Raw genomic sequence first — 115,343 nt, 5'->3', positions numbered from 1 at the left:
TTAGGTTATAAAAATTCTACTCAGGCTGCACAGAATGTAGTAGACTTTGAAAAGCAGCTTGCCAACTACTTATTGACGCTTGAGCAGAACAGAGATGCCAACTTAAGATACAACCCTAAAAATGTATCTGAGTTATCTGGCCTTGTGAAAAATGTTGACCTTGCAAAATATCTGAAAGATGCTGGTGTAAATACAGACAGAGTGATTATTGGTGAACTGAAGTATTATCAGAATATGGATCAGTTTGTAACACAGAAAAACCTTCCTTTACTGAAAGACTACCTGAAATATCATATCATCAACGGAAACGCAAGCAATCTGAATGACAGCTTAGAACAGATCAGATTTGATTTCTATGCGAAATATTTACAGGGACAGAAAGAACAGCGTCCAATGAACAAAAGAGGGCTTACCCTTGTAAATGGTGTTCTTGGAGAAGCTTTCGGGAAATTGTATGTAGACAAATACTTTACTCCTGAAGCTAAAAAGCAGATGGAAACCTATATTGATTACCTTTTAAAATCATTCAAATCCCATATCGCAAACATAGACTGGATGTCACCTGAAACCAAAGTAAAAGCTCAGGAAAAACTATCCAAGTTTACCGTAAAAATTGCTTACCCTGATAAATGGAAAGATTATACACAGTTAAAAGTAGAATCACCAAAAGAGGGCGCAACGCTTTATTCTAATCTTCAGAATGTAGCAGCATGGCAGTATCAGAGAAGCTTAGATAAAGTAGGAAAGCCCGTTGACAAAACAGAATGGGGAATGTCTCCACAAACTGTAAATGCGTACTACAGTGGATCAAACAACGAAATTGTATTCCCTGCAGCAATCCTTCAGCCGCCTTTCTACAACCCTAAAGCTGATGCAGCAGTGAATTTCGGAGGAATCGGAGCCGTTATCGGTCACGAAATTTCTCACGGATTTGATGACAGCGGTTCACGTTTCGATGGTGATGGTAACCTTAACAACTGGTGGACAGATGCAGATCGTAAAAACTTTGATGCAAAAGTAGGTCAGCTGGCAGCTCAGTACAGTGCTTATGAACCTGTAAAAGGAAGTTTTGTAAATGGTAAATTTACAAGTGGAGAAAATATTGGTGACTTAGGTGGAGTAGCTGTTGCTTACGATGCCCTTCAGATGTATTTAAAAGATAAAGGAAACCCGGGAAAGATCAGCGGATTTACTCAGGATCAGAGATTCTTTATGAGCTGGGCAACCGTTTGGAGAACCAAAGCAACTGATCAGTATATGATCAATCAGGTGAAAACAGATCCGCACTCTCCGGGAATGTTCAGAGCTTTCGGGCCACTGGTAAACCAGGATTCATTTATCAAAGCATTTGATATCAAACAAGGGGACAAACTATATAAAGCTCCTCAGGACAGAATAAAAATCTGGTAATTTTACCTTAGAAATTGTTAGAAAAGAAAGAATCCGTCTCAATGCAGACGGATTCTCTTTTTTTTAATATTCTTTCTTATAATTCCGGATAACAAACTTTATTCCGGTTTCTATAATGTCTCCCATGCTTTTACAGTACTTGAAATTGACATCGTAGGTGAGTTTTTGTAAAGCAGTTTTTAGTTCTGTAACATTGGCTTCCGGTGCAATATTGTCTTTTTTCATAATAGAAATAAGTTCATCAAATCTGTTTTTGCTGCTGGTCACTCTTTTTACGATCTGCGAACGTACTTCTTTACGGTATTGCTCTATAGAACTTGGCTTCAGTTTTTCCAGTACCATATTGACCATTTGACTGTTTTCCTTGAAGTACTGCGGAAGGTAAACTTTCAGATTCCCCTCATAAGTTTGCTGATCAAAATCGATGGGACGAATTCTGTAAATGACCTGGTCAAAATCATGTATTGGAATTACAACATAATTATAAGATCTCATATCGCCAAGAAGCCCGATGAGACAACGTTCATTGAATTTTACAAATTCCTTGGAAATCTGTGCCTTTTCCAGTTCCGTACAGTTGTGCAGGTGTTTCTTAATAAAAACATCACCGGGAATTCCTAAAATATGCTCTTCAATCAAAGTGTTTTTGTAAACCAGAAAGTTGATCCGGTTGGGAGAAAGCAAATCCTCAAGTTCCAGTCCGAATATTCGTGAAGCATCCGCCTGTTTAATATAAAAATTAGTATAATTATCGTTAAGTATATTTCTTACCCGAACCCGAAACGGTTTAGAATTTCCGAAGGTACAAAAGTCAATCGTATCCACTTTCAGATAAGGCAGAGTAGCAGTATCCCCATCAGAATGGAGAAGAGTGTAAATCTTATTTAAATTAGCCTCTATTTCTTTAAACTCATATTCAGGATACAATACCCCAAGCCACAAAGTATCTTTACCGTCTTTATCCAGAATGCTCACACTGTCGCTAAACCTTAGGAGGTCTTCATACAGAAACCTGATCTGCGTTGTTCTGTTATATTTTTCCAGATATTTCTGTAATGCTTCTGAAACTGGAAATATGGGTTTTCTGAACGCTATTTTTACATCTTTCATGACACTGTTCACTTTGATTAAATATAAAGATTTTTTTGTAATCATTGAGGAATCCTTATTTTAACATTCATTGGATACTTTTGTATAAGAACAGAGCGGACAAAATTTTATTTATTTTTTCTTGAATTTTTTTATTTATTTTTTCATAGCTTAGTGATATCGTAATATGGTGATTTTATGTTGAATAAATGTAGATAAATTTAGATGATCCAAGAAAAATCTTAGTAAAATTTTTTATGTTACAGTTTTTTTTTAAATTTAAACACTGGATTGGTAATTTATTTGATTCATCTGTAAATTACTCAAAGACAGATCCAAACCAGAATAAGAAATCTCAAAATAACAATAATATGGCAATGTTTAATTATGGTGTTGGCGGAAACGAAGTAAAAGTAGACGCTAATGAAGCTATTCAGGAAATACAGGAAAATAAATCACTGATAGTAAGCCAGCTTACAACAGAAGAGTCTTATACTCCTGAAATCGTAACAGGATTAAAAACAGTGGAAGACGTTTTCAAACATTTTCAGCCTTCAATATCGGTACAACACGAAACAGAAGACGGAGGAATGGTAGAAGAAGAATTCCGTTTTCAAAACCTTGGAGACTTTACCCCTAAAAGCCTTACTCAGAAGTCAGATTATCTGCAGCAGCTGAGCATGGAGCAGGAGCAGTACAATAAAATAGTACGTCAGCTGAAAACAAACAAAATTCTACGCAATATGCTGGAGAACGATCAGACAAGAGCAGCGTTCGTAGAGGTATTGAAAGAAGTGGCACAAGAACTTGAAAAATAATTAAAGACTTACATTAAATCATGGATAGCAAATTACAGGCACAAGAAAGCCAGCAGCAGGGTCAGCAGCAGCACTCGGGACAACCGAAAGGCAACCCGCTTGCAGAGCTCAATAAAATGGGAGGATTTGGCTTTGTTGAATCCGTTGTAGACGGTATTGCCAATATGAACCCAACAAGAAAGGCAAGAAAAGAAATCTTCCTGAATGACAGCAATAAAGCAGACGAAAGAAAAGAACTTCTTCAGAAGATCAATCTTTGGGTAAACCTTTTAGAAGGAAGCGAATCTGCAGATAAAATGGCCGATACATGCAAAAGTAAAGCACAACAGGCCGACCAAAACCTAAAAACAAACTTAAAAAATACACTGGATGCCGTTCGTCTGTTGGAAACCAACTATAGAACAGTAGCTCAATTCTACAAAAACACAGAATTGGATAAAGTGGATAACGTAAGTATCGTAAATGCAAGCCTTGAACAGGTTTCCGATCTGGATAATCCTTTGTTCATTGATGCAATCTCAGAAGAATTCAAAAATTATTACGACCGTCTTGACCTTAGAGATAACTATTCAATCCTTGCAATACCAGGATATTTAGGATCCAATAAGGTCATCGAGAAATGGGCAAAAATCTGTAACGAAAACAAAGTAATGATGGTTACAGACTTCGCCAACCTTGATAAGCCGGATGACGTAGTAGACTTATTCCACTCTGCCAATCTTACAGGAGGAGAACTTCACAGAAGTAACGTTATTATGACGTGTAACTGGCTGGTAGGACGTGGTAAAGCTGAAGAAGTAGGTGAAGAAGAAAACGTAGAACTTCCACCTTCCACTTCACTAGCAGGAAAAATCCATAAAACCCTGATGTCTCAGGTAGCAGCAGGTAAAAAACACGGGAATATCAACGAAGTAGACGCTGTGAAATTCGAACTGAAGAAAAGTGAAATTTCTCAGTTGGAAAAAATGGGTCTTGTACCAATGGTAAATGAGTACGGAAAAATTATGGCTTTCTCAGCGAAGACCTTATTTACAGGAGACAATATCGGTCTTCAGACGTATTCCGTAGTTCGTGTATTCGATTACGTAACCAAAGTACTTCTTGACTTCCTGAACAGAAGAGCTTTTGAAAACTGGAATGCTAAAAACGAAGACGATTTGAGAAGACAGATTGTAACTTTCCTTGATAATATCAAAGGACCGGACAAATTGATCGAGAAATTCAAAATTGTTCGTTTCGAGCAGGATAGAGTAAACAAAGACAGAGTATGGCTGGATATCCGTATGACGCCTTATTTCCCTACAAAAAGTTTCGTTATTAAACTTGACGGACACAAGGGAGATGACGGTAACGAATGGGATGCAGAATATACTCAGGAGTAACATCAACGTACTTTATATAACAAAAACCGATGCAATTTTACATCGGTTTTTTTTCAACCAACACCTATGAAATTTAATATGAATAAGAAACTTATCATTGGCTTACCCGCTATATTGATGGTACTTTTGATAAGCTGTGAGAAAAAATACCAAAGTCCCGGCCAATACGAAAATGATCTTTTTGCAGATGAACGCCAGGAAGGAAAGGCATACATCATGAATAAAGATGAATGCTTTGATGGCAGTGAACTGGTCATTGCAAGTTCAGACGTAAAGCTGGCAGACAGTTCAAAAGGCCGTGGTAAATCATTCTACCTTTACAAAGTAAGATCTGGAAAAGTATTAAAAACAGTAAGAGATTCCACCGTAGAAATGCCTATGTTGTTTTTATCCCAATATAAATTAAAGATAAAAAACACTGATTCCATGTATGTTTACCTGAAGAATCTGGAAGGATACCGTTTTTTAAAGAAAGACAGAAACCTTAATTATCAGTGGCTAAAAGCTGCCCCAGTATACTCTGTGAAAGCTGATAAATAAATTTTATCTTTGCCAATTGAAAATACTTCGTAATCTAAGTTCATGAGGTATCACATAAAAAGCAAAACAAAAATTTTTGAAGAAGGATAGCAGAAATTCAGATTTTCTACACATTGGCAGCAAAATTCTGGGATGGTACAGCAATAATGCAAGAGATTTGCCTTTCAGACAGACAAAAGATCCCTACAAAATCTGGATCTGTGAAATTGTATTTCAACAGACGAGAATCAATCAGGGATTGAATCATTATAATAATTTCATTAAAAGGTTTCCAGACGTAAAAACGTTGGCAGAAGCTGAAGAAAATGAAGTGCTGTTATATTGGAAAGGATTAGGCTATTATTCCAGAGCGATCAATATCCATAAAGCTGCCCGGCAGATCATGAATGATTATCAGGGCGTCTTTCCTGAACAATACGAAGAAATTTTAAAACTTAAAGGAGTCGGGAAATATACAGCAGCAGCCGTTTCAAGCATATGTTTTGGTGGGAAAATGCCTGCTGTTGACGGGAATTTTTATCGTGTTCTGAGCCGTCTTTTTGCCGATAATTTTGATATTTCTAATTCAAGAGCTTTTACCTATTTTTCTGAGCTGGCTGCTTTGGTGATGCCGGAAAATGTGGGTGATTTTAACCAGGCGATGATGGATATAGGCTCAGAAATCTGTAAACCTAAAAATCCACTTTGCACAGAATGTCCCATCAATGAAGACTGTCTGGCATTTGCTATGCAGAAAATTTCAGATTATCCGGTAAAAACAAAAAAAGTAAAAGCAGAAGATCTTGCTTTGACCTATTATTTTGTTCACAGAAACGGAAAGTTTCTGATCCGTCAGAGAGCAGATGATTTTATATGGAAGAAGTTATTTGAGTTTCCTGCAGCCATTTCTTCGGATATGGAACCATTCATTACGGGTTCAAAGACGGTTGCTCATAAACTTACCCATAAGAATTTAAGCATTGAAATATTGAATGTTGAGGTTACTTCACAAAAGATATGGAATGATTTTATCGCTGAAAATCAATACCTGATTACAGATGTTGAAGGCTCTCACGAAAAATCGTTTCCGAAGCCTTTGGAAAATTACATTCAAAACTCTCTGAAAGACTGAAATTTGTCTTCTTAAATCTGAAATCTAATTTGTACTTTTGCAAAATGATTAAAAAAGTCATTTTTATTTTTGTATCACTGCTTTTAATTTCATGTGGAAAAGACCCTTCACCAAAACCTTATGGAGAACTGCGTCTTGAATATCCTGCACCGAAATACCAAAAGTTTGAAAACGATTGTGCCTATACCTTTGAGTACTCGGACTTTGCTTCTATTGCACCGGCTAAGAAACCTTGCTGGTTCTATGTGAATTACCCTAAAATGAAAGCAAAGCTTTTCGTTACCTATTACCCTATACAGAATGACTTTGCAGACCATATCAAAGAAGCTGAAAAAATGGTATATGAACATACCATCAAAGCCAGTTCTATAGATACAAAATCCTTTGAATACCCTGAAAAGAAAGTATACGGGAATTTCTATGAACTGAAAGGGCAGAGTGCTTCTAATCTTCAGTTTTACATTACGGACAGTACGAAACACTTCGTTACTGCTTACTTATACTTTAATACGAGACCGAAACCGGATTCTCTTGCGCCTGCTGTGAACTATATCAAAAATGATATGAAACACATGCTGGACTCTTTTGAATGGAAAAAATAATTACTTTTAATATACATTGAAAAATATATGAAACTTTTAGTTGTAGGAAGTGTTGCATTTGATGCAATTGAAACACCATTTGGTAAAACGGACAAAATTTTAGGAGGTGCAGCCACTTATATCGGAATCACTTCATCAATTTTAGGCGTTAAATCCGGAATTGTTTCTGTAGTAGGAGGAGACTTTCCACAAGAACATCTTGATATGTTCACAGACAGAGATGTAAATATCGAAGGAATTGAAATCGTAAAAGAAGGAAAAACTTTCTTCTGGTCTGGAAAATACCACAATGACCTGAACACAAGAGATACTCTGGCTACAGAAGTAAATGTACTTGAGAATTTTGATCCGAAAATCCCGGATTCTATGCAGGATGCCGAAATTTTGTTACTTGGAAACCTACACCCTGGAGTTCAGTTATCCGTACTTGAAAAAATGAACAACCGTCCAAAACTGGTTATCCTTGATACCATGAACTTCTGGATGGATTCTGCATGGGATATCTTAATGGATATGATTGCGAAAACAGATGTAATCACGATCAATGACGAAGAAGCAAGACAGCTTTCAGGAGAATATTCTTTAGTAAAAGCAGCAAAAAAGATCCACACAATGGGTCCTGAGTATGTCATCATCAAAAAAGGAGAGCACGGAGCTTTGCTTTTCCATGACAATAAAGTATTTGCTATCCCGGCACTTCCACTGGAAGATGTTTTCGATCCAACAGGAGCTGGAGATACTTTTGCAGGAGGTTTTGCAGCTTATCTTGCTAAAAAAGAGAAAATAGATTTCGATACAATGAAATCTGCTCTTATCGTAGGATCTGCTATGGCTTCATTCACTGTAGAGAAGTTCGGAACAGAAAGAATAGAGGAGGTAAGCGAAGCAGATATGTTCAGCAGATTGAGACAATTCAAAGAATTAACGACTTTTGATGTTGAACTGCAGTAAATAAGTCTTTTTAAGAAATATTTATAATAAAAAATTGAGTGAAATTCGTTAAGAATTCTAAATTTGCAACTTGTTAAAATAGTAAAATGACAAATAAACTAAAAATCACTTTTCTTCTTGGGATTTTCATCATGATATTCTCTTCAAATATGATGAATGCCCAGCTAAAACAAGGAGATTTGGTGGATGGTATTGCAGCTGTTATCGGGGATGAGATTGTTTTGGAATCTGATGTACTTGAGCAAATGAATTATGGGAAACAGCAGGGAGCTGCCAACACAGATAAATGTGAGTTCCTGGAAAACCTTATCAGCAACAAGCTTCTTGTATATGAAGCAAAAAAAGATACCTTAATTGAAAACCGTTCTGCAGCAATCAAAGAACAGGCTAATGCAAAATACCGTCAGTTGCTTTCTCAATTTCCGGATGAAAAAACATTGCTTGCCGCGTATAAGTTCAGAAATGCTTATGAAATGAAAAATGCTATCGAAAAGATAGATACTGACCAGTATTACGGACAGGCAAAATATCAGAGAGTTACTGAGAAAGCAGACGTAACTCCAAATGAGGTTACTGACTTCTATAACATGTATAAATCACAGTTGCCACAGGTAAAAGACGAAGTTACTTTAGCTCAGATTATGATCTATCCTACCTTAACGGAAGCACACAAACAAGACCTTATCAACAGATTGAAAAAGATCAAGCAGGATATTCTTGGAGGGGAAACTTTTGAGAGCCAGGCAAGAATCTATTCTGAAGATGAAGGGTCAGCTGCTAACGGAGGATTATATAAAAATATCAACAAAGGGCAGATGGTGAAACCATTCGAGGCTGCTGCACTGAACCTTCAGGAAAATGAAATTTCAGATCCTATTGAATCAGAATTCGGATTCCATATTATTCAGTTGCTGAAAAGATCAGGTAAAGTGTATGATGCAAGACACATCTTGCTAAAAGGAGTACCTACTGATGATGAGCTTAAAACTGCAAAAGCAAAACTAGACAGTATCAGAGGTCTTATCGTGGATGGTAAAATGACATTTAAAGATGCTGCTTTTAAATTCTCAGATGATAAAAGAACAAAATTCAACGCAGGGGTAATTCCTGGAGCAGATGGTTCTGATAAAATTGAAAGAGAAAGTATCCCGGGAACAATCAGCTACGAATTGGCAGGATTGAACAAAGGAGACATCACTACAGCTTTTGAAGATGAAGAAAACAAGAGAAAGGAGATCAAGATCATTAAAATTGAAGATGTGATTCCTTCTCACCAGATTACATTGGAAACTGACTTCAGCAGAATCAAGCAGATGGCATTGAATAAAAAGAAAAGTGAAATGGTTGAAAAGTTTGTCAACTCTAAGTTACCGACAACTTTTATCTCTATTGACGGACGTTACGACAGTTGTAGCTTTAAGTCTAACTGGAAGAAACAATCCATGGCAAAATAAAAAAAAACCTTCAGAAATTCTGAAGGTTTTTTTATGCCTTTTATCTAAGATGATTGCTTTAAGCTGCATTCAAATTCTTAATGAAAATATTACCGCATATTCTCTTGAAAACCTTTGTTTTTAGTATTTTTACACATGAGCAATTTTATAGATTTTAACGCTGCAAAAAAACTTCATGATATGGAGGCAACTCAAAATAGAATTTCAACCCTTTTTAATATTAAATATCCCATTATTCAGGCAGGTATGATCTGGCATTCCGGATGGAGACTGGCTTCTGCGGTTTCCAATTGCGGTGGATTGGGCTTAATTGGAGCAGGAAGTATGTATCCTGATATCCTGAAAGAAAATATCCAGAAATGCAAACAGGCTACAGATAAACCTTTCGGTGTAAATGTACCGATGTTATACCCTAATATTGAAGAAATCATTCAGATCATTCTTGAAGAAGGAGTAAAGATTGTATTTACATCAGCAGGTAACCCGAAAACTTATACAGAAACCCTTCAGAAAGAAGGAATAAAAGTAGCTCACGTAGTTTCCTCTACCAAATTTGCTGTAAAATGTGAAGATGCCGGAGTAGATGCTATTGTTGCAGAAGGTTTTGAAGCAGGTGGACATAACGGAAGAGATGAAACAACAACATTCTGTCTGATTCCAAATGTAAAAAAACATATTTCTAAGCCGTTAATTGCTGCAGGAGGAATTGCTTTAGGTTCACAAATTAAGGCTGCTATGATTCTTGGGGCAGACGGTGTACAAATCGGTTCCCGCTTTGCTGCCACTACAGAAGCCAGTGCCCATGAAAACTGGAAAAAGAAAATCACAGAACTGCAGGAAGGTGACACTCATCTTACTTTGAAGGAGCTGGCACCTGTAAGAATGGTTAAAAATAAATTTTTCAGTGAACTGGAAGACATCTATCAGATCGGAAGAAATAAAGAGGCTTTGGTTGCCTCATTGGGAAGAGCCAGAGCTAAACGCGGAATGTTTGAAGGAGATATGGAAGATGGCGAGCTGGAAATTGGCCAGGTTTCTGCCCTGATTGATGAAGTTCTCCCGGTAGAAACTGTTTTCAATCATTTGTTGAAAGAATTTGAAGAAGTAAAAATGCCAACTTTTTAAATATAATTTTATTCAATGGAGGGAAGAATAATTGATGTAAAGGGTAAAAAATTATATATAGAACACAGTAATCCGTTTGAAGGCAGACCTACCATTGTTTTTCTGCATGATTCATTAGGTTCAGTGCAGCTTTGGAGAGACTTTCCAGCCAAATTATCCGAAACGACACAATGCAACACTCTGACATATGACCGTCTGGGCTATGGAAAATCATATTCGATGCTTACTCATGAAAGACCGGTAAATTATATGGAATTGGAAGCTGATCTGTTGAATCACTTATTGATTGAATTAAATATTGATAACGCTATTCTTTTCGGACACAGCGATGGAGGAACAATAGCCTTAATTACCGCTGCCAAATATCCCGAAAGAGTAAAAGCTGTTATCTGTGAAGCAGGACACATATTTGTTGAAGACGTTACTTTAAAAGGAGTGTATGATGCCTGGGACGCTTACAAAACAACCAATCTTCCGGAACGCTTACAGAAATACCATGGGGATAAAGTAGAAACACTTTTCAGAGCATGGACGGAAACCTGGACACGTGAAGACTACAGAACCTGGAATATTGAATATCTATTGAAAAATATCGTAGTTCCATTATTATTTATACAAGGAGAAGCCGACGAATACGGAACATTGGATCAGGTTGAAAAAACTGTATCTCAGGTAAATGGTTATGCTGAAAAATATATTATTCCCGGTATCGGGCATACACCGCATAAAGAAGTTCCTGAACTTGCATTGAAGAAAGCAACAGAATTTATCAGTAAATTTTTTTAATAGAGAATTAGCTGTAGCAATATTGATAAGACATCTTGTAATCAGGATGTCTTTTTCAAATGGGAAAGCTTAAAGATATACTATTGAATTAAAGTAACTGAAGTTCTTCAGCAATATTTTCCTTTGCCTGGGCTTCATATTTCTCCTTAAAATGATCTGTTTTAAAGATGCTTTCAAGTTCCAGAAAATGTTTGAGTACCTTTTTTCGTCCCGGTTTATAAAGAAAATCAGGATAAATAGAATACTCCTTCCTTATATTCTTAGTGTACTCCAAATAGGTTTTAAAATCTTTTCCCAACACAGAAAGATCAGCATCTAAAAGATAATTGGTGTCCTCATGATCAGACTTCAGGTGTGATTTTGTGGCAAGAATCTGTTCCGAAATAATTGAAATGTTATTCTTATCTAAATGAAGTTCGGCAAGCCTTTTTTCTGCTTTGGCCGCACTTTTCTCTTCGTTAATTTTGGAAGTTGCATCGTAGATAACGTCATGGTAAAAAACTGAAAAAGAAATAGCCGTAAAATCTGAGATATTACTTTTCACCGCTTCAAGTTCACTGAACATGTTTTCAAGATGAAGAAGATTGTGATAATGTCTTCCCTTTTCAGAATATTTAGTTTCAATCTCCTTCCAAAGATTGTTAATCAATTGCTCATCTTCTGTAAACAAAGAACAAAGCTTGTCAAATTGATTTTTCAGATTCATAGAAATAAGGGATAAAAAAAGGAACTTTTAAAAAGTTCCCTGATTTGCTTCCAGAACAGCCTTCAGCTCAGCCCAGCCTCCGCCGTTATAACCGTCCTTTAATCCTTGAGCATTAAGATAATCCAATGCCTTTCCGCTTCTGTTTCCACTTCTGCAGAATAAGATCACAGGCTTTTCAACAGATAGAATCTCATCCTGTCTATCTTCTACTTCACCAAGAGGAATATTCTTAGCACCATCTATATTACCGTCCATTTCAAGCTCCATTGGCTCACGAACGTCTATTAATTCATAGTTTCCGGATTGTATTACTTCTATTAAAGACATAGTTGTTGGGTTTAAACATTAAATTAGAAACGAAATTACGCAATTTTTTTTTGAAAAAAATCCTAATTAAAACATAATTTTTCAGAAAAGAAACAGGATAGAAACAGGAGTTCGGACGAAGCTCCACAGAAATCTGAAGATTGATAAAATAATCTTAATTTTGCAGTGTGAAATTATGAATGCAGGCGCTGAAAAATATTCCCAACTGATCAAGTCCAAAGCAAAAAGTTTTGGATTCCAGAGTTGTGGCATTTCTAAAGCTGATTTCTTGGAAGAAGATGCTCCTCATCTTGAAAAGTGGCTGAAGAACAATTATAACGGCGAAATGAAGTACATGGAAAATCATTTCGATAAAAGACTTGATCCCCGACTTTTGGTTGAGGGCTCCAAATCTGTCATTTCACTTTCATACAACTACTTTCCCGAGGAAAAAATTTCAATTTTAGAAAATTACAAAATCTCAAAATATGCCTATGCAGAAGATTATCATGAAGTAATCAAAGAGATTCTCCGGGAGATGGTTGCAGAGCTGCAGGAAGAAATAGGGGAGTTCGGGTTCCGTGTTTTTGTAGATTCTGCACCCATTATGGAAAGAAGTTGGGCGAGAAAATCCGGAATTGGCTGGGTAGGAAAAAATGCAAACCTCATTACCAAGCAAAGCGGTTCTTTTTATTTTCTGGCTGAAATTATCTGTGATTTAGAACTGATTGCCGATCATGCCACTACAGACCATTGCGGAAGCTGCAGAAAATGTATTGATGCATGCCCTACAGATGCTATTGTATCTGAAAAAATTATCGATGGAAGCCGTTGTATTTCTTATGCAACCATCGAGCTCAAAAATGAAATTCCTGATTACTTTAAAGATAAAATGGAAGACTGGATGTTCGGCTGTGATATCTGCCAGGACGTCTGCCCATGGAACCGTTTTTCAGCACCTAACAAACAAAGCCGTTTCCAGCCCAATGAAGCTTTGAAAAACTTCAAAAAAGGAGAATGGAAAGAAATTACCCAGGAAATTTTCTCGGAAATCTTCAGAAAGTCCCCCGTAAAAAGGACCAAATTTGCAGGTTTGAAGAGAAATATTGAGTTTTTACAGAGATCTTCTGATTGATTTTTACCGGAACTTTTGGTGACAATCCCTCCTTTGGAATTTTTTGTAGTTCCAAACCAGAGCTGATAATCGACCATTCCTTAAATTTTTGGCTCTAAGGAGGTAAAGATTTATACCAATAAGTTACTTGAAAAACCTTTCCTATAAAGAAAAATTGATTTTCAGGAGATCAGAATCTCACCGAAAATCAACGTTTTTTTTGTATTCTTTTAGGAGCAGTTTTTACTCTTACTTTAAACCTTTTTTGGGATTTGATAGTTTTACGCATATTTGTGAATATTTCGTAACTAAATATAGCTAATTTTTCGATTAAAACAAATACTTTTACTAAAAAATAAAGATTAAATTTTATTAAAACATGACTGTGAAAACTATATTAATGTATCTCCTGAAAGTGGTAGGAATTATTTTAGGAATTGTAGTGATTTATGTAATTCTCGGATTGCTGATTCCCTATATTCCGGTTTCGGCTAAAGATGATGGACAGAAGAAAGAAATTCCGATTTATATCTATACCAATGGAGTGCATACAGATATAGTAATGCCTGTAAAAAATGATCTGCAGGACTGGAGCCTGAAAATTCCTTTTGCCAATACAAAATCAAAAAAAACAGATTATCAGTACATCGGAATAGGCTGGGGCGACAAAGGATTCTATCTTGATACACCTACCTGGGCAGATCTGAAATTTTCAACCGCTGTGAAAGCTGCATTCTGGCTAAGTGATTCTGCAATGCACTGTACTTATTATAATACGATGAAAGAAGGAGATGACTGTAAAATGATTATGATCAGCAGAAGCCAGTATGAGAACCTGGTAAAATTTGTAGAAGATAAATTTGACAGAGATCAGAATGGTAACTTCATGTTGATTCCTACAAACGCAGTATACAGTGATAATGATGCCTTTTATGATGCAAAAGGTACTTATAGTTTTCTTTATACTTGCAATACGTGGTCAAATAATGCTTTAAAAGCTGCAGGACAGAAAGCTGCGCTTTGGACTCCATCAGATTTCGGAATTTTTCAGCACTATAAGTAATTCATGAAAGGGATTTGTCTGTTTTTCATTGCGCTTTGGCTGTGTTCATGTTCTCAGGAGAAAAAAAACAGTATCATGCATACTGCTGAAATACCTGCTGTGGCCGAAAAGAAACCTTATGCTGACCTTTCCAGAACTAAAATGAAAGCTGAAGAAGCATTGAGGTTCTGCAATTCAAAGGATCTTAATAATGATTTCTGTATCCTTATCGATATGAGTCTCCATTCCGGAGTGAATCGTTTTTTTGTCTGGGATTTTAAAAATAATAAAATCTCAAAAAAATACCTGGTTGGTCATGGCTGTGGTTCCAATTCATGGAGTAAAGATGACTCTAAAGCAAATCCTGGATTCAGTAATGAGGATGGAAGCCACCTTTCATCCTTAGGAAAATATAAGCTTGAAGGAAGAGGGTACAGCGACTGGGGAATCAACATAAAATACCTGATGCACGGCTTTGAAGAAACAAACAGTAATGCTTTAAAAAGGTTTATTGTCTTTCATTCCTGGGATATGATGAGTGATGACGAAGTCTTTCCAAAAGGATCTCCCGAAGGATGGGGCTGTCCTACCGTTTCCAACAATGCTATGAAAGAAATTGATCCGATGATTCAGTACTCAAAGAAACCTGTACTGATGTGGATATATAATTAAACCTTTGTTATACCTTTGTTTTCATAACAATCATGTTAACTGATTCCTCCTTATGAAACATACCCTTTTCCGCGAACAACAGCTCAATTGTGATATAGAAACCGCCTGGAAATTCTTTTCTTCAGCCAATAATCTTTCAGAAATTACCCCGAAAGACATGGGCTTTATTGTATTGACGGAAATGGAAGATGATGAAATCTATGAAGGAATGCTCATCGACTATTATGTTTCCCCTTTGTTCGGTATTAAAATGAAATGGCAGACGGAGATCACCCACGTTGATTTTCAAAAAAGCTTTATTGATTTTCAGAAGAAAGGTCCGTACAAACTATGGAATCACCATCATGAATTTATTTCTAATGAAGAAGGCGTTCTGATGAGAGATACCATAGATTATGAACTTCCGATGGGGTTTTTAGGAGAAATTGCACATCGTCTTTTCGTTAAAAAGAAACTGGAACATATCTTTGATTATCGTTTCAGGGTTCTTAGTAAATTATTCTAGTCATACAATTTTAATCATTCAATAGGAACGGGCTTTAGCCCGTTCAGATAAATAAACCCTTCAACGGCTTTAGCCAAAATCTTTAATGACTTATTTTAGACTCCTACGGAATGACAAACAGAGTGGATAAGCCTTGAGAATAAATAATCAGCTTAATGTGCAAAATCTGTAAGAAAAATTATTCAATAAAAGCATGCCCGTTTAATAACAGATGAAAGTTCAACTGGCTTTAGCCAAAACTTTTAACGACTTATTTTAGATTCCTGCGGAATAACAAACAGGCTGCTAAGTTTATACGTTGTATTTGTCATTCCGTAGGAATCCAAATTCCAAATAATGGAATTATTCATCCATTGTTTAAGTTTTTTTAACAGTTCAATGACCGTATTTCCCAATAGAAATCCCTATTTTTGCAGCGTTATCGTTTTTACTAAAAAACTAATGTGTTCTGGTTGACATGGCAGGTCTGAGGTCATTTTTCTTATTTTATATCATGCTGGTTTTTACCCTTTTCAATTCGAATTGGGCAGAAAAATCATTGCGGAATATTCCTCATGTTCCTCCTGTTACTAACATTCATGTTCTGGATGTTTACGAAGAGGCAGATATGAACACGCATGCATTGCCTGCTGCTGCTAAAATTGTAAAACATTCCGTCAAAAAAAGCGATTCTGCAATTGCAGATTTTTCAGGAATTTTAAAAGTTATTCCGAAAATCACCCTTCCGGAGATTGCTGTATCTACTATTTGTGGAGTCAAATCCTTTCTCCATCTCCTCCAGTTGTACTAGATTTAAGTTATTGAAAATCAAATTGCTTTAACGAAATTTTATAACTTAAACATTTAAAAATGTATTTTAAAACTGTAATAATTTGCCTTTTGGCAACATTATTCGCTGTGTCATGCAGTAAAGACAAGGAGAAAAATAATAAAAAAGACAAAGAAGTTCCAGTACTGGAAATCAAAGAAAAAGATACATTGGTGAGCAACCAGTTTGTCACTGATATCCAGGCTAAAAAGAATGTTGAGATGCGTTCCAGAATCGGAGGTATTATACAGCATATCTATGTAAATGAGGGACAATTTGTACATCAGGGGCAGGCTTTATTTAAAATCAATGATGCCGAGCTGCAGATGGAACTTCTGAAAGCCAATGCGGCATTAAAGCAGACTGAAGCTGATGTTCGTATTGCAGAAGTAGAACTGAAACAGATTCAGAGTCTTCATGCTAAAAAATTTGTGGCCAACAACGAGCTGGAAATGGTGAAGGCAAAGCTGTCTTCTGCTAAAGCAAAACATGCTTTCGCCGATGCGGAAAAGAGAACAGTTCTTCAGAAAATAAGCTTTACAAGAATCACGGCACCTTTTGATGGGGTAATTGATGTGATTCCTCATAAAGACGGAAGTTTGGTAGAAAACGGTACGTTGCTGACTACGCTGTCTCAGCTGAATGAAGTATATGCGTATTTCTCAATCCCTGAAAATCTATATTTTGAGCTTTTGGCTAACGATAAGATCGGAAGTCACCAAAAGATAGAACTGACACTGCCGAACGGAGTCAATTACCAGTTCAACGGAGCTTTGAAAACCGCTGAAGGGGAAATCGACAGAGCTACAGGTTCCATCCGTTATAAAGTACTGTTCCCGAATCCGGACCGTCTGATCAAACACGGTACTTCCGGAAAGCTTATTATTTCTGAGCAACAGAATAACGCAATTCTTATCCCACAAAAATCAACCTTTTCCATTCAGGATAAGACCTATGTTTTTGTAGTGGATAAACAGAATAAAGTGAAAATGACCAGCATTAAGATCGGAACTACCTTAAGGGATTCTTATATGGTAGAAAACGGCCTTAAGAAAGGAGATTTAATCATTTATGAAGGAACTCAGTCTTTAAAAGACGGTGATATTATCAAAATCAAAAAGAAGTATTAACCTTTCATAATCTTTAAATCTATTTACTATGGTAGAAATGTTTATAAGACGAAAGGTTCTTTCGTTGGTTATTTCCATATTATTTGTACTGCTGGGAATAATGGCTTTATTAAAGATGCCTATTACCCAGTTTCCAGACATCGTACCACCTTCAGTAACCGTTACGGCAAAATATACAGGAGCGAATGCCGAAGTATCTGCCAATGCGGTAGCTCTTCCTCTCGAAAGGGCAATCAATGGAGTTCCGGGAATGACGTATATGTCTACGGTTACTTCCAATGACGGTCTTACTCTTATTCAGGTGTTCTTTGAAGTAGGAACAGACCCTGACGTAGCAGCAGTAAATGTTCAGAACAGGGTGACAACTATTCTTGATGAGCTTCCTGAAGAGGTGATCAGGGCCGGAGTTACCACTGAAAAAGAGGTGAACAGTATGCTGATGTATCTTAATATCACGAGTATAGACCCAAGCCAGGATGAGCAATTCATCTATAACTTTACAGATATTAATATCCTTCAGGAGTTGAAACGGATTGATGGAGTGGGGCGTGCCGAGATTATGGGGCAGAAAGAATATTCGATGAGAGTATGGCTGGACCCACAGAAAATGGCCGCTTACAATATCTCTGCGGATGAAGTGATTACTTCACTACAAAAACAGAATATTTCCGCAGCACCCGGAAAAGTAGGAGAAACATCAGGGAAAACTTCCAGCCAGCTTCAATATGTTATCAAATATAAAGGGAAGTTTTTTGAGCCTAAACAATATGAAGAAGTTCCCATCAGATCTGATGTTGACGGAACTATTTTAAAGCTTAAGGATATTGCTAAAGTTGAATTCGGAGCGATGAACTACGGAATGGTTTCCAAAACAGACGGAAGACCCTCTGCATCCATCATGATGAAACAGCGTCCTGGTTCCAACGCTTCCGAAGTTATTGAAAGCGTAAAGGCAAAAATGGAAGAATTAAAAGTCACATCCTTCCCACCCGGAATGGAGTACAACATGGCTTATGATGTTTCCAGATTCCTGGATGCTTCCATCAGTGCTGTACTGACAACTCTTATCGAAGCCTTTATTCTCGTAGGAATTGTGGTATTTATCTTCCTTCAGGACTGGCGTTCCACTTTAATTCCTGTATTAGCTGTACCTGTAGCATTGGTAGGGACTTTTGCCTTCATGAATATGCTGGATTTCTCTGTCAACCTTTTAACATTGTTTGCATTGGTTCTTGCCATCGGTATTGTGGTTGATAATGCCATTGTCGTCGTGGAAGCCGTTCACGTGAAAATGGAAGAAGGAATGAATGCGATGGATGCCACCATCAGTGCCACCAAAGAAATTGCAGGAGCCGTCGTAGCGATTACGATTGTAATGTCAGCCGTATTTATTCCTGTAGCGTTCCTGGATGGTCCGGTAGGTGTATTTTACCGTCAGTTTTCATTGACACTGGCAATCAGTATTGTGATTTCCGGAGTGAATGCATTGACGCTTACCCCGGCGCTTTGTGCTATTATTTTAAAACCTCATGACCACAATAAGAAGAAAACAATTATTGACAGGGCTTTCCAGAGTTTCAATACAGGTTTTGAAAGACTGACCAATGGCTATGTAGGTATTTTATCAAAATTTGCGACAAGAACTACGGTTACTTTCGGACTGTTGTTTTTATTTGTTGGATTGACTTTTGTGACCAGCAAATTCCTGCCAACTGGATTTATTCCCATGGAAGATCAGGGAATGGTATATGTAAGTGTGACCACTCCACAAGGAGCAACGGTAGAAAGAACTGAAAAAGTACTGGATGAAGTCACTGTTATTGCCAAGAAGATTAAAGGAGTTGAAAATGTGACCACACTTGCAGGCTACAGTATTGTAACGGAAATCGCAGGCTCATCATACGGAATGGCGATGATCAACCTTAAAGACTGGAAAGAAAGAAATATTTCTGTGAACGATCTGATCACAGAGCTTTCTGACAAAACAAAAAGCATAGCTGATGCCCAGATTGAGATCTTTGCACCGCCCACAGTTCCCGGATTCGGTAATACCAGCGGCTTTGAATTGCGTTTGCTCGATAGAACCGGAGGAACCATTGAGAATACAGATAAGATTACGAAGGATTTCGTTAAAAAACTGAATGAAGCTCCTGAATTACAGAACAGTTTTACCAGTTTTGATGCTACTTTCCCGCAATATATGATCAATGTGGATTACGATATGGCAGCGAAGAAAGGAGTTTCAGTAGACAATGCGATGTCTACATTACAGACAATGCTGGGATCCTATTATGCCACGAATTTTATTCGTTTCAGCCAGATGTATAAAGTGATGGTACAGGCGAGTCCGGAGCATAGAGATACCCCTGAAAGCATTCTGAATTTATATTTAAAAAATGATAAAGGCGAAATGGTTCCGTTCTCTACCTTCATCACTATTGAAAAAGTGTACGGCCCCGAAGTACTGACGAGGTACAATATGTATATGTCTGCGATGATTAATGGAGAGCCTGCAGACGGTTACAGCTCGGGAGATGCCATTGCTGCCGTAGAGCGTGTTGCCAAAGAAACACTGCCGAGAGGATTTGATGTTGAATGGTCAGGGATGACGAGAGAAGAAATCTTATCTGGAAACCAGACTATTTACATTTTCGCGATCTGCCTTTTATTCGTCTATCTTTTACTGGCTGCACAATACGAAAGTTTCCTTCTTCCTATGCCTGTATTATTAAGCCTTCCAACGGGGATCTTCGGTTCCTATATCGCATTGGTGCTGGCGGGATTGGATAATAATATTTATGCACAGGTAGCATTGGTCATGTTGATTGGGCTTTTGGCTAAAAATGCCATTCTGATTGTAGAATTTGCAGTAGCAAGAAATAAACAGGGATACGATATCATTCCGGCATCAATTGAAGGAGCAAGACAACGTCTGAGACCTATCCTGATGACCTCTTTTGCATTCGTGGCAGGACTTATTCCATTATGTATTGCATCAGGAGCGGGAGCAATAGGTAACCGTTCCATTGGTACAGCCGCGGCGGGAGGTATGTTGATAGGAACTATCTTCGGATTGGTAGTGATTCCGGGACTGTATATATTCTTTGCAAAACTTGAAAATAAGAAGAAAGATGAAAAGATTAAATCATAGAAATATAATATACGGAATTGCTTCACTGAGTTTGGTTTCATGTGCGGTTCCTAAAGTAACCGAGCTGAAAAAGGCGCAGGAGCTACCCAATGAAATCATCAAAACGGATAAAAATAAAACTTCGGATGAATTTCAGCAGATCAATCTGAAGGCTTACTTTACAGATCCACATCTGCTTGAGCTTTTTGATAAAGTAGTACAGGCAAATCCGGATTTCCAGATTGCGCAGCAAAGAGTGGAGATTGCCAATAGTTTCCTTCAAAGATCAAAAATGGATTTACTGCCTTCCCTTGAAGTGGGAGTACAGGCTTCCGGCGACCGATATGGAAAATATACAATGGAAGGAGTAGGAAACTATGATACCAACCTTTCTCCTAATATTACAGAAAACCAGAAAATTAACAGGGATTTTACCCCTAATTACTGGCTGGGTGCAAGAAGCAGCTGGGAAATTGATGCATGGGGCAAGTTGAAAAATAAAAAGATTGCCGCTCAGAAGAAATATCTGGCTTCCACAGAAGGATTGAGATTATTACAGGTAGAACTTTTCACGGATATTGCCAATCTATATTACCAGCTGGTGGCTTTAGATAACCGTCTTGCCATTTACCAGAAGAACTACAACCTTCAGCAAAGAGCATTTGAAATTGTTCTGGCACAACGTGAGGTTGGAAAAGCTACAGAATTGGCGGTACAGCAGTTCAAAGCACAGAATAACAACTGGCTGGCAGAGATTGAACATATCAGAGTAGAAATCGTTACAGTGGAACAGGCTATTACTACGTTGACAGGAAGCTATGGCGGAGAGGTAAAACGCGGAAAAATATTGATGCCTACCAATATGGAAGTTTTAAATAAAACAATTAATGTAGAAGGAGTTATCCATTCCAGACCTGATGTAGCGGCCAATTATTATGTTTTAGAAGCTTCCCAGGCTGATGCAAAGGCTGCGAGAGCTGCTTTTTATCCTAAGATTGATCTTGGTGCAGGTTTCGGACTCAATTCTTTTTCTGTAGAGACATTCTTTAAACCAAGTTCATTGGCTGGGCAATTGTTGGGTGGATTGATGGTACCTGTTTTTAATAAAGGACAATTGAAGTATGAATTCAAAGTAGCGAGTAAAGAGCAGGAAATTGCTTTTTTGAACTACCAGAAAAGTATTACGACTGCTTTTAACGAGCTTCAGTCGATCCTTAAACAGACTAAGATCTATGAACGGGTTTTGAAACTGAAATCAGAAGAAGTAGGCTTCCTGGACCGCGGCGTAGAGGTTTCCAACGATCTCTATCTGACAGGATATGCCAATTATTTTGAGCTGATCAACTCTCAGAAAAGCAAACTGACTGCTGAACTGGATTTATTACAATTCCAGCACCAGAATACCAGAAATAACGTCCTGCTGTTTAAAGCACTGGGTGGGAAACTGGATTAATTTTTACTTTTTTTTACGATGAAGGAAGCTGTCTTTTAGGCAGCTTCTTTTATATTTTAATGCTGTTCTACGGATTCCCGTAATGGTAATTGAGATAATTAAAGGATATTGCGTTAGATTCTAACTTTATATAAGTTGAGTTAACTTTTTTTTATATGTTCCAAAAAAAGAGACTGTCCCAATAGGGCAGTCTCTTTGTATATGGTTTAAAACGAATCTGCTAGTACCGCAGAAACATTTTATAAGTACATATTATTTAACAATCTGAATTTCAACAGCGGAGAATCCTTTAGGAGACTTCTCTTTTTCGAAAGATACTTTGTTTCCTTTTTTTACCGGCTCTACACAGTTGTTGTTGTGGAAGAAGATATTTTCTTTAGAATTGTCTTCAGTGATGAAACCGTATCCTTTTTCACTAAGGAAAGTAACAATTCCTGTTTTTCTTGGATCTTCCTCAATAATAGGAGCAGCACCCAGTTGAATATCATCAAGGTTTACTTCCTGTCTTTGTTCAGGTGGAGTAGAAGTTAATCTTCCGAATTCGTCTACATACATGAAGACATCCTCAGCTCCTTTGTTGTTGTTCGTTTTACGTTCTTCGCGTCTTAGCGCCTTTTCTTTTTGCTTTTGAATTTTTTTCTTGAAATTTTCCTTTTTAGAAAAAGAATCTGCCATAAATTATTTTTAGTATTTAGTTTCTATAAATTAATTGGTTCAATCTGGTCTGTTTTAGACCCCTATAAAGCCTGGCTATGTTTTCTGTTTTAGATTTTCCCAATCATACAGAGCTTTAAAATTCCGACAAGTATTGTTCTTAGTAGAAGAATAAAAGTTTAAAATATGGCTGCTCAAAAAGCAAAGACTGAATAAAAAATATTCGGGTCGTTACAGAAAACAAAGTATTGACTTGGTTATTTAATGTACAAATATACAACAATAAAATGAATTATCCGGTTTTAAATGATTGATTATCAGAAATGGTTTTACGGCTGATATGTCAGGATGCCTTTATAGTCTGAGTGTAAGACGATAATGAGAGTCAGAATAAGTGTATAAAAAAATCCTCAGAATACTGAGGATTATAAAAAAATATATTATAAAAATGAAGTGGTGTATAATACGGCTGTGAAAGTATCAAATGTTATGCCTAAAATTGATGCGTAATAGTGAATTATATAGCTTTGTTTAATATAATAGGGATGTTTCAGGTCATATCTGGCTGGTAAATAGCATTCTATTAAAAAACATTGTTTATATAAAAAAATATAAATGTTTTTGTCTTCATTTAAAATTAGAATCAGAATAATACTTTTTTTAAATAAAACTCCCGAAAACTTCACCATGTTGAGACCGTTTTTATTATCCATCTTTGCTTCATTAACATTTAAAAATAAAATCGATGTCAACACAAAATGTAAAAGGAAAAGTTGTTTTAATTGCCGGAGGAGGTAAAAACCTGGGAGGACTTTTAAGTAGAGATTTTGCAGCAAAAGGGGCAAAACTGGCAATACATTACAACAGTGAAAGCTCAAGAGCAGATAGCGAGAAAACCCTTGCTGAGGTACAGGCATTAGGAGCGGAAGCTTTTTTGTTCCAGGGAGACCTTACCCAAGTAGATAATATTACAAAATTCTTTGATGAAGCGATTTTCCGCTTCGGAGGGATTGATATTGCGATCAATACGGTGGGAATGGTACTGAAAAAACCATTTTCAGAGACTACAGAAGCAGAATACGATACCATGTTCAATGTCAATTCAAAATCGGCTTACTTCTTTTTACAGGAAGCTGGTAAAAAACTGAACGATAAGGGGAAAATCTGTACTATTGTCACGTCATTACTGGCTGCTTACACCGGATTGTATTCTACTTATGCAGGAGCAAAAGCACCCGTAGAGCATTTTACAAGAGCTGCTTCTAAAGAATTCGGAGCAAGAGGGATTTCTGTAACTGCTGTAGCACCTGGCCCAATGGATACTCCTTTCTTCTATGGACAGGAAGCAGATGATGCCGTTGCTTATCATAAATCAGCATCAGCATTGGGAGGACTTACAGATATTAAAGATATCGCCCCGCTGGTAGAATTTCTGGTAACAGAAGGCTGGTGGATTACCGGGCAGACCATCTTTGCTAACGGAGGATATACAACAAGATAATTTATTGGAGCATCCATTAAAAAAGAAACTCACTGAAAACAGCTTTCAGTGAGTTTTTATTTTAGAAGGAATCAGGAATTACGTGGTTTTTACCTTTCCTTTTTCCATTATACTTTTGATGATAAAGAATAAACCGAGAAGAACAAAAGGAATGCTTAACAGCTGGCCCATATTCAGACTCATTCCATGCTCGAATTCTACCTGATCTACCTTGATAAACTCAATCAGAATTCTCATAATGAAGATCAACAGAATACTGATTCCGAAATAAAACCCTCTTCCGATTTTAAATATGTTTTTCCTGTAAATAAAATAGACAGAAAGGAAGATAATAAAATAAGATATCGCTTCGTAAAGCTGGGCAGGATGTCTTGGAAGATCATCTACCTGACGGAATATAAAGGCCCATGGAACATCCGTAGGAACTCCTATGATTTCAGAATTCATCAGATTGGCAAGTCTTATAAAAGTACCACCCAAAGGAAGTACGATCGCTATTGCATCTAAAACCGTCATGAACGGGATAGAAAATTTTCTCGCATAGATAAGAAGCATAATCACCAATCCGATACCACCACCATGACTGGCAAGTCCTGCAAATCCTGTAAAATGATAACTTCCGTCCAATCCCTTTTGAATAGGTAATAAGATTTCAAGTGGATGCTGGGAATAATAATCAAAATCATAAAAAAGACAGTGTCCAAGTCTGGCACCTAATAAAATTCCTATAAGAGCATAAGAAAATAAAGCTTCGTGAGCCTGTGAACTAAGGCCTTCTTTTTTGTAAATACGTTTTAAAATATTTAAACATAAAACCAGCCCTGCAAGAAATAGCAGTCCGTAATATTTTAAAGGAAATCCAAGAATATTGACGATTTCGGGATTCACATCCCAATTGATATATAATAAATTCATTCCTGCAAAGATAAGAAAATAGGAATTTCCGGACCGAATGAAAGTATTTCGGTGTTTTTTAATTTGATTTTCAGAATGCTATGAGTTGATTTTATACATCAGATAGAATTTTGTTTCTGATCATAAGAGGTCTTTATCTGAGGTAAGAATGAACATAATTTAAAATGATTCTTGATGAAACATTTGGTAACTTTAGCATACAACCAAAACAACAAGCTATGCATCATCAGTTGGAGAAACATTATGTAAACAGAGTAGGCTGGCTTCGGGCAGCTGTATTGGGTGCGAATGACGGGTTATTGTCCACTACAAGTATTGTCATCGGGGTTGCAGCCGCAGAACCAGATCGGTATATCATTATTCTTGCGGCACTGGCAGGGATGATTGCAGGTGCCATGTCTATGGCTGCTGGAGAATATGTTTCCGTGAGCTCACAGGAAGATACAGAGAAAGCAGATTTACTTCGTGAAAAACGTGAACTTGAAGAAATGCCGGAAATAGAACTTAGAGAACTGGCCAAAGTATATGAAAAACGCGGCTGTACCAAAGAAACAGCGATGCAGGTAGCCATTGAGCTTACAGAGCATGATGCATTGGGAGCCCACGCCCGTGATGAATTAGGAATTAATGAAATAACACAGGCAAAACCTTTACAGGCAGCAATAGCTTCTTTCGGTTCATTTGCGGTGGGTGCTTTATTGCCGTTTAGCGTTTCTCTTTTGGCACCCCTTAAAGAAATGGTATATTTTCAGTACGGATTTTCAATTATATTTTTAATGCTTTTGGGTGCAATCTCTGCCAGAGCGGGAGGTTCCAGTATTAAAGTAGCGGTATTAAGGATCTGTTTCTGGGGAACCGTTGCAATGGGTATTACAGCGTTTGTAGGGCATATTTTCGGAGTTAATGTAACGTAAATATGATGATAAAAGCGCTTGTAAATATTAAATTTTACACGGTTTTTTACACGGAGGTAAAATTTAATAGATGTATAATAAAATAAAACCTCTGAAATCATTTGATTTTCAGAGGTTTTTGTACCCAGGACCGGGATCGAACCGGTACTCCTAAGAACTGGTGTTTGAGACCAGCGCGTCTACCAATTCCGCCACCTGGGCTTGATGTTTACTTCAAACGTGATGTTTGTTTCAAATTGGTGTGCAAATATAGGAACTTTTTTCAATGTTCAAAAGCTTTTTGAAGAAAAATTTTTAAAAGCTCAGTTCCAAACCATCGTAGGCAAGGTGTATTCCGGGTGGAAGCTGCTTATCTTCAATGTCATGCAATCCTAAATGATGACTGATATGTGTTAAAAATAATTTCTTCGGTTTTAATTCTTCAAACAGTTTGATGACGTCCGGAAGAATAAAATGGGCAGGATGGGGATCAAATTTCCTGATACAGTTTAAGATCAGAACATCCAGATTCTTCAGTTTCTCCTTTTCCGTTTCAGAAATGAATCCGGCATCTGTGATGTAGGCAAGGTTTTTAAATTTGTATCCGAAGACAGTAATTTTATAGTGAATCACTTCTACTGGGGTGATTTCCGTATCCAGTACATGAAAAGGTTTATTTTCAATTTCATGAAGTTCAAAAGCGGGTGCTCCGGGATATCTTACATCAGCAAAAGCATAAGGAAATCTGTTTTTTATTTCATGAGCAACCCTTGAATAGCAATACAGGGGAACATCTTTTCCGCTCTTAAAAATCAGTGGACGCATATCATCCAGCCCGATTACGTGGTCATTATGCTCATGAGTTATCAACGCAATATCTACGGTATGTTCGTGGTTGGTAAGCATTTGCTGCCTGAAATCCGGACCGCAGTCGATCAGTATTTTTTTATTTTCTTCCGTAGTCACCATCACGGAAGAACGCAAACGATTGTCTTTGGGATTTTCAGAAGTACACACTTCACATGTACAGCCAATAACGGGTACACCTTGAGAAGTACCAGTTCCTAAAAATTTCAACTTCATTTTGTTTTGAGGTTGGTTTAATTTTGGTAAATTTACAAAAAATTTCATGTCCTAATGTATCAGAAACTAACTCCTAAACAAAAAGCATTAACAATTAATCTAGATCCTACTATTTATGGTACTTTCGCAGAAATTGGAGCAGGGCAGGAGACTGTTCGCCACTTTTTTAGAGCAGGGGGAGCTTCCGGTACGATTGCTAAGGCGATGTCTGCTTATGACAAAGATTTTAGTGATGCCATCTACGGAAAGGAAGTAAAAAACAGGTACGTTACCCAAAACAGGCTTCGCAAAATGCTTCGGTATGAAGTAGCTTTGATTGAAGAGAGAATTTCAAGAGATAATAATCCTGATAGAAAATTCTTTTCTTATGCCAATACGGTAACAACCATCAATTTTGATAAGACTGTAAAAGGCCACGGCTGGGTAGGAATTCGTTTTCAGACCAAAGAAAATGAAGATTACAATGAAATCGTGATTCACGTAAAATTCAAAGAAAATGATGCTACCCTTCAGCAGGAAACTTTAGGAAACCTGGGAGTAAATCTTATTTTCGGAGCTTTTAATTATTTTGACAACCCAAGAACTTTAGTAGAATCTTTGTATGATGATGTTGCGAAAGACAACCTGGAAATTGATATGATTGATTTTAGCGGGCCTGCTTTTGCGTATGTTGACAACAGATTGATGTCACTTCAGCTGGTGAAAAATGGGATGACCGATGCGGTGATTTTCAATTCTCAGGGTAGTAATATGCTTCCGGCAGATGTATTGTACAAGAAAAATATTTTCGCGGTAAGGGGAAGTTTCAGACCGGTAACGAAAGTAAACATTGATATGCTTAAAAATGGGATGGATATGTTTTTCAAAGACGCTATCTGTACCCATGAAGAAACAGAAGTCCTTATTGAGATCACTATTTCCAATCTGAGAGCAGACGGAGATATTGACGAAAGAGATTTCCTTGACAGGGTTGATATTCTGGCTAAGCTGGGATACACCGTTATTATTTCCAATTTCTCTGAATATTACAGACTGATCGATTATTTTGCATCTTATACAACCGGGGATATCGGAGTAGCGATGGGAGTAAATAACCTGTTGATGGTATTTGATGAGAAATATTATAAAAATATGTCTGGTGGAATCCTTGAAGCATTCGGGAAGTTTTTCAGAAACGGGATGAGAGTATATCTGTATCCTTATAAAGATCCCGAAACACATCAGTTGCTGGATTCTTCAAACCTGAAAGTAGAAGAAAACCTGAAAGAATTATATAAATATTTCAAACATAACAATCGTATTGTAGATATTACGAACTATAATCCGGAGTTTTTAGAAATCTACTCGAGAGAAATTTTGAGAAAAATTGCATGTTGTGTTAAAGGCTGGGAAACTCAGGTTCCGGAAGGTGTAGCAGAAATGATTAAAGAGCGTGGAATGTTTGGATATAAAGAAGAGCTTTCCCTAAAACAATTCTCTTAAAAAAATATATACAATGTCAGAATTAAAGAAAAGACTTTCCTCAATTCTTGAAAGTCCTAAACATAATACAGAAGAAAAACTTGAAAAAGTTTGCCACTTGTTGGATCAGGAAATTTCTTATTTCAACTGGACAGGTTTCTATTTCAAAAACGGAGATAAGGAAGAATTGATTTTAGGCCCTTATGTAGGAGCACCAACAGATCATACCATTATTCCTTACGGTAAAGGAATTTGCGGACAGGTTGCGGTCTCCAATGAAACATTTGTAGTTCCTGATGTGAACGAAGAAAGCAATTATCTAAGCTGCTCCATTGATACAAAAGCCGAAATTGTAGTTCCTATCTTTAAAGATGGAAAAAACATCGGTCAGATTGATATTGATTCCCATACGGTAGATCCTTTTACCAATGAAGACCGTGAATTATTAGAATGGCTTTGTAACGAAGTTTCTAAGGTTTTATAATAGAACTCCAATGTAATTACAATATAGACTCCGGCTTTTATAGTCGGAGTTTTTTATAAATATTGAAATGAAATATAATCCGGAGATTCCCATCTTTACTTTTTATGGATTATAAGTGGTAATGACAAACATGATTAAAGGTTCATCTCCTGTATTTTCGATAGAATGATACCCTATAGAACTGATCGCTGTAATATCTCCTTTCTTGAGAATTTTCTTTCGTATAGGACCTTCAACGCCGGTTCTTTCACGATATTCTCCGGTTCCATGCACTACTACGTACAGTTCCTGCTCATTTCTTTGATTGTGGGTATGAAATCCGGACTCATCTCCTTTATTCAATAAAACCATATACGCCGCCAGACGATTATTGGCTAATTCTTTCTGATCAAACATCTGTAACATATATACAGTTCCGTTTCCACCATACATATTTTCACGTTTATCCATTTGCGTGATAGCCCTTTCATTCTTTTCAAAAGCCATTACATAAAGATTGATGTATTTTGAAACTTCCTGAATAACGTGATTGAATTCTGTTCCTTCAGATAATATAACTGTATCAGACATGTTAGTTTAGTTTAATGTTTAGAGTTTAAAGTTGGTCAAAAAATCAGCTTTGCTGCATCAGATGAATCTCAGCCAGCAATTCTTTAAAATAATTCTCACATTTTGCAATATGGGTTCCATACCAGGAAAATGCTTCGCCATCTACAATCATAATCTTTTTATCAGGGTAAAAAGCCTGCAGTTCCTCAATATGTTTTTCTTTAAACGGAAACGGTTCAGAGGACAGCATGATAACGTCCGCATCCGCAAGATCTTCAGCAGTAATCTGAGGATAGCGTGTTTTATCTTTGAAGATATTCTCAAAACCAATTTCTGATAAAATTCTATGGATAAATGTATCTGATCCAATCGTCATATAAGGATTGTTCCAAATGAGATAAGCTGCTTTCACAGGAGTTTCCAGCTTGGCCTGATTCAGGATTTCATATATTTTAAGATTGAAAAGCTGAGCTCTTTCTTCCTTTCCTAAAAGTTTCCCGAGATTTTTAAGCAGATAATAATTATCTTCAATCGTTTCAACATTGGTTACGGTTACTTTAAAATCACCCATCAGGGCTTCTACCTGATCTTTTACATTCTCTTCCTTATTGGCAAGAATAAGATCCGGCTGTAGCGCTTTTATTTTATCAATATTGATATTTTTGGTCCCACCGATTACTGCTACATTTTTTATTTTATCCTGAGGATGAATGCAGAATTTTGTTCTCCCGATAACTTCATTTTCGGTGAGTCCAAGGTCAAATAAAGCCTCGGTAATAGAGGGTACAAGTGAAACGATTTTCATATTGGCATGTTAGATGATGCCTAAAATTACAAAAGTTTTCCGGTTAAGAAAGCCCCGGCTACGCTAAAATAGATAATAAGCCCCGTCACATCCACCAATGTTGCTACAAACGGAGCAGAAGAAGTGGCAGGGTCAAGGTTTAATTTCTTTAAAACAAATGGAATCATAGATCCGGATAATGTTCCCCACAACACAATGGCAATCAGGGAAACGGAAACACTCAGCCCAACATAAACCCAATATTGGCCATAATCAAAAAGCCCAATCTGCTGCCAAAGCATGATTCTTATAAATCCAATAACTCCCAGAATAGCGCCAAGACATAATCCGGAGATAATTTCCTTTTTCATGACATACCACCAGTCTTTCAGGCTGATTTCCTGCAGTGCCATCGCACGGATAATCAACGTGGCAGCCTGCGATCCGGAATTTCCTCCACTGGAAATAATCAGCGGAACAAACAAGGCAAGAACAACCGCTTTTTCAATTTCTTTATCAAAATACCCCATTGCAGAAGCAGTCAGCATTTCCGAAACAAATAAAATAATCAGCCAGGTTGCCCTTTTTTTGATCATTTCAGTCCATGAAGTTTGGATGTAGGGAAGATCTAACGCTTCCAATCCCCCAAATTTCTGGATATCTTCCGTGTTTTGCTGTTCAATTTGATCCAGGATGTCATCTATTGTTACAATACCAACCAGAACACCAGCTTCCGTAATAATTGGAAGAGCGCCACGGTCATACTTTTCGAAATAAGTTACCGCATCCTCTTTAGAAGTAGTGGTGGTAATGGCTACAAAATGATTGTCTGTGATATCAGAAACCAGTGTATCTTCCTCTTCCAACAGTAAAGTTCCGATAGCAAGGTCATCAATCAGACGGTTTCTTTCATCCACCACATACAGGTAGTTCATGGTTTCCACTCTTTTTCCTACCTTTTTGATCTGCTGAAGACATCTTTTTACGGTCCATTCCTTACGGATCTGAATATAATAAGGAGTCATCAGACGGGCAATAGAGTCTGAGTTGTACCCAAGAAGCTTTAAAGCAATTCTTCTTTCCTGAGGATTAAGATGATTAATAGAATATTTAATAAGCTCATCCGGGAAATCCTCGAAAAGAGCAGTCCTGTCATCCGGAGTCATTGCATTCAGGATCTCAGAAACTTCATCACTTCCGATACTTCTGATTGTATCTTCCTGGAAATCAGGATCAAGATGTGAAAAAACCTCTGCTTTGTATTCTTTAGGAACCTTCAGAAACGCGAGCAGCCTCTCATCAGCAGGAAGTTCGCTGAGAGTTTCGGCAATATCGGCAGGGTTGAAGATAAGTTCGTCTCTAGAATTCAAAACGTGAAATTTTTTGGATATGCAAAAATAATTCAAATTTTTAAGACTGAGCAATAAAGTGGCAAAATTAAGGATTAATTAAAGTTATCACTTCAGTATAAGGGCAAAAAAACACCCGCCGAAGCAGATGTTCAAAAATTAAATTTAAATTCCAATATTCTTTAAATTGGTTCACATTCCGAGGTAGGGATGTACGTACAAACTGAATTTGTACAGCACTGGTATGGTCCACAATCTGAGTTGTCCCCACACTTTTTTATTCCGCTTCCTTTAATATTTTTCTGCTCCAGCCTGTTCAGCTTCTTAAGATTTGAATTTTTCATGGTGATCAATATTTAAGATTAAGGCTCTATCGGACAGTCATGATCAAGACATTCTCCATTGCAGCAATATCCCACAGAACATGGCCTTGTTATACTGCATCTGAACGGCCCTATACCGCCATTAATTTGTTTCGCAGCCTCTCTGCTGAGTTTTTTTAGATTTTTCATATAGTTATAGTTTAGATTTAATGTTAGACTAAAATAATAAATATTTTCATATTATTCATTTGGTGGTGAAAATATTTTATTATAAATCAATATTTTATTTAAGTTTTAAATAAAAAACACCTACAATTGCAGGTGTCCGTAATGATCATATATTATTCCAGGGGACATGGATCCACAACACAGATGTTATGACAACATGATCCGCCCGGACATTCATAATGTTCCGTACATCTTTTGAAAGGTCCGCCGCCTTTGATTTCCTTTTGAACTTGTCTGCTGATTTTTTTTAGATTTTTCATGAGATTTGATTTTATGTGAGTTAGTTTATTTTTTATTCGATACAAATGAAGGGTGAGCAGATTCCGAAGCAGCACCATCCAACACTACAAGGATTGGTTTCGCTGCATCGTTCCATGGATCCTCCATTAACTTGTTTTGCTTTTTCTCTGCTGAGTTTCTTTAGATTTTTCATGATATTTTGGTTTTAATGTCAGACTAAAATAGTAAAAAATATTTAATAAATCCTTGTTTGGTGAAAATATTTAATTGTTAATCAGTTGTTTATGATGTATTTAAACTGAAAGCACCTATCCCAGAAGTGCGAATAAGTGCTTTATTTAACAAGAAAATACTTTGTAAAAATTATGAATGATGAATGATGAATTTTTCTGGTATAGCTAATTGAACAGCGGAATAAAAATTCACGATTGACTTGCGAAGCAAAATTGACCATTGATTATCAAAGGCCTTATATTCTAACTTTAAACTTTAAACTTTAAACTCAAAGCTCTGCTTCTGTCGGTTTCAGCTTTCTCAGTTTTTTGATGATTCCCTTTATCGCTCCTTCGGTTCCAATTTTAATGGAATTGACTGTTGAACCCAGCAGACGCATATTTTTTCGGTAGGTGTCATAGTCCGTTTCCGTGACAAGATTTCCGTCAGAACCAAAAAGTTTCATGCTCACAACCACCTGATTGGAGAAAACATATTTTCCAAACCCAACTTTGAAATATCTCACTTTGGAAACAATCGCAAAATCTGCATCATTATTGAGACAGTAATCTACGATAGTCTGCTTATCTATGCTGTCAAACGGAACCTGAACTTCTGCGCGAAGCATTTTATTTTTTCTGTTGCTGAAATTATCGGAAACAGCGTCAAAGAACGCATTGTTGGTGGGATCTTTTATCTCATCAACATCAGGCTCTACTTCAGGATTGAAGTACAGAACTTTTTTTATTTTGTCATCAGCAGTTTTCTGGGCTTTTACCGAAGTAAAGCTGATGAATAAAAAAGTAGTAATTGCTGTAAAGAATATAATTTTTTTCATTTGTAATTCGAATGCAAAATTACTGCCTTTTCGTTGGATTGCATAAAATTTATTAAGAAATTTTTAACATTTTTTTCTATCAAATTTGATTTATGAAATCAATAATGTTTGCAGAATCAAAAAATAGTCGTAATTTTGCACCCGTTACATAATAATCATTAAACAATATTGGAATGTACTTAACAACAGACAAAAAGCAGGAAATTTTCGCACAACATGGAAAATCTGCACAAGACACAGGAAGCGCAGAAGGACAAATCGCTCTTTTCACTTTCAGAATCAACCACTTATCTCAACACCTAAAGGCTAACCGTCACGATTTCAACACAGAGAGATCTCTAGTGAAATTGGTAGGTAAGAGAAAAAGTTTATTAGATTACCTTAAAAAGAAAGATATCGCAAGATACAGAGCTATTATTGCTGCATTAGGTTTAAGAAAATAATCTATAAAGATTTTCAAAATAAAAAGCAACTTCGAAAGAGGTTGCTTTTTTGTTTTTACATAACAAGGGATTTTTAACCGCAAAAGCCACAAAAGTTTTTTAAGAAATTACTAAATGGTTGAGAAGAATACTTAAGTTCCTTAAAGTCTTTGATTTTCATGTTATAATAAAAGAATATTTAGATTCCTACGGAATGACAAACTGCATGGATAGACCATCATCACAATTGTGTCATTCCATAGGAATCCAGACACATTAATCCAACAAGAAAAGCATCAACAGAAATTCAATCCTGACAAAAATATCAACCGAAGGAGTGAAAATTCCCCTCCCTTGGAGGGGTGGCAAAAATTCTTTGAATTTTTGACGGGGTAGTTTACAACATACCTATTCAGCCTTCTTCCCAATTTTCCCCAAATGCGTATTCTGAAAACTATCCGGATATTTCAATCCATAGCCCAGAATTCTGTCAAAAGCTGAGTGAGAAAATAAAATTGCTCCTATCATCTGCAAATAGGGCAGAGATAAAGCTGTTCCGGCAAAATAAACAATCACAGCTACTCCAAAGTGATGGAATAGATTATAGAAAAATGCTCCAACCTTAGTATTCACCGTATACCCCAGCATTGAAATGTCCGGCGCAAGGAATAGTCCGGCAAACCACCACCATGAATATCCCGTTTGGGCAAAAGCATAGATCCCTAACAACAGAAATGCTGCGTATTCAAGCTTTAATTGTATTTTCATAATAATTTGGTGTTAATTATTAGATAAGTTCTTTTTTATGGTAGAAAGTTACATTTTAAGATCGAAAAAAAGCGGAACACCTTTGAGATATTCCGCTTATACATTTTGATATGATTGATTTTTAATGCCCTGATTTGGCTTCAGTGGTTTCTACATGACCAAGATATTTGGTACAGTAAGCGCCGAAGATCAGAATAACCAGATAACAGAATACAGGAATAATGAATGAATGCTGTACTCCAAACTGATCTGCAAGATATCCCTGGAAAATAGGAACAATAGCACCTCCTAAAATAGCCATTACCACTAAGGAAGACCCCTGACTGGTATATTTACCCAACCCTGAAATAGCCAGTGTATAAATATTGGAGAACATGATAGAGTTGAAAATTCCGATTCCTAAAATGCTGTACATAGCCAGTTCTCCATGATTGACCATGGCTGAAATTAATAATACGACATTGATCGCTGCAAAGATTGATAACGTTCTTGCCGGAGCCGCTTTGCCAATGAAAAAAGCAATGAAATTCAGAACGATAAATACAAGGAAAAAGCTGATCTGAGAGAACGTAAGATTTACAATGCTGAAGATGACAAGGAAAACAGCTCCTGCTGCCCCAAGCATATAAACAGCCTTTTTACCCTGGCTTAAAGATTGGTTCAAAGAGATAGCTCCAAGAAAACGGCCGATCATAGCACCGCCCCAATACAAGGAAAGGTAATTCTTACTGATGATTTCATTAAAGCCCATGATCTGCGGCTGCTCAAGGAAACTGATAATAAAGCTTCCTACCGCTACTTCTCCGCCCACATAGCAGAACATAGCAAATACCCCGAATTTAAGATGGCTGAACTCAAGCGCTCCCCAGCCTTTTACAGCCTCTTCTTCACCCATCTGGAATGATGGAAGTTTAACTCTGGAAATCAATAGGGCAACCAATAAAAGGATTCCTGCAAAAATAAGATACGGAATTCTCGTTGCTACCGCACTGAATGATCCGTCCGGAGATGAGAAAAATTCAAAAATAAGGTGGCCTCCAAGCACAGGAGCAATCGTAGTTCCGAATGCATTGAATGCCTGTGTCATATTCAGTCGGCTGGAAGCAGATTCTTCACTTCCCAGTAACGAAACGTATGCATTGGCAGTAATCTGCAATACCGTAAAGCCTAATCCTAAAATAAATAAGGCTCCTAAAAACAACGGATAATACGAAAACGTAGCTGCGGGATAAAACAGGACACAGCCAAAAGCTGCGAGAAAAATTCCGAACAGGATTCCTTTTTTATAGCCTAATTTATTGATAGGATCTCCTTTGGTGATAGAGATCAGGAAATAAATCAGAGATCCGATAAAGTAAGCTCCGAAAAAACAGAACTGTACCAGCATGGATTCAAAAAAGGTAAGATTGAAAAGTTGCTTCAGATAGGGAATCAGGATGTCATTCATACAGGTGATGAATCCCCACATAAAAAACAGCAGGGTGATGGTAATCAACGGAACCGTATAATTCCTGCTTTGCGATTGTACTTCTTTATTAATCATAAACATTTATTTATCTGTATAAGGATAAGTCCTTAACTTTTTTTGCCTACAGCATTGCATTTTGTGAAGTAAGGCAAATATAGGGATCAACCTATGCTTTTGCAATAATTTTAGTGATTTTTATAATGAAATGTATACTTCTTTTCGATTCAGAATGTTATTTTCATTTTTTGAGACAATAATACAAAAACACCAGCATTTTTCAATGCATTATCTTCAGAAAAACGCATTTTTGTTTTCACAAATAACGAATAAGTTGAGATTACAGCTATAAATTTTTGAATCTTTCATTAACTGATAGCCAATTTTTTGTATTTTGACGATCTATTTATGCAAGTGAAAAATTTAATATTTCATTATTATATAGTACCTTTGCACACGAAATTTAAAGAGTTTAAATATTAATTCATACTCAATACGGAGTATTAAGAAGACAAATTTATGAGTATACCTCAAGCGTTTACAGAAATGATTACTCTTGCTGATGGCAGAGAAATCACTATCGAAACAGGGAAATTGGCCAAGCAGGCTGACGGATCTGTGGTAGTAAAAATGGGTGGAACAATGCTTTTAGCAACTGTTGTAGCCAATAAAGAAGCAAATCCTGGTGTAGATTTTTTACCATTAACAGTTGATTACAGAGAAAAATTCTACGCAGGTGGAAGAATTCCCGGAAACTTCTTCCGTAGAGAAGCAAGACCTTCTGATCAGGAAATTTTAACAATGCGTTTGGTGGACAGAGTTTTACGTCCGCTTTTTCCTGAAGATTTCCATGCTGAAGTTCAGGTGATGATTTCATTAATTTCTTATGACGGAAAAACAATTCCTGATGATTTAGCAGGTTTGGCGGCTTCTGCAGCTATTGCTATTACTGATATCCCTTTCAACGGACCAATGTCTGAGGTAAGAGTTGTAAGATTTGACGGAGTACTTTCTATCAACCCAAGCTATGAAGAATTGAAAAATTCTGAGCTAGACATCATGGTTGGAGCTACTAAAGATTCCATCGTAATGGTAGAAGGTGAAATGAAAGAAATTTCTGAGCAGGAAATGTTAGAAGCTATTAATTTTGGTCATGCTGAAATTAAAAAGCAAATTGAAGCTCAGGAGAGATTAGCAGAAAAAGTAGGAAAAGCTTTCCCTAAGAGAGAATACTCTCACGAAAATCACGACGAAGAAATTCGTGAAAAAGTATGGAAAGAAACTTATGATAAAGTATATGAAGTAGCAAGAACTCCATCTGGAAAAGAGGAGAGAGGAGAGAAATTCAAAGCAGTTCGTGAAGAATTCCTTGCTCAATATGCTGATAATGAAGAAGAATTGGAAAGAGTAACACCTTTCGTAAAAGTATATTATCATGATGTAGAAAAAGAAGCAATGCGTCAGATGATTCTTGAAGACAATATCCGTCTTGATGGTCGTGATCCTCAAACGATCCGTCCAATCTGGTCAGAAATTGATTACCTTCCGGGAGCTCACGGTTCTGCAGTGTTTACAAGAGGTGAAACTCAATCTTTAACAGCAGTAACTTTAGGTTCTGTGAAAGACGCCAACATGGTAGACAGCGTAATTACGCAACACGACGAAAAATTCTTCTTACATTATAACTTCCCTCCTTTCTCTACAGGTGAAGCAAGACCTTTAAGAGGGACTTCAAGAAGAGAAGTAGGACACGGTAACCTTGCTCAGAGAGCATTGCAGGCTGTAATTCCTGAAGAAAATCCATATACGATCAGAATTGTTTCTGATATCCTGGAATCCAACGGTTCATCTTCAATGGCAACAGTTTGTGCAGGAACATTGGCATTAATGGATGCCGGGGTACAGATTACAAAACCTGTTTCCGGTATTGCAATGGGATTGATCACAGATGCAAAATCAGGTAAATTCACGGTACTTTCTGATATCTTAGGAGATGAAGATCACCTTGGAGATATGGACTTTAAAGTAACAGGTACTGCAGACGGTATCACTGCTTGTCAGATGGATATCAAAATCCAGGGACTTTCTATGGATATCATGGAAAAAGCTTTGATGCAGGCCAGAGACGGAAGATTACACATCTTAAATAAAATCACTGAAACAATTGCTGAACCAAGAGCAGACGTGAAACCTCACGCTCCGAAAATGGTTGTAATGGAGATTGCAAAAGACTTCATTGGAGCTGTAATCGGGCCTGGAGGAAAAATCATTCAGCAGATGCAGAAAGATACCGATACTGTTATTGCTATCGAAGAAATCGGAGAAATCGGACGTATCGAGATTGCAGGAACAGACAGAGAGAAAATCAATGCTGCGGTTGCTAAGATCAATGAAATTACTTTCGTACCGGTTGTAGGTGAAGTTTACAAAGGTAAAGTAGTGAAAGTAATGGACTTTGGTGCATTTGTAGCCATTGCTAAAGGTACAGAAGGACTTCTTCACATTTCTGAAATTGAATGGGCTCGTCTGGACAAAGTTCCTTATGCAGAAGGTGATGAAGTAGAAGTGAAGTTCATGGGTTATGATGACCGTAAGAAAATGAAGCTTTCAAGAAAAGTTCTTTTACCAAGACCTCCAAGACCGGAAGGACAAGGTAGACCAGAAGGACAGGGAAGACCGGAAGGGCAAAGAAGACCAGAGGGACAAAGAAGACCTGAAGGACAGAAGCCACAAGCTGAAAAGCCAGTGGAAAACCAGACTCCTTCTAACGAAGCTTAATAAGATTCATTCTTAAACATAAAAAATCCCTCAATTTTGAGGGATTTTTGCTTTGTAGGGTATAAAGTTGGAAAACGTAGAGGCGCAAAAAAAATAATATAGTGTTGATTAAGGCGCAAGAAAATCGAAGATTTTCAGCAAGCAAATTACTTTATTTTTTCATTTGCTTTATCTAATAGACCACTGAGAGATTAAAGTAAATGTATCGTTAGCGGTACTCAATTTTATCGAAGATAAAATCCTTGCGCCTTAAATACAATGTTTTATTTCTCCTTCTTTGCGCCTCTGCGTTTTTCTAACTAGCTTCCGATTCTCTGTTTCAGATCCTCAGCACCTCCTGTTTTTCTGGGCTGCCCATTTTTAGAAGATCCGAAATTGTAAGTGTAAGAAAGTGTCACCACACGGGTATCTCTTTTTACGGCAAAGTTTTCGAGATAATCATTATAAACGGTTTGTCCTTTTATATTGCTGGTAAAGAACATATCCGTGAAGGCCAGCTTCAGGGTACTGTTGTTTTTGAATTTCTTTTGTGCTCCGATATTCAGATACCAGTTGGGACTTACATCCAGATAAGCATACACTTCTCTTGCCTTATAATTCCCGGTAAGCTCAGCAGTGAAACCATTTCCTAGCTTGAATGAATTGATACTGTTGATACTAAAGGTGAAATTTCCTTTGTTATTGATCTGTGTTCCTGAAACATTTCCGGTGTATGATCCATAGTAGAAATTGGCACTGTTGTTCATATACCACCATTGGGCCACCTTTACAGGAGCAATAAGATTTAACCCGAAATAAGATACGGAATTTAAATTTTCAATAGTCTGCACCGTCACCACCTGGCCATTTTCTACCACTGGTTTCAGGATATCTGTGATATTATCAGAGGTTTTGCTATAGCTTAATGTTGCAAAATATTTGTTGTTCAGGCTGTAAGTCAGTTCATAATTCATCGTGGTCTGTGCATTCAGATCAGGATTTCCTGCCTTAAGAGTAGTGGGATCAAGATAAAACTTAAAAGGATTCAACTGGTTGTAGCTGGGCCTTGTAATTCTTCTGCTGAAATTAACTTCAAGATTACTTTTATCGGTCAGATCATAAGAAAAAACAGCACTTGGAAACAATTGGGTGTAATTTCTTTTGTTAACTTGATTGGTGGTAAGCTGCGTTCCTTTTACATTGGTGTTTTCCATTCTTAATCCCGCTGTGGCTTTGAACTTTTCCCATTTTTTAGAGACGTTTCCATACACTGCATTAATATTTTCTTCGTAAATAAAATGATTGGTTTTAGAAAGATCAGGAATCAGAATTCCGGAGCTTGCATTGAAAAACTTCAGATCATTGTCTGTTTTTACAAAACTGGTTTTAATTCCCGTTTCCAGCTTCCATTCATTTTTAAAATTCTTGGTAAGATCAGATTTCAGGGAATAGATATTCAGTTTTCCATCCATATCACCTTTTATGATATCCAGACTATCCTTTCCACTGGTTATTCTGCGCGTTTGGGTATCAAAACTTTGCAGTGAAGAATTTGTATAATTAATGTAGTCAAAATCGGTAGAGATTTCAGAGCCTAAAGAATCAATTGTATATTTATGATTAAGGTTGAATGATAGATTGGTCCAGCGGTCATTCGATCTGTTGACGGTGGTGAATGAGCTTTCAGGAAGATGGTTGCTGCCCAGTGTCACATTGGAATTATCTCCGTTCACATTGAATTTGTTTGAAACCAGCCCTACAGAAAAACCAAGAACATTTTTATCATTCAGGTAATAATCCATTCCCGCTTTGGCAACATGGCTGTTGAATTTGAATTTCAGATAATTATCCTGTACATAAGCTTTTTTGAAATTGTTGGCTTCATAGAAATTTCTGTCCAGCACCAGACCATTATAAGCTTCCCTGTAAGCAAAGCTGTAATTTCCGAAAATATTGATTTTCTTATTTCGGTGGTTAATGCTGAAACTGTTATTATTCTTCACATATTTACCCGTTCCTAAAGACGTGGAAATACTTCCGTTGGTTCCTTTTCTCTGTTCCTTTTTAAGCTTAATATTAATGATTGCGGATCCTGCAGCATCATACTTGGAAGAAGGGTTGGTGATGAATTCTATTTTTTCAATGGTGGAGGACGGAATTCCCTTAAGATAATTGGCAAGATCACTTCCGGTCATCGGCGTATTTTTGCCATCAATCTGAATCAGGAGATTTCCTTTTCCGCGGAGACTGATATTATCATTATTGTCAATACTTACTCCCGGCGCTTTTTCCAATACTTCAAAAGCCGAATTTCCGGTGCTGGCAATGCTGTTTTCGACATTCATGATCATTTTTCCGTCCTGTCTTTCAATGAGAGGTTTGGTTTTTGTAATCGTTACGCCTTCAATAGATTTTACATTAAGGTCTATGGAAGGGAGCGTTGTATTTTCAGACAATGAAATATTTTCCGAATGATAGACTTCAGTACCATTTCTATTGATCTTTACCTGATAAGTTCCTTGTTTTAAATCATTAAAATTAAATTTACCATTACTATCAGCAATTTCTGTTTTGATTAACTGATGATCTGCATTAAAGAGATTGATCTCCATCTGATCGGCCTTGCCGGATTGTATATTTCCTGACAAAGACAAACTCTGTGCTGCCTGCTGGGCAGAATATCTGCTGCTGAACGAGATCAGTACACAGATAAAAATAAATGAGAGTATTCTGGTCATAGTTTTTACTTTTTAGGGTTAAGACAGTTTTCTGAAATTTTCAGTAAAGCTGAATACATGACTTCCAGTTCCTCATTTTTGATACCCTTTAAAGCTGTTTTACGGTTCTTCTCTACGATATTCTGAACCTCTTTAATTACTTTTACTCCGGAATTTGTTACTTCCAGGTTGCTTTTTCGGCGGTCTTCAGGATGAACATGTCTTGTAATGTATTCGGATTTTACCATTAAATCAATAATTCTTGTGACAGAAGCGTTGTCTTTAAAAACAAGATCACCAATCTCATTCTGGGTAATTCCCGGGTTTTCCAGAATCGCTTTGATGATAAGCCACTGATCGATCGTGATCGTATAACCATGGGCTTTCAGCTGCCGCTGAGCATAGTTTCTGTAGGCTCTGATTGCTTTGTCTATGTTGTAGAATATAATTGAATTTAACTTTTCCATATTTCAAATTTAAAATGACTTATCAATTATTGATATATCAACTAATTGGTATTGCCCCTTTTTATTTTGTTACAATTCCTGAAAAATATTTTCAAAAAAAATTAAAAACGGTTTGTCAATTATTTCGGTTTTGTCTTTGTAGAGGCGTTTTTCAAGCCTGAAGTAAAAGTTATATTTTCTGTGGTTTTAAATAATCTGTCGATCTGTTTTCTGGCTGAAGGATCTGGTGTTACTTTATAAAACTCATTCATCAGATCTAGTGAAGAGGGTTTCTTAGGATATTGATTGTTGTTCAAAAAGCTTTTTAAAGCTGTATTGACATTATCCTCACCGATTAAATTACTCAATTCTACCATGGCTGCAGCCCCTTTGGAATAAGAAATATGAGGAGCATCACCCGTAGCTCTATAGATGGGAACATTTTCAGACAATCCTTTTTCATTGTCATAGATCTGCTCATGCATTTTGATTCTTTCCATCATTTTTTCTCTGCCATGCATTTTCTTATAAAGCATCATTTCCGTATACATAGCCAGTGTTTCGGTAAGCATTACAGAACCTTCTCTGTCATCGGGATTGATCTGGCTGTTTCCCCACCAGAGATGTGAAAGTTCATGTCCTGCAAGTTCATTGATGACATCCTGTTTCTTGTCTGCCTGTATATTAGCATGGAAAATCATACCTTCAGGCATAAAGACAGCGGAAGGATAGGCTGTAGCCGCAAAACCTCTGGTAAAAGAGGAAATCTCTGCAAAATTGATGGTTCTAAAAGGATATTTCCCAAAATTCTGCTGACAGTACTCTAAAGTAAGCTTCGCATTTTCCAGAAGATGATCTGCATTTTCAAAATGTTTTTGATGATAAAAGATATTGATGGTAATTCCTTTATAATGCTCACTTTTTATTTCATAGTTAGCTGAAGAAACAGCAAAACGAAAGGGGATTTGACCTGCTTTGTACTCAAAATAATTACGCCCTGCTTTTGTCCATTTCTTTACAAGATCTCCTGTGCCTATGGCTGTTTGGTTCCATTCAGTAGAAACAGTCATGTTGAGATTAATAAAATCCTTTTTTACCACTTCAGGAGCTTCCGGTTTTTTCAGTTCCGTATGTTTTCCCAATTTGAACTGGCGGCGCTGCTTTTCATCCTGAATTTCATAATCCTTTTGATATCCAATGGTGGGATAATATCTGCTGATCCTCATAAAAGATCCATCTTCAATAATAGCATTAAAAGACTGATGGCCATTCACAGCAAACCATCGATAAGACAGATTGAAATTCAGAAAAGCTGTTTTACCTGGAAGAATAGCCTGTTTTAATACAATTTCTGTAGTGTTTTTATCAATGTTCATTGTTTCGGGGCCTGATGTCAATGCAGCAGATTCAAGATTTAAATCCTCATTAAAATTGACGAGTATTTTGTTGATGGGCTGATCAGTTTGATTGGTAAGGGTGTATTTTCCTACAATCTGATAGGCATTTTCTGAAGGATACAGCTTAATTTCTGTGGTAACATCAGTAATATCAGGCTGTGGAAGATTTTCATATTTCCGGAAGTTTTTTTCATATTCTGCTGAGCTTAAAAGGTTTTGGTCTTCATTGTCAGGAATATATCCTTTCATAAAAAATATTCCGGCAAAGATTCCTGAAATCAGAAGAAGAATACTTAAAATGGAAGAGACAACAGATATTTTTTTACTCCTGATTAAATGATTAAACATCCATAAAGTACAGATGATAGCTGTTCCAAACAGAAGTCTTTGGGCAAATGCTTTTTCATAGATTCCATAGCCGTTAAAATCACTGTAAGTACCTTTAAAATCAGAAAATATTCTGAAAAGAGGGTAGGAGATGATTTTCCCGGAAACAGGACCGGACAATACAAAAACTGCGAGAATGGAAACTCCGAGTGCAATGAATTTATTAGGAATTCTGTCATTAATCAAAAGGATCAATCCGGAAAACAGCATCAGAGGGAAAGTGTTGAAAAGGAAAACGCCGAGATACGCCTTCCAGTCGATATGAAAATACTGATAAGCGGCCTGGAAAACAATTCCCTGGGCAATTAAAATTCCAGTAAAGAAAAACAACAGAAGGCTGATGGAGATAAAATGTCCTGCTAATCTGTTTTTTGAGAAATAAGTACTGTTTTCAATCAGGAAAAATCCGGAAGTCCGGCTTCTCCAGAAAATATTATTCAGAAAATATACTGAAATAAGGAGACCAAGCAGATGAAAATTCTCTGAAATAGTTGTTGCCATAAGTCCCGAGCCCGCATATTTCTGGGGAAGACGAATCCCTTTTTCAATCTCGGCATACATTTCCATGCCGACACAAAATAATAGAAGGATAGAAACTGCAGGAACAGCAATACTTTTGAACAGATAAGTAAGATCAGTTTTCACAAAAGAAAATACAGCCTGAAAAGAAGAGAGCCCACCAAAATTAGCTGAAACAGTTGAATATTCTGATCTGTTCGTTTCCGATAATGGCTGAATAATTCCTGATGCTTTTACTTTCTTTCCTGATAAATTGGAGAATGAAAATAATCTGAGTGAGAGAAAAAGAAATCCAACTGATATTAGGATAAATAAGATTCTGTTGAACAACAGATACCCCGTAAAAGGAACCATCTGAATATTTTTCTGATGAGAACTAAGATCACGGGCCTGCATGAAATAAGCAGACAGTCCAAAAGGATCAATCAAAGCTGAAAACCGCTGTGTTTCCAGAGACTGAGGCAAGCTTCCCGCCATAAAAGGTGAGTTGGAAAACAATAAAATAACCATGTATAAGACATACAAAAGCAGCCCGCCGACTACAACCAATAGTTTTTTCCTGACAATAAATGAAATGAGAAACAGAAAGCTGCAGACAAATAAACTATTGATAAGACCAAAGATCAAAAGCGGATAGATGTAATGGATGATCGTAAAACCTTCCTGCATTTCACTTCCGGTACGCATGATTTGCCCTACGAGAAATCCTGTCATCAGAAAAGAAAAACTTACAAATGTCTGTAAAAAATAAGCAGCGAATTTCCCGTTCAGATAAGTAGATTTTGAAATCGGAAATGAAAACAGGATATGGTCAAATTTTGAATCCTGATCTTTAAACAAGAGCTGTAAAGCATATACAGTAGCGAAAAAAATAACGGCAAGACTCAGCATTCCGGTCATAAAACCGATGGTATAGGGTGAGTTTAAATAAATTCCTTCTCCTACTGAAAGATTGAACTGGCTTCCGCAAAAAATACCGAGAGCTATCAGAAGTAAGGCCACAAGATAGGTGAGCCAGTGCTTGGAAGAGCGTCCGGCTTCAAATAAAAATATAGTGTTCATGATTAAGGTTTTTGAGTGAGCGTATGGAAATAAACGTGTTCCAGTAAAGGAGTTACGGAACTGAAATCTTTTGGAGATTCTTCAGAAAATACAGTAATGTGATGTGCTCTTTCAAGAAGCTGTCTGCTGATGATTTCATAGCTGGAACCATAGGTTTCCAGTTCGGTTTTGTCAATCGGTTTTGACCAGATTTTATTTTCCAGCTCTGCGATTAATTTTCCCGGATTTCCTTTTCTGAGGATCTGTCCGTGATTCATCACTGCCATTTCTGAGCAAAGGTTTCTGACGTCCTCAACGAGATGAGTGGATAGAATGACGATCACATCCTGGCTGATATCATTAAGCAATGTATTAAATCGGTTACGTTCTTCAGGATCCAATCCTGCAGTGGGCTCATCCACAATAATAATTTTCGGATCTCCCAATAATGCCTGAGCTACGCCGAAACGCTGTTTCATTCCTCCGGAAAAGGTGTGTACTTCTTTTTTAGCAAAATCAGAAAGATTGACCTTTTCAAGAAGACCCAGAATTTGACTTTTACGATTATTTTTGTAGGTAATCCCTTTTAATATGGCTATATGTTCCAATAGATCATAAGCAGATACTTTTGGATACACTCCAAAATCCTGAGGTAGAAACCCAAGATTCTGTTTGATATAATCGGGATTTTTGATAATATCTACCTCATTAAAAAGCAGCGTTCCCGATGTTGGTTTCTGAAGCCCGACAATGGTTTTCATCAGAGAAGACTTTCCGGCTCCGTTGGGGCCAAGCAGTCCGAACATTCCGTTTTTGATATCGAGAGAAATGTTCTTAATGGCTTGAAAACCATTTTTGTAGGTAAGACTAAGGTTGTTGATTGATAATGTGTTCATAACGTTGTGTTTGGGGAATAGAAGGACAGGCGGCCTTTCGGCAGCTAGTTTAGGTTTTAAAGTTTAAAGTTTAGGGTTTAAAGTTTAGGGTTTGGAGTTATTAGCTGGAAGTTAAAGGTTAGAAAATTTAGAAGTGGAATTTTTACACACCTACCCTCAAACTCTCAAACTCTCCAATACGTAACTCGTATCCCGAATCCCGCAACTCGTCTACTCTTTAAATTCAAGAATATCTCCCGGCTGGCATTCCAGTATTTTACAGATGGCTTCAAGGGTATCGAAGCGGACACCTTTGGCTTTGCCGGTTTTCAGGATAGAGAGGTTTACGGGCGTGATACCCAGTTTTTCTGCCAATTCTTTACTCTGCATTTTTCGTTTGGCAAGCATCACATCTAAGTTGACTATAATTGGCATTTTAAATAAATAGGTCTTGTTCGTTTTGCAAATGTAGTCCTTGCTTAAAGATATTCGCAAGAAACAGGCAGAAAATTCCAAGCATAAAGTGAATAAACACCAGTCCCCATATCATACTTTCTACTTCCACAAAGAAACTCGCGATCATCACCAGTGGAAGCGGGATAAAAATATTGTACAGGTAAAATTTCTTAAGCTGAATAATGTTTTCCTGAGTAAACAGTTTCTGCTGGAAAAATACTTTGAAAACCCTGGCAGATAACCAGAAAAAGATTCCATAAGTGATGAGTACAGACAGAAATGAAAAAACTATATAGGAGTAATTGTTTTCGATATTCAGAAATGGCTGTTCTGTAAAAGGATAATTGATGTGGAGGAACTTTCCCTCTTTATAAGGTGTAACCGCAAATCCGCTGATCAGGCAGAATAAGGAATACACAAAAGTGATTAAATATCCGGCCGACAATACAGAACAGATATAAAATAAAATTTTTGAAATAATTTTGGTCTGGTTCATGGTACGAAGAGTAATTGATATTGCAAATGTATAATTAATTATCGTAAAACAATAATTAATTTAAATAAAATTTTATTTTGTCTTATGTGGAATCTGAGAGTAAAGTGCTGAAAACATTGTGATAATCACTGTTTTTAATTAATTTTAAATAATAAAAAATAGAAATCATGGCTTACAGTACTGAACTTGCCGACCGGGTACGTGAACGGCTTTCAATCATAGAAAATATTTAAGTTGAAGAGAAGAAAATGTTCAGCGGAATGTCTTTTCTGGTGAACGGGAAAATGTGTATCAACATCAGTCACGACAACCTGATGTGCCGTTATGATCCCGAAATGGAAGATGAGGTTTCAGAGAAAAAAGGTTTTCTGCCGATGATTATGAAAGGGAAGCAGTTAAATGGATATTGTTATGTTGAACCCATTGGTTTTCAAAAAGCAGCTGATTTTGAATACTGGATCAGAATTTGTTTGGATTATAATCCGATGGTAAAAGCTTCTAAGAAGTGAGTGGGAGTTGGGTGCGGGGTACGAGTTTCGGGTTACTGAGGCTGAGAGTAAGAGAGTAAGAGAGTAAGAGAGTAAGAGAGTGGGAGAGTGGGAGTGATGAAGTTTACCAACCCCACATTCATCACTCATCATTTATAATTCATCATTATGATACAGTTTTTCTCTGATCTGAATTAAGATTTTTGTTGTTTTTTCCAGATCCGGCCCGTCAGTAAGACTGGATGTTGAATAATGTTTTTCTATTGACTGTATAAGATTTTCTGCCTTTTGCATTACGCTTTCATAAGATTGGTTGCCAGCTTTAATATCTAATAGATCGTCCCGGTTTTCTACACGGATAGTCAGTGAACTGGTTTTAAAAATCTGCTCACAGGACTGCAGGAGTCTGATAGTGTGCATCATGTTTTTGCTGTCGTAATTTTGCCCGTGAGTCTGATTGACATTATAGCGGTCTTCATTACGCTCAGCCACCCACTTCCAGTATTCTCTGTAGTCTTTGCAGTAAACAGAGTAGGCATCAAGGTTACAGAACAGGTAAGCGACTGGTTTTTCATCTTTAGGAATGGACGACACAGAAACCTGATTGGCCTCTTCATTCTGCATAACACCTTTATATCCCAATGTTCCCGATTCATCATAAAATAAAGCATACATTCCTTTTGTATGGTCAATGTTGATTAATCCGCATTTTTCCTGTGAACCACCTCTTCCTTCGGACACTTCTCCAGAGGAAGGGAATTCGAGAAGCCATTTTTTCAACGGTACAGAACCCTGTCCATCAAGGATAAAACAGAAATCCAGGATAGATTTTCTTTCTTTATCAATAGGATTTACAATCTTTTTGTTAAGACCTTTTGCCTTCTTAATCTGAGAAACAGCATAACCTGCAAAAGTATCTTTACAGAGTTTTGACAGGAAATCTTCGGTTTTCAGCAGATCCATCAACGGATGTTTATATTGAATACAATCCTCCGGACTTGCCAGAATTTCAAGAATATTAGGATTGTTTTTCTGCAGCAGTTCTACAAACCTCCCGATTTCGTAATACGTAATGTCATTCGTCTCATTGGAGATCTGCGGAATGTAATTCAGACCAAAGAAATCTTTCTTAGGCAGATAATACACCCCACGGATATCCGTATCAGAATTCTCCGTTGCCAGCCCAAAAGCCCTGCTTCCGGAAATGGCTTCGAAGAGGAGAAGGTTTTTATTTTTTAGGTCTTGGATGGTCATGATTTTTATAGTGTTTTTTGAATAATTGTGGTGTATTAAGTGAAATTCAAAAATTAAAATGTATCAAAAATTTCTTTTAAAAAGACTCTATATTCATCACGAATCATCAATTCTTTTTCAACAAACAGTTCGTTTCTCAAATAAACAACAGGTTCTTTAGTAACAGGATTGAAACTTTGCTTTTTCACTTCTTTATTCCAAATTCCTATACCGCGTTTTTGCCATAGGGGAAGAGTATTGTAATTAATACCATATTGGAAAAGTAATTCGTTTTTATCAGCCATAGATAACGTTTCAATTTTTTCCGTAGCCTGCTTTGCATTAAATTCATTTTTTCTCAACGTCCAGTAACAATAAGCAGAAAGAGAGTTTCTGTGAGAATCTTCCTGTCTCCAGCAAAAATAATCCAGCAGCATTTCGTGATTAGGGATAGCAATTGTCCGGCAGTCAAAAACACAGATTTCCTGAAACTGCAGACTGAAAAAAGCGCTCACTTCCCCTGCCAGTACAGAATTGATTTTTCTTATTTTTCTGCTGAAAGTATTATCATCTTTATGAATCAACAGAGAAATTTCATCACTTTGAGTATAACCGTAGATGACCTTAAATCCAATGTTAAAAAGATGCTTTGTCGCATCTAACATCACCTCGCTGAACTTCTTGTCAAATGGCTTTTCAAGCGATAGTTTCTCTTTGGTGAGTTTTGTAAATCCTCTTCCGTCTAATCTCACAACAATAAAATTCTCCGGGAGAACATACTGTTCCGAAAGACTTTCATTTCTTCGCATTAAAGCTTCAATTTCTTCAAATTTCATAATCGTTGATTTCAAATTTGTGATCCACAATTTTTACCCTGAATATTTTATCAAAACCTTCTTCAAATAAAGGTTTTTCCAGTTCTTTGTATTTTGACTTTATTCCGATTTCGTTAATGGAATCTTTTCTGTTTTTATTTCGTTCTATACAATCCTGAATGTTGCTTTCAAAATAATATCCAATAACTTCATATTTATTTTGTTGAGCAAATTCAATGTATTTTTTACGGCTTTCTTTAGTTACATTCGTATTATCAATGACCATCTTTGATTGTGTTTCGAAGCAATACTGGAGTAATTTTCCTTCTTTGTTTCGTGTATTCAGTAAATCCATGCTGATTCTGATATGTGAATTGAAAAAAAGCTCCTTGTAAAAGGAACTTTTTCCACTTGCAGGAATCCCAATGAAAATATTCATTTCCATAATCTTAATTTTTGATACAACTATTCACAATTACTTCCAAAGCTTTTTCCGTATCACAGGCATATAATCCGGAACACCATGCAGGGTTAGCTTCAATCAAGGCCCAGCCTTTTCCTTTTATAATACCGAAATCCAGCACGATGGCAGTGGGCAGTGTAGAAGAGTTCTTTTGGATAAAAGATTCAAAAAAGCTAAACATATCTTTCTGTTCTTTTTCCGAAAGCATATTGGTGTCAAAAACATTGTTTCTCCAATAGGATGAATGAGTTTTAATTTTATTATTTAAAACAAAACATCTCACTTCAAGTTCCCATTCTACCACTTCAGAAGTGAAAACAGTGATGTTCTGGTCCAAAGAATCAAAGCCTTTAATATCATTTACTTTTTGATAAACGCCTGCCTTAAAAGTTTTAAAATCAGAACATTTAATAAAAATATTTTCTTCTTTAATAAAATCTTTTAGTTGACCATAGGAAATTTTACGTTGAGTAAATGACTCATCGATATGATTTAACCAGTCGTCAGCAGGTTTAAGTAATGTAAGATCGCACTGTTCGGAAACAATTTCTGCGTAAATATCCTCACCATATACTGCTATTACATCCGCTTGAAATTCTTCAGGAACGTTCCATTTTGCATTAAAACGGCTCAGTACATAAGATGAGTTGAGTGATGCTTTTTTCAAATTGTTGCTGTCCTCCGTATACATGGGGGAGAGCGCGATTATATTTTTCATTTGGTTTTATTTAATAAGATTAATAATGGTTTTGCTGACTGTCTAAAGTTTCTTTGATAACTTCCCGTAAAGGTCTGAATTGTGTAAGAAGTTTATATTTTATTCCTGCAGCTGTTTTATAAGATGATAAATTATATCCCACATTGCCTTTTTCTTCTTTATTGAGAACGAGATTGTCATAATTTCCCAGATCCATGGTGATAGTAAGTTCTTCTCCAGACTTTTTGAACTCTTCATAACAGTTGTTGATAAAATCAAAAGAAGGATTTGTTCTGTCAAAACAATCTTCTTTTATGCGGAATTCATAAACTGCATCATCAAGCTGCTGTAACAATGTAGCCAAATCTGCATCCTTTCCGTGAATCTCTTTGTAACGGGTAACAACTAATTCAATAAAAGCTTCCGTATAGAAAATAATAAAACTATCATCATCAACATTCCAAAAAATACTATAAAAATAATTGTGTTTAGGAAGATCATACCTTTTGAAAGTTTCAATCACTGACAAAGGGACCTCAATTCCCATTTCTTCCTTTAAAAATTGACATCTTTCAATAAATTCATGTATTTTTTCTTTCTCTTTGGGAATCAATTTTTCAATCTCCTTTTGAAGGGGTTGAATATACTTTTTTTTGAAAAAGTTGAATATTTTCATGTTATCTTTCTTTAAAGTTTTAATATCTCCCTAAAAACCCTCTCCATCTCAGCCTTATCTACCTTTCCTCCTGACAAGTCTTTTGCTTTTTCCTCATTCTTAGCGATTGTTTTCTCAAGAAAATCAAACAATTCCCAATCGTTCGGGTGGTAATAAGATTCTCCCTTGGTTGCTTTTAAGGCGACAAGATCTTCTATTTTTCGTCTGGTTGCATCATCTGTTAAAACAAGCAGATCACTAAATAACACAGGAGGAACTGTTCTTTTTTCTATGATCCATTTTCCGGTTAATGTTGTTCGTAAGCAATAAAAGTAACTTTTTAATTTTACTTCATCACTTCTGCAGGCTTCCAGATATTTTTTGCTCATGCTTAAATAATGATAAGAAACCGCTACCGGAGAAAAACAGGCATCTGCCAAAGGTCTGAACAGTTCCACAAACTTTTCATCTGCTTTATAGACGATAGGAGAGTAGAACCAGCTCAGTAAGGGCGCATTCGACTTCAGTAAAAGATGAAAGGTCTTTCTCAAATCCCAGCCGGAACAGTCCAGATCATCTTCTGTCATAAATTCTATCGTTTCATCCTTATCCCAGGGAGAAAGATACCAGTCTTTTTCATGACGGTATATAAAACGTATGTCATAATCACTGTCAGGAGACGCAAAACCCCACGCTCTGCTCCCTGATTCTACCGCAAGAAGAACTTTTACGTCCCGTGTTGCTTCAACTTCTTTTATTTTTTCAAGTATTTTTGGTGTCATTGTTTTTTATTTATGTTACAAAGTAAAAAGAGTAGTGCGCAATGTTCTTGCGTAGGATTTTGAGTTGGAGAATTTTGAGTTACGGGATTCGAGTGCGGGGTGAGAGTTTGAGAATGGTGTGGGAAATTTCTTCTTCTTACTTCCAGCTCCCAGCTTCCATCTTATAAAAACTACAGACAAACGATACAAAATACTCTCTATTTTACTAATATTGCATTTTTCCATTTAACATAACTACATTCACATCCATGTTATCATCAGAATTACAGCATAAAATTGATTTTAAGACAAAACCTTTAGGTGCATTAGGACATCTGGAACATCTTGCCCATAAAATAGGAATGGTTCAGAAAACCACTTCACCACAGCTATTGAATCCTCATATGGTAGTTTTTGCAGCTGACCATGGAATTGCTACAGCGGGTGTAAGTGCTTATCCACAGGAGGTAACCTATCAGATGGTGATGAATTTCCTGGGTGGAGGAGCGGCCATCAATGTTTTTTGCAGACAGAATGGAATTAAAATTAAAGTGGTAGATGCCGGAGTGAATTTTGATTTTCCTCCAGACTTGAATCTGATTCACAAGAAAGTCAGAAAGTCCAGCCGTAATATTCTGGAAGAACCGGCAATGACTTCAGAAGAATATTATCAGGCCCTTAAAAATGGGAAGTCTGTGGTGTCTGAAATTGCAGGAAAAGGCTGTAATATCATTGGTTTTGGTGAAATGGGAATCGGGAATACCTCCGCTTCTTCATTGATGATGAGCAAGCTTTTTGACATTCCGATTACCAATTGCATCGGACGTGGAACAGGATTGAATGACCATCAATTACAGAATAAGATCGGTATTTTAACACAAGCGATAGATAAATATCCGTCTGAAATGACTGAAGATGAAATTGCACAAACCTTCGGAGGATTAGAAATCGTACAAATAATTGGTGCCATCGAAGAAGCTTATCATCATAATATGCTGATTATGGTAGACGGATTTATTGCAACAGTAGCGGTAGCCACAGTCTGGAAAAAGAATCCTGAAATTCTGAACAACTGTATTTTCTGTCATGTAAGCAATGAAAATGCCCATCCTCAATTGTTGGGATTAATGAGAGAACAGGCTATTCTCAATCTGAATCTGCGTCTTGGGGAGGGAACAGGCTGTGCATTGGCCTATCCGATTATTCAAAGTGCCGTTAATTTCCTGAATGAAATGTCGAGTTTTGAGGGAGCGCAGGTATCAAATAAAGATTAAATGAAAGCCATAAAAAATGAATTGATCTACTTTGCAACAGCATTAATGTTTTTCACAAGAATTCCAGTTCCGTTTACCATTCCATATTCCAGTGAGATTATGAATAAATCCCAAAAGTATTTTGCCTGGGTTGGATTAGTGATAGGATTCATCAATGCGCTGGTTCTGTATTTTTCCACAATACTTTTTAATTTGGAAATAGGAATTGTTTTAATGATGATCTCCAGTGTTTTACTTACCGGAGCGTTTCATGAAGATGGTTTCACAGATATGTGCGACAGTTTCGGAGGCGGATATGGAAAGGAAAAAATTCTGATCATTATGAAAGACAGCCGGGTAGGAGCGTATGGAACGATTGGAATTATCCTGTTGTTTGCCTTGAAATTTTACAGCATTCAGGCTTTGGGAATAATAGCACCGGTAAAAGTTCTCGCCATCATTGTTTTAGCGCATACAGTAAGCCGGTTTATTTCGGGAACAATGATTTATACTCACCAATATGTTACCGATATTGATGTCAGCAAATCAAAACCTTTGGCCAATAAACCTTTGGATGGAATGGCTTTGCTGGTAGGATTCATCAGTGTTTTAATTGCTTTTGCCCTGATTCCGGACTGGCGGTTGATTTTCGCTTTTGCGCTGGCCTATTTAGGTAAAATATATATGGGATGGTATTTTAAAAAGCATATTGGCGGTTATACAGGTGACTGTCTGGGATCTGTACAGCAGGTTTGTGAAGTTTTATTTTACTTAGGAACAATGATCGCATGGAAATTCATTTAATCCGTCATACTGCTGTAGAAAATCCGGAGAACTTGTGTTATGGTTTTGCTGAAATGCCTTTAAGAAAAGATTATCCTGAAGATTTTAATAGATTAGAGATAGATGATGATTATGATATCGTTGTCTCAAGTCCTTCTAAACGATGCTGTCTTCTGGCCGATTATTTTAAATTGGATTATCAAACAGATGAAAGACTCCGCGAAATGAATTTCGGGAACTGGGAAATGAAAAAATGGATTGATATTCCTGAAGAGGAAATCAATCCGTGGTACAACGATTTTATCAATATCAATGCTGCTGGCGGAGAAAATCTCGTTGAAATGCAGGCCCGTGTTTTCAGCTTTTGGAATGAACTCATTCAGAAAAACGATGTAGATAAGGTTCTCATCATTACCCATGCTGGAGTCATTCGTTTAATGCTTCAGGCAGTGCTTCAGTTTCCGCTGGAGAATATGTTTATTGTTCAGATTGATTACGGAAAAAAAGTGATTGTTAATTTGGATAAAGGAATCTTTTCTGTTAAAAAAATGAACATATAGAGTCATTTGACATTCTCATTACAATAGAAAAACCGCTAAGAATAGCGGTTTTTCTATTGTAAAATATTTTAAAATCTTCTGAAGGGTCTTACCCTTACCATGTTGTAATCTTTATTATATTCCCACATATAACCAGCATATCCATCCAGAATTCTTGCTGTATTACCACCCGGTATTTCGGTAGAGCTCCAATAATACTTTTGAGATACATCATTCCATGGGTTTGATGCAATGTTGTAAACATTCTTAGAGCTTTTATAGAATGCCATTAATTCTTCTTCAGATGGTAAAAACCAGTTACCAACACCATTTACAGTATAATTAGCACATAATCTGGCAGCACAATTGGCATCTGAACATTGAGAAATAATTCTTGTTGTATTGGCAGGCCCTGATCCCATTACAGCCTGAGTCTGATTAATGATATTAAATGAACATCCCCATTTGATTTTATCAGATCCGTTATAAGTAAGGTTAGCAGGTGCAGCTTCCAAATATCTCCAGCCGTCCGTAAACTCTCCCTTATCATAAAAAACATATCCCCCTGAAGCACCAATAGCACCCGCTGTTTTAAATGTTTTTTCGTCCGAATAATATACCTGTGCACCTTCTTTTACATAAGATCTCACGTAATAAGTAGTGTTCGGAAGTAATGCCGTAGCTTCCAGTTCGTATGCTGAATAATTATTAGGATTTGATATTTTGATGATTTGGCCATTCGATATATTTACTCCGGTACTCGTTCTGTAGCAGAATCCTTTTTCATCAGGATAGAAGGCTTCAAGATAATTTACCGAAATATCATCAGTACTTAAAGTAGCTGATGTTGTATATATTGCCTTAGCCATTTTGAAAGTAATATCCATCTTTGCAGGCGTAACGAATGTTACGTTATCTCCATAAATAATATCCCCATTATTAGCTGCTATATATGCCCTTACATAATAGGTTGTCGACTTTTCAAAATCAGTACTGTAAGTTGCTGTAAGCTGATAATCTCCTGTTGTATTAGTATACTCTTCAATCAGTTTTGAATTGCTGATGGTAGGATTGATATTCTTTGCCCAGCAGAATCCGCGTCTTGAATATCCCGATCCGGAAGAGGTTACCGTGCCTGCAAATTTGAATTGTGCATTGCTGAAAGAAGGTTTACCGGTTACTACTTTTGGAGAGGTACTAGCATTGTTGTTTGTGCCATTATCATCATCCCTGCCACCGTCAGATCCACAAGAAGCGGCCACAAGGAATAAGAAGAAAAATAAAAAATTTTTCACGAATAAATTTCTTTTCATAAGTGTTTGTTTTTTTTAGATTATTAGTTTTTGTAAATTTTAAAGTTGGCAAATATATAAAAAATAATATCATTATTTAAAAACGGTAATGTACGTGTTAATGAGGCTGTTTTATGAGGCGAGTTAACGGTTAAAACGCCACGTGAAAAAATCAGATGGCGTAATGGATTTATTTAAAAATCCTGATAAAACTATCTTTTTCCAGGCTTTCCAGTGAAAAATCAAAGTCAGCCTCGGACTTTTCTGTGGTAATCTCTGCGCCAAGCTCTTTTACAAGCTCATTGAAAGACATCGCTTCGTACCATTGCTGATACAATGCGCTTGTAGCCATCATTGAAACTTCACTATTTCCAGAAACATGAGAATGTCCGGCTCCGAAATTCAATAGTACGAAACATTGCTTTTCGTTTTTTGTTACCAGCATTCCCAGAATCATTTGCTTCTGAACAGAATTACATTTCGCTTCAGCAAATAGATTGTTCGGATTCATCATATAATCGTAAGAAATGTTATCTCCTTTTCCGATCACGACTTTATATCCACAATTGGCATCTCCGCTGAAAACGTTGTTCATGACAAGTGTTGGTGCACAATGTCCTTTATTGGCATAAAGATATTCGACAGCACCGTTGGGAGCAGATGTCATATCTCCGGAGTACATCAATTGTCCATCACCGTGATTATAAGCCGCATTCCAGCCTATTTTTCCAGCGATATTCAATCCTGAAAGGTCAAGGTCATTGGCTCCCCATTGATTTTCCCAATAAATACCTACTGCCAGTCTATCAGCATAAAAACGGGTTCCGGTAGGAATATTTCCAACAAACATTTTTTCAGAAGTTGGCAATGCAAATTCTACATTCTCAGGGAAATAGAATTTCTTTCCGGAAAGGTTTTCATATTTCAGTTTCAGAAAATCTAAAATAAAATCATAGTTGAATTGATTCACGTAAGTTTCTTTACCTTTTTTAGTCCATGATTTTCCGTTTCTGACTCTATAGACAAAAGTATCCTGACCGTACATTCTTGAGTAACAAGCTGACAATGCTTTAAATAATGCAAACGGTGTCGCATTTTCCAGCCAATGCCAATCACTGTTTTCCAATAATGTATTTGTAGCATCATTCAATGGGTTTGAAATTAATGGCTTATGGTAGGCTTTAGACAGCTTTGAAATTTTATTAATTACTTTCGGAGCTCTGTTTTTATAAGCAAGGAATAATGGTTTGAATCTGTTGAAAATTTCTGCCATTTTTTCCATTCCAAAGCTTTCAAACAAATAGGTTGGGTTAAAATTACTTTGCTTAATTAAACCAATCAATTCATCGTTTTTGATTAAAAGCGTTGTATGGGTCGTTTTATAAATGACATAACGGAAAAACTCAACAGGATTTTCAGGATAGATGTCGTACAAATCGGCTATTTTGATAATGGCTTCTTTATTTCTGATGTTTTCTTTTCCTGTGAAATCATATTCCAGTTCCGTATGCAGAATATGCAGCAAATCATCAATGGTTTCTTCTTTTAAAGCAATTCCTGACTTCAGAAGAGAAAGACATTTTTCCTGCATTTCTTCTACTGTACAAGCTTTAATGACTTTAAAAATCAATTTTGTATCAGGAACATTCAATATTTCTTTAGGAATGTAAATTTCATTTTGAAAATTACTTCCATAGGTTGAAATATAGTGTCTGATCTGTTCAAAAAACAATTCAGTTCTGGAAGTGTTTTTTATTTTCTCCCAGGATTTATGGAAAGTTTTATTCAAATCATTTCCATTCAGTTTTTCTTTTGCGTAATAAGAGATGATCTCATTTTTTGCCCAAACTGCATTCGGTTCAATAACAAAGCCGTCATTAGAAATAAATGGCTCTGCATTTGATTCTTTGGACAATACCGCATTGAATAATTGTAGTGTTTTCATTGTTTTAATTTAAAAAATAAGTGAGGAGTAGATTCATTAAAAGTGAAGGGTATAGGAACTCCTTTTACCTATAGTTTATAAAAAGCGGGGAGTAATTTATCCAAAAAAATATAGGAACTCCCTTTGCCTTATAATTTGTAAAAAGGCGGAAAGTAATTCTGAATTATAGGAACTTTCTTTGCCTTAATTTTTTTAACTAATGAAAATGAATAGGTTAATGTAAACATTTTCATTGTATTGAGGAGCAGACAGGACTCGAACCTGTGACCCACAATCTTGGCGATTTATAGGAACTTTAGTTGCCTGCAGCGAAAAGTAATTTTGTTGCTCTACCATCTGAGCTACTGCTCCTGCCGTTATAAAAAGTTTTCATGAACCTTACAGGCTTTTATACCTGCAAGGCTGGTTATTAGTTTTTGAAAACCTGTAAGGTTTATATTAAATTAAAAATTATGCTTTTCTGAATTTCTTCTTTTTCTTCCATGGAGCATTCTTCTGCACGTCTCCCGCCATGATACAACCGTAAGGCATCACTTCATCCAGAACTTCGCAAAGTCCATATTCTTCAATCTGCGCTCTTACGTTCTTAGCACTTTTATAAGCACTCGGAAGTTCAGAAATATCAATCTCATTAGAGTAGAAACGGATATCTAATCCTTCTGTTTCCTCATTGAAAATTTCTTCAGTTGTTTTATGAGCTAAAGATCTCTTATGCTGGCTTCTGCTAAAGTTTCTTCCGGCTCCATGTGGTGCAAAGCCTATGTTTCTTTCATTCGTTTTTCCCTGCACAATCAATACAGGTTCTGCCATATTCAACGGAATCAGTCTTGGTCCCGTGATATCAGGCATGAATTTATCATCCAACGGAGTTGCCCCTTTTGCATGGTAGAACAGATCTCCATCTTTGAAAACGAAGTTATGCTCATTCCAATATCTGTTTTCCTTTTCTATTTCCAGCTTATTCAAAACTGTATCATGAAGGGAAGTATGGTTTTCTTTTGTCCATTGTCTGATCAGCTGAAGTGCTTCCCAATAAGATTTACCTTCTTCAGTATCATAAGGAATCCATGCATTTTCTCTCAATGTTTCAGGAGAGATTTCCTGTCTGAAACGGTTGGCCGTTTTCATTCCTTTATCATATAAAGCCGCTCCCGGTGCTCTGGATCCGTGATGTGTTACCATCATTGTATTTCCGGTATTTTTGGAAATTCCTACAAACAGGAAATGGTTTCCGTCTCCCTGAGTTCCCATATGAGAACGGGCAATGCTGATCAGTTTTTCATCATTTAAGAATTCATTTTCTCTGAAAGCATCCATCAGTTCCTGAGACATGGGCATCTGTTCACCTCTTGGTCTTCCTCCATATCCGAAGTGTGTTACAGAATGTGCAGCATCCAGAACCTCTTTAGGATTGGTTTTTCCAAAATCCGTCAGCATCACAGAACAACAAATATCAGCGCTATGGAATCCCGGGTGAATGGCATTCTTCGCAATGACCACACCTCCTACCGGAATCTGACCTTCAGGACCTGTAGGGCAGGCATCAGGCATTATAGCACCACCTACGAGTGTAGGAGTTTTCATCAGCACTTTCATGGTTTTGATTACTTTTTCCACATTATCATTTTCACTTTCGTGTTCTGCACGGATGTTGATCACAAAATCTTTAGCCGTTTCATGAAGCGGAATAAGGTCCGGCTGATTGAACTGTGCCAGATATTCTGCAATCTGATGTTCATTCAGGCTATTCTCATTGATATAGCTAATAGCATCTTTAAACCATTTTGCTGGTCTATATCCTAATTCGATTAAATGATTTCCATTAAATTCCATTTTGTTTCATTTTGATGATGCAAAGTAATATTATTATTGCGCAATAGTTTTGCGTAGATAAAGAAATTTTAATTATTTTTACAAAAGTTTTATCAAGTCGAAAAAAACAGGTTTGTAGATTCGTCAATAATATATAATTAAAAAACAAGGTTTATGGTACTATTAGAACAATTAAAACATTTCCCGGAAACTATTCAGTTTGGTGATGTTATCACTTACATTGATGAACATTATGATTTTACTCCTACAGCTTTTCAAAACGGAGATACTACCAATCAGGCAGGGCAGAACAATGGTTCGTGTAAAGTATTCAGCTTCGCGAGTATGCAGGATCTGACGAAAGAAGAGACACTTTGGCTTTTTGGAGAATTTTATAGAGATGATGTTTTGAAAAATCCGGAGGGAGATGATCACCAGAATATCCGAAACTTTATCAAATTCGGTTGGGAGGGAATTACTTTTGACGAAAATGCTTTAAAGGAAAAATAACTTTTAGAAAAGAGCAAAAATGAATAAGTGAACAGCTTATTTAACAACACCAATCATTAAACACTAAGGTATGTCATCCAATAAAAACGCTCTGATCCGATATAAAACATTAGATAAGTGTCTTAAAAATAAATACAGGAAATATACGCTGGAAGATCTCATTGACGAATGTTCGGAAGCATTATTCGAATTTGAAGGAAAAGAATCTTATGTAAGTAAACGAACAGTTCAGCTTGATCTTCAGAATATGCGGAGTGAAAAATTCGGGTATGAAGCTCCTATTGAAGTATACGAAAGAAAATATTACCGTTACAGTGATCCGGAATACAGTATTCATAACATCTCTGTGAATGAAAGTGACCTGAAGGCCATGAACAATGCAGTCCAGATTTTAAAACAGTTTAAGGACTTTTCCATGTTCAAAGAGATGAATGGAGTTATTCAGAAACTGGAAGACTCAATTCATGCAACCAATCAGAAATCAATTATTCACCTGGATAAAAATGAACAGCTGAAAGGATTGGAACATATTGATATTCTTTACGAAAGTATCGCAAATAAAAAAGTACTGAAGATTCTTTACAAAAGCTTTACGGCAAGAGAATCCAATATATTTACTGTACACCCGCAGCTATTGAAGGAATTCAACAACCGTTGGTTTCTGATCTGTCTTTATAAACAGAAAATGTACAATCTGGCCCTTGATAGGATGGAAAGTATTGAAACAGTTGAAAGTCTTCCGTATATTGATAAAGATCTGGATGGAGACGAATACTTCAAAGATATTGTAGGAGTTACAGTTTCAGAGTCAATGGACCCAAGGAATGTAATCTTCTGGGTAGATTCAGGAAATGCTCCTTATGTGAAGACCAAACCACTTCACAAAAGTCAGGAGATCATCAGGGAAGATGAGGATGGAACCTTATTTAAAATATGTGTTCAGATCAATTTTGAATTAGAAAGATTGCTGCTTGGGTTTGGGGACAGTCTGATTGTTCATAAACCCCGTAAATTGAGAGTGAAAATGGAAGAAAAGTTCAATGCTGGTCGTAAAAACTATCAAAGTCTTATTGTTCCTGATGAGAATTAAACTTCCTGGTTATTTTTATCTTGGCTTGGAAATTGCATTATTTAAACACACAAAATTAAGTTTATGAAATCAAGAATATTTAAAGCATTAATTGCAATCCTGGCACCCATAGCGATAGAATATATTGTAAAAAAAATATCTGAGAAACTTGATAAAAAAGATGATCAGAATGAAAAGCCAAAGCAGATTACGGCTTAAACGTAAAAGTAGTTAAAATTTAAAATTATTGAAAAGAGACTGTCATAACTAGGTACAGTCTCTTTTTTGTTGATGAGGATGGCTAAGACCATCCCGTCAAAAATTCTTTGAATTTTTGCCACCCCTCCAGAGGAGGGGAATTTTTAGCTCTTCGGTTGAGGTATTGTTCAGGATTGTAATTTTGGGTCAAAGTAGGCTGGATTCCTACGGAATGACAAACTGTGTGGATAAGACCGTTATTACAATTGTGTCATTCCGTAGGAATCTAAACATGCTTATAATGCATTGTTTTCTTTAAAAAAAACTTTTGTTGCTTTTTAGGTTTCCCTATACAAAATCATAAATACCATCCTTCCATCCCAAAACTTTGGATGAATCCGCTTTAAGCCAGTTTTTAAGAATTGTTGCATATACTTTTCTGAAATCTTCTTTGTAGATTAAATCGCCTTCATTCAGATTTTGCAGATCAGGAAGTGCATTCAACAGACCTTTCTTTTTAAGGTTTCCGCTGATAAAAAACATCTGGTTGGCTGTTCCGTGATCCGTTCCATTGCTGGCATTCTGGGCCACGCGGCGTCCGAATTCTGAGAAGGTCATTAGTAGGATATTATTGAAGAGCCCGTTGCTTTTCATATCAGTAACAAATGATTTTACAGCTTCATTAATGTCATTGAATAATTTTTTCTGTCTGTCATTCTGATTGACATGGGTATCAAAACTTCCGATCGAAAGATAATAAACCTGTGTATTGATATCAGATTTTATTAAAGAAGCTACAGTCTTAAAGTCCTTTCCCAACTGAGAATTAGGATAAACCTGTTCCGTCTTTTTGGCTTTACTTTTTTCAAAGATATAATCTGCATTATTAATCGTAGAGCCTAATGTCTGATAAAGATAAGAGACCGTTTCATCATCGTGATGATGGTCGTAGAGAGATTTAAAATACTTTTCCTGACTGGTTTGATAGAGCCTTTTAGGATCTTTAAAGGCAAAAGCTTTATTGTTTTCTCCTTTTAAAGCTAAACTTAGCATATCATCTACTTCCAGCGCCTGAGTCGGGTGATCGCAACGATAACATTCTTCATCCAGAAAACGTCCCAGCCAGCCTGTTTCCAGAAACTGATCACTTCTGCTTGCCGACTGCCAGATATCCATACTTCTGAAATGAGATTTGTCGGGATTGGGATAGCCTACATTATTCATCACAGAAAGCTCTCCGTTATCAAAAAGTTCCTTAAAATAGGAGAGAGACGGGTTAATTCCCGCTTCATCAGTCAGGGGTATTGAATCCTGAATAGCCAGCGTCTTCCTTTCTCTGAAATAAATATCATTTTTAGCTGGAATAATGGTATTTAAACCGTCATTTCCCCCAGTAAATTGAAGAACTACCAGAATGTTCTGATTGGGATTCAGAGCTTCATCCAGTGTCATCGCTTTTAAGAAATTAGGCATAAGCATTGAGGCTGTAGCCAGTGAACTTATTTTGAGGAATTCTCTTCTTTTGATTAGCATAATTTTGTTTTTAGGGTAAGGTGGCAGATGGTAGGTTGCGGGTTGGAGGACTAGTCTATATTTTTACTATTATTTGTTTTTATAAAACTTTTATGGAATTAAATAGTAAATAAAAAGTTGTAAAGCGAAACGGTAATTCACTATTATCTGCTGCCTGCAACCTGAAACCCCTACCTAGCTCAACTGGTATTCCGGGGTAGACATCAGGTTGATAACATTCATTTTGATACTCTTATCAGAAAAATTTCTTACAGAGTTCATATCGAGGCTTTGAGTATTCTGAAGAAGATAATCTTCACAGTTTTTATGGGCGAAGATTTTTTCAATACGCTCCCAGTCGATGGTGATATTCGGGTTTTTAAAACTCTTGTTAAAAGCTGTTTCCCGGGATTTCATTCCCATATCGATATCATCATCCTGTCGGGGACTGTATTCCAAAGGACGAAGCCCGGACCAGATCTGTGGAATCTGTAGCCTTACCATCAGGGTAGAGCTGTCTATCCATGATTTTCCATTCGGCCATCCTGCTACATTCGGCGGATAAAGCAGCATTTGTCCCAATAATTTCTGATAAACGATAAGATTTTCAGGGTTCTGAATATGCATGGGAAGTATCCGCATCATACCAGCCATCAGTTCTACAGGAGATTTTATCCGGTTACCAATATTTTTCTGATCATAAAACCAGGTGCTTGAAAATATTTCAGTCATTAGCTTTTTGATGTCATATCCGGAATTGTAGAAGTTTGTACTGAGTGTATTGACAATATCCTGATCTACTTTTTCATTCACGAAGAACTTATAAATTTTCGTTGTAATAAACTGTGCCGTTGCTTTCTGTTCCAAAATGATATTGAGTACATCATTTCCATTAAAGTTGCCTGTTTTACCTAAAAAAGTCTTTGAGCCTTCATCGTGGAGATTTTTTCTTTCCCTGAAATTTCCTTCTTTATCATAACTCCATCCCGTAAAGGCTCTGGCGCCTTCTCTTACATCTTTTTCGGTATAATTGCCTCTGCCCATGGTAAACAGTTCCATAACCTCACGGGCGAAATTTTCATTAGGGTGATCCTTTTTATTCTGTTGGTTATTCAGAAAATTAAGCATGGCTGGTGACTGACTCACTTCAAAAAGAAGATCTTTGAAATTTCCCAGTGCATTTTTTCTGATCGTATTCAAAAGCTGTTTATTGAACCTTGGATTTTGTACTCTTGATGCAAAATGCCCATGCCAGAAAAAGGCCATCTTTTCTCTCATCTGTTCCTTGCTGTTTACAATTGTATTCAGAAAATTGAGATTCAGTTCATTGTTTTGCTCCCTGTTGAGCCGCTGCATTTCTTTTTTCTTTTCTGCCGAAGCTGTACTGTTCATGTAATCTGTTGCTGAATCGAGATCAGGCGTGTCATACGTTACTTCGTTGAAATTATCCTCTTTTAATAATTCAGCCATTAAGGTTTTAATGCTTTTATTTTTCAAATCATCAATTTGATGAATACCAATACCAAAACCTGCCCGCCAGAGAAGATGCTTGTTTTTTAATAATGAATCAGCTGCCATGAGGAATTTATTTTTTTGATATGCTTTGAAGAAAAAGGTTAAAATAATAACGGGTTAAAGGTTGTTAATATTATTTTTTAGGCTGGAAGCTGGAAGAATGAAGCCGGGAGTTATGGTGTGCATGTAAGGAGAAATTTTCCTCAACTTTAATCATAACAAACGTGAGCTGTTATATAGCAGGATATTCTTCCAGCCTTCATCTTCTTGCTTCCTTCTTTTTTCCTTAATTCACTTTTTGATATCAGTTTTTTGATAAATTTTGTTAAACAAATATTTAAATTTTGTTAAAAATAATATATTGATATTCATTGTTTTATGATTTTTTACGGTGTTAAAATCAAAGAAAAACCCTCGCTTGGCATGATTTTTACATCCTCTTGTTTAGTAAAATTTAAAAATTAGAGTTATGAAAATGTTTAAACAAGCAATAGTACTGGCTGGTATTTTAACAGCAGGTATCGCAAGTGCCCAAAGTTCTCAGATGAATAATATGATCAAAGTAGGCGCAAATGTTGGTTTAGCAGTTCCCTCAGACAACCTTTCTGCCGCAGTAGGAGTAGATGTAGCTTACCAAAATCTTATTACACCAGGATTCGGATTAGGTATTGCAACAGGATATACTCACTATTTCGGAAAAGAGAACAACGGATATAAAAATAATGATGTAGGAGTAGTTCCTGTAGCTGCTTTAATCAGAATTTACCCAAAACAAACCGGTTTCTATTTCGGAACAGACTTAGGATATGGTTTCTTAGTAGGTGATAAAACGGTTGCATCCAACACTAATGTGGAAAGAGCAAGCGGAGGTTTCTACCTTAAACCGGAGATCGGTTACCACAACAGAGACTGGAATTTCTTCGTACAATACCAAAAGGTTTTTGTAGGAACAAAAGGAGATTTGCCAGGTCAGGACTATAATGTGGGGAATATCGGTGTAGGATTCGGTTACAATATTCCATTAGGAAAGTAGTTAGATTTAATATATAAACAATTATTAACCAAAACCTTTTCACGAAAGTGGAAAGGTTTTTTTGTTCTGTGCAGGATTTACAAAAACTATTATTATATTTGGTAAAATTTGAGGTTATGATTCTGAATCCAAAATTTCCACTTTATTTACCAGGAGTAGAGAACAGTAATAATGATAATGTTTCTATCATAGGGGCAAGTCTCCGTGAAGATGTAACGATCTTAGGCTATTTCGTTTCCGGGAACGGAGGTCTTGAGATAAAAGTACAAAATAAATATGCAACCAAAGAATACGCTTCTTTTTCAGATATTTTAAAGAAGTTTATTCAGGATAACCAATTGCAAAATATAAAACGTCTTGGAATGGCAGTGCCAGGCCCTGTACTTGACGGAAAAAGCAGTCCTGCAAGATTGGGCTGGAATTTAGATGTTGAAGAATATGCCCGTGATTTCGGGTTCGAAAAAGTAGACATGCTGAACGACCTTGAGGCTTCTGCCTACGGAATGGCTCTTCTTGAAGATAACGATCTTGAAGCTATCTATACAAGCGGACATCTTGAAAAAGGAAATGTAGCGGTTCTTGCTCCCGGAAACGGATTGGGTGAAGCCGGATATTTCTTTGACGGAAAATACCTGAGACCTTTCGCTACAGAAGGAGGGCATTCAGAATTTTCGCCAAGAACCAATGTAGAAGTTGAATTTTATCAGTTCCTAAACAATATTTATGGTATTGTAAGCTGGGAAAATGTACTTTCCAAGTCGGGGTTATTCAATATCTATAGATTTTTAAGAGATGTGAAAAGACATCCTGAACCGGAATGGTTGGGAGAGCGCCTTGCACAGGGAAATTTTGTGGAAGAACTTTATAAATCGGCAATCGAGGAGAACGTATTGATCTGCAGAATCGCTTTAGATACCTTCCTTGAGTTTCTGGCAAGAGAAGCTAACAACCTAACATTAAAATTGAAAGCTACCGGAGGATTGCTGATTGCCGGAGATATTCCACAGATGATCGCTGAATATATTGATAAGGCGAAATTCTATGAGAAATTCAAGATCAGTGATAAAATGGAGGAGATGCTTAAAAACACTCCCATCTATCTGGTCAAGCAAAATCATACAGCATTAAATGGTATAGCGCTTTATACAGCTTACTATCAGGTATAAAACAGGGCTCCGAAGAAATTCGGAGTTTTTTTATGGGATGATATTATTCATGAAAATAATAAATTTTATTGATGTACATCAATGAAATCTATTGAATAAGATATTACCTTTGTATCGTTAAATAAGTAAACAACTCTATTCAATGAAAAAAATATTTTTATTAGCAGTTTTAGCTGGTGGTTTAGCATTTGGACAGTCAAAAAAAGTAGTAGCGTCTGATGTACACTGGTGGGGATACAAAGTAGCAAAATCTGAGGCGAGCTCTCACGACGGTACTGTAAAAGTAAAGTCCGGAGACATGATCATGAAAGGAAACCAATTGGTAGGTGGAAGCTTCGTGTTGGATATGACTTCAATCAGCTCAACTGACCTTACAGGAGAATATCAGCAAAAATTAAACGGACACCTTAAGAATGGTGACTTCTTTGAAGTTGAAAAATTCCCTACAGCAAGCTTTAAAATCACTGGAATCAAGAAAAACAGCGATAAAATCTACAGTTCTCTTGTAACTGGAAACCTTACCGTAAAAGGAAAAACAAGCCCAATTACTTTCCCTGCTAAGATTTCTTACAGCAAAGGAGTAGTAAGCTTAGTATCTAACAAATTCTCTTTCGACAGACAGAAATTTGATGTAGCTTACAAGTCTACAATGCAGGATGTTTTTGTGAAAGATGATATTGAAATGCTTGTAAAAGTAACTGCTCAATAAATTAATCAAAAAAAGATTATTAAAAGTGTAGAAGTTCTACACTTTTTTTTATTTTTGTTGAATTGTAAATAAAAAAGAATGAAAAGATTACTATTGTTTGCTATGGTGTGCGCAAGCATGTCATTTGTTTCTGCCCAAAAGAAATTTGATAAGGTTTCAAAAGTGACTTCATCAGAGATCAGATGGTGGGGGTATAAAGTGGTAAAAACTGAAGAAACATCCCACTCAGGAACAGTAAAACTGAAAAGTGGAAAATTTAACTTTGACCATACGGTCCTGGTAGATGGAGAGTTTATCATAGATATGAGAAGTATGATGGCAGGAGATGTTTCTGATGAAGATCAGATCAAGCTTACCAACGATCTGAAAAGCTCGAACTTCTTTGAAGTGAAGAAATTCCCTATCGCTAAATTCCATTTGACTAAAATTATTCCTTTAGCAAACAGTGAATACAATTCTACAGTATACGGAGACCTTACCCTTAAAGGAGTGAGAAAAACAATTTCTTTCCCTGCGAATGTATATGTTACTCAGTTTACAACCTCTATTGAATCTGCGAAGTTCTCTCTGAACAGAAGAGACTTTAAAGTATTCTATCAGTCTTCATTGAAAGATTATTTCATTAAGAACGAAATGGACATCCAGTTCAAAGTTACCACAGAAATGCTGGATAACGAGAACAGAGTTCCAAAGAAGAAAAAATAAGATTACTATACGATCAATATAAAAATGAGCAGTTCACCGGAGCTGCTCATTTTTTATGCTTTTGTTACATCAAAGATTTGGCTTAATCATTTACTGTTCCCTGTATTTTTTATAAATTCGTAGTATGAAAATTTATATCGTCAGCGGTCTGGGAGCAGACTTTAAGGTCCTTGAAAGAATAGAGTTTCCCAAACACTATGAATTGATTTTTATAGATTGGCTCATCCCTGAAAAAAATGAGCCTTTTGATGCTTATGTTAAAAGGATGGCTGATAAGGTAGATGACTCTGAGCCGTTCTGTCTGTTGGGATATTCTTTCGGAGGAATTATCGTGCAGGAAATTAATTTATTGAAACCCGCGGAGAAAGTAGTCATTCTGGGAAGTATAAAATCTGACAAAGAAAAGTCAAAATTTATCAGGACGGGTGAGGTGACCAAAATTCCGAGAATATTACCTGTAGGTTTATTCAATGACAAGGCAGCCAATGTATATGCTGTTATCCGAAAGCTTTTTGATCCTAAAAACCCTAAACTTCTTCAATATTTTAAAGTAAGAGATCCTTATTACCTGAAATGGTCTGTAGAAAAAGTTTCCGAATGGAAGTTTGAAGAAAATCCTAATGTTATTCAGATCCTAGGTGATAAAGATATTGTTTTTCCAATTCGTTATTCCAAACCGGATTATATAATAAAAGGAGGAACCCATCTTTTTCCAGCTACAAAATCCAAAGAAGTTTCAAAAATATTGAATGAAGTGTTTTGTGAAAAATAAAAACATTATTGATTAAATAGTTTTTTACGGGGTGTTTGTTTTAAAAAATGTGATTTTTATAGAATTTATATTTAAATTTGATAGGGTTAAATATGAATTTTATGAAAATAGGATTAAAATGGATCGTCTCATTCTCAGTAATTGCACTCGTTGCAATTGGTGGTTTATTCTGGAATCCGACTGCTGATATTCCTGATACCGGAGAATTTTTAAGCGAAGATAAAATTGTAGGTGCGGATGTTGCCTGGATTCTGGCTGCAGCTGGGCTTGTTCTATTGATGACGCCCGGACTGTCTTTCTTTTACGGAGGAATGGTTGGCAGAAAAAATGTGATTTCTACCATGTTACAGAGTTTTATTGCCTTAGGAGTGATCTCTATGGTCTGGGTAGTCGTAGGTTTTTCTCTGTCTTTTGGTGAATCTTTGGGAATTACCATTGCTGGAAAACACTACGGAATTATCGGAAATCCGCTCAGTTACCCTTTTTTTAGCCAAGTAGGGAATCTGCCCAATAAAATGATGGCACCCACTATTCCTTTTATTCTTTTTGCTTTATTTCAAATGAAATTTGCGGTTATTACCCCTGCAATTATTACCGGATCTTTTGCGGAAAGGGTTCGTTTTATTTCTTATTTACTATTCATTGTCCTTTTCAGCATCTTTATTTATACACCGCTTTGTCATATGGTATGGCATCCTGATGGGCTTTTAAACAAATATTTTGGGGTAAAAGACTTCGCAGGTGGAACAGTTGTACATATGAGTGCCGGTTTTGCTGCACTTGCCGGAGCTTTGGTAGTAGGAAACCGAAAGAATCCGCATCATGAGCCTTCCAATATTCCGTATGTATTGCTGGGAACAGGAATGTTGTGGTTTGGATGGTTCGGTTTCAATGCAGGATCTGCATTGAGTGCATCTGCATCTGCGGCTACAGCTTTTGGAACGACTACCATAGCTTCTGCTTCAGCAATGATGACCTGGATTTTTTTTGATAGAATCAATGGGAGAAGCGTTTCTGCTTTGGGTGCCTGTATCGGAGCTGTTGTGGGGCTTGTTGCAATTACTCCCGGATGTGGTTTTGTGAGCATTCAGGAAAGCCTTTTTATCGGGTTTATCACAGCAATAGTTTCTAATATAATGGTTAATTGGAAGCCTTTAAAGAAAATAGATGATACGCTGGATGTTTTTGCCTGTCATGGAGTAGGAGGAATTATGGGAATGATTCTGACTGCTATTTTTGCTCATGGTGAAAAAGCAAGCTTACTGCATGGAGGATTAGAGGTTTTTCTTCATCATATGGCTGCATTGGTTTTGGTTTCTGTTTTTACGTTTTTCGGTTCATTGATTTTATATAAACTTACAGATTCCATAATTACATTAAGAGTTTCTGAAGAATCTGAAAATAAAGGGCTTGATCTTTCTCAGCACGAGGAAAGTTTCAGCTGATGCCCTGAATGAAATTTATGATTTATTGAATAGAATGAATAGCTTTGAAGATTTTATTTTTAGAATTTTCAAAGACTTCACCGCCAAATTCTTCATTATCTAAGGAATGAATGGTAACATCATTTACGCCCATAATCCCGAAGATATGTTTCAGGTAAGTCGTTTGAAAATTGACGTGTCCGTTCTTTTCATTTTCTCCATATCCGGTATCACCACGGGTTGAGAGAATAAAGAGCTTTTTGTTTTCAAGAAGTCCCACGTAATCACCATCCGGCACTCCGGATCTGAATTTCCAGGTTTCATTAATCCGCATTACCTGGTCAATATAAGCTTTCAATCCGGACGGAATAGACCAGTTATACATAGGAGTTCCGATTACATATACATCATGTTCCCTGAGTTCTTTGATCAGTTCATCACTGAGCTGTAAAGGTTTTTGGTTTTCCTCAGTTTTGTCTGCCGGTTTTTTGAATGCTCCCGCGATCCAGGATTCATCAATATTGGGAATAGTGTCAGTTCCTGCTTCCCTGTAGGTAAAAGTATCAAGAGGATATTTTGTTTTCCAGTTTTCAACGAAGTGCTGGGTCAGTTTTCTGCTATAAGATCTTTCATTTCTTACACTGGCATTAATAATCAGTATTTTCATTTGTTAAGAATTTATAACAGCAAAATTCCTGATTATTTATTCCTGAAAAATTGATCTAGTTCAAGAGGATTTATTTTTTTTCCTGATTCTACTGATAAATTCTGCGGAGACTCCAAGGTAAGAAGCAATCAGATACTGTGGAACTCTGGAGGAAATATCGGGGTAAGTATCCAGAAAATCATGATATTTTTGTTCTGCTTTGTGCATATGATTGAATACCACTCTTTTTTCAAGGGTTCCGAGATAACCTTCCAGAATAATTCTGAAGTATTTTTCTAAAGCTGGAATTTCCTTCAGCATTTTTTGAAAAGACTGATGTCTGATCTGCAAAAGCTTTGTTTTTTCCACAGCCTGTATATTGTAAATGGAAGGTTTTTGTTTTGAAAAACTCGAAATATCTGTTGCCCACCAATGATCAATAGCTAAAAAGAGGATTTCTTCATTTCCATTTTCTTCATTAATACAGAAAGCTTTTAAAACTCCTGAAATGATATAACTGTCATGGCGGCAGATTTCCCCGTTTCGCAACAAAAAATCTCCTTTTTCCAATGTTTTTTCTGTCCAGAAGCTTTTACATAAGGTTATTTCTTCGGGAGTTAGCGGGACATGCTGCAGGATACTCTTAATTAATGTTTCCATTTAAAAAAATAGTTAAAAAGAACAATATAATGATAGACCTGACTGAAATTCATACAATCAACCCATTTTACAAAAATACTTATTTTATGGGCTGTCAAAACCAGATAAATCTAGGATTTTGCTATGCATATATTAGGATTTATCATGTATCTTTGTTTTAGAGGAAAATGACGAATCATTTATGGAATCAATATCGGTTTTTGAAATTATTAAAGTAGGAATAGGCCCGTCCAGTTCACACACGATGGGACCTTGGAACGCAGCAGCAGCATTTATCAGGATTATAAAAAGAGAAAGATCAATAGAAGAAGTTAAAGAGGTTTTTCTTGAATTCTTTGGCTCACTCGCAAAAACGGGGATTGGGCACGGAACTGATATTGCAGGAATGCTTGGATTGAATGGAGAAGATTTTAAGACGATCAATACTTCAAAAATTGATGAAAAAATAAATTACATTAAAAGTACTCAAACCATTAATCTTGGTGGTGAAAAGGTAATTCCGTTTATTTATGGACATCATCTGATTTTAAACATGAAAAAGAGCCTTGATTTTCACCCGAACGGGATGATCTTCAGAGCTGTTTTTGAAGACGGAACTGAACTTGTGCAGGATTTTTATTCTGTAGGTGGTGGTTTCATTGCCAGCCAGGAAAAAAACTCTATTCAAAAGCAATGTGTACGTACATTGTATCCTTGTCATAAAGCTTCTGATATTGCAAAATATTGTGAAAAACTAGGATTTGATAAAATTTCTGATTTGATTTTCATGAATGAAGAGAGTTGGAGAAGTCAGGAAGAAACGAGACAGGAAGCACTTTATATCTGGCAGCAGATTAAAGAATGTATTTACAAAGGAGTCAATAAGGAAGGAATTCTTCCGGGTGGATTGAATGTTTCCCGAAGAGCTGCAGGAATCAACAGAAAACTGTTAGGAGATAAAATCTATAAAAATAAAGACGAGTGGTTTCAACAGGTTGTAGATGCTGAAGAAAACTTTACGAATATCAACAAATGGATTGCTTGTTTTGCGCTGGCTGTGAATGAAGAGAATGCAAGTTTCGGACGAATTATTACGGCACCTACCAATGGAGCGAGTGGAGTAATTCCGGCGGTATTGATGTATGCTCAGGCATTCACTCCGTTTACCAGTGAGGATGATATTGTAAGATTTTTGCTTGTAGCAGGAGAAATCGGGACATTATTCAAGAAAAACGCAACCATTTCTGCCGCAATGGGAGGATGTCAGGCGGAAATCGGAGTTTCTTCTGCAATGGCAGCAGCCGGACTTACAGAAATTCTGGGTGGAAGCGTTGGACAAGTATTGATGGCCGCAGAAATTGCTATGGAGCATCACCTTGGATTAACTTGTGATCCTATCAAAGGACTGGTACAGATTCCATGTATTGAAAGAAATACAATGGGAGCAATGAAAGCGATTACGGCCGCCAATATTGCATTGGAAAGTGATCCTACCAAAGCAAAAGTAACATTGGATGAGGTGATTCTAACGATGTGGGAAACCGCTCAGTCGATGAGTGACCGTTTTAAAGAAACTTCGGAAGGCGGATTGGCGATTGCAGTCAACGTTCCGGAATGTTAATAGAAATAATAATTTTTTACAATATAAAACCCTTAGACATTACTGACTAAGGGTTTCTTAATAAAATAAAAGTAAAAACCGTCGGGCTTTTAGTATCGTATAAGAGAATTTATCTTAAAATTCCTCTGATTCTGTTGGCGTTGGAAATCAGCTCTTCAAGGTATTCATAGTTTTCTTTTTCCAGAGCGGATTTGAATTTTCTGAGCTGGGTAATGTGTTCGTTCAGAACGTCCAGTACATTTTCTTTGTTTTGTTTAAAGATGGGAACCCACATTTCCGGATGCGACTTGGCAAGACGTACGGTACTTGAAAAACCGGAACTGGCAAGCTGGAAAATCGTTTCTTCTTCACGCTCTTTCTCCAATACGGTGTTGGCCAGGGCATAAGATGTAATATGGGAGATATGGGAGATATAAGCGGTGTGGACATCATGATCTTCTGCATCCATATAAATCATGTGCATATCAAGGGCATTTACTACTTTTTCAACAGTAGCTAAGGCATCGTCCGCGGATTCCTCTTTGTTACATATCACACCTGCTTTTCCGGAAAAACTCTCTACAATAGCGGATTTCGGACCGTTATTTTCTGTTCCCCACATCGGGTGGAAAGCGACAAATCGTGAACGTTTCGGATGGTCTTTTACAGCATTTACAATTCCTGCCTTCGTAGAACCAGCATCCATTACAGTCTGCTGATCAGTCACAAGATCAAGAACAGAGGGCAATAGTTTTCTGGCAGCATCTACTGGAATGGCAAGAATAATCAGATCCGAATTTTTAATTCCATGCTCAAGATCTACTCCGGCATCAATAATCTTAAGATCTAATGCATCACTGATATGTTGTGTATTGTTATCAATTCCGTAGATGAAGCTGGCCAGGTTTTTCTCTCTTAATTTCAAAGCCATCGAACCGCCGATCAATCCTACTCCAATAATACTTATTTTCATCTTTTTAAATTTTTTAAAATAAAAAAACCTCGTCCCTAGGACGAGGTTTTAAATTATATTCATAAGAATCCCTATCCCAGAGCTGAGGTAAAAATTCTATAATAATATGTTCCGTTGTTAAAAATCACAAAGCAAAGGTATAAATATTTTTTAAATGAAACGAAATTTCTTTTCTAAATTGTGTGTAGGTGGTGTTAATGGGAAGTGATAACAGCCTTTTTTGTTTTGGTTAGCAGGCCAGGCTATTCTTTTTTATTGGCGAAAGTTTGCAACTATAAAATAAAAATTTGAGAATTAATATATTTAAAAATGGTTCCATTAATCTGTTTTTATTTGTAAGCTTTTTATTCAATTTCATTTCCATGTAATGAAAGTTTATTGAAAAATCACGGTTCAAATTCTCAATGTATATGTTTTGAAGTTCTGAAGCCCAACCAGATGCTTCTTCTTTTTTGCCATCAAAAGATGATGTAGAATGAAACTTGCCTGTAATAAAATTAAATGATTTTGAATAATTTTTTTAGCTTTTGTATAACTTAAATCATATCCAATAACTTGTATTTTTTTGTTTTTAGTATCAAACCTAAATTTTATTTTTTCAATCAGATTTTTTCTTTCTCCAGAAATATTTGGTTTGGTAATTTGATCGGCATAATCTACTCGAATGGTAATGATCTTATTTTTAATAATAGGATCACTTAAATAATAGTCTGCTTCAGTATTGTTATATAGAATACTATTGTTTAATATGGGAATTTCAACCGTTTTGTTCAATGAAGATAAGTAGATGTATAATATAAAACTAGATAGTTCTGTATTTTGTTTTGCCTTAATTACAGCTTTATCTTTAATATTATCATCATCAAAGTATAGTGCTCGATATTGTGATTTAATAATATCAATAGTTCTTGCATGATTCTCTTTGCATCTAAAAAAGAAAGATATGAGAGTTAATAAAGTTAAAATGGGTTTTATCATTTGTTAGTTATATTTATGTGATATAACTGATTTATTTTATAAGATCAATTATTTTATTATAATCTCCTTCAAAAAGCCCATTTTTATACTTTCTGTAATATTCTATTTTTGACATTGAAAATTCAAAGTAGGATTTATCTTCTTTCTCATAATATTTTCCATCTAAATAATTAGGATAATTTACAGTTTAAAGAATAATTTGCTGTTTCAATATTTTCTTGATTACAACTGATTTTACTTAATTGAATTAAGTTTGGATATTCTCTATTTTGCTTGAAACTTCAGATATTGAGGTTTCTTTTTCCTTTCCTGAACATGCAACAAGCATTAGTAAAAATGGCATTAAACAGTTTTTCATCATTTGTTTAAGTTACTTATTCAGATTTTATTCTGCTTTTATGAACATATCCTTTTTTACCTTCTTTAGAAACTATCAACCACCAATCTCCGTTTTGGTCTAAAACCTCAACTTGTTCACCTGTGTTGATCTTTTGTAGGATTTGAGAAGAAGAGTTTTTCTCCTTCCTTAAATTGGTATAACCATCAGAATCTTGAATGTAGAAGGCTGTTTTATTTTTGCTTTTCTCTACTCTACATTTTTTTGCTCTTACATTTTCTTCAGGAATAGGTATTACTTTATCAGTCCATCCGGATTTCTGGATATCAATATTTTGGGGAACATCACAAATATATTTTACTGCGTCCTGAGAAATATCTGACATTGTTTTATAGATAATATTTTTAAGAAGCCATGTGTTATTATCCAAAATAATATTATATTCTTTTTCATAGTATCCACGATCAGGGAAGGATGTCTTTACAGTGAATCCTTTATTTCCAGAAATTGGAATGATATCATCAATAATATTACCTCCATCCTCAGAAAAGTTTCTTGTTTCCAATGCTAATGTATATTTACCTTGCTTATCCCCAAAAAAGATAAATAAATTTTCTCCTTGATAAGGTTTGTTACTTACAATTTTATCAGAGATGCCATCTTTGTTGACATCAAAGATCTTTATGAAATAATCTTCATTGTTAACATAGGTTTCAAATGAGCCCCTTTTAGTTTCATTTGAAGTATCCGTGGATAATAATTCTTTTGCCAAGTTTTGTTTTTCAATTGTTAAGTTGGCTAATAATGTATCATCTGGTTTTGGATGAGGAGAATCAAACAAAAATGTTAAAACTGATTTTGCATCATTCTTTGATAAAGAGTTGATTAGATCATATTTGTTATTTCTTTTAATGTATTCTATTGACTTTATTTTAAAATAATTAACAGCATCAGCTTCCCATTTTCCATTTTTTGAAATTTCTATTATTGAATTTTCATATTTTTTATATTGAGGTTTTTGAATTAAAGAAAACCAGTAATCAATATAAGAATTGGCATGTTTATAAAGAATCTCAGCAGAATCTTTTTCATCGTTCCAACCAAATGTATTTTTAAAGGTTTGAAAATCCTTTGGAAAATTTTCTAAGAACTCCTTTTCCTTTTTATTTGAAAATGACTGCTCAAGATTTGCAACATTAATGTTTTTATTTCCCTCTTGTGAAGGGCTTTTGCATGATATTAATATAGTTAGTATTAATAAGAGTAATTTATTCATATGCTTGAGTAATTATAATTTTAGCGTTTTTAATTCCTATTTCTTCCACATAGGTAAATATTTCTTTTAATTTATCTTTACTACCACCAACAAAATCTGTAGATCGGGTTGTTCCGGGTAATAAACATCCTTCAGTATCATCTGCTGTATTACCAGAATGGATTAAGATTGCTCTGTCCTTAGATACAACATCATTGAATAGCTTTAGGCCTTTTTTAATTTTTGTACCGGAATGCCATTCTAGATTGTATGTCCCAATAGGAACACGTTGCTCTTTTCCTGACTCTGTACTGTCAGGCCCTTTTTCTTCGAGGATAAAGCCTTTGATCTGAGTATTGTCAATACTGAATTCTCCAATTGTTGATTTCTTAGTTTGCCATTTTCTAACTAATCTTATTGTTACAGAACTAGACGATCCGTTATTTACAGGTGGTGAGATTTGGGTTTTATTTACACATTTTTGTGGGTATTCAAATAAAGCTTTTAATGTAATTACATAGTTCCTCCTTTCTTGTAAACCATTTGCTCCTCCATTCACTAAGTAACTTATTAAATCTACTTTGTCATCATCAGCTATTAATCCCATATTTACCGTTCCATATTTCTTTTTTTTGCCATTATCTTCCCATGTAATTGTATCTTTAGGGTAGTCAGGTTTGTGAATCTTTACATAGGATGGTGCATCTGCGGGACCTTTCCATCTTGTGTCAATACTTAATATTTTTCCTTGTTTCCAATACCATCCAGCTGATTCACAGGCTGTTGAAAGTGTGTCGGAAACCTTTTCGTAATTTGTAACTACATCAATTCCAGAATAATATTTATAGATTTTATAGTTGTTTTTCCAGGTCAATTGCATTAAACCTCTACCTTTATATTTTTCACCATCTCCTTTTGTTGTATTTCCACTTTTTATTGCATCTGGATGTTTACCTGGATCATACTTAATTCCATCGGCATATTCTTTTGCAGTTCGTAGACGATCAGTTTCATGATAAATTTGTGATAAGAAATGTAATTTTCTAAGGCAGGTGTTGATACCATAACGATTGAAGATTGTATTTATTTGAGAACGCAGCTTTTCGATGGTTCTATCTTCAGCTTTAATATTGCAATTAGGAGCATTAAATAAATTATATCCGCTACCTTGTTTAACTCGCTTTTCGCTATCACGAAGCCCATGAATTATTTTCTCAAACTCTTCTGGTGTGAAATCTCTATTACAAAAACATTTCCCAGTTTTTGGAACTGCAGGTTCAGGCTGCTTCTGCACCCCCGCCGCACTCTTCACCTTCTCCACCTGCATCAGACCCTCCGAATTTACCCCAAATTTCTGAGATTCTGCGGAAAGATCTTTTGAGATAATTTCTATAAAATAATTTTGTTTATCGGAATCCGGGTCGCCGATAGGAGAGTCTACTCCTTTTTCAAAAATAGCCTTTGTAATGATAAATCCTGAAGTGTCACATACATCAGCAGGAATTTTAATATTTCCACTTCTGTAAACTTCATCATTGGAAGTGGAATCATATTCCCAAACTACATACTGGATGTGTTTTCCCACCATATTTTTGGAGTGAATTCTTACTCTTACTTTATCTCCTACAGCTACTTTGGACAGTTCATTTCCTTTATCATCAATGAAAAGAGCTTCTATAATATTACCTGTAGGATCTGGCTGTTTGGGGCCACCTCCTTGTTTTGGAGAAAATTTTGGAGTCTGTGTGCCGGGTTTAGGCTTAGGTTGGGGTTGATTTTGAGGCTGTCCTTTATAATCAGGATTGGCTACATCTACATTTACCTGGCTGGCTCCCTGGATTTTTCCTGAATAAGTGGCTGTAACATAATACTCATGATTGGCGCCTTCATTCCTGTCACCCTTCATTAGAAACTGATTGGCCATCTGACGAAGGATTTTTTCATCAGACATCAGGGGAATTGGCACTTCTGCAATCCCTTTTTCATTGACCCGAGCCTTATAACTTCTTGTGTGACGGTTGTTTTTATTGATATTAACATCATGGCCTTTTCCAGGTGCATCATCTTCCCAAAGATGAAACTCGATCTCTTTATTAAACATTGCAATGCAATGTGCCTGCGCAATAAGAGTATCACGGTAACTTGCCTTATTGACGTCTTTTGCTCCTCTGTTGAAAAGAATTACCTTCTCTATTTTTGAAACCTTATCACTGGTCGGAATTAATATACAGCTGCCAGCCAGTTGCTTGGTAGCAGACATACCTGGTAAAATTCCTTTTTTAATCTCATAGACTTTCATTTGAAATTCTATACCCAGGCCTATTTCTCCGAATCTGTACGTTACTTTTTCACCTTTTTTAGGTTTGTTGGTAATATCTTTCCAGATTCCGTTTTTCTGCTTCTTATAAAGATACCATTCATAGTCACCTTTCAGACCGAATGACAGTCCCGAAGGTTTTATTTCGTAGGTATAGGTTGTTCCTACCAGAGGATTCTGATTTCCGATTATACTTCCTGTCATGGCTTAGCTGTAATAAAGTTCGTCTGTACCTTTTGTATCTTCCTTAAATTCATCAAAATCCACAACGGGATTGTAAACCTGCTGTTCCTGCGTATTTGTTTTGGCAACCTGGCTTTTACCGACTTCACTCTGCTGTCCGTGTTTGAGAATGGTGATTTTTCCTCCTGTACTGCACATTAGTTCAGAGATTTCCGTAAGACAGCTTTTTCCCATCACTTTTACTTTTTCATACGTCTTCTGCCACTTTCCGGCAGGAGCATAAGCACAGGGAAGATAACCTCCTGAAGTTGGCTTAAGTTTACATTGTCCAAATGGTTGTGCTGCAGGATCAAGCTGAAGATCGTCTTCTGTTACAGCCAGATAATCGGCCTGTCCTTCTCCGTCATTCCAGTAATGTTTCTGATGACTGGTGACTTTAAATTTTGGAAATTTAAATCCCTGATTACACTGTACGGTTCCCTTCTGTACAATGAAATATTTTCCTTCATGGGGACTGGAACCACTATCTTCTTTTTTATCTTTCTTTTCTTCTTTATTGGTTGGCTCTTCTGCTGTTCCAGATGATTGCTCTTCATTTGGAGTTTCTTCCGTTGAATTTTCTTCAGAAACAGCATCATCTTCTGTAGACTCCTGCTGAGAAGATGCAGAGATATTTTGAGATTCTGTTTCCTCGGCCATAAGGTGTGGATCTTCCGGAATAAAAATGGTTTTTCCGGGAACAGGCTCCTGCATGACATCTTCCGGCGGGCAGTGGAGGTTATGATAAGTTTTTAAAATGGCCTCATTTTTCAGCTTAAACTGCCCGGCCAGCGAACTGAAAGTATCGCCTTTTTGTGTGACATAATTTTTCATATTATCCTTGTGTTATATTGATATGGTGCTGGTGAATAAATTCATCTTCATGACTGAGTAAAACCGAAGCTTTAGCCTGAAGAAGCTTCTTATTTTTTGTGTGGGTGGTGTATTCTAATATTATATTTCCTTGCGCAGGTTCAGCTGCAGAATCTTTAAACTTTATGCCGCGCATAATCTCCTGTGGAGTGCATCGTTCGGTGATTTTACCGTTTAAAATGGTCAAAGCAGAGTTTTCATCATCATTTGACTGTTCAATATTGAGTTCGCATTGTACAGGAAACGAATTCTGTAAAAAATAAATAGGTTCTGTCCAATTCTTTTTTCTTTGAAACCAATCTATTTTGGGAAACAAAGTCTGAAAAAGGAGTGTACTTTGCAATTGCTGCAAGAAAACCGTTTCATCGCTGATGCCCCTTTTAAACGAATTCATGTAATTTTGAGAAACTTCTCCTACATAAAACTCTTCAAGATCTTTACGCTGATGGGTAAATGTGTTTGTGATTTTTTTGTGGTCCGCAAAGCCGATAATTTGACCCTTGTCATTCATAATAAATTCAAGAGGCATGATACTTTTCATGCAGGCAATGGATAAGCTGCTTACCTTATCATCGGGCGTATTTCCATTGGATTTAAAATCATTCTGGCTGTAGCTCAAAATATATTGATCTGTATTTTTGCTTTTGTGAAGAGCAAGCTCAATGGTATAATCAATAGTAACGAAAGGTTCAAACGGACTTTCAAAAGTCTCATTCACTGAATATGTTTTGGCAAGAAAAGACTCTGAAAATCTTGAAGGAAAACTGTTTTTTCTTTCTCGTTCTTTCTGGATCTCTGTTTTAAAATTGGTGGGAACATAGATATTTTTGACGTCATTAAGACTTTCAAACCAAATCTTATCCATTTTTTGGCAATGGGAATTGTGAAACAGCTTTAGTTCTTCACCGGTCATGCCCAGCCGGGAAGCGATAGAGGTCAGCGTGTCTCCATTCCGTACCTGATATTGTAAGAAATCAATTTCCATCCAATGTGAATTATAGGATAAAGCTATTAAAAAACTCTATTTGAAATTAATTTTTAGGGTTAAATTTTAAAAAGTGTAGTAGAATTACGACATGAAGATAAATGCAGCATGGAAGCCACCCTGTCAAAAATTCTCTGAATTTTCGCCACCTCTCCAGTGGAGGGGAATTTTTACGTCTTCAGTTGTGATGCTAGTCAGGATTGGAGTTTTTGTTGATGCTTTCTTATTGGTTTAATGTGGATGGATTCCTACGGAATGACATAATTGGAATGATGGTTTATCCATGAGTTTGTCATTCTGTAGGAATCTAAGCTGTTACAAGGGTTTTCAAAGCTTGTGTACTTTTAAAACAGTTAGTAGTAAATTAAAATAAGCCAACAAAAAAACTTTTGTGACTTTTGTGGTTTAATAATGTACAATACAACCAAAAGTTATTACTAATTTTAAAGTTATAAAACAGTAAACATGAAGAATAGATTCTTACACGGAGTTTTCATAATATTGATCAGTTTGAGTTCTGCATATGCTCAGAAGTCCGGCGATCAAGCTTCTGTTTTTTTCACTACAAAAGCAAAGGATACTGTAAGGATCAACGAAACATTCAATGAAAATGATACAACAAATAGCAAGGGCTTAAAAAAGCAGCTGAAACCTATTCAGACCAATTTTAAAAGGATTAATTCCATGACAAAATGGACTTTTGTCAAAAAGAAGGATATTGAAGGAGAATCTGCAGAAGGAGGGGAGGCCACATTTTATTATACGGATAAAGGGTTGGAAAAAGTTATTGCCAGGCATTATGGCGAAATGGGACAGAAACTGATAGAATATTATCTTCTTAACGGGCGACTTTCTTTTGTTTTCGAGAAAGAGTACAGGTATAACCGACCCCTTTTCTATGATGCTGAAGCAATGAAAGAAAATAATGATACGGAAGCATTTGATTTGAAAAAATCAGAAATTACAATAACCCGAAATTATTTTGAAAATGGAAATATTATTTTAATTAATGCTACTATGGGACGCGAATATAATATCAATGCGGATTATCCGGCTGAGCAGGAGAAAAGTATAACAGAGGATTTTAAAAGACTTCTGAAATTAACTGATTAAATGGTTGCTATTGTTTATCCGCTTTGATAATATTCAGTCTTTCTTCCACCTCATTGATTCTCTTGAGCCAATAGTTGATTCCTTCCTGATTGGTTACTGTTTCTTTAAAAGCATTACGGTTTACAGCCCATAAATGACTGCTGTGCTTTTGATAATCCAGTTCCCGTTCCTTTTTATTTTCAGGTTCTATGCGATATCTCCAGAATACAAGAGAGTGCATATATTCTGAGCGGATTTTCTCCAGATAGGTAATAATGGCCTTTCTGTCCTGCGGAATATATCCGGGACCGGAGCATCCACATGAATGAAAAGTGATTCCTATCGTATACAAATCACGGATATGAGCCCATTGCTTATCGTCATTTTTAGGAGGGGATTTAAAATCAAGTCCCATATTGGCCATCAGATTTCCACATTCGGGGCACTTGGCTTCCACGGAAGTCTGAGCATCCCGGTCCACATCTTTCAGGTGGCGGCGTTTGAAAGTTTTCTGGCAGTTGAAACAGGCATAATGTCCTTTGTAAACCATCATGGAGTATCGGCACATATTAAAGTCTTGTTCTTTGGTTATAAGTTATTTTTATTTGTTTTTTCCTCTTCATTAAAATTGATTCCCATCAGGCTGCTGGCACTTCTCGGATCGTAGACCGACCATATATCTCCCCAGGGAAATTTGAAGGTGCAGCTTGGGTAAGGTTTTTTCTTTTTTTGGGTTGGAGACATTTCCAGGATCCGGGTGAGAAAAGTATTGTTTCTGTGAAAAACGTTCATTTCTTTTTCCTCTGTCCATTCATTCCAGTCTTTAGCATCACCATTTTCCCATGTGTTCATATGGATAATGTCCAGCTGATCTCCGAAAAAGCACAAACTGAAAGATACCTGATACCCTTTTATTTCTATATGCTGAAAATAATACCAAAAATACCCGGTTTTTACATCCCACATATTGTGATACTTTTCTTTATAAAAATCAGTCTGCTTCAGCTGATCAAGACTTATTCCCTTATAAAGTGTGGTAGCAAAGGTTTTCAGCTCTATAACTCCATTTTCACTGTTAATCAGCATGTCCCAAAAAATTGAAGCTATAAATATACCCGTTTTTTCTTTACAGACAACGAATAATATTTACAGCTTCTGGTAGAAATAGAAATATCGGTGTGTTATTTTGGCTATGGGTTTGAAATTATTAATGTAGAAGGGATATCAGAAAGCCAAAGACTTTTTGTATCAATCAGATTTTTCCAACTTTTACTGCTGATCAGCATCAGATCCTGAGCGTTCAGAAATTCTTTTTCAATCTTCTTTTCATTATACAGGGTAATATGATTAGGAGCTACCTGTTCAATACTTCTGATAAGTTCCTTCACCTCAATATTGTTTCGGATCTGTCCTGCAGCATCCAGAATGATAACCTGTGAATTGTTGTTATTGATAAGCCTTTTAGCATATTCAAGAAGATAAAAATCACTTAGATTAAAGATGGGAACAAATACTTTATCCGCCGCTTTAAAGTCTTTTTCTACCAAAATTCCCACAGGAATATTGGTTTTGTCCAGAATCTGAAGGGTAAAATCGTCAAAAGGAGAATTGTTGAATATATTTCCTTTGCCTTTCACTGTATTCAGGAGCTTTTCGGGATTGATGATTTTGGTGGTAAAGCCTAGCAAACGGCCTAATAAACTTCCTTCATACATGGATTTTCCAAGCATGATCAGCAGAAGGTCATAATGTCCTTTATTGGTAATGCTGGTAAGATCACTTTCTATATCGGTAGAGGCTTTAAAGAGAGTAGTTACTTCCAGATTAAGATCGTGAGAGGTTTCAATGACGTTTTGAAATTGTGAATCCTCATATTCATTGATATCATAGGCATGCATTTCATCTACCGGAGCAATATTCATAGCAGTGATGCTTTTATTGCCATTCATTTTATGAGTGAAATTGTGAGCCAGTTTTAAGAGAGTACTTCCGGATTCCGGTTTGTCAAAAGAGAGAAGAACCCGATATTTAGAATCATTTTCGTGGGCAGGCTCATCCTGATTTTTCTTAGATTTAAATATAAAATTAATGAAATCAAGAGCAGGTCCTGTCATGAAAGTGGTAAAGAGTGCCATAATCACAAGCATTGCAAAAATTTCAGGACTTAAAACTCCAAGGTCATATCCGATGTTCAGTACGATAAGTTCCATAAGACCTCTTGTATTCATCAGAGCTCCAATCGTTAAGCTTTCTTTCCAGTTAATGCCTACAAATCTTGCCGTCAGTGCACTTCCCGCAAACTTTCCGAGAACAGCAGTCAGAATAATAAATCCTGCCGTCATCCATAAATGGCTGTCATTCAGAAGTCCTATCTGAGTACGAAGTCCGGTAAATACAAAGAACAACGGAAGGAGAAGCACCAAAGCCACATCCTCTACTTTATCAATAAAAAGAGTACGGAATTTTGTATTCTCAGGCATAATAGCTCCTGCCATAAAAGCTCCGAATAAAGCGTGAATACCGATTACCTCGGTAGCATATGCAGATAAAATCAGAGTCAGAAAGAAAATAGCGACCATTGGTTTGCTGATTGTATTTTTTCCTGCCTGAAGGTCTCCGATTCTTTTCAGGAATGGTCTGACAATTTTTATCATTAAAAATACATAAGCAATAGCCATAATAATTACATAGATGGAACTTGCGAAAGAGCCAGCCTTTACAATAGCAATTACGGCTGCAAGAATACACCATGCCGTAATATCATCGGCAGCTGCACAGGTAATAACAATAGTTCCCAGTTTGGTTTTCTGGAGGTTTCTCTCCTGTACGATTCTTGCCAATACCGGAAAGGCTGTAATGCTCATAGAAATAGCTATAAATAAGGCAAAAGAAGTAAACTGGATACCTTCCGGTGCAAATTCCTGATAAACAAAATAAGAAAGTCCTATTCCCAAAGCAAAAGGGATAATAATACTTGCATGGCTGATGACTACGGCATCATGAGCTTTTTTTCTTAATACACTCAGATCCAGCTCCATTCCAACAATATACATGAAAAGAATAAGACCTATCTGACTTAGAAACTGAAGGTTACCTAATGATTCTTTGGGGAAAAGAAATGCCGAAAACTCAGGGAAATACATTCCCACAAGTGATGGCCCCAACACAATACCTGCAATCATTTCTCCGATGACAGTGGGCTGTTTTATTTTCATACAAATCCATCCGAAAAGTCTTGCCGTCATAATGATAGTGACAATTTGCGCCAGTAATAACGCAAGCGGATGATGAAGATTGGTTTTAAATGATTCCAAGAAATTTTCCCAGGTAGAACCGCTGCTGGTTTTAGCAACAATATTTTCTTTTACTTCCAAAGTCTGTCCTTCAATAATGAAATAATACATCAGACACGAAAAAACAGCGATGGTAGTAATGTAGAAAATTAAATTTTTGTATTTCCCCAAATTCATGATTCCAATATTTTATGCAAAGTTGATAAGAATATAGTTATGTTAAATACTCTTTTTTTTTAAATGTAATGAATGTTCTAAAAAATGTAATAAAATCTATTTGAATGAATATCCGAATCCAAATCCTATTTTCCAGCTGCCGTTCTGGTCTGCTGTTTTGGTATTATAGTAAGCCGGGATCTGAAGGGCAATTTTTTTATAAACCATCGTAAGACCGGCACCCAGCGTAGGCATAATAGGACTGTTTTTTGTTCCTGATGACCGGTCTTCTTTAATTCTTAATGAAGGAAGCATTCCCAATACGAATTTTATGTTTTGGTGGGTAAGGCTTACATTGGGTCCGGTAAAATTAATAAAAGCACCATGATCTACATATCCGGCCACTGCTATTCCGTCAAAAAAAGATACTTTTATTTTTGAAGGTATCTCTTGGGAAAAACACAAGCCGGATATGAGAAGTCCTGCAGCATAGAAACAGTTTTTCATTATAAAATCAATTAATTCTGTGCAAAAATAAATGGATTGTACGTCGAAAAAGGGGAGTTGTAATAAAGTGCAGTAATTCTGTAACGAAACCGGAAAAATTTGAAAAAGGGCTTATTTCCCGAATAGCTCCATCAGGGAATTTTTGTAGGCATCACCAATCTGAAGTTTCAGAAAGGTATGATCTTCAGTGGCAATTGTTGTAATAATTTCGTTGGTTGAAAATACTTTGATAGAAGATAAAGCAATAATCTCTTTTTTGTTGACCTGGGCAAAATCTTTGGCAGGAAGCATTTCCAGAAGGTTTTTAAAATTCAGGTTTTTTAGAACGATTGTTGTTCCGTCACTTAAGATGATATCTTTATCCCTGCTGTCAATTTCAGAGGTTTTAATATAAGAAATCTGTTCTGTAAATATGACGGTTTTTCCGATATTGGTATTCCATTCGATAAAAGCTTTTTTAGGGCTGTCTTCCACCAGTTCCTTAGCTTTTTCGAAAGCCTGCATCAGTCTTTCTTTTTTGATAGGTTTTCTTACATAATCTACCACATTCAGGTCGAAAGCTTCGGCTGCATATTCTTTATAAGCTGTTGTAAAGATAATTTTTTTTGAACCTGAAATAATCTCAGCCACCTGAAGGCCTGTCATTCCGGGCATTTCAATATCCAGAATACACAGATTGCAGTCGAGACTGTCTATTTCGTTCAGAAAAATTTTAGGATCATTGAATGCTTTTACCACTTCTACATTGTCGATCTGCTCACATAGAAGTTTTAAATAGCTAATAGCCAATAATTCATCATCCAGAATAACGCATTTTATCATAGAATTCTCCTAAATTGATTTTTAATTCCGCCGTAAAGACTCCGTTTTTTGAACTTCTTTCCAGCTGGTAGTAAGTGCTGTAGATCATTTTAAGCCTTTGATCAAAAGATTGGCTTCCAAAACCGCTTTTTTCCTTTTCCAGAATATTCTTTAACGAAGCTTTATTACTTACTTTCATCGTGAAAATACCATTTTCAAGCTCCATATAAATGGAAATAAAAGAGTCCTGAGCCAGGAAATCCGTATGTTTAAAGGCATTTTCAATAAGATCCACAGTAATCAGCGGAGCAAATACCTTTTCCTCATACAGCGCATCAGATTTATTAATCTTTGATTTGATTCTGAAATCAAAAAGTGGATTGATTTTTATTTTATTAATTTCAATAAGGCTTAAAGCAAAATTAAGCTCCTCTTTCGGGCTTACATACTTATTGTTGCTTTCATATAAAATATAATCCAGCACATTCGCCAGCTTATCCAGTGACATGTACGTCTGATAGGCGTGAGACTGCACCGAATTAAGAATATTTTTAAACAAATGCGGATTCAGCTTTGTACCAATATGTTCCAGACGGACTTCATTCAGACGCTGTTCAATAAGTTTATTGGTCTCAGATAATTTGCTATTTCTCTTTTTCAGTTTCTCATGCTGGCTGAAAAGGTAAATACTGGTTGTCAGAAACAGGAAAATGGCAAAAACTCCGATGAATATCAGATAGTCATGAATCATGTAGTAATTGCCGCCCATACTATGGTATTAAAACTATTTAAGTTTTTTAAGACTGTTTACCATCACCGTTTCTTCACATTTTTCATAAATGATCTCATAAGACGGATTTTTTTCAGGATAGGTTAAAAGATAGCTTGGACAAGGTTTCTTCTGTGCATGGCTGCGGTCAAAATCTACTTTCCCGTTGGTAATGATACTGTCTTTTATAAATTTCTCATCAATCTTGTAGGCTGCCATTGCGCTCTTAGCCTCGTCAGAATATTTGAACTCTTTAGAAAGGCTTTCAGCAATAACACGGCTGTTGGGTAAATATCCGCTGCAGCTTGCCCCTTTTTTGTTTAAAATAAAAAATACGATCAAAAGCCCCGGAACGAAGCCTATTGCATAAAATTTCAGTTTCTTCATTAGAAAATTAAAAGATTGATATCGTGGTACGTAAGTCCGAAACGGTCGCAGATGATTTTCTTGGTATGTCTTCCTTTGTACATATATAAGCTCTGCTTCATTTCGTTTTTGCGGATCAGCATATTTTCAAAGCCGCCCTCTTCGTCATAATTTAAAATATAAGAAAGGAAGAAATTCGAGATAGCCTTTGTTGTAGTTCTCGGCATTCTTGAAGTAAGGTTCGGAAGCCCGCAGTGAATGACACCGTGTTTGATGACATATGGATCTTCCATGGTAGTGAGTTCTGAGGTTTCAATAACTTTACCGTTATCTATGGTAATATCGATAATGACACTGCCTTTTTTCATTTTCATCACCATATCTTCAGTGACGATAGGCGTCATGTTCAATCTTGGTAGCGCTCCTATCACCACATCAGCACGTCTTAAACTTTTGCTGAGTTCTTTAGGATCAATAATAGAAGTCGGTACCCGACTGTCAACAATAGTATGAAGTCTTCTCAGCTTTGATAAAGAGTTGTCGAAAACTTTTACGCTGGCTCCTAAACCTATTGCTGCTTTTGTAGCAAATTCACCTACAATTCCGGCTCCAAGAATTACTACTTCTGCAGGTCTTACTCCTGTAATACCTCCAAGCATTAAGCCGTTCGATAAGGCTAATAATTCTGAAGCATATAAAATAGAAACGGTTCCTGCAATTTCCCCGATTAATCTTACCAGTGCCAGCTGTTTGTATTCATCAACAATAAATTCAAAAGCAATGGCGTTTATTTTTTTCTCTGCAAGCTTTAAGAAATATTCCTTGTCTCTCAGGTTGATCTGAAGTGCTGAAACCAGATAAGTATTAGGTTTCATGTACTCAATTTCGTCTTCAGTAGGAGGGTTGATCTTCAGAATAAGATCCTGTCCGAAAGCCTCTTTAGGATCATTGGTGATCTTCGCTCCTGATTCAGAATATTGTAAATCTGTAAAAAACGAACCTTCCCCGGACCCGGATTCTATAATAATCTCATGGCCGTGCTCTACCAACACCTGTACGGCGTCAGGAGTGATGCAGGTTCTCCTTTCGTTGAGACAGGTTTCTTTAGGAATTCCAATACTGAACTGTTTTCCCTTTTTAATAACCTCCAATTTTTCCTCTTTCGGCATCAATTCTTCTTCTGTGAAAGGAGTAAAAATATTTGTACTCATCCTTAAATTAAATTATGTCTTACAGATTGTTATTTACACTCAATTTATGAGCAAAGATACATAATATTTAATCGAATGAAACTTCTCTGTTTTCACCCGTGTTCACAATACTCATTGTGTGATAGTTGAGACCGTAAAGCTCCTCTTCATATACTTCCGGCCACTCGATAATGCATAAAAAAGAGTTGTCCAGATATTCTTCAATTCCGATATCATAGACTTCTTCAATATTTTTTAAGCGGTAAAGATCAAAATGGTATACTTTCCCTTTTTCCGTATTGTATTCATTAACAATAGAATAAGTGGGAGAATTGACTTCATCCTTGCTGCCCATATTTTTAAGCAGAAATTGTGTGAAAGTAGTTTTTCCGGCTCCCAGATTTCCCTTTAATAAAAGAATATTATGTTTTAATTCCGGAATGATGCTGTCAACAACTTCCTGCCAGTCTTCGATTGTATTGATATTGAACTGCATATGCTAATTTGTTTTGCAAAAATAATGATTTATGACTTGCTAAGCTAGAAATTTAAGGCTGGAAGATGGAAGTTATAAGCAGCACATTCCATATATATTCACAAACTTATCAACTTGCAACCCGAATCCCGTACCGAAATTCCCAATCTCTTCCAATTTCTCCATAAATTACTTAATTTTACACCATGATTTCCAAACAGACCATTGATAAGATATTCTCCACGATCCGCGTTGAAGAGATTGTGGGTGAGTACGTGCAGTTGAAGAGAGCAGGGTCTAACTTTAAAGGACTCAGTCCTTTTCATGAAGAAAAATCTCCAAGTTTTGTTGTTTCACCAAGCAAACAGATCTGGAAAGATTTCTCAACCGGAAAGGGAGGAACGGCGATTTCTTTTCTTATGGAAATTGAGAACTTTACCTATCCTGAAGCCCTTCGCCATGCGGCAAAAAAGTACGGAATTGAAATTGAAGAAGATCTGCGTGAAATTTCCGAAGAGGCAAAACATGCACAGACTGAAAAAGATCTTTTATATAAAATTCATGAGGTTGCCAATACTTATTTCCAGAAAATTCTTTGGGATGATCAGGAGGGAAGAAGCATCGGATTGGCTTATTTTAAAGAGAGAGAATTAAAGGACGATATTATCAGAAAATTCCAGTTGGGATATTCTCCTGAGAAGAAGAATGCTTTTACTGCATATGCACTGGAGAAAGGATACAACAAAGAAATTCTTGAGAAGTCCGGATTATCTATTTTCCCGGAAAATACTCCTGCAGGAGTAGACCGTTTCAGAGAAAGAGTTATTTTCCCTATTCACAGTTTTTCAGGAAGGGTACTTGGTTTTGGAGCAAGGATTCTTAAAAATAATGTCAAAACAGCGAAATATCTCAATTCCCCGGAAACGGAGATCTATCATAAATCTAATGTCCTTTATGGATTAAACCAGAGTAAGCAGGCAATTTCAAGAAAGAATGGCTGTCTTTTGGTGGAAGGATATATGGATGTGATCTCGCTTCATATGTCTGGAATTGAAAATGTAGTGGCCAGTTCCGGAACGTCTTTGACAACGGAACAGATCAAACTGATTAAAAGGCTTACGGAAAACGTAACCATTCTTTTCGATGGTGATAACGCCGGTATCAAAGCCAGTTTCCGAAGTATCGATATGCTGTTGACTGAAGGAATGAACATTCGTGTCCTGCTTTTCCCTGATGGAGATGATCCGGATTCATTTGCAAGAAAGCATCCGCAGGAATATGTAGAAAAGTATATCGAAAATGAAGCGATGGATTTCATCGACTTCAAAGCGGAAATCCTATTGAGGGATGTTGGTAATGACCCTATTAAAAAAGCAGAAGCGATAAGGGATATCGTAAAATCTGTTTCTTTTGTACAGAATGCGCTGAAAAGAGAGGTTTACCTTAAAGAGGTTTCCAATAAATTCGGACTTTCTGAGCAAAGTCTTTTCAATGAGCTTGATGTTCAGAAGCAGATTACACAGAATCAGACCCATCATGTTCAGCAGCAGCAAAAGGAGAAAGCAGCTCCGAAGATGGAGATTGTTCCTCTTGAAAAAGAGAAAGAAGATCCTTTCCTGTTTGATGTACTGTTCATGGAGAACAAGCTTGTCGAGCACATGCTTGCATTTGGAGATATTATTCTGAAACGTAGAAATGAACAAGGTGAAGAATATCAGATTACAGTCATTGAGGAAATTCTTCATCATTTTGAAGAAGAGCAGTATACGTTTTTAGTCAAAGGCAATGAAATCATTATCACTCAGGTGAGAGAGGGAATTCAGAAAGATGAGCTCAGAAGTGGAAACTTTTTTGTATCTTTTATGGATGAAGAGATTACTACAAAGGTGGTGGATGCTTTGATTCCGTTGGATGATCTTGAAAACTGGGCTTCCAGAAATATTTATCCTCCCAATTACGGAGATAAAGTGGCAGATCAGATCCAGGGAGATGTTTTATTGCATAAATACAGATATATAGATTATTTAATCACGGAAACGGATAAAGAGCTGGATCTGTACAGGGATACTGATGAAGTAAAGTACTACGAGCTCATCAAAAAGATTACCTTATTGAAACAGGCTTCCATGCGATTGAGTAATATCATTGAATATTCACCTATCAAAGGAATCTATGGAGATAGAAAAAGATAGTTTTTTAAGTCAGTTTTTTTATATTCTGTGACAAAAAGTCCTATAAAATTTTAGGAATAAATATTGTAATTTAAACATTGAGAATAGTATAAAAATAATACATAATAGAAATATGGACATTAAAAAAGATTTCAGAGATTTCTCTGTAAAGCATTTAGGAAACAACGGTTTGGTTACCGATCAGTATATGGGAATGTATGGCCCAACGAATCTTACTCCGTACATCATGGAAGAAAGAAGATTAAACGTTGCTCAGATGGACGTTTTCTCTCGTTTGATGATGGACAGAATTATCTTCCTGGGAACAGGTATTGATGATCAGGTAGCAAATATCGTTACGGCTCAGCTTTTATTCCTGGAAAGTGCAGACCCGTCAAAAGATATTCAGATCTACATCAACTCTCCTGGTGGAAGTGTTTATGCTGGTTTAGGTATTTATGACACCATGCAGATCATTAAGCCAGATGTAGCAACTATCTGTACAGGTATGGCTGCTTCAATGGGAGCTGTATTATTGGTTGCCGGAGAAAAAGGAAAACGTTCTGCGCTTAAGCATTCAAGAGTAATGATTCACCAACCTTCAGGAGGTGCTCAGGGAGTTGCTTCTGATATGGAGATCAACTTGAGAGAGATGCTGAAACTGAAGCAGGAACTTTATGAAATCATTGGTCACCACTCAGGACAAACTTACGAGTGGGTAGAAAAATCTTCTGACAGAGATTACTGGATGACTTCTGAAGAAGCAAAAGGCTACGGAATGGTAGATGAGGTTCTGCAAAGATCTACTGAGAAAAAATAATTGATTGTAAAATCATAAGAAACCGCACCTATCTGGTGCGGTTTTTTTGTTGGATTATAATTTCATCATTCATTTAAATCAAATTATTGTGTGTTAAGATTCCTACGGAATGACACAATTGAAATGAGAGTTTATTTATACAGTTTGTCATTCCGTAGAAATCCAGCCACAATCACTCATGAATAATACATCAGAAAAAATCTACAATCCGGAAGACCATATTCCCAGTTGAAAACGTAAAAATTCCCCTCCTCTGGAGGGGTGGCGAAAATTCAAAGAATTTTTGACGGGGTGGTTTTCCATGTTCTCATCACTCACTCTTAAATTCTCTTTTTTCTGTTTATATTCATTTCATTTTGTAATTCTATTGTTAAAATACAATTATCATTATATTCAAGATCAGTTTATAATCAATCTCTATTTTCGCAGCCATAAAAGTGAATATGAAAAAATTACTATGGTCTGCTGTAGTGCTGGCAGTATTGGCTTCATGTAAAAGTGATGATGATACCACAATAATTAATCAGGATATTAATTATTCCAAACTACCTCAGGAATTTCCATTTACAAAACTGGCTACGATCAACGGAGTAGATGTCATCAATGGCGGATTTGGTTCCGGAGCAGCAGCTCACCCAACAAGAAAAGGTGAATTCTACGTCATAACAGACAGAGGACCAAATACTGACTTTCAGAATGGGAAAAAGTTCCTTGCTCCTAACTTTACGCCTACCATCATGCATTTTAAAATCAACGCTGACGGAAATGTAGAGGTAATTAAATATATTAAACTTAAAAATCCATCCGGACAGCTTATTACAGGATTACCAAACCCTGTAGGAATGGGCAGTACCGGAGAAATAGCCTATGATGCTTCCGGAAATGTTTTAGGGACGGATCAATATGGATTAGACAGTGAAAGTATTGTCGCAGCAGCAGACGGTACATTCTGGGTTTCTGATGAATACGGACCACATATTGTACATTATAGTGCAGACGGAATGGAAATGGAAAGAATAAGCCCGGTGGGTGTAAATACAGGACCAAGAAAATTACCTGCGGTTTTGGCGAAAAGAAGGGCTAACAGAGGAATGGAAGGACTTTGCATTACGCCGGATGGAAGAACGCTGGTAGGAACCATACAGTCGATGATGCTTGTACCTACTAAAGCATTGGCTACCAATACTACTTTAACGAGAATCGTCACATTTGATATTATTACAGGGCAGACCAAACAGTTTTTATACAAACAGGATGGAGGCGCTTCTGATTCAGTTTGTGACATTACGGCCTTAAGTAACAATGAATTCCTGGTGATTGAAAGAGATGGAAATTTCGGATCTCAGGGAGGAATTAAAAAAGTATACAGAATAAATTTAAGCAACGCTTCCGATGTGAATGGAACTGACATTAATGCAGTTGACGGAATGAAAATCAATGGAAAAGCCTTAGAGCAGTGTTCATGGGATGAAATTACCAATGCGGGGATAAAAGCTGTTTCAAAAACATTAGCGGTGGATCTGGTTGCCAAACTGGGCTATGAACATGATAAGTTTGAGGGAATCGTTTATTTGGGAAATAATAAACTGGCTGTTTTCAATGATGATGACTTTGGAGTTGTGGATGATGGAAATGGAAACCCTAAAGCTAAAATTCTTCCTAAAACAGGGAAGGTAGACAAAGGAACTATGTATATAGTCGATATTCAATAATTAGATTTTTTTAACGGAAAACGGCGACATCGAAGATGTCGCCGTTTTTATATCAATAGGAACAGACTTTGGCCAGAACCTATTATTTTCAATATTAGTTAAAACCTTCAATAATCTTAGAGAAATCCTCTAATTTCAAAGCAGCACCTCCAATCAGTCCTCCGTCGATATCCGGCTGAGAGAAGATTTCTTTTGCATTGTCCGGCTTTACAGATCCTCCGTAAAGGATTGAAATTTCATCAGCAACTTCCTGTCCGTATTTTGCAGCGATGATACTTCTGATGTGTGCATGGATTTCCTGTGCCTGTTCAGGGCTTGCCGTTTCTCCTGTTCCGATTGCCCAAACAGGTTCGTAAGCAATCACTACCTTCTTGATTTCTTCAGCAGAAAGTGTGAAAAGCGCTACTTCAGTCTGATTTTTTACCACTTCCAGGTGTTGTCCTGCTTTTCTCTGCTCAAGAGTTTCCCCGTTACAATAGATAGGTGTAAGACCTTTGTCAAGAGCCAATTTGATTTTTCTGTTACAGTGAGAATCTGTTTCTCCGTGATATTGTCTTCTTTCAGAGTGTCCGATCAATGAGCCGGTAGCATCGATAGATTCTAACATATCAGCAGAAATTTCTCCAGTATAAGCACCACTTTCATGCTCGCTCATGTCCTGGGAAAATACCCCGATTTCGTCCTTTTCAAAGATGTCTTTTGCCATCATTAAATATAAAGCAGGCGGAGCGATCCAAACCTCACAGTTGGTAGCATTGTTGTTTTTATAGCTTAGTAACTGAATCATCAATTGTTGTGCATCAATTACATTTTTGTTCATTTTCCAGTTGCCTGCAACTATTTTTCTTCTCATAAGATTTATATATTGATTTATTTACTTTGTTAGTAGTTGTACTATAATCCCCAAAGATTTTTCAGCAGAACATAGAACGTATGCTCTTCTTCAGTTACTTTATTATCCGCTTTGATCAATGATTTTGCAAACTGAACAAACTTTACACGCTCGTCTTCAGTAGAATCTTCATGGAAGCATCTTGCATGGAATTCAAAGTGGTCTTTCCACTCTTCAGGCTGTAAAAGAGCTAGTGTCTCCAATTCGTTGTCAAGATTCATTCTGAACGGAAATTCATCCGCCATATATTGCTGCACCAGCATTCCTTCCTCAGGAGCAAACTCTCCGTCTACAGAAGAAAGGATCATTAATAAGTGATATCCGGCGATTGATTTATTTGATTTTTGCATGAGCTTAGTATGTTTAAGTTTAGTGTTTAAATTTGATAGTTGATAGTTGATAGTTGATAGTTGATAGTTGATAGTTGATAATTGAAGACAACTCTTTCTCGTAACGACCTATCATTTATAATTTATCATTCATCATTTATAATTAATTAACGTAGTCCTTTGCAGGCTGTTTATCTATGATTTTTCCATTTTCAAGAATCAGTACAAACGGGTTGCTTCTTGCTATGGTTTTGATGGCAGTACCGTCCATCATTGCATTTTTAATCGTTTTAAAAGTATTCGGATAGGTAGAAACTCCATAGATTAGAGCTCCTTTCTGTGTATTTACTTTAGCTTCCACTTTCTGAAGCAGATCAGCAGGAACATCTTTTGGATGATAAGAAAACACCAAAACAGCTTTTGGAGCATTGATGATTTCGTTCGTAACTTCCATTCCTGTAGGATCTTCAATCTTAAATTTCACAATCTCAGATTTGTAACCTTCTTTGATCAGCACAGATTCATTTTTTCCTTCCTCAATTTTCCATGGAGAACCTTCTGCCCAGTATTCTGTCTTTTTGATATAATCATCCTGATTTACCTTAATAACAGCTCCTGTTTTCTGGTTTTTCAGAGAATAAAAAGTCTTATATTCAGAAGGGTTTTTTTCGATTTTTACTTTTTCACCTTTAATGTCTGTTCCTATTTTATAATCACGGAAATCAATGATCGGTTCATGCATAATCCCCTGTGCCATAACGTAAATCATGCCCAGAGAAAATACAGTTAAAAGAATATATTTAAAAGTATTGGAAGACTCTTTTTGGGTAACTCCATACTCATCCTTTTTACGGAATTCTTTTCTGTAAAGAACGAAAAGGATAATTAATCCTACCAGAAGTACAACATCTTTAAGGAAGCTCTGCCAAGGTGTAAACTTGATCGCATCACCAAAACATCCACAATCTGTTACGACATTGAAATACGCTGAATAGAATGTAAGAAATCCAAAGAAAATACAAAGCGCTATTAATATGGATAAGGTAAATTTAGGCTTTAATTTAAGCAGCAGCATAAATCCCAGGAAAAGCTCCAGTACCACCACTATAATGGAAAACAGAAGCGCAAACTTTTCTAAAAATGGCATATTGAATACCGGAGGGGCAAAATATTCTTCCATTTTGAAAGAAAAACCTACCAGATCCACGGCTTTCACAAAGCCTGAAAGGATAAAAATAACAGCAATAATAAAGCGTAATAAACCTTTAAGCATATTAAATATTTTTGGGTTCGAATTGATTTTCTTTTTCCGAGAACTTGATCAGACAGAAGACCGCATAGTTCAGCATATCGAAATAGTTGGCGTCAAGCCCTTCCGAAACGATTGTTTTTCCCTGATTGTCTTCAATCTGTTTAGTTCTTAATACTTTCTGATAAATAAGATCTGTGATGGAAGAGATTCTCATATCTCTCCATGCTTCACCATAATCATGATTTTTTCTTTCCATTAAAGTCTTCGCTTCGTTGGAATATTTGTCATACAGACCTAAAATTTCTTCTTTATTTTCATTGAAATCATTGGAAAGCCCTTTCTCAAGCTGAATAAGTCCAATGATAGAGTAGTTCACAATAGCGATAAATTCATCTTCCTCACTCTCATCCACCATTTTTTTATCGGTCATCTGAAGCGTGCGGATCCTGTTGACTTTGATGTAAATCTGATCTGTAATGGAACTCGGTCTTAGCACTCTCCATGCAGCTCCATAATCCTGTAACTTTTTACCGAAAAGATCACGACACTGACTGATAACTTTCTCGAACTGTACTGATGTTTTTAGCATAAATTTTCTTAATCTTCCAAATATACGAATTCGGTTTTAGATTTTTGAATTTGAGGAGGTGAGTTTGTGAGTGAGAAGGTTGGAGAGTTGGAGAGTCGGAGAGTCGGAGGGTTTGAGAGTTTGATTAGTTTCGGGATACGGGATACGGGATACGGGATTTTGGGGTAAGAGTGGGAGTGTTCGAGAGTAAGGATGTTTGATTGTCTGGCCTAACTTCCAGCTTCCATCTTCCAACTTCCAGCCTCAATTTATCTCTTAAAAGCTATAAATCACTAATTTTGCAGAATACAAAATCATTTATCAATTATCATTCATCAATTATAAACTCCCATGCTCTCCAACTCTCCAACTCTCCCACACTCAGACTCTCCAACCTACTCAATCAACTGTAACGGTCGTTTAGTACAACTTGATACCCCAAAAATCATGGGAATCCTCAATCTGACCCCGGATTCTTTCTCTGACGGCGGAAAATTCAATACCGAAAAAGCTGCTCTGGAGCATGCCGAAAAACTGTTGAAAAATGGAGCGGAAATATTGGATATCGGACCTCAGTCTACACGTCCTAACGCAGAGTTCTTGAGTGCTGAAGAAGAAATAAGAAGAATTGGAAATATCATTTCTCTGATTAAAAAAGAATTCCCGGAATCCCTGATTTCCCTTGATACTTTTTATGCCGCAACTGTAAAGTTTGGGTTCAATGAAGGCATAGATTTGATCAACGATATTTCTGGAGGTCAGTATGATGCAGAAATGTTTGATACAGCAGCTCAGACAAAACTTCCGTACATTTTGATGCACGTAAATCCTTCTTATGATACTATGCATGATAAGATCAGATTTGAAGATATAACATTGGAGGTTAACAGATATTTTTCACAAAAAACAAAAGAACTTTTAGAAAAAGGAGTGAATGATATTATCCTTGATCCCGGTTTTGGATTCGGAAAAACAGTGGAAGATCAGATGAAAATGATCCATGAAGTTGAATATCTGGGATTCGGAAGGTTTCCTTTACTGATAGGGATTTCCAGAAAGTCATTTATTTATAAACCACTGGGAAAATCACCTCTGGATATCAATGAAGAAACACAGAAACTTCACATGAAAGTTTTGGAGCAGGGTGCAAAAATTTTAAGAGTTCATGAAGTCGCTGAAGCAAAGGAAACTGTGACTCAGTTTTTACGAAAAAAATAAAAAGTGCGAAAAAAACTTGTGAGTAATTAAAAAGTTTATACATTTGCAGTATGAATTTCACGAATCAAAAAAATATTATTGTCATTTCTATTATTGCTGCTGTCATTAACAGCAGGAAGGAAACGGCATTTTAGATAGATTTTAATTTAAATTATATATAGAACCGTTTCAAATATTGAAGCGGTTTTTTTGTTTTAATTTTTTATAGTAAAAATATGTATCAGTTATTATCAGTAATTATTATCGTCATTATTATTCCCTTGCGTCTGTGAGATGGAAGATGTATGACTGTACATATATTGAGCCCTCTCACAGCGTGAGAGGGCTTTTTTTATTCCCTTTTGTTAATTTTTTAAACCTCTATAACATGTATTACAACGACGACACGATTATCTACTTTGATGGAAAATTTATGAAAGCCAAAGATGCCGGAATGGATCTGTACGGACAGTCTCTTCACTATGGTTACTCTGTTTTTGAAGGCATAAAATCCTACAGCACAGATAACGGAACCCAGATTTTCAAAGCAAAAGAACATTACGAAAGACTGAAAAGATCAGCAGAATTGATGCATATTCCCTTCGATTATTCTGCCGAGCAACTTACAGAACTTACCTATGAACTTCTGGAACGTAACGGTTTCACTGATGCTTACATCCGTCCGTTGGTCACATGTTCACCCAATATGTCACTTTCAAAAGGTCAAAAATCTTACTTATCACTTCTGGCCTGGGAATGGAGCAAAGGCTATCTCGCAGATAAAATGAAAATCATGACTTCCTCCTTTCAACGCCCAAATCCGAAGGCATTTAAAGTGGAAGCCAAAGTAGGAGGACATTATGTAAACTCAATACTTGCCTGTCAGGATGCCAAAGACAAAGGGTATGATGAAGCGTTGGTTTTAGATGAAAATGGAAACGTTGCAGAAAGTTCAGGAGCGAATGTTTTCTACGAAAAAGACGGTACTTTATTTACTCCGGGCAAAGGAAGTATCCTTCCGGGAATTACAAGACAAACGGTTTTTGAAATCTGTGAAGAGCTTGATATTCCCGTTAAAGAATCCTTTTTCAAACCTGAAGAAATGCGTGGTGCAGATGCTGGTTTTTTCTGTGGTACAGCAGCAGAAATTGTGGCATTGGATTCCCTGGATGATGTCCCTTTTACAAAAAGCTGGGAAGATACAGTAAGTGAGAAGGTGCAGCAGGCTTATTTGAAAAGGGTAAGAGTTCTGTCATTGTAAATTTTTAGAATTTAAATATCTGATTATCAAATAAATATATCTGTTTTTTTAATGATTGGATATTGTAGTTTTTAGGAAAGTTAGAAATGAAAGAAATATTACAAGCTGTAGTTTTGGCTGAAAATTAAATAAAAAAAATCGCTTTAAGCAGATGAGAAGAAAAGAAAATGAAGAATAATATGCTAAATAAATATTCAAAAACATTCACACAAAACAGTGAGCAGCCCGCAGCCAAAGCAATGTTGTACGGGATAGGATTTAAAGAAGAAGATATGCACAAAGCCCAGGTTGGAATTGCCAGTATGGGATACGATGGAAATACATGCAATATGCACCTCAACGATCTCGCTAAAATGGTAAAAGAAGGAACTTGGGAGCATGGATTGGCCGGACTGATATTTAATACCATTGGCGTAAGCGACGGAATGAGCAACGGAACAGACGGAATGCGTTATTCCCTGGTGAGCCGTGATGTAATTGCCGACAGTATAGAAGCAATCTGTGGAGCCCAATATTATGACGGATTAATCGCATTACCAGGATGCGACAAAAATATGCCGGGAACCATTATCGCAATGGGAAGATTAGACAGACCATCCATCATGGTGTACGGAGGAACAATTGCTCCAGGCTGTTATAAAGGTGAACAGCTTAATATCGTTTCAGCTTTTGAAGCCTTAGGGAAAAAAATTGCAGGAGAAATTACAGAAGAAGATTTTGATGGTGTTGTGAAAAATTCATGTCCCGGAGCAGGAGCATGTGGAGGCATGTACACTGCCAATACAATGGCTTCTGCGATTGAAGCATTAGGAATGAGCCTTCCGTATTCATCTTCTAATCCCGCTTTAAGCAAAGAAAAAAAGGAAGAATGTCATGAAGCGGGAAAATATCTGAAAATATTACTGGAAAAAGATATCAAACCTTCCGATATCATGACCCGAAAAGCTTTTGAAAATGCACTGCGCATGATTGTTATTTTGGGAGGAAGTACCAATGCTGTTTTACATTTTATAGCCATGGCAAAAAGTGTTGGGGTGTCACTGGATCAAGATGATTTTCAAAAGATGAGTGACTGTACTCCTGTTCTGGCGGACCTTAAACCAAGCGGAAAATACCTGATGCAGGATTTATATGAGCACGGAGGAATACCGTCGGTAATGAAATATCTTTTAAAAGAAGGACTGTTACACGGTGATTGTCTCACTGTAACCGGAAAGACATTAGCTGAGAATTTAGAAAATGTTCCTGATCTGGATTTTAATACACAGAAAATCATAAAACCTCTTTCAGAACCTGTAAAAGCTACCGGACATCTGAGAATACTGTACGGAAACCTTGCTGAAAAAGGAAGTGTTGCCAAAATTACAGGGAAAGAAGGAGAATGTTTCGTAGGAAAAGCCCGCGTATTTGATGGTGAAAAAAATCTGATCAGAGGAATTCAGGACGGAACCGTACAACATGGTGATGTCATCGTCATCCGGAATGAAGGTCCGAAAGGAGCTCCCGGAATGCCGGAAATGCTGAAACCTACAAGTGCGTTGATTGGGGCTGGTCTTGGAAGCAGTGTTGCCCTAATCACAGACGGAAGGTTTAGCGGAGGAACCCATGGTTTTGTAGTGGGACACATCACTCCGGAAGCTCACGAAGGAGGTCTGATAGCCTTTGTAAACGATGATGACCTGATTGAAATTGATGCCGTAAACAATACCATACAGCTCAAAGTTTCAGACGAAGAAATTGAAAGAAGAAAAAAAGGATGGCAAAAACCACCTCTTAAAGTACAGAAAGGACTGCTTTATAAATATGCATTAACAGTATCATCGGCTGCTGAAGGCTGTGTAACGGACGAAATCACTCAATAAAAGTATATGGAAAACCTGAATTTATCAACAGAAATACAACTTAGCGGAAGCCGGATCATTCTGGAAGCATTTCTTAACGAAGGCGTAAAAACAGTTTTCGGATATCCTGGCGGGGCTATTATTCCTATCTACGATGCCCTTTATGATTATCGGGAAACGCTGAAACATATTCTGGTGCGTCATGAGCAGGCAGCGGTACATGCGGCACAAGGTCTGGCAAGAGTATCTGGAGAAGTAGGAGTTGTTTTGGCAACAAGCGGTCCGGGGGCAACCAACCTTGTTACGGGATTAGCGGATGCTTTGTTGGATAATACCCCTTTGGTTTGTATTACAGGACAGGTTTTTGAACATCTTCTGGGAACCGATGCCTTTCAGGAAATAGATGTAATGAATGTTACAAGCCCGGTTACCAAATGGAATTATCAGGTTACCGATGCCAATGAGCTTCCCGAAGTACTGGCAAAAGCATTTTACATTGCAAAATCAGGCCGTCCAGGTCCTGTATTGATTGATGTTACTAAAAATGCTCAGCTGCAATCTATTGATTATAAAGGATATTCTCCATGTCATTCATTGAGAAGTTATAAACCAGATCCGGATCCTTGTTTTGAAAATATTGAAAAAGCGGCACAGCTGATCAATGAGGCAGAAAGACCATTTATTATCGCCGGGCAAGGGATTATGTTGGGGAAAGCTGAAAAAGAGTTTTTAGAATTTGCCGAAAAATCAGGAATTCCGGTGGCATGGACGGTGCTGGGAATGAGTGCTGTTCCTACCGATCATCCACAAGCCGTTGGGATGGTAGGAATGCACGGAAACTATGGACCGAATATTTTAACCAACGAATGTGATGTTTTGATTGCTGTCGGAATGCGCTTCGATGACCGTGTAACAGGAAAATTGGATCAGTATGCGAAGCAGGCAAAAATCATTCATCTGGACATCGATAAGGCAGAGATCAATAAAAATGTAAAAGTAGATGTTCCGGTTCTTGGAAACTGTAAACATACACTTCCGTTTCTTACAAAATGGATTACAAAAAGAGAATACCCGGAATGGCATGAAAGATTTAAAAGCTGTCATGAAATTGAAAGTATCAACCTCATCAATACAGAACTTTTTCCTGAAGAAGGAGAAATTACAATGGGAGAAGTTATCCGCTATCTGAACGAGATGACAAAAGGAGAGGCGGTAATTGTAACCGATGTGGGGCAGCATCAGATGGCGACATGCCGTTATTCTAAATTTAAAAATCCCCGTACCAATGTAACAAGTGGTGGATTGGGAACCATGGGATTCTGTCTTCCTGCCGCAATAGGAGCATCCTATGCAGAGACTGGACGTCCTGTAATTGCTGTCATGGGAGATGGAGGTGCTCAAATGAATATTCAGGAGTTGGGAACCATTATGCAGTATCATCCGGAGGTTAAAATTCTAATCCTTAATAACTGCTATCTGGGAATGGTAAGGCAATGGCAGGAATTGTTTCATGAAGAAAGATATTCCTCGGTGGATATTCAGAGTCCTGATTTTGTTCAGGTGGCAAAAGGATATAATATTCCCGGAAACAGAGTCTCTGAGAGGGAAGATTTGAAATGGGCGATTCGGGAAATGCTGGATCACAAAGGATCTTTCCTTCTTGAAGTTATGACCGGAAAAGAGCACAATGTATTTCCGATGATTCCTCAGGGGAAAAGTGTTTCGGAAATTGTACTGAATAATAAATTTTAAAAATAAAAAGATGAAAACAGATCATAAAGAATATACCATTACAGCGTATACAGAAGATTATTTAGGATTGATCGGAAGAATTAATGCTATTTTTTCAAGAAGAAGAATTTCTATGGTAACCTTTAATGTAGGTCCTTCAGAAATAGAAAAAGTTAAAAAGTTTGTCATTGTGATCAGAGAAACGGAAGATTCCGTTCAGAAAATCAGCAGACAAATGGAAAAGCAGATAGATGTTCTGGAAGTACATTATCACAGAACCCCTTATCTGACGGCAATAGAATACGCAAGTTAGAATAAAAAGTAAACATCATAATCAATAACAAATAAAATCAAAAAAATGGCAAAATTGAATTTTGGAGGAGTAGAAGAGAACGTAGTAACGAGAAATGAATTTCCGTTGGAAAAAGCTCAGGAAGTATTAAAAAATGAAGTCGTAGCAGTAATTGGATACGGAGTACAGGGACCCGGACAGGCTTTGAATCAGAAAGATAACGGAGTTAATGTCATTGTAGGACAGAGAAAAAACTCCAAATCATGGGATAAAGCAATCGCAGACGGATTTGCTCCCGGAGAAACTTTATTTGAAATCGAAGAAGCTTTAGAAAAAGGAACTATTATCTGCTACCTTCTGAGCGATGCCGCACAGATTGAATACTGGCCAAAAGTAAAACAACATCTTACTCCGGGAAAAGCGCTGTATTTTTCTCATGGTTTCGGAATCACCTTTAGCGAACGTACAGGAATTGTTCCTCCAGCCGATGTAGATGTATTTCTGGTAGCACCAAAAGGTTCAGGAACGTCACTGAGAAGAATGTTTCTGCAGGACAGAGGTCTGAACAGCAGTTTTGCCGTGTATCAGGATGCAACAGGAAAAGCAAGAGAAAGAGTAACTGCATTGGGGATTGCAATAGGAAGCGGATATCTTTTTGAAACCGATTTTAAAAAAGAAGTTTACAGCGATCTTGCCGGAGAGCGAGGAACATTGATGGGAGCTGTACAGGGAATATTTGCCGCTCAGTATGATGTATTGAGAAAAAACGGACACAGTCCTTCCGAAGCCTTTAATGAAACCGTAGAAGAACTTACCCAGTCATTAATGCCATTGGTAGCAGAAAACGGGATGGACTGGATGTATGCCAACTGCAGCACAACCGCTCAGAGAGGAGCTTTGGATTGGTGGAAGCGTTTCAGAGATGCCACTTCTCCTCTGTTTGAAGAGTTGTATGATAACGTTGCCAAAGGAAATGAAGCGCAGCGCTCGATCGACAGTAACAGCAAGCCTGATTATCGTGAGAAACTGGAAGTTGAACTTACCGAGTTAAGAGAAAGCGAAATGTGGAAGGCCGGCAAGACCGTACGAAGCCTGAGACCCGAAAACAATTAATACTTATACAAGATGATGAAAGAGGGAATAAGTTCCTCCGTTTTAGAGAATGTCTATAAAGCGGAGGAACGATTAAAAAATGTAGTGGTAAAAACGCCTTTGGCTGTCAATAACAATCTGTCAGCCATTTATGACGCGAATATCTGTTTCAAAAGAGAAGACCTTCAAAGGGTAAGATCCTATAAAATCAGAGGAGCGTACAATAAGATGGCAACGATGTCAAAGGAAGAACTCTCAAAAGGAGTGGTGTGTGCCAGTGCCGGAAATCATGCGCAGGGCGTTGCTTTTGCATGTCAGACCATGAAGGTAAAAGGAACTATTTTCATGCCTTTACCAACACCCGGACAAAAGCTTGAACAGGTAAAGATGTTCGGAGGAGAATACATAGATGTTATCCTTTTCGGAGATACTTTTGATGCGGCGAAAGATGCAGCGATGAGGTTTTGCGAAGATCATAACAGTGTATTTATTCATCCATTTGATGATCCTGCTATTATTGAAGGGCAGGCGACAATGGCACTCGAAATTCTGGAACAGTCAGAAGGTATGGTAGATTACCTTTTTGTTCCGATAGGTGGTGGTGGGCTGGCAGCAGGAGTCTGTACGGTATTTCAGCATTTGTCCCCGCAAACAAAAATTATTGGTGTAGAGCCCTCCGCAGCAGCAAGCATGAAAAAAGCCCTTGAAAAAGGAAAACCTGTTCTTCTTGAAAAGATAAGCCGTTTTGTAGATGGAGCAGCGGTACAGCAAGTAGGAGACCTCACTTTCGAACGCTGTAAAAATATCCTGTACGATATGGCTACAGTAGATGAAGGACTTGTCTGTGAAACCATATTATCACTGTATAATAAAGATGCTATCGTGGTAGAACCCGCGGGAGCGCTTTCAGTGGCAGCTTTAGATAGGTATAAAGAAGAGATAAAAGGGAAAAATGTCGTTTGTATTATCAGCGGAAGCAATAATGACATTACCCGTATGGAAGAAATCAAGGAAAAGGCATTGCTTCATGCAGGGTTAAAACATTATTTCCTGGTCAGATTTCCACAGCGTCCGGGAGCATTGAAGGCTTTTGTGATGGATGTTTTAGGCCCTGATGATGATATTACCTACTTTGAATACACCCAAAAGAACTCAAAAGAAAAAGGTATTGCAGTCGTAGGAATTGCTTTGAAGCAAAATAAAGATTTCACTCCTTTGATCGATAAGATGAAACAATATGATTTCTTTGTCAACTATCTGAACAATGATCCTTCTCTGATGAATTTGCTTATTTAAAATTTTTTAAACCATTAAGGATGATTAAGTTTTTAAGAATAATTAAGCAGAAAGCTTCATTCAACAGGGTTGAATCTTAGCTTTCCTTAAATCCTGAATTTATCTTAATGGCTCCAAATCATATAATCATATCCAATATTAAATTATTTCGTTTTAAAAACAGATTCTAAAAACACAATGATGAAAAGAGCTTCACAATCTGTGAAGCTCTTTATTTTTCGACAATAATGATTAAATAAAAATATTTTTTTGAGCCATTAAGGATGATTAAGTTTTTAAGAATAGTTAAGCGGAATGCTTCATTCAAATTTATTTGAATCTTAACTTTCCTTAAATTCTAAACTCTTCTTAATGGTTCAATTCTTTTTCCTTACAAGTTATCTTTCAAGCGAAAAATTTGAAATTACTTTCGGACGCTCAGTTTCATTAGCCACTTTCCAGGATGTTCTATACATCCATTCCGTCATTTTATACAGCTTTTTGTAATTGATATTTTCAGATTCATCCTGTGGTGTATGATATTGATCGTGCAGTACACTGGTGAAGAATATCGAAGGGATTCCAATTTTCGCATATGGAAGATGGTCACTTCTGAAGTAGAAATACTCTGCATGGCTTGGAGAATCCCAATCTTTCAGATATTTGAATTTTGTACTTTCATTATTGGCGTCTTCAGCCATTTTTACGAGCTCTTCAGAATTTTTATGAGGAGCATTTCCTCCCAATAAAGCAGCTTCATTATTGTCATTTCTTCCGATCATATCACCGTTCAGAACGGCTACAATTTTCTCTTTCGGAACTACAGGATGGGCTGCATGCCATCTTGAACCCAGCAAACCTCTTTCTTCAGCCCCATGGAAAACGAAAAGAATGCTTCTTTTTCCCGGCTGTTTTTTGTAAGCTCTGGCCATTGCCAACATCGCAACACAGGTACTTGCATTATCATCAGCACCGTTGTAGATCGTGTCGTTCTTTACAGGATGTCTGATCCCGTCATGATCCTGATGTCCGCTCAGCAAAACATATTCATTTTTAAGAACCGGATCTGTACCCTCTATTTTCCCAATAATATTAACAGATGGATATTTATAGGATTCAGTGATCAGGTTCAGAGACGTTTTAGGATTGTTTTTTACCCAGCCTGCATTTTCTCTTTTAATCCATAAAACAGGAATATTATTCGTGATTTTTTCTCTTAATCCTTCTACACCATAGCTTCCTCTTGTCATTTGAGGCAGTACTTCTATCCAGCTTTTTTCAGAGGTATCATCGGTAATGAAAATAATGGCTTTTGCTCCCAGTTGAAAAGCTTTATCGTAATATTTATTTCTTACAAATCCGGGATACCTTCTTACAAAAAGGGTCATATCTTTTGAGATATTTTTGTCAGAAGCATTTACGGCAAGAACTTTTCCTTTGATATTCAGTTTGGCAAGATCTTCTGGCTCTGCGTTTCCGGCATACACTATTTCTGCATCTACAGTAGCATTTACGGGTTCAGCCACAAGAAAATCTTTCCATAGTTTCAGACTGGTATCTCCAATTTTTAGGCTGCTTTGAGGAATAACCTGATGTCTGTACATATCAAAAAACTGGAAAAAAGTTCCGTTATCTCCGGCGGGTTTCATTCCTGTTTCTTTGGCTTTGTCTGCCAGCCACATAGAAACTTTCAATTCATCCAGCGTTCCGGCTTCACGTCCCCAGAACTGGTCTGCAGCAAGCTGGTACATATCGTTGCGTAGATCAGATTCTTTGATGGCGGAAACCAAAGGCTTCTTATAATTCTGAGCGCTTCCAAAGGCAAATATGAAGAGCCCAAGTAAAGAAAAAACATAATTTTTATTCATGGCAGCTCTTAATTGAAGTTAGCTAATTTATCTGAAAACTGTTTTGAAAACTCTTTTCTGTCTTCTTCCAGTTTTTCCTGTGTAGAAGGCAAAAAATAATTAAAAAGGATCTTGTCTTCATGGTCTAAAAAGATAATTTCCTTTTCATTTCCATCAATCATCTGTGAGAAAATTTCCCACATCGGAGTGTCTTTTAATTTTAATAATTCAAAAAACTGTTCTGCTTTGATTTCGATTTTCTGCATGTTCTTTTTATATATTATCGGTGAATATTTCTGAATTTTGATTCAAAAATAAAGATTTTGTATTTTTTAGGTATTAAAACTCAAGAAACTTAAGCTTAAACTGGATGGCAAAATTTTCTCTGAAATGCGGAGTCGCATAATAACCCACTCTGTAGAATAAGCCCAGATTAAAATAGCTGGAAAGGAAATTGTTCCATTCCAAACCTACTTCCTGATACAGGTGATCCAGTTTTCTGAACTTAAACTGATGATATTCCGGATGTTTCATATCTCCGATAGTCCCTCTTAAGACGAAATCAAAGCTGGAAACATTATGCCCGAAACTCTTGAAATACCATGGCAGTTTGTGTGTAAAGTAATACGCTACGAATCTGTCATTATAGTATTTTCCACCCTCCAGAGTAGCAAACCCAAGGTAAGAAGTAAGGTTAAAATTAAAGTCTTTACCAGGAGAGGCCAATCCGTTCATCGTAAAGTTTTTCCAGATAGGAGCTCCGCCCAAAACAGCACCTCCATACAATCTGAAACCGGTAGTTCCGATTGGTGTTTTGAAATTATGAACAAACAGCGCATCAAAACGGGAATAGCTAAAATCTCCCTGCAGCATTTTGTAACTTTGTTCATAATTAAAATAGAGCTCAGGATATCTCTGGTCAATCAGAGATTTTCCCTGTGGAGTCATAATATTGGTAGAATTCGGAGAATATTTTAAGGTGAAAAGCGTGTTGAAATTTCGATAGGAAGTTCCTCTGTCTCTGAACTGATAATCAAACTCTGCTTGTTCTGTATTTCTTCTTACAGCAAGGGCAAGAGTAAGACCGTTTGTGACATCGTTCAGATAAGATAATGACATTCCTTTAAAGTGAAAATACTTGTCATTGTTTAGATTATTCCCAAAGTTCATCGTTCTCATTTTGAAATTCCAAAACTTGCGGTTGAATTCCCCAGAGGCTGTTACATCATCATACACCTCAAATCTGAAAATTGAGTTTTTTTCCAGTGTGGTTTTCATGTCAAGCCCCATTCCATATTTCCATTTTCTGTCCTTCACCCCATAGGCAAAGTAGTAATCCGGTGAAAAATAAGGGTTAAAATTTTCATTCAGTTTGGCTTTTAAACCTAATCTGAAACCTTCATAGGAGTTATAATTGACAACTTCATCTACGGCAAAGTCTACAGATCCTACTCTGATCTGCCCGTTCAGTAATCCCGATAAAATCTGTGCTTTGGTATCAATTTTATATTTTTTACCTAAACTGTCGATGGTCTTATAGGTATTTTGTTCTCTTTCCGTAAGAGGTTCCGTTCTGTAACGGTCCAGAGAATGGCCGTCAATATTTTTTACGGAGAAAGTATAGCCTTTGAAATCTTTGGGATTCTCTTCGATAGGAGCTTCAAAATCAAAATATTTTGAGGTGAGGAAAGCATAGGTGCCAAAGCTTTTTTTGTCTTTCTTATCATCAGCATGTTCCTTGTCATCCATCGCCATTTTACCCATTTTAAGCTTTGTTTTTTCATGGGCGAGGAACCATTTGTTATTGTAGAATACCCATGTGCTGGTGATAATTCCGTCGTTTTTATTTTTACTGAAATTTTCAATCTTTTTGATTCCGTAGGTTTCCGTATCTACATAAATGGCGCCGTTATACTTTCTTTTTCTGTCTGGTTTTTTGTAATTGACTTCACGGAAACGGATCACAAAGTTTTTTCTCCCGTCAAGAGTAACGGTATCCGAAAGAAAGAACCTGTACAATCCTCTGTTTTCGGGCTTCACCTGCTCAGGAACAATGTCCCTGTTACTCTGCTGGAGTGCGATCATTTCATAGATAGGCTGCTTCAGACCAGAAATTCTGTTGTCCAGAATATTGATCTTTTCACCATATTTTTTGGAATATAAAAACTCCTGTGCCCTTTCCCAGAGAAAAAGTTTACTTTTTGAAAATACTTTTCTTGCGGAAATATTATTCAACGAGTCTTTTTCCCTTTTTTTCTTGAAAATATTTAAATCATTGAAATATTGATTAAACTGTGTAAGACTGTCCTCATCAATATCCAGAGATATTTTTTCGTAAGATTTATAAGAGTAGGAACCCAAACTTTTTGGAGAGTTTTCGTTAAAAAGTTTGTTCACTTTTTTCAGAATTTCCAAAGCCCGGGGATCACTTTTATCTTCAATAACTACAGCTTCAATACTGGTGGTTTTTGAAGACTTTTTGAGCAGGGAAATCTCCATACTGCTCTCCACTGATATCGTTTCTTTCTGGTAAGAATCAGCGTCAATATCAATGTTTTTGCATCCTGTTTTAAATTCCAGAACGCCCTGTTCATTAGTGTATCCAATGACGGTGTTGTCACAGGATACTTTTGCATTAAAAACAGGCTTTTGACTGGCGTCATCCACAATCTTAATTTTTGATTGCGAATACCCCAAAAAGCAGATCAGAAAAAATAATAACAGTAAACCCCTTTTCATGTAATATTACTAGGTCAAAATTAATGATATTTATTGTTCTGGAAAAGTTTTTAACATAGTATAACATTGATTTAATCTAATGTTTTCATGGACTTTGTACCTTATAAAATTGAATGATGAGAACACTTAGGTAGTCTTTCTGTATTTCATGGAAATTTCCAATAAAAAAACTCCTGAACCCGGTTCGTTCAAGAGTTTTTGATCACTTGTTATTTTGTTTTTGATAGTTTATTGATCATCCAAGGCTTTCATAAATTCAATAATATCATCTATTTCCTTATCAGTAAGCTGTAACGGAGTGTCGGAGAGTGTTTGATTGTCTACTTTAAATCCAAAAGCTTTTCCACCGCCTTTATTGTAAAAATTCATAACTTCTTTCAATGTTTTGTATCCTCCGTTATGCATGTAAGGAGCTGTTTTATTGATGTTTCTAAGCGTAGGCGTTTTGAAGGAATGCTGCAATGAAGGTACTGTTTCATGAAATTTTCCTCTTCCCGGATCATTGTCAAAGGTTTTATTTTCACCATTGACTGCCGTTCCTAAAACCTCCTGTTCGGTTTTCTTGAAATTAGGAGGAACTGTACCATTGAATAAAGGAACAAAATGACATATTGCGCATTGGGCTTTTCCAACAAAAAGATTGAATCCACGTTTTTGGCTATCCGTCATTGCCGACTTATTTCCCCTCATATAATCATCAAAAGCAGAATTGAATTTTGACAAAGAACGAATATAACTTGCCAGGACATTCTGAAGTTGCCAAACCTCTGTTTTTTGAGAATGATAAATCTTTTTAAATGCCGCCTGATAGTTTTTATCCTGATTGATTTTGGCGAGAATGACATTCAGATCACCATGCATTTCTTCTTTATTGGAGATCACATCCGAACTCTGTCCTTCCAGGTCGTCCTTTCTCATATCCCAGAACTGACCATGTTGATAACCTGCATAGTTGAGAGAAGGAGCATTTCTTGCAAGTTCCGAATTTTCCAGGGACATAGATCTGGCAAGCCCGTCAGTAAATGCTTTCTCAGGAATATGACATGTTGCACAGCTTCGGTTATTGTTGTTGGAAAGGATTTTATCATTAAAAAGCTGGTGCCCTAGAGCTGCCTTTTCTTCAGAGAATTCATATTCTTTTCCTGGAGTGAATGCATTGGGATTAAAAGCATTTTTAGCAAAGAATGTAGCCGCATTTTTGTTTAAAGCTGTCGTTACCTCAACATCCGGAATTTTCTCCTGGTTTTTAAAATCCAGCATCAAAGTGGTGATCTTATTCAAATGATCAGGGATAAAACTGGCGTAGTCAAAAGTGTTTTTGTCTGTGTTTCTTTTCAGAACTTCAATGGCTGAATTAATTTCTGTAATGATACTTTTTAAAGCTTTGTCTTTCGAACGTTCAGTGGAAATTTGTTCCAGTGTCTCTTTGATTCCTTCCAGCGAAGAAGGCATTTCCTGTAAAAATATTCCGGAAACCGGAGTGTCAAAACCTGCAATTCCCAAACTTGAAATCCTGAAAGCTTCCTGTCTTAACGCATCAAAAACCTGGTCTTTACTAATCGTAATTACCTGAAAGTTGGTGGCTATGGTATTGCTTTTATTGATGAGCTTATTGAGCATTCTGGTCACCTCATCTTTATTTCCTTTATTATAGGGATAAAACATCTCTTCCAGAACCTGCAGTCCTTCGGGTTCAATTTCTGTATGCTCGTCCATTTCTATTTCAGGAAGGGCAGGACCATTGATAAATCTCGCAGAGTGGGGAAGGAAGTATTCTACAGCCCATTCCATTTTTTTGTAGGTTTTTCTGATATCCTGAAATTTTTCCTGAAGAAGTTTTTCGTCAGAATCTTTAGAAACAAGGGCTTTCAGTTCATTGATCTGTTTTTCAAAATCAGTATTGGTTTTGATAATCCTGTTTTTTACAGAACCAAGATCTTCATGTACGGGCTGCTGTTTATCATTTTTACAATAATAGAGCGTAAAAAGTGCTGCTGCGCAGTATAAGAAAAGGAGGATCGGGTATTTTGAAAGTTTACTCATAAGTATGAAAAAGTATCAACAGAGATTTTCTATTGATACTTTAATTTGATATGAAGGAATTAAAACTATTTTTCTACGTTTCTGATGATTACGATTTGTCCACCTTCTTTATTGGTGTTGATTCCGGAACCGTCAGGATTTTTGAATTTATCCAGCTGCCATGTGTGTGAGTGGATATTCACAGAGAATGTATTCGGAATTCCGATAATGTCAGAAATATCAACCATTGCCCCGAATTCCCATGAACCGAATTTCTGCAGATCTCCGGATTGGTTGTAAGCAGTCTGCCATGCAGTATCATTTCTGTTGTGCTTCATGTTCAACCATGGTTTATATTGTTTTGTAGCGATATTCAGCTGCCAGATGTAAGAATCGTGGTTGGCATTTTTGTAATAAGAATCTCCGTCTTCCTGGATGTATACAAAGTTTTCAGTCACACATAAGTTGTCAGGATTGATAAGATTATTTCCTGGATTGGAATCTCCTTCAGCAACCACTTCCAGCTTTCCTGTCAGCATATTGTTGGAGTTCAGAACAAGCTTATAAACTCTTCCCCACATTGTTAATCCAGCTTTCGGATTCACACCATCAGAAGATTCTCCCGTAGCGGTAAAGTAAATTTCTCTTCCTTTTCCAGCTCCTTTTCTATAATCTACATCTTCCACTCTTGAAAAACGGATGGCATTATTATCAATGTTTTTCTGGTTGATCTGAGCTCCTGTAAGATTTTTGGCATTAGGAATTTCAACGAATTCTACATCGTAGCTGCTTCCTTTCGTCATATCTGTTTCAGTATAGTTGCTGTTGGTTCTTTTTAAAGAATATAACTTTCCGTTATCAAGATCTCCCTGGGTATCGGCAACATACATGATTAATTGTCCTGCAGACTGGTGAGAAGAAGAATAAGACTGGTCTTCACCAATGATGATATAAGATTTTCCATTGGAAACATCTTTAGGAAGCGGAACTGCGTTTTCCATGGAAGCTTTTCCCAAAGCTGGTTTTACTCTTGTCTTATCTGATGCCTGCGATACTGGTGCCAATGGATTCAAAGCATGAACCATACTTTCTTCACCAGATTCCCCGGCAGTAAGAAAAGCACTGAAACCATGAGTTTCAGGAGTTGCCAATGTTGCGGAACATAATCTTGTCATTCCTCCGGTTCCATTTAAAATATATTCTCCTTTTACAGGCTTAAACGTTTTATCTAAATATACTCTTGATACAGATTGTTTGATCTCATGATTGGTGATCATCAGATAACCGTCAGAATTAGGATCTTTCATAATTCCCATACCATCCGGCTGACCTCCGAAAACGAAATCCGGAGAACCTGAAAGAACATCAGAGCTGGAAATAAGGGTGGTAATATTTAAATTTTCAAAACCAGGCATCCCAAAAACGAAAGCAGGTTCTTTAGAAAAATTTTCAATTTTGATTTTGTCATTGACAGGAGTGTCAGAGTTCCCGTTATTGTCATCATTGCAGCCTTGAAATACAAGGGAAGCAAAGAGTAGGGCTCCGATAGTTTTGTTAATTTTCATAAATAGGTTTTTTGAATTTCGATTATGACAAAACTAAAGGTATAGTGTTAACTAAGTTTTAAGAAGACAAAACAAATAGTTTAAGATTAGATGATGATTTGTTAAGATAAGGTCAATAATTAGAATGGATATAAATAAAATGTCTTATTTTCAATGATTTAATCGCTGGTGGATTTGTTTGAATAGTATACAGCTTTCCAAAATTATTTAATCTCCCGCTGATTTCACGAATTACACAGATGTTTATGGAAAAGTATGCTTTATCTGATAGAAGCATGATTATTACATAAGCTTTGTCAGAATCAATGAAGTTGATTTCCTTCTTTGCCTCCTGAAATATAAAGTATTATAGAAAATACTTTGGTTTTAAAAAAAACATATTATTTAATAAAAAACAGCCCGGCTGTCTCGATTCCGAGACAGCCGGGGCTAAAATTTATAATAGATATTTCTATTTTAGATATTCAAAGCTTTTTGGTAAGCATTTTCTAACCCTTCAAGGTTTTTACCACCAGCTGT

The 115,343-nt window shown here is 36.7% G+C and carries 106 protein-coding genes, 2 tRNA genes and 1 pseudogene (2 of these 109 running past the window's edge); 49 read left to right on the top strand and 60 right to left on the bottom strand.

The genetic code is table 11. From position 1 onward, the window contains the following. Positions 1–1,410: the 3' portion of a M13 family metallopeptidase gene (locus LC457_RS14710; protein WP_223600538.1), read on the top strand. The gene continues 687 nt to the left of window position 1, outside the view; only the last 1,410 of its 2,097 coding nucleotides appear in the window; its start codon lies beyond the left edge, outside the window; it ends in the stop codon at positions 1,408–1,410. A 63-nt stretch (positions 1,411–1,473) separates the two neighbouring features. Here LC457_RS14710 and LC457_RS14705 read toward each other — a convergent pair whose 3' ends face one another. Beyond that, positions 1,474–2,520, bottom strand: a complete 1,047-nt coding sequence (locus LC457_RS14705) for a hypothetical protein (protein WP_223600572.1) — start codon at positions 2,518–2,520, stop codon at positions 1,474–1,476. A 350-nt stretch (positions 2,521–2,870) separates the two neighbouring features. Here LC457_RS14705 and LC457_RS14700 point away from each other — a divergent pair, with 350 nt between their 5' ends. The 9 genes from LC457_RS14700 (at position 2,871) to LC457_RS14660 (ending at position 11,268) form a co-directional block, all read left to right on the top strand. Continuing rightward, positions 2,871–3,317 (top strand): type VI secretion system contractile sheath small subunit, encoded by a 447-nt coding sequence (locus tag LC457_RS14700; RefSeq protein ID WP_223600537.1) that lies wholly within the window; start codon positions 2,871–2,873, stop codon positions 3,315–3,317. 20 nt (positions 3,318–3,337) lie between these two features. Beyond that, positions 3,338–4,699, top strand: a complete 1,362-nt coding sequence (locus LC457_RS14695; RefSeq protein ID WP_105703168.1) for a DUF5458 family protein — start codon at positions 3,338–3,340, stop codon at positions 4,697–4,699. A 78-nt stretch (positions 4,700–4,777) separates the two neighbouring features. After that, entirely contained in the window at positions 4,778–5,239 is a 462-nt protein-coding gene (locus tag LC457_RS14690) for a hypothetical protein (protein WP_223600536.1), read from the top strand. A 76-nt stretch (positions 5,240–5,315) separates the two neighbouring features. Beyond that, entirely contained in the window at positions 5,316–6,350 is a 1,035-nt protein-coding gene (gene mutY, locus LC457_RS14685) for an A/G-specific adenine glycosylase (protein ID WP_223600535.1), read from the top strand. 44 nt (positions 6,351–6,394) lie between these two features. Next, positions 6,395–6,952 (top strand): gliding motility lipoprotein GldD, encoded by a 558-nt coding sequence (gene gldD, locus LC457_RS14680; protein WP_223600534.1) that lies wholly within the window; start codon positions 6,395–6,397, stop codon positions 6,950–6,952. 27 nt (positions 6,953–6,979) lie between these two features. Continuing rightward, positions 6,980–7,903 (top strand): PfkB family carbohydrate kinase, encoded by a 924-nt coding sequence (locus tag LC457_RS14675; RefSeq protein WP_142718965.1) that lies wholly within the window; start codon positions 6,980–6,982, stop codon positions 7,901–7,903. 86 nt (positions 7,904–7,989) lie between these two features. Then, the gene (locus tag LC457_RS14670; RefSeq protein ID WP_223600533.1) at positions 7,990–9,357 is read left to right on the top strand and encodes a peptidylprolyl isomerase; all 1,368 of its coding nucleotides are present in this window, start codon (positions 7,990–7,992) and stop codon (positions 9,355–9,357) included. 180 nt (positions 9,358–9,537) lie between these two features. Continuing rightward, a complete protein-coding gene (locus tag LC457_RS14665) occupies positions 9,538–10,482 on the top strand; it encodes a nitronate monooxygenase family protein (protein WP_223600571.1) in 945 nt (314 codons plus the stop codon). A 15-nt stretch (positions 10,483–10,497) separates the two neighbouring features. Then, the gene (locus tag LC457_RS14660; protein ID WP_223600532.1) at positions 10,498–11,268 is read left to right on the top strand and encodes an alpha/beta fold hydrolase; all 771 of its coding nucleotides are present in this window, start codon (positions 10,498–10,500) and stop codon (positions 11,266–11,268) included. Between the two features lie 88 nt (positions 11,269–11,356). Here the strand turns inward: LC457_RS14660 and LC457_RS14655 are convergent, their stop codons facing one another. Both LC457_RS14655 and LC457_RS14650 read right to left on the bottom strand, forming a co-directional pair. Then, on the bottom strand, positions 11,357–11,974 hold the full coding sequence (locus tag LC457_RS14655) for a hypothetical protein (RefSeq protein ID WP_223600531.1): 618 nt from the start codon (positions 11,972–11,974) through the stop codon (positions 11,357–11,359). 27 nt (positions 11,975–12,001) lie between these two features. Continuing rightward, complete coding sequence (locus tag LC457_RS14650) at positions 12,002–12,301, bottom strand: rhodanese-like domain-containing protein (protein ID WP_047420452.1); 300 nt, start codon at positions 12,299–12,301, stop codon at positions 12,002–12,004. Between the two features lie 175 nt (positions 12,302–12,476). Between LC457_RS14650 and queG the strand changes: the two genes are divergently transcribed. From queG to LC457_RS14610, 8 genes are all read left to right on the top strand, one after another. Further along, on the top strand, positions 12,477–13,415 hold the full coding sequence (gene queG, locus LC457_RS14645) for a tRNA epoxyqueuosine(34) reductase QueG (RefSeq protein WP_223600530.1): 939 nt from the start codon (positions 12,477–12,479) through the stop codon (positions 13,413–13,415). Positions 13,416–13,773: 358 nt separating this feature from the next. Continuing rightward, on the top strand, positions 13,774–14,457 hold the full coding sequence (locus LC457_RS14640) for a TIGR02117 family protein (protein WP_223600529.1): 684 nt from the start codon (positions 13,774–13,776) through the stop codon (positions 14,455–14,457). Between the two features lie 3 nt (positions 14,458–14,460). Next, positions 14,461–15,108: a murein L,D-transpeptidase catalytic domain-containing protein gene (locus LC457_RS14635; RefSeq protein WP_223600528.1), complete on the top strand. Its 648-nt coding sequence runs from the start codon at positions 14,461–14,463 to the stop codon at positions 15,106–15,108. Between the two features lie 52 nt (positions 15,109–15,160). After that, entirely contained in the window at positions 15,161–15,613 is a 453-nt protein-coding gene (locus LC457_RS14630; RefSeq protein ID WP_223600527.1) for an SRPBCC family protein, read from the top strand. A 493-nt stretch (positions 15,614–16,106) separates the two neighbouring features. Continuing rightward, positions 16,107–16,403: a hypothetical protein gene (locus tag LC457_RS14625; protein WP_223600526.1), complete on the top strand. Its 297-nt coding sequence runs from the start codon at positions 16,107–16,109 to the stop codon at positions 16,401–16,403. Between the two features lie 59 nt (positions 16,404–16,462). Beyond that, complete coding sequence (locus LC457_RS14620) at positions 16,463–17,551, top strand: efflux RND transporter periplasmic adaptor subunit (protein ID WP_374200549.1); 1,089 nt, start codon at positions 16,463–16,465, stop codon at positions 17,549–17,551. 28 nt (positions 17,552–17,579) lie between these two features. Further along, positions 17,580–20,702: an efflux RND transporter permease subunit gene (locus tag LC457_RS14615; RefSeq protein ID WP_223600524.1), complete on the top strand. Its 3,123-nt coding sequence runs from the start codon at positions 17,580–17,582 to the stop codon at positions 20,700–20,702. Next, positions 20,683–22,134, top strand: a complete 1,452-nt coding sequence (locus LC457_RS14610) for a TolC family protein (protein ID WP_223600523.1) — start codon at positions 20,683–20,685, stop codon at positions 22,132–22,134. Before LC457_RS14615 ends, LC457_RS14610 begins: the two co-directional genes overlap by 20 nt. Before the next feature lie 252 nt (positions 22,135–22,386). Here LC457_RS14610 and LC457_RS14605 read toward each other — a convergent pair whose 3' ends face one another. After that, positions 22,387–22,809: a cold shock domain-containing protein gene (locus tag LC457_RS14605; RefSeq protein ID WP_047420468.1), complete on the bottom strand. Its 423-nt coding sequence runs from the start codon at positions 22,807–22,809 to the stop codon at positions 22,387–22,389. 724 nt (positions 22,810–23,533) lie between these two features. Here LC457_RS14605 and LC457_RS14600 point away from each other — a divergent pair. Next, positions 23,534–24,289 carry an SDR family oxidoreductase gene (locus LC457_RS14600; protein ID WP_223600522.1) on the top strand — a complete coding sequence of 252 codons (756 nt, stop codon included), beginning with the start codon at positions 23,534–23,536 and terminating at the stop codon, positions 24,287–24,289. Between the two features lie 78 nt (positions 24,290–24,367). Here LC457_RS14600 and lgt read toward each other — a convergent pair whose 3' ends face one another. Further along, on the bottom strand, positions 24,368–25,204 hold the full coding sequence (gene lgt, locus LC457_RS14595) for a prolipoprotein diacylglyceryl transferase (protein WP_223600521.1): 837 nt from the start codon (positions 25,202–25,204) through the stop codon (positions 24,368–24,370). Positions 25,205–25,422: 218 nt separating this feature from the next. Between lgt and LC457_RS14590 the strand changes: the two genes are divergently transcribed. After that, complete coding sequence (locus LC457_RS14590; protein WP_223600520.1) at positions 25,423–26,118, top strand: VIT family protein; 696 nt, start codon at positions 25,423–25,425, stop codon at positions 26,116–26,118. A gap of 121 nt (positions 26,119–26,239) precedes the next feature. Here the strand turns inward: LC457_RS14590 and LC457_RS14585 are convergent. Both LC457_RS14585 and LC457_RS14580 read right to left on the bottom strand, forming a co-directional pair. Continuing rightward, a tRNA-Leu gene (locus LC457_RS14585) sits at positions 26,240–26,319 on the bottom strand. A gap of 93 nt (positions 26,320–26,412) precedes the next feature. Next, positions 26,413–27,180, bottom strand: coding sequence for an MBL fold metallo-hydrolase (locus LC457_RS14580; protein ID WP_223600519.1), 768 nt, complete (start codon positions 27,178–27,180; stop codon positions 26,413–26,415). A 54-nt stretch (positions 27,181–27,234) separates the two neighbouring features. Here LC457_RS14580 and LC457_RS14575 point away from each other — a divergent pair, with 54 nt between their 5' ends. Both LC457_RS14575 and LC457_RS14570 read left to right on the top strand, forming a co-directional pair. Further along, the gene (locus LC457_RS14575) at positions 27,235–28,662 is read left to right on the top strand and encodes a TonB-dependent receptor (protein ID WP_223600518.1); all 1,428 of its coding nucleotides are present in this window, start codon (positions 27,235–27,237) and stop codon (positions 28,660–28,662) included. A 13-nt stretch (positions 28,663–28,675) separates the two neighbouring features. Beyond that, positions 28,676–29,125, top strand: a complete 450-nt coding sequence (locus LC457_RS14570; RefSeq protein ID WP_223600517.1) for a GAF domain-containing protein — start codon at positions 28,676–28,678, stop codon at positions 29,123–29,125. Between the two features lie 102 nt (positions 29,126–29,227). Here LC457_RS14570 and LC457_RS14565 read toward each other — a convergent pair whose 3' ends face one another. From LC457_RS14565 to LC457_RS14540, 6 genes are all read right to left on the bottom strand, one after another. After that, complete coding sequence (locus tag LC457_RS14565; protein WP_223600516.1) at positions 29,228–29,695, bottom strand: cupin domain-containing protein; 468 nt, start codon at positions 29,693–29,695, stop codon at positions 29,228–29,230. Between the two features lie 43 nt (positions 29,696–29,738). After that, positions 29,739–30,479 (bottom strand): ABC transporter substrate-binding protein, encoded by a 741-nt coding sequence (locus LC457_RS14560; protein ID WP_223600515.1) that lies wholly within the window; start codon positions 30,477–30,479, stop codon positions 29,739–29,741. 26 nt (positions 30,480–30,505) lie between these two features. Further along, positions 30,506–31,828 carry a magnesium transporter gene (mgtE, locus tag LC457_RS14555; RefSeq protein WP_149388215.1) on the bottom strand — a complete coding sequence of 441 codons (1,323 nt, stop codon included), beginning with the start codon at positions 31,826–31,828 and terminating at the stop codon, positions 30,506–30,508. A gap of 643 nt (positions 31,829–32,471) precedes the next feature. Next, complete coding sequence (locus LC457_RS14550; protein ID WP_223600514.1) at positions 32,472–32,618, bottom strand: hypothetical protein; 147 nt, start codon at positions 32,616–32,618, stop codon at positions 32,472–32,474. Between the two features lie 32 nt (positions 32,619–32,650). Next, the gene (locus LC457_RS14545; RefSeq protein ID WP_223600513.1) at positions 32,651–32,791 is read right to left on the bottom strand and encodes a hypothetical protein; all 141 of its coding nucleotides are present in this window, start codon (positions 32,789–32,791) and stop codon (positions 32,651–32,653) included. Between the two features lie 309 nt (positions 32,792–33,100). Further along, positions 33,101–33,649 carry a pyruvate decarboxylase gene (locus LC457_RS14540; RefSeq protein WP_223600512.1) on the bottom strand — a complete coding sequence of 183 codons (549 nt, stop codon included), beginning with the start codon at positions 33,647–33,649 and terminating at the stop codon, positions 33,101–33,103. Positions 33,650–33,822: 173 nt separating this feature from the next. On the opposite strand from LC457_RS14540, the gene rpsO reads away from it, so the two are divergent. Next, positions 33,823–34,092 (top strand): 30S ribosomal protein S15, encoded by a 270-nt coding sequence (gene rpsO / locus LC457_RS14535; RefSeq protein ID WP_045494446.1) that lies wholly within the window; start codon positions 33,823–33,825, stop codon positions 34,090–34,092. Between the two features lie 387 nt (positions 34,093–34,479). Here the strand turns inward: rpsO and LC457_RS14530 are convergent, their stop codons facing one another. Next, a complete protein-coding gene (locus tag LC457_RS14530; protein WP_223600511.1) occupies positions 34,480–34,839 on the bottom strand; it encodes a DUF4260 domain-containing protein in 360 nt (119 codons plus the stop codon). 121 nt (positions 34,840–34,960) lie between these two features. Then, complete coding sequence (locus tag LC457_RS14525) at positions 34,961–36,382, bottom strand: sugar MFS transporter (RefSeq protein WP_223600510.1); 1,422 nt, start codon at positions 36,380–36,382, stop codon at positions 34,961–34,963. A 441-nt stretch (positions 36,383–36,823) separates the two neighbouring features. On the opposite strand from LC457_RS14525, the gene LC457_RS14520 reads away from it, so the two are divergent. Continuing rightward, entirely contained in the window at positions 36,824–39,082 is a 2,259-nt protein-coding gene (locus tag LC457_RS14520; protein ID WP_223600509.1) for a polyribonucleotide nucleotidyltransferase, read from the top strand. A 299-nt stretch (positions 39,083–39,381) separates the two neighbouring features. Here the strand turns inward: LC457_RS14520 and LC457_RS14515 are convergent, their stop codons facing one another. The 6 genes from LC457_RS14515 to LC457_RS14490 all read right to left on the bottom strand — a co-directional run bounded on the left by LC457_RS14515 (position 39,382) and on the right by LC457_RS14490 (position 47,395). After that, complete coding sequence (locus tag LC457_RS14515) at positions 39,382–41,799, bottom strand: TonB-dependent receptor (RefSeq protein ID WP_223600508.1); 2,418 nt, start codon at positions 41,797–41,799, stop codon at positions 39,382–39,384. A gap of 5 nt (positions 41,800–41,804) precedes the next feature. Further along, the gene (locus LC457_RS14510) at positions 41,805–42,245 is read right to left on the bottom strand and encodes a MarR family winged helix-turn-helix transcriptional regulator (RefSeq protein ID WP_223600507.1); all 441 of its coding nucleotides are present in this window, start codon (positions 42,243–42,245) and stop codon (positions 41,805–41,807) included. 119 nt (positions 42,246–42,364) lie between these two features. Then, positions 42,365–45,589 carry a M1 family aminopeptidase gene (locus LC457_RS14505; RefSeq protein WP_223600506.1) on the bottom strand — a complete coding sequence of 1,075 codons (3,225 nt, stop codon included), beginning with the start codon at positions 45,587–45,589 and terminating at the stop codon, positions 42,365–42,367. Positions 45,590–45,591: 2 nt separating this feature from the next. Further along, positions 45,592–46,464 (bottom strand): ABC transporter ATP-binding protein, encoded by an 873-nt coding sequence (locus tag LC457_RS14500; protein WP_223600505.1) that lies wholly within the window; start codon positions 46,462–46,464, stop codon positions 45,592–45,594. 210 nt (positions 46,465–46,674) lie between these two features. Then, complete coding sequence (locus tag LC457_RS14495) at positions 46,675–46,878, bottom strand: helix-turn-helix transcriptional regulator (protein WP_002980904.1); 204 nt, start codon at positions 46,876–46,878, stop codon at positions 46,675–46,677. Position 46,879: 1 nt separating this feature from the next. Then, positions 46,880–47,395 (bottom strand): DUF2975 domain-containing protein, encoded by a 516-nt coding sequence (locus tag LC457_RS14490; protein WP_223600504.1) that lies wholly within the window; start codon positions 47,393–47,395, stop codon positions 46,880–46,882. A gap of 245 nt (positions 47,396–47,640) precedes the next feature. Here LC457_RS14490 and LC457_RS14485 point away from each other — a divergent pair. Beyond that, positions 47,641–47,904: pseudogene (locus LC457_RS14485) on the top strand (TfoX/Sxy family protein); the annotation flags it as partial. A gap of 132 nt (positions 47,905–48,036) precedes the next feature. Here the strand turns inward: LC457_RS14485 and LC457_RS14480 are convergent. From LC457_RS14480 to LC457_RS14455, 6 genes are read right to left on the bottom strand one after another with little or no spacing between them, the layout of a single operon-like run. Beyond that, positions 48,037–49,137, bottom strand: coding sequence for a DNA polymerase beta superfamily protein (locus LC457_RS14480; RefSeq protein WP_223600503.1), 1,101 nt, complete (start codon positions 49,135–49,137; stop codon positions 48,037–48,039). 53 nt (positions 49,138–49,190) lie between these two features. After that, positions 49,191–49,952, bottom strand: a complete 762-nt coding sequence (locus LC457_RS14475) for a tRNA(His) guanylyltransferase Thg1 family protein (protein ID WP_223600502.1) — start codon at positions 49,950–49,952, stop codon at positions 49,191–49,193. Beyond that, positions 49,942–50,376, bottom strand: coding sequence for an AAA family ATPase (locus LC457_RS14470; protein ID WP_223600501.1), 435 nt, complete (start codon positions 50,374–50,376; stop codon positions 49,942–49,944). The genes LC457_RS14475 and LC457_RS14470 overlap by 11 nt, the downstream gene beginning before the upstream one ends. Before the next feature lie 4 nt (positions 50,377–50,380). Continuing rightward, entirely contained in the window at positions 50,381–51,112 is a 732-nt protein-coding gene (locus LC457_RS14465) for an ATP-grasp domain-containing protein (protein ID WP_223600500.1), read from the bottom strand. Positions 51,113–51,131: 19 nt separating this feature from the next. Then, positions 51,132–51,767 (bottom strand): hypothetical protein, encoded by a 636-nt coding sequence (locus LC457_RS14460; RefSeq protein ID WP_223600499.1) that lies wholly within the window; start codon positions 51,765–51,767, stop codon positions 51,132–51,134. A gap of 11 nt (positions 51,768–51,778) precedes the next feature. Next, positions 51,779–52,528 (bottom strand): nucleotidyltransferase domain-containing protein, encoded by a 750-nt coding sequence (locus LC457_RS14455; protein ID WP_223600498.1) that lies wholly within the window; start codon positions 52,526–52,528, stop codon positions 51,779–51,781. 215 nt (positions 52,529–52,743) lie between these two features. Between LC457_RS14455 and cobT the strand changes: the two genes are divergently transcribed. Genes cobT through LC457_RS14440 form a run of 3 tightly spaced genes read left to right on the top strand, consistent with a single transcriptional unit; the run spans position 52,744 to position 55,103 of the window. Further along, positions 52,744–53,781 carry a nicotinate-nucleotide--dimethylbenzimidazole phosphoribosyltransferase gene (gene cobT, locus LC457_RS14450; RefSeq protein WP_223600570.1) on the top strand — a complete coding sequence of 346 codons (1,038 nt, stop codon included), beginning with the start codon at positions 52,744–52,746 and terminating at the stop codon, positions 53,779–53,781. Beyond that, the gene (locus tag LC457_RS14445) at positions 53,782–54,564 is read left to right on the top strand and encodes an adenosylcobinamide-GDP ribazoletransferase (RefSeq protein ID WP_223600497.1); all 783 of its coding nucleotides are present in this window, start codon (positions 53,782–53,784) and stop codon (positions 54,562–54,564) included. Continuing rightward, positions 54,549–55,103 carry a histidine phosphatase family protein gene (locus LC457_RS14440; RefSeq protein ID WP_223600496.1) on the top strand — a complete coding sequence of 185 codons (555 nt, stop codon included), beginning with the start codon at positions 54,549–54,551 and terminating at the stop codon, positions 55,101–55,103. The genes LC457_RS14445 and LC457_RS14440 overlap by 16 nt, the downstream gene beginning before the upstream one ends. A 68-nt stretch (positions 55,104–55,171) precedes the next feature. On the opposite strand, the gene LC457_RS14435 is transcribed toward LC457_RS14440, so the two are convergent. The 4 genes from LC457_RS14435 to LC457_RS23510 form a co-directional block, all read right to left on the bottom strand. Then, positions 55,172–56,395: a hypothetical protein gene (locus tag LC457_RS14435; RefSeq protein ID WP_223600495.1), complete on the bottom strand. Its 1,224-nt coding sequence runs from the start codon at positions 56,393–56,395 to the stop codon at positions 55,172–55,174. A gap of 169 nt (positions 56,396–56,564) precedes the next feature. Beyond that, positions 56,565–58,319: a hypothetical protein gene (locus tag LC457_RS14430; RefSeq protein ID WP_223600494.1), complete on the bottom strand. Its 1,755-nt coding sequence runs from the start codon at positions 58,317–58,319 to the stop codon at positions 56,565–56,567. A 240-nt stretch (positions 58,320–58,559) separates the two neighbouring features. Continuing rightward, a tRNA-OTHER gene (locus tag LC457_RS14425) sits at positions 58,560–58,670 on the bottom strand. A 99-nt stretch (positions 58,671–58,769) separates the two neighbouring features. Next, positions 58,770–59,570, bottom strand: coding sequence for an RtcB family protein (locus tag LC457_RS23510; protein ID WP_374200552.1), 801 nt, complete (start codon positions 59,568–59,570; stop codon positions 58,770–58,772). Between the two features lie 735 nt (positions 59,571–60,305). Here LC457_RS23510 and LC457_RS14415 point away from each other — a divergent pair. The 3 genes from LC457_RS14415 to LC457_RS23400 all read left to right on the top strand — a co-directional run bounded on the left by LC457_RS14415 (position 60,306) and on the right by LC457_RS23400 (position 61,929). Further along, a complete protein-coding gene (locus LC457_RS14415; RefSeq protein ID WP_223600492.1) occupies positions 60,306–60,641 on the top strand; it encodes a HopJ type III effector protein in 336 nt (111 codons plus the stop codon). 70 nt (positions 60,642–60,711) lie between these two features. Beyond that, positions 60,712–61,731: a YafY family protein gene (locus tag LC457_RS14410; protein WP_223600491.1), complete on the top strand. Its 1,020-nt coding sequence runs from the start codon at positions 60,712–60,714 to the stop codon at positions 61,729–61,731. Between the two features lie 63 nt (positions 61,732–61,794). Further along, positions 61,795–61,929, top strand: coding sequence for a hypothetical protein (locus LC457_RS23400; RefSeq protein WP_262904078.1), 135 nt, complete (start codon positions 61,795–61,797; stop codon positions 61,927–61,929). Positions 61,930–62,256: 327 nt separating this feature from the next. Here the strand turns inward: LC457_RS23400 and LC457_RS14405 are convergent, their stop codons facing one another. Together LC457_RS14405 and LC457_RS14400 are read right to left on the bottom strand one after the other, a co-directional pair. Beyond that, positions 62,257–63,441 carry a DUF1501 domain-containing protein gene (locus LC457_RS14405; RefSeq protein WP_223600490.1) on the bottom strand — a complete coding sequence of 395 codons (1,185 nt, stop codon included), beginning with the start codon at positions 63,439–63,441 and terminating at the stop codon, positions 62,257–62,259. A gap of 174 nt (positions 63,442–63,615) precedes the next feature. Further along, positions 63,616–64,998: a DUF1800 family protein gene (locus LC457_RS14400; protein WP_223600489.1), complete on the bottom strand. Its 1,383-nt coding sequence runs from the start codon at positions 64,996–64,998 to the stop codon at positions 63,616–63,618. A 406-nt stretch (positions 64,999–65,404) separates the two neighbouring features. On the opposite strand from LC457_RS14400, the gene LC457_RS14395 reads away from it, so the two are divergent. The 6 genes from LC457_RS14395 to LC457_RS14370 all read left to right on the top strand — a co-directional run bounded on the left by LC457_RS14395 (position 65,405) and on the right by LC457_RS14370 (position 70,765). After that, the gene (locus LC457_RS14395) at positions 65,405–65,968 is read left to right on the top strand and encodes a hypothetical protein (RefSeq protein ID WP_223600488.1); all 564 of its coding nucleotides are present in this window, start codon (positions 65,405–65,407) and stop codon (positions 65,966–65,968) included. Positions 65,969–66,084: 116 nt separating this feature from the next. Next, a complete protein-coding gene (locus LC457_RS14390; protein ID WP_223600487.1) occupies positions 66,085–67,134 on the top strand; it encodes a glucokinase in 1,050 nt (349 codons plus the stop codon). 142 nt (positions 67,135–67,276) lie between these two features. Then, positions 67,277–67,843 (top strand): YceI family protein, encoded by a 567-nt coding sequence (locus LC457_RS14385; protein ID WP_223600486.1) that lies wholly within the window; start codon positions 67,277–67,279, stop codon positions 67,841–67,843. Between the two features lie 78 nt (positions 67,844–67,921). Next, complete coding sequence (locus LC457_RS14380; protein ID WP_047423735.1) at positions 67,922–68,548, top strand: YceI family protein; 627 nt, start codon at positions 67,922–67,924, stop codon at positions 68,546–68,548. A gap of 124 nt (positions 68,549–68,672) precedes the next feature. Then, a complete protein-coding gene (locus LC457_RS14375; RefSeq protein ID WP_223600485.1) occupies positions 68,673–69,320 on the top strand; it encodes an alpha/beta hydrolase in 648 nt (215 codons plus the stop codon). Positions 69,321–69,421: 101 nt separating this feature from the next. Beyond that, entirely contained in the window at positions 69,422–70,765 is a 1,344-nt protein-coding gene (locus LC457_RS14370; protein ID WP_223600484.1) for an ammonium transporter, read from the top strand. 22 nt (positions 70,766–70,787) lie between these two features. Here the strand turns inward: LC457_RS14370 and LC457_RS14365 are convergent, their stop codons facing one another. Beyond that, a complete protein-coding gene (locus LC457_RS14365; protein WP_223600483.1) occupies positions 70,788–71,411 on the bottom strand; it encodes an FMN-dependent NADH-azoreductase in 624 nt (207 codons plus the stop codon). 60 nt (positions 71,412–71,471) lie between these two features. Then, positions 71,472–72,050, bottom strand: a complete 579-nt coding sequence (locus LC457_RS14360) for a Crp/Fnr family transcriptional regulator (RefSeq protein ID WP_223600482.1) — start codon at positions 72,048–72,050, stop codon at positions 71,472–71,474. Positions 72,051–72,231: 181 nt separating this feature from the next. Here LC457_RS14360 and LC457_RS14355 point away from each other — a divergent pair, with 181 nt between their 5' ends. After that, positions 72,232–73,650 carry an L-serine ammonia-lyase gene (locus LC457_RS14355; RefSeq protein ID WP_223600481.1) on the top strand — a complete coding sequence of 473 codons (1,419 nt, stop codon included), beginning with the start codon at positions 72,232–72,234 and terminating at the stop codon, positions 73,648–73,650. Positions 73,651–73,759: 109 nt separating this feature from the next. Here LC457_RS14355 and LC457_RS14350 read toward each other — a convergent pair whose 3' ends face one another. The 6 genes from LC457_RS14350 to LC457_RS14325 all read right to left on the bottom strand — a co-directional run bounded on the left by LC457_RS14350 (position 73,760) and on the right by LC457_RS14325 (position 81,569). Then, positions 73,760–74,602, bottom strand: coding sequence for a prephenate dehydrogenase (locus LC457_RS14350; protein WP_223600480.1), 843 nt, complete (start codon positions 74,600–74,602; stop codon positions 73,760–73,762). 393 nt (positions 74,603–74,995) lie between these two features. Further along, positions 74,996–75,580, bottom strand: a complete 585-nt coding sequence (locus LC457_RS14345; RefSeq protein WP_223600479.1) for a hypothetical protein — start codon at positions 75,578–75,580, stop codon at positions 74,996–74,998. A 374-nt stretch (positions 75,581–75,954) separates the two neighbouring features. After that, positions 75,955–77,193: an SH3 domain-containing protein gene (locus LC457_RS14340; RefSeq protein WP_223600478.1), complete on the bottom strand. Its 1,239-nt coding sequence runs from the start codon at positions 77,191–77,193 to the stop codon at positions 75,955–75,957. Further along, on the bottom strand, positions 77,186–79,693 hold the full coding sequence (locus tag LC457_RS14335) for a DUF5675 family protein (protein WP_223600477.1): 2,508 nt from the start codon (positions 79,691–79,693) through the stop codon (positions 77,186–77,188). The genes LC457_RS14340 and LC457_RS14335 overlap by 8 nt, the downstream gene beginning before the upstream one ends. Before the next feature lie 3 nt (positions 79,694–79,696). Next, entirely contained in the window at positions 79,697–80,545 is an 849-nt protein-coding gene (locus tag LC457_RS14330) for a PAAR-like protein (protein ID WP_223600476.1), read from the bottom strand. Between the two features lies 1 nt (position 80,546). After that, positions 80,547–81,569 carry a LysM peptidoglycan-binding domain-containing protein gene (locus tag LC457_RS14325; protein WP_223600475.1) on the bottom strand — a complete coding sequence of 341 codons (1,023 nt, stop codon included), beginning with the start codon at positions 81,567–81,569 and terminating at the stop codon, positions 80,547–80,549. Between the two features lie 465 nt (positions 81,570–82,034). On the opposite strand from LC457_RS14325, the gene LC457_RS14320 reads away from it, so the two are divergent. Then, the gene (locus LC457_RS14320) at positions 82,035–82,682 is read left to right on the top strand and encodes a hypothetical protein (RefSeq protein WP_223600474.1); all 648 of its coding nucleotides are present in this window, start codon (positions 82,035–82,037) and stop codon (positions 82,680–82,682) included. Positions 82,683–82,689: 7 nt separating this feature from the next. Here LC457_RS14320 and LC457_RS14315 read toward each other — a convergent pair whose 3' ends face one another. The 9 genes from LC457_RS14315 to tsaE all read right to left on the bottom strand — a co-directional run bounded on the left by LC457_RS14315 (position 82,690) and on the right by tsaE (position 90,239). Then, positions 82,690–83,214, bottom strand: coding sequence for a hypothetical protein (locus tag LC457_RS14315; RefSeq protein WP_308116409.1), 525 nt, complete (start codon positions 83,212–83,214; stop codon positions 82,690–82,692). 35 nt (positions 83,215–83,249) lie between these two features. Further along, positions 83,250–83,747: a hypothetical protein gene (locus LC457_RS14310; RefSeq protein ID WP_223600473.1), complete on the bottom strand. Its 498-nt coding sequence runs from the start codon at positions 83,745–83,747 to the stop codon at positions 83,250–83,252. Between the two features lie 104 nt (positions 83,748–83,851). Then, entirely contained in the window at positions 83,852–86,131 is a 2,280-nt protein-coding gene (locus LC457_RS14305) for a cation:proton antiporter (protein ID WP_374200548.1), read from the bottom strand. Between the two features lie 96 nt (positions 86,132–86,227). After that, positions 86,228–86,617 (bottom strand): hypothetical protein, encoded by a 390-nt coding sequence (locus LC457_RS14300; RefSeq protein ID WP_223600472.1) that lies wholly within the window; start codon positions 86,615–86,617, stop codon positions 86,228–86,230. 111 nt (positions 86,618–86,728) lie between these two features. Then, entirely contained in the window at positions 86,729–87,439 is a 711-nt protein-coding gene (locus LC457_RS14295; protein WP_223600471.1) for a LytTR family DNA-binding domain-containing protein, read from the bottom strand. Further along, positions 87,414–88,187 (bottom strand): histidine kinase, encoded by a 774-nt coding sequence (locus tag LC457_RS14290; RefSeq protein ID WP_223600470.1) that lies wholly within the window; start codon positions 88,185–88,187, stop codon positions 87,414–87,416. Before LC457_RS14290 ends, LC457_RS14295 begins: the two co-directional genes overlap by 26 nt. A gap of 15 nt (positions 88,188–88,202) precedes the next feature. Next, complete coding sequence (locus tag LC457_RS14285) at positions 88,203–88,574, bottom strand: hypothetical protein (protein ID WP_223600469.1); 372 nt, start codon at positions 88,572–88,574, stop codon at positions 88,203–88,205. After that, on the bottom strand, positions 88,574–89,764 hold the full coding sequence (locus LC457_RS14280; RefSeq protein WP_047377074.1) for an alanine dehydrogenase: 1,191 nt from the start codon (positions 89,762–89,764) through the stop codon (positions 88,574–88,576). The genes LC457_RS14285 and LC457_RS14280 overlap by 1 nt, the downstream gene beginning before the upstream one ends. Positions 89,765–89,831: 67 nt before the next feature. Then, positions 89,832–90,239, bottom strand: coding sequence for a tRNA (adenosine(37)-N6)-threonylcarbamoyltransferase complex ATPase subunit type 1 TsaE (tsaE, locus tag LC457_RS14275; protein ID WP_223600468.1), 408 nt, complete (start codon positions 90,237–90,239; stop codon positions 89,832–89,834). 185 nt (positions 90,240–90,424) lie between these two features. Here tsaE and dnaG point away from each other — a divergent pair, with 185 nt between their 5' ends. The 3 genes from dnaG (at position 90,425) to LC457_RS14260 (ending at position 94,921) form a co-directional block, all read left to right on the top strand. Then, complete coding sequence (gene dnaG, locus LC457_RS14270) at positions 90,425–92,410, top strand: DNA primase (RefSeq protein WP_223600467.1); 1,986 nt, start codon at positions 90,425–90,427, stop codon at positions 92,408–92,410. Positions 92,411–92,522: 112 nt separating this feature from the next. Further along, positions 92,523–93,209 carry an ATP-dependent Clp endopeptidase proteolytic subunit ClpP gene (gene clpP, locus LC457_RS14265; protein WP_034726592.1) on the top strand — a complete coding sequence of 229 codons (687 nt, stop codon included), beginning with the start codon at positions 92,523–92,525 and terminating at the stop codon, positions 93,207–93,209. Between the two features lie 443 nt (positions 93,210–93,652). Continuing rightward, positions 93,653–94,921 carry an esterase-like activity of phytase family protein gene (locus LC457_RS14260; protein ID WP_223600466.1) on the top strand — a complete coding sequence of 423 codons (1,269 nt, stop codon included), beginning with the start codon at positions 93,653–93,655 and terminating at the stop codon, positions 94,919–94,921. A gap of 94 nt (positions 94,922–95,015) precedes the next feature. On the opposite strand, the gene tpiA is transcribed toward LC457_RS14260, so the two are convergent. From tpiA to LC457_RS14240, 4 genes are all read right to left on the bottom strand, one after another. After that, complete coding sequence (gene tpiA / locus LC457_RS14255; protein ID WP_223600465.1) at positions 95,016–95,774, bottom strand: triose-phosphate isomerase; 759 nt, start codon at positions 95,772–95,774, stop codon at positions 95,016–95,018. Positions 95,775–95,815: 41 nt separating this feature from the next. After that, complete coding sequence (locus LC457_RS14250) at positions 95,816–96,163, bottom strand: TerB family tellurite resistance protein (RefSeq protein WP_034692300.1); 348 nt, start codon at positions 96,161–96,163, stop codon at positions 95,816–95,818. 142 nt (positions 96,164–96,305) lie between these two features. After that, positions 96,306–97,415 carry a BT_3928 family protein gene (locus LC457_RS14245; RefSeq protein ID WP_223600464.1) on the bottom strand — a complete coding sequence of 370 codons (1,110 nt, stop codon included), beginning with the start codon at positions 97,413–97,415 and terminating at the stop codon, positions 96,306–96,308. A gap of 1 nt (position 97,416) precedes the next feature. Further along, positions 97,417–97,983: a DUF1599 domain-containing protein gene (locus LC457_RS14240; protein WP_223600463.1), complete on the bottom strand. Its 567-nt coding sequence runs from the start codon at positions 97,981–97,983 to the stop codon at positions 97,417–97,419. A gap of 426 nt (positions 97,984–98,409) precedes the next feature. On the opposite strand from LC457_RS14240, the gene folP reads away from it, so the two are divergent. From folP to ilvA, 7 genes are all read left to right on the top strand, one after another. Continuing rightward, positions 98,410–99,180, top strand: a complete 771-nt coding sequence (gene folP / locus LC457_RS14235; RefSeq protein ID WP_223600462.1) for a dihydropteroate synthase — start codon at positions 98,410–98,412, stop codon at positions 99,178–99,180. Between the two features lie 367 nt (positions 99,181–99,547). Next, on the top strand, positions 99,548–100,420 hold the full coding sequence (gene ilvE / locus LC457_RS14230; protein WP_223600461.1) for a branched-chain-amino-acid transaminase: 873 nt from the start codon (positions 99,548–99,550) through the stop codon (positions 100,418–100,420). A 179-nt stretch (positions 100,421–100,599) separates the two neighbouring features. Then, entirely contained in the window at positions 100,600–102,282 is a 1,683-nt protein-coding gene (ilvD, locus tag LC457_RS14225; protein WP_223600460.1) for a dihydroxy-acid dehydratase, read from the top strand. 6 nt (positions 102,283–102,288) lie between these two features. Further along, positions 102,289–104,013, top strand: coding sequence for a biosynthetic-type acetolactate synthase large subunit (gene ilvB / locus LC457_RS14220; protein WP_223600459.1), 1,725 nt, complete (start codon positions 102,289–102,291; stop codon positions 104,011–104,013). Positions 104,014–104,023: 10 nt separating this feature from the next. Then, positions 104,024–104,305 carry a hypothetical protein gene (locus LC457_RS14215; protein ID WP_052186463.1) on the top strand — a complete coding sequence of 94 codons (282 nt, stop codon included), beginning with the start codon at positions 104,024–104,026 and terminating at the stop codon, positions 104,303–104,305. Between the two features lie 45 nt (positions 104,306–104,350). After that, on the top strand, positions 104,351–105,397 hold the full coding sequence (gene ilvC / locus LC457_RS14210) for a ketol-acid reductoisomerase (protein WP_223600458.1): 1,047 nt from the start codon (positions 104,351–104,353) through the stop codon (positions 105,395–105,397). 12 nt (positions 105,398–105,409) lie between these two features. Continuing rightward, positions 105,410–106,672: a threonine ammonia-lyase gene (gene ilvA / locus LC457_RS14205; protein WP_223600457.1), complete on the top strand. Its 1,263-nt coding sequence runs from the start codon at positions 105,410–105,412 to the stop codon at positions 106,670–106,672. A gap of 377 nt (positions 106,673–107,049) precedes the next feature. Here the strand turns inward: ilvA and LC457_RS14200 are convergent, their stop codons facing one another. The 6 genes from LC457_RS14200 to alaS all read right to left on the bottom strand — a co-directional run. Then, positions 107,050–108,519 (bottom strand): M20/M25/M40 family metallo-hydrolase, encoded by a 1,470-nt coding sequence (locus tag LC457_RS14200; RefSeq protein ID WP_223600456.1) that lies wholly within the window; start codon positions 108,517–108,519, stop codon positions 107,050–107,052. An 8-nt stretch (positions 108,520–108,527) separates the two neighbouring features. Beyond that, positions 108,528–108,764, bottom strand: coding sequence for a hypothetical protein (locus tag LC457_RS14195; protein ID WP_223600455.1), 237 nt, complete (start codon positions 108,762–108,764; stop codon positions 108,528–108,530). Between the two features lie 73 nt (positions 108,765–108,837). After that, positions 108,838–111,165 (bottom strand): hypothetical protein, encoded by a 2,328-nt coding sequence (locus LC457_RS14190; RefSeq protein ID WP_223600454.1) that lies wholly within the window; start codon positions 111,163–111,165, stop codon positions 108,838–108,840. A 300-nt stretch (positions 111,166–111,465) separates the two neighbouring features. Then, positions 111,466–113,280, bottom strand: a complete 1,815-nt coding sequence (locus tag LC457_RS14185; protein WP_223600453.1) for a cytochrome-c peroxidase — start codon at positions 113,278–113,280, stop codon at positions 111,466–111,468. 65 nt (positions 113,281–113,345) lie between these two features. Next, on the bottom strand, positions 113,346–114,824 hold the full coding sequence (locus LC457_RS14180) for a PhoX family protein (protein ID WP_223600452.1): 1,479 nt from the start codon (positions 114,822–114,824) through the stop codon (positions 113,346–113,348). A gap of 456 nt (positions 114,825–115,280) precedes the next feature. After that, positions 115,281–115,343 carry the 3' end of an alanine--tRNA ligase gene (gene alaS / locus LC457_RS14175; RefSeq protein WP_223600451.1) on the bottom strand. The gene runs 2,541 nt beyond the window's last position, so 63 of the gene's 2,604 nt are visible here — the last part of the coding sequence; its start codon lies off the right edge, out of view; the stop codon is at positions 115,281–115,283.

This window comes from Chryseobacterium sp. GVT01B (genome assembly GCF_019970045.1).
Classification (GTDB): Bacteria; Bacteroidota; Bacteroidia; order Flavobacteriales; family Weeksellaceae; genus Chryseobacterium.
Note: the sequence above shows the minus strand (reverse complement) of the source record. Positions and strands in the feature narration are given on the sequence as shown.

Coding starts and splice junctions, on each gene's coding strand:
- LC457_RS14375 (WP_223600485.1), top strand. CDS start 68,673: ATGAAAATTTATATCGTCAGCGGTCTGGGAGCAGACTTTAAGGTCCTT.
- LC457_RS14300 (WP_223600472.1), bottom strand. CDS start 86,617: ATGAAAAACTGTTTCTATGCTGCAGGACTTCTCATATCCGGCTTGTGT.
- LC457_RS14445 (WP_223600497.1), top strand. CDS start 53,782: ATGAAAGCCATAAAAAATGAATTGATCTACTTTGCAACAGCATTAATG.
- LC457_RS14575 (WP_223600518.1), top strand. CDS start 27,235: ATGTATCAGAAACTAACTCCTAAACAAAAAGCATTAACAATTAATCTA.
- LC457_RS14505 (WP_223600506.1), bottom strand. CDS start 45,589: ATGAACACTATATTTTTATTTGAAGCCGGACGCTCTTCCAAGCACTGG.
- LC457_RS14620 (WP_374200549.1), top strand. CDS start 16,463: ATGTATTTTAAAACTGTAATAATTTGCCTTTTGGCAACATTATTCGCT.
- LC457_RS14305 (WP_374200548.1), bottom strand. CDS start 86,131: ATGAATTTGGGGAAATACAAAAATTTAATTTTCTACATTACTACCATC.
- clpP (WP_034726592.1), top strand. CDS start 92,523: ATGGACATTAAAAAAGATTTCAGAGATTTCTCTGTAAAGCATTTAGGA.
- LC457_RS14525 (WP_223600510.1), bottom strand. CDS start 36,382: ATGATTAATAAAGAAGTACAATCGCAAAGCAGGAATTATACGGTTCCG.
- LC457_RS14335 (WP_223600477.1), bottom strand. CDS start 79,693: ATGACAGGAAGTATAATCGGAAATCAGAATCCTCTGGTAGGAACAACC.
- LC457_RS14360 (WP_223600482.1), bottom strand. CDS start 72,050: ATGGAAACATTAATTAAGAGTATCCTGCAGCATGTCCCGCTAACTCCC.
- dnaG (WP_223600467.1), top strand. CDS start 90,425: ATGATTTCCAAACAGACCATTGATAAGATATTCTCCACGATCCGCGTT.
- LC457_RS14455 (WP_223600498.1), bottom strand. CDS start 52,528: ATGACACCAAAAATACTTGAAAAAATAAAAGAAGTTGAAGCAACACGG.
- LC457_RS14540 (WP_223600512.1), bottom strand. CDS start 33,649: ATGAAAAAAATTATATTCTTTACAGCAATTACTACTTTTTTATTCATC.
- LC457_RS14605 (WP_047420468.1), bottom strand. CDS start 22,809: ATGGCAGATTCTTTTTCTAAAAAGGAAAATTTCAAGAAAAAAATTCAA.
- LC457_RS14660 (WP_223600532.1), top strand. CDS start 10,498: ATGGAGGGAAGAATAATTGATGTAAAGGGTAAAAAATTATATATAGAA.
- LC457_RS14285 (WP_223600469.1), bottom strand. CDS start 88,574: ATGAAGAAACTGAAATTTTATGCAATAGGCTTCGTTCCGGGGCTTTTG.
- LC457_RS14500 (WP_223600505.1), bottom strand. CDS start 46,464: ATGAACACATTATCAATCAACAACCTTAGTCTTACCTACAAAAATGGT.
- LC457_RS14280 (WP_047377074.1), bottom strand. CDS start 89,764: ATGAGTACAAATATTTTTACTCCTTTCACAGAAGAAGAATTGATGCCG.
- rpsO (WP_045494446.1), top strand. CDS start 33,823: ATGTACTTAACAACAGACAAAAAGCAGGAAATTTTCGCACAACATGGA.
- gldD (WP_223600534.1), top strand. CDS start 6,395: ATGATTAAAAAAGTCATTTTTATTTTTGTATCACTGCTTTTAATTTCA.
- queG (WP_223600530.1), top strand. CDS start 12,477: ATGAATGCAGGCGCTGAAAAATATTCCCAACTGATCAAGTCCAAAGCA.
- LC457_RS14390 (WP_223600487.1), top strand. CDS start 66,085: ATGATTCTGAATCCAAAATTTCCACTTTATTTACCAGGAGTAGAGAAC.
- LC457_RS14330 (WP_223600476.1), bottom strand. CDS start 80,545: ATGAAAAATTATGTCACACAAAAAGGCGATACTTTCAGTTCGCTGGCC.
- LC457_RS14195 (WP_223600455.1), bottom strand. CDS start 108,764: ATGCAGAAAATCGAAATCAAAGCAGAACAGTTTTTTGAATTATTAAAA.
- LC457_RS14560 (WP_223600515.1), bottom strand. CDS start 30,479: ATGAAAATCGTTTCACTTGTACCCTCTATTACCGAGGCTTTATTTGAC.
- LC457_RS14345 (WP_223600479.1), bottom strand. CDS start 75,580: ATGATAAAACCCATTTTAACTTTATTAACTCTCATATCTTTCTTTTTT.
- LC457_RS14290 (WP_223600470.1), bottom strand. CDS start 88,187: ATGGGCGGCAATTACTACATGATTCATGACTATCTGATATTCATCGGA.
- LC457_RS14470 (WP_223600501.1), bottom strand. CDS start 50,376: ATGGAAATGAATATTTTCATTGGGATTCCTGCAAGTGGAAAAAGTTCC.
- LC457_RS14325 (WP_223600475.1), bottom strand. CDS start 81,569: ATGGAAATTGATTTCTTACAATATCAGGTACGGAATGGAGACACGCTG.
- LC457_RS14440 (WP_223600496.1), top strand. CDS start 54,549: ATGGAAATTCATTTAATCCGTCATACTGCTGTAGAAAATCCGGAGAAC.
- LC457_RS14405 (WP_223600490.1), bottom strand. CDS start 63,441: ATGCTAATCAAAAGAAGAGAATTCCTCAAAATAAGTTCACTGGCTACA.
- LC457_RS14260 (WP_223600466.1), top strand. CDS start 93,653: ATGAAAAAATTACTATGGTCTGCTGTAGTGCTGGCAGTATTGGCTTCA.
- LC457_RS14700 (WP_223600537.1), top strand. CDS start 2,871: ATGGCAATGTTTAATTATGGTGTTGGCGGAAACGAAGTAAAAGTAGAC.
- LC457_RS14185 (WP_223600453.1), bottom strand. CDS start 113,280: ATGAGTAAACTTTCAAAATACCCGATCCTCCTTTTCTTATACTGCGCA.
- LC457_RS14640 (WP_223600529.1), top strand. CDS start 13,774: ATGACTGTGAAAACTATATTAATGTATCTCCTGAAAGTGGTAGGAATT.
- LC457_RS14245 (WP_223600464.1), bottom strand. CDS start 97,415: ATGCTTAAAGGTTTATTACGCTTTATTATTGCTGTTATTTTTATCCTT.
- LC457_RS14465 (WP_223600500.1), bottom strand. CDS start 51,112: ATGAAAAATATAATCGCGCTCTCCCCCATGTATACGGAGGACAGCAAC.
- LC457_RS14240 (WP_223600463.1), bottom strand. CDS start 97,983: ATGCTAAAAACATCAGTACAGTTCGAGAAAGTTATCAGTCAGTGTCGT.
- LC457_RS14625 (WP_223600526.1), top strand. CDS start 16,107: ATGCTGGTTTTTACCCTTTTCAATTCGAATTGGGCAGAAAAATCATTG.
- folP (WP_223600462.1), top strand. CDS start 98,410: ATGGGAATCCTCAATCTGACCCCGGATTCTTTCTCTGACGGCGGAAAA.
- LC457_RS14385 (WP_223600486.1), top strand. CDS start 67,277: ATGAAAAAAATATTTTTATTAGCAGTTTTAGCTGGTGGTTTAGCATTT.
- LC457_RS14670 (WP_223600533.1), top strand. CDS start 7,990: ATGACAAATAAACTAAAAATCACTTTTCTTCTTGGGATTTTCATCATG.
- tpiA (WP_223600465.1), bottom strand. CDS start 95,774: ATGAGAAGAAAAATAGTTGCAGGCAACTGGAAAATGAACAAAAATGTA.
- LC457_RS14395 (WP_223600488.1), top strand. CDS start 65,405: ATGAAAATGTTTAAACAAGCAATAGTACTGGCTGGTATTTTAACAGCA.
- LC457_RS14415 (WP_223600492.1), top strand. CDS start 60,306: ATGGTACTATTAGAACAATTAAAACATTTCCCGGAAACTATTCAGTTT.
- LC457_RS14675 (WP_142718965.1), top strand. CDS start 6,980: ATGAAACTTTTAGTTGTAGGAAGTGTTGCATTTGATGCAATTGAAACA.
- ilvC (WP_223600458.1), top strand. CDS start 104,351: ATGGCAAAATTGAATTTTGGAGGAGTAGAAGAGAACGTAGTAACGAGA.
- LC457_RS14600 (WP_223600522.1), top strand. CDS start 23,534: ATGTCAACACAAAATGTAAAAGGAAAAGTTGTTTTAATTGCCGGAGGA.
- LC457_RS14410 (WP_223600491.1), top strand. CDS start 60,712: ATGTCATCCAATAAAAACGCTCTGATCCGATATAAAACATTAGATAAG.
- ilvE (WP_223600461.1), top strand. CDS start 99,548: ATGTATTACAACGACGACACGATTATCTACTTTGATGGAAAATTTATG.
- ilvA (WP_223600457.1), top strand. CDS start 105,410: ATGATGAAAGAGGGAATAAGTTCCTCCGTTTTAGAGAATGTCTATAAA.
- tsaE (WP_223600468.1), bottom strand. CDS start 90,239: ATGCAGTTCAATATCAATACAATCGAAGACTGGCAGGAAGTTGTTGAC.
- LC457_RS14635 (WP_223600528.1), top strand. CDS start 14,461: ATGAAAGGGATTTGTCTGTTTTTCATTGCGCTTTGGCTGTGTTCATGT.
- LC457_RS14570 (WP_223600517.1), top strand. CDS start 28,676: ATGTCAGAATTAAAGAAAAGACTTTCCTCAATTCTTGAAAGTCCTAAA.
- LC457_RS14215 (WP_052186463.1), top strand. CDS start 104,024: ATGAAAACAGATCATAAAGAATATACCATTACAGCGTATACAGAAGAT.
- LC457_RS14705 (WP_223600572.1), bottom strand. CDS start 2,520: ATGAAAGATGTAAAAATAGCGTTCAGAAAACCCATATTTCCAGTTTCA.
- LC457_RS14435 (WP_223600495.1), bottom strand. CDS start 56,395: ATGAAAAGAAATTTATTCGTGAAAAATTTTTTATTTTTCTTCTTATTC.
- LC457_RS14565 (WP_223600516.1), bottom strand. CDS start 29,695: ATGTCTGATACAGTTATATTATCTGAAGGAACAGAATTCAATCACGTT.
- LC457_RS14295 (WP_223600471.1), bottom strand. CDS start 87,439: ATGATAAAATGCGTTATTCTGGATGATGAATTATTGGCTATTAGCTAT.
- LC457_RS14515 (WP_223600508.1), bottom strand. CDS start 41,799: ATGACCAGAATACTCTCATTTATTTTTATCTGTGTACTGATCTCGTTC.
- LC457_RS23400 (WP_262904078.1), top strand. CDS start 61,795: ATGAAATCAAGAATATTTAAAGCATTAATTGCAATCCTGGCACCCATA.
- LC457_RS14430 (WP_223600494.1), bottom strand. CDS start 58,319: ATGAAAACACTACAATTATTCAATGCGGTATTGTCCAAAGAATCAAAT.
- LC457_RS14475 (WP_223600502.1), bottom strand. CDS start 49,952: ATGAAATTTGAAGAAATTGAAGCTTTAATGCGAAGAAATGAAAGTCTT.
- LC457_RS14200 (WP_223600456.1), bottom strand. CDS start 108,519: ATGAATAAAAATTATGTTTTTTCTTTACTTGGGCTCTTCATATTTGCC.
- LC457_RS14545 (WP_223600513.1), bottom strand. CDS start 32,791: ATGAAAAATCTAAAGAAACTCAGCAGAGAAAAAGCAAAACAAGTTAAT.
- LC457_RS14690 (WP_223600536.1), top strand. CDS start 4,778: ATGAATAAGAAACTTATCATTGGCTTACCCGCTATATTGATGGTACTT.
- LC457_RS14480 (WP_223600503.1), bottom strand. CDS start 49,137: ATGACCATCCAAGACCTAAAAAATAAAAACCTTCTCCTCTTCGAAGCC.
- LC457_RS14340 (WP_223600478.1), bottom strand. CDS start 77,193: ATGAATAAATTACTCTTATTAATACTAACTATATTAATATCATGCAAA.
- LC457_RS14400 (WP_223600489.1), bottom strand. CDS start 64,998: ATGGCAGCTGATTCATTATTAAAAAACAAGCATCTTCTCTGGCGGGCA.
- LC457_RS14510 (WP_223600507.1), bottom strand. CDS start 42,245: ATGGAAAAGTTAAATTCAATTATATTCTACAACATAGACAAAGCAATC.
- LC457_RS14490 (WP_223600504.1), bottom strand. CDS start 47,395: ATGAACCAGACCAAAATTATTTCAAAAATTTTATTTTATATCTGTTCT.
- LC457_RS14350 (WP_223600480.1), bottom strand. CDS start 74,602: ATGAAAATAAGTATTATTGGAGTAGGATTGATCGGCGGTTCGATGGCT.
- LC457_RS14615 (WP_223600524.1), top strand. CDS start 17,580: ATGGTAGAAATGTTTATAAGACGAAAGGTTCTTTCGTTGGTTATTTCC.
- LC457_RS14380 (WP_047423735.1), top strand. CDS start 67,922: ATGAAAAGATTACTATTGTTTGCTATGGTGTGCGCAAGCATGTCATTT.
- LC457_RS14550 (WP_223600514.1), bottom strand. CDS start 32,618: ATGAAAAATCTAAAAAAAATCAGCAGACAAGTTCAAAAGGAAATCAAA.
- LC457_RS23510 (WP_374200552.1), bottom strand. CDS start 59,570: ATGGGAACTCAGGGAGACGGAAACCATTTCCTGTTTGTAGGAATTTCC.
- LC457_RS14250 (WP_034692300.1), bottom strand. CDS start 96,163: ATGCAAAAATCAAATAAATCAATCGCCGGATATCACTTATTAATGATC.
- LC457_RS14520 (WP_223600509.1), top strand. CDS start 36,824: ATGAGTATACCTCAAGCGTTTACAGAAATGATTACTCTTGCTGATGGC.
- LC457_RS14650 (WP_047420452.1), bottom strand. CDS start 12,301: ATGTCTTTAATAGAAGTAATACAATCCGGAAACTATGAATTAATAGAC.
- LC457_RS14530 (WP_223600511.1), bottom strand. CDS start 34,839: ATGAAAATACAATTAAAGCTTGAATACGCAGCATTTCTGTTGTTAGGG.
- LC457_RS14630 (WP_223600527.1), top strand. CDS start 15,161: ATGAAACATACCCTTTTCCGCGAACAACAGCTCAATTGTGATATAGAA.
- ilvB (WP_223600459.1), top strand. CDS start 102,289: ATGGAAAACCTGAATTTATCAACAGAAATACAACTTAGCGGAAGCCGG.
- LC457_RS14370 (WP_223600484.1), top strand. CDS start 69,422: ATGAAAATAGGATTAAAATGGATCGTCTCATTCTCAGTAATTGCACTC.
- LC457_RS14495 (WP_002980904.1), bottom strand. CDS start 46,878: ATGCCAATTATAGTCAACTTAGATGTGATGCTTGCCAAACGAAAAATG.
- LC457_RS14665 (WP_223600571.1), top strand. CDS start 9,538: ATGGAGGCAACTCAAAATAGAATTTCAACCCTTTTTAATATTAAATAT.
- LC457_RS14580 (WP_223600519.1), bottom strand. CDS start 27,180: ATGAAGTTGAAATTTTTAGGAACTGGTACTTCTCAAGGTGTACCCGTT.
- LC457_RS14315 (WP_308116409.1), bottom strand. CDS start 83,214: ATGATGGTTTACAAAGGACATTATGCCTGTTTCAACTGCCAGAAAACT.
- LC457_RS14695 (WP_105703168.1), top strand. CDS start 3,338: ATGGATAGCAAATTACAGGCACAAGAAAGCCAGCAGCAGGGTCAGCAG.
- lgt (WP_223600521.1), bottom strand. CDS start 25,204: ATGAATTTATTATATATCAATTGGGATGTGAATCCCGAAATCGTCAAT.
- LC457_RS14180 (WP_223600452.1), bottom strand. CDS start 114,824: ATGAAAATTAACAAAACTATCGGAGCCCTACTCTTTGCTTCCCTTGTA.
- ilvD (WP_223600460.1), top strand. CDS start 100,600: ATGCTAAATAAATATTCAAAAACATTCACACAAAACAGTGAGCAGCCC.
- LC457_RS14460 (WP_223600499.1), bottom strand. CDS start 51,767: ATGAAAATATTCAACTTTTTCAAAAAAAAGTATATTCAACCCCTTCAA.
- LC457_RS14610 (WP_223600523.1), top strand. CDS start 20,683: ATGAAAAGATTAAATCATAGAAATATAATATACGGAATTGCTTCACTG.
- LC457_RS14655 (WP_223600531.1), bottom strand. CDS start 11,974: ATGAATCTGAAAAATCAATTTGACAAGCTTTGTTCTTTGTTTACAGAA.
- LC457_RS14310 (WP_223600473.1), bottom strand. CDS start 83,747: ATGCTGATTAACAGTGAAAATGGAGTTATAGAGCTGAAAACCTTTGCT.
- LC457_RS14320 (WP_223600474.1), top strand. CDS start 82,035: ATGAAGAATAGATTCTTACACGGAGTTTTCATAATATTGATCAGTTTG.
- LC457_RS14590 (WP_223600520.1), top strand. CDS start 25,423: ATGCATCATCAGTTGGAGAAACATTATGTAAACAGAGTAGGCTGGCTT.
- LC457_RS14355 (WP_223600481.1), top strand. CDS start 72,232: ATGGAATCAATATCGGTTTTTGAAATTATTAAAGTAGGAATAGGCCCG.
- LC457_RS14365 (WP_223600483.1), bottom strand. CDS start 71,411: ATGAAAATACTGATTATTAATGCCAGTGTAAGAAATGAAAGATCTTAT.